85 protein-coding genes and 1 pseudogene are annotated in these 92,498 nt (G+C 71.5%); 46 read left to right on the top strand and 40 right to left on the bottom strand.

What is annotated here, in order from left to right:
• From ABTY98_RS33355 to ABTY98_RS33330, 6 genes are all read left to right on the top strand, one after another.
• Positions 1 to 400 (top strand): phosphoadenosine phosphosulfate reductase domain-containing protein (locus ABTY98_RS33355; protein WP_352224806.1); only part of this gene is annotated, 400 nt, incomplete at its 5' end.
• Positions 401 to 402: 2 nt separating this feature from the next.
• Positions 403 to 1,740, top strand: a complete 1,338-nt coding sequence (locus ABTY98_RS33350; RefSeq protein ID WP_352224805.1) for a sulfate adenylyltransferase subunit 1 — start codon at positions 403 to 405, stop codon at positions 1,738 to 1,740.
• 222 nt (positions 1,741 to 1,962) lie between these two features.
• On the top strand, positions 1,963 to 3,066 hold the full coding sequence (locus tag ABTY98_RS33345; RefSeq protein ID WP_352224804.1) for an aliphatic sulfonate ABC transporter substrate-binding protein: 1,104 nt from the start codon (positions 1,963 to 1,965) through the stop codon (positions 3,064 to 3,066).
• Positions 3,067 to 3,101: 35 nt separating this feature from the next.
• Entirely contained in the window at positions 3,102 to 3,887 is a 786-nt protein-coding gene (locus tag ABTY98_RS33340; protein ID WP_352224803.1) for an ABC transporter ATP-binding protein, read from the top strand.
• The gene (locus ABTY98_RS33335) at positions 3,874 to 4,752 is read left to right on the top strand and encodes an ABC transporter permease (protein ID WP_352224802.1); all 879 of its coding nucleotides are present in this window, start codon (positions 3,874 to 3,876) and stop codon (positions 4,750 to 4,752) included. The genes ABTY98_RS33340 and ABTY98_RS33335 overlap by 14 nt, the downstream gene beginning before the upstream one ends.
• An 8-nt stretch (positions 4,753 to 4,760) precedes the next feature.
• On the top strand, positions 4,761 to 5,498 hold the full coding sequence (locus ABTY98_RS33330) for a sirohydrochlorin chelatase (protein ID WP_352224801.1): 738 nt from the start codon (positions 4,761 to 4,763) through the stop codon (positions 5,496 to 5,498).
• A gap of 156 nt (positions 5,499 to 5,654) precedes the next feature.
• Here ABTY98_RS33330 and ABTY98_RS33325 read toward each other — a convergent pair whose 3' ends face one another.
• Both ABTY98_RS33325 and ABTY98_RS33320 read right to left on the bottom strand, forming a co-directional pair.
• Positions 5,655 to 6,080 (bottom strand): fibronectin type III domain-containing protein, encoded by a 426-nt coding sequence (locus tag ABTY98_RS33325; RefSeq protein ID WP_352224800.1) that lies wholly within the window; start codon positions 6,078 to 6,080, stop codon positions 5,655 to 5,657.
• A 223-nt stretch (positions 6,081 to 6,303) separates the two neighbouring features.
• Positions 6,304 to 6,852 carry a DUF1697 domain-containing protein gene (locus tag ABTY98_RS33320; protein WP_352224799.1) on the bottom strand — a complete coding sequence of 183 codons (549 nt, stop codon included), beginning with the start codon at positions 6,850 to 6,852 and terminating at the stop codon, positions 6,304 to 6,306.
• A gap of 383 nt (positions 6,853 to 7,235) precedes the next feature.
• Here ABTY98_RS33320 and ABTY98_RS33315 point away from each other — a divergent pair, with 383 nt between their 5' ends.
• Positions 7,236 to 9,485 carry an MMPL family transporter gene (locus tag ABTY98_RS33315; RefSeq protein WP_352224798.1) on the top strand — a complete coding sequence of 750 codons (2,250 nt, stop codon included), beginning with the start codon at positions 7,236 to 7,238 and terminating at the stop codon, positions 9,483 to 9,485.
• 79 nt (positions 9,486 to 9,564) lie between these two features.
• Here ABTY98_RS33315 and ABTY98_RS33310 read toward each other — a convergent pair whose 3' ends face one another.
• Both ABTY98_RS33310 and ABTY98_RS33305 read right to left on the bottom strand, forming a co-directional pair.
• On the bottom strand, positions 9,565 to 10,845 hold the full coding sequence (locus ABTY98_RS33310) for an ABC transporter substrate-binding protein (protein WP_352224797.1): 1,281 nt from the start codon (positions 10,843 to 10,845) through the stop codon (positions 9,565 to 9,567).
• A complete protein-coding gene (locus tag ABTY98_RS33305) occupies positions 10,845 to 11,690 on the bottom strand; it encodes a carbohydrate ABC transporter permease (RefSeq protein ID WP_502994413.1) in 846 nt (281 codons plus the stop codon). The genes ABTY98_RS33310 and ABTY98_RS33305 overlap by 1 nt, the downstream gene beginning before the upstream one ends.
• Positions 11,691 to 11,881: 191 nt before the next feature.
• Between ABTY98_RS33305 and ABTY98_RS33300 the strand changes: the two genes are divergently transcribed.
• Positions 11,882 to 12,745: a phosphotransferase enzyme family protein gene (locus tag ABTY98_RS33300; protein WP_352224796.1), complete on the top strand. Its 864-nt coding sequence runs from the start codon at positions 11,882 to 11,884 to the stop codon at positions 12,743 to 12,745.
• A gap of 29 nt (positions 12,746 to 12,774) precedes the next feature.
• Here ABTY98_RS33300 and ABTY98_RS33295 read toward each other — a convergent pair whose 3' ends face one another.
• The 4 genes from ABTY98_RS33295 to ABTY98_RS33280 form a co-directional block, all read right to left on the bottom strand.
• Entirely contained in the window at positions 12,775 to 13,497 is a 723-nt protein-coding gene (locus ABTY98_RS33295) for a 3'-5' exonuclease (protein WP_352224795.1), read from the bottom strand.
• 102 nt (positions 13,498 to 13,599) lie between these two features.
• Entirely contained in the window at positions 13,600 to 14,841 is a 1,242-nt protein-coding gene (locus ABTY98_RS33290) for a DUF5919 domain-containing protein (protein WP_352224794.1), read from the bottom strand.
• Positions 14,842 to 14,944: 103 nt separating this feature from the next.
• Positions 14,945 to 16,255: a copper amine oxidase gene (locus tag ABTY98_RS33285; protein ID WP_352224793.1), complete on the bottom strand. Its 1,311-nt coding sequence runs from the start codon at positions 16,253 to 16,255 to the stop codon at positions 14,945 to 14,947.
• 67 nt (positions 16,256 to 16,322) lie between these two features.
• On the bottom strand, positions 16,323 to 17,138 hold the full coding sequence (locus ABTY98_RS33280; RefSeq protein WP_352224792.1) for a Tat pathway signal sequence domain protein: 816 nt from the start codon (positions 17,136 to 17,138) through the stop codon (positions 16,323 to 16,325).
• A 196-nt stretch (positions 17,139 to 17,334) separates the two neighbouring features.
• On the opposite strand from ABTY98_RS33280, the gene glgX reads away from it, so the two are divergent.
• The 3 genes from glgX to ABTY98_RS33265 all read left to right on the top strand — a co-directional run bounded on the left by glgX (position 17,335) and on the right by ABTY98_RS33265 (position 23,470).
• Positions 17,335 to 19,443 carry a glycogen debranching protein GlgX gene (gene glgX / locus ABTY98_RS33275; RefSeq protein ID WP_352224791.1) on the top strand — a complete coding sequence of 703 codons (2,109 nt, stop codon included), beginning with the start codon at positions 17,335 to 17,337 and terminating at the stop codon, positions 19,441 to 19,443.
• Positions 19,444 to 19,559: 116 nt separating this feature from the next.
• Complete coding sequence (gene treY, locus ABTY98_RS33270; RefSeq protein WP_352224790.1) at positions 19,560 to 21,914, top strand: malto-oligosyltrehalose synthase; 2,355 nt, start codon at positions 19,560 to 19,562, stop codon at positions 21,912 to 21,914.
• A 305-nt stretch (positions 21,915 to 22,219) separates the two neighbouring features.
• Positions 22,220 to 23,470, top strand: coding sequence for a M14 family zinc carboxypeptidase (locus ABTY98_RS33265; RefSeq protein WP_352224789.1), 1,251 nt, complete (start codon positions 22,220 to 22,222; stop codon positions 23,468 to 23,470).
• A gap of 53 nt (positions 23,471 to 23,523) precedes the next feature.
• On the opposite strand, the gene ABTY98_RS33260 is transcribed toward ABTY98_RS33265, so the two are convergent.
• From ABTY98_RS33260 to ABTY98_RS33250, 3 genes are all read right to left on the bottom strand, one after another.
• Positions 23,524 to 23,940 (bottom strand): SSI family serine proteinase inhibitor, encoded by a 417-nt coding sequence (locus tag ABTY98_RS33260; protein WP_352224788.1) that lies wholly within the window; start codon positions 23,938 to 23,940, stop codon positions 23,524 to 23,526.
• Positions 23,937 to 25,262, bottom strand: coding sequence for a M14 family zinc carboxypeptidase (locus ABTY98_RS33255; RefSeq protein ID WP_352224787.1), 1,326 nt, complete (start codon positions 25,260 to 25,262; stop codon positions 23,937 to 23,939). The genes ABTY98_RS33260 and ABTY98_RS33255 overlap by 4 nt, the downstream gene beginning before the upstream one ends.
• Positions 25,263 to 25,422: 160 nt before the next feature.
• Positions 25,423 to 25,974, bottom strand: coding sequence for an FHA domain-containing protein (locus tag ABTY98_RS33250; RefSeq protein ID WP_352224786.1), 552 nt, complete (start codon positions 25,972 to 25,974; stop codon positions 25,423 to 25,425).
• 176 nt (positions 25,975 to 26,150) lie between these two features.
• Between ABTY98_RS33250 and treZ the strand changes: the two genes are divergently transcribed.
• Positions 26,151 to 27,896, top strand: a complete 1,746-nt coding sequence (treZ, locus tag ABTY98_RS33245) for a malto-oligosyltrehalose trehalohydrolase (protein WP_352224785.1) — start codon at positions 26,151 to 26,153, stop codon at positions 27,894 to 27,896.
• Between the two features lie 15 nt (positions 27,897 to 27,911).
• Here treZ and ABTY98_RS33240 read toward each other — a convergent pair whose 3' ends face one another.
• From ABTY98_RS33240 to ABTY98_RS33225, 4 genes are all read right to left on the bottom strand, one after another.
• Entirely contained in the window at positions 27,912 to 28,856 is a 945-nt protein-coding gene (locus tag ABTY98_RS33240) for an aminoglycoside phosphotransferase family protein (RefSeq protein WP_352224784.1), read from the bottom strand.
• 62 nt (positions 28,857 to 28,918) lie between these two features.
• Positions 28,919 to 30,046 (bottom strand): aminopeptidase P family protein, encoded by a 1,128-nt coding sequence (locus tag ABTY98_RS33235; RefSeq protein WP_352224783.1) that lies wholly within the window; start codon positions 30,044 to 30,046, stop codon positions 28,919 to 28,921.
• Positions 30,047 to 30,139: 93 nt separating this feature from the next.
• Positions 30,140 to 30,694 (bottom strand): PDZ domain-containing protein, encoded by a 555-nt coding sequence (locus ABTY98_RS33230; protein ID WP_352224782.1) that lies wholly within the window; start codon positions 30,692 to 30,694, stop codon positions 30,140 to 30,142.
• 91 nt (positions 30,695 to 30,785) lie between these two features.
• The gene (locus ABTY98_RS33225; protein ID WP_352224781.1) at positions 30,786 to 31,670 is read right to left on the bottom strand and encodes a LysR family transcriptional regulator; all 885 of its coding nucleotides are present in this window, start codon (positions 31,668 to 31,670) and stop codon (positions 30,786 to 30,788) included.
• 87 nt (positions 31,671 to 31,757) lie between these two features.
• Here ABTY98_RS33225 and ABTY98_RS33220 point away from each other — a divergent pair, with 87 nt between their 5' ends.
• A complete protein-coding gene (locus ABTY98_RS33220) occupies positions 31,758 to 32,492 on the top strand; it encodes a CTP synthase C-terminal region-related (seleno)protein (protein WP_352224780.1) in 735 nt (244 codons plus the stop codon).
• A gap of 183 nt (positions 32,493 to 32,675) precedes the next feature.
• On the opposite strand, the gene cyc2 is transcribed toward ABTY98_RS33220, so the two are convergent.
• A complete protein-coding gene (cyc2, locus tag ABTY98_RS33215) occupies positions 32,676 to 34,838 on the bottom strand; it encodes a germacradienol/geosmin synthase Cyc2 (protein ID WP_352224779.1) in 2,163 nt (720 codons plus the stop codon).
• Between the two features lie 296 nt (positions 34,839 to 35,134).
• On the opposite strand from cyc2, the gene ABTY98_RS33210 reads away from it, so the two are divergent.
• Positions 35,135 to 36,397, top strand: coding sequence for a cytochrome P450 (locus tag ABTY98_RS33210; RefSeq protein WP_352224778.1), 1,263 nt, complete (start codon positions 35,135 to 35,137; stop codon positions 36,395 to 36,397).
• On the opposite strand, the gene ABTY98_RS33205 is transcribed toward ABTY98_RS33210, so the two are convergent.
• Both ABTY98_RS33205 and ABTY98_RS33200 read right to left on the bottom strand, forming a co-directional pair.
• Entirely contained in the window at positions 36,369 to 37,520 is a 1,152-nt protein-coding gene (locus tag ABTY98_RS33205; RefSeq protein WP_352224777.1) for a damage-control phosphatase ARMT1 family protein, read from the bottom strand. The genes ABTY98_RS33210 and ABTY98_RS33205 overlap by 29 nt on opposite strands.
• A gap of 53 nt (positions 37,521 to 37,573) precedes the next feature.
• A complete protein-coding gene (locus tag ABTY98_RS33200; protein ID WP_352224776.1) occupies positions 37,574 to 38,221 on the bottom strand; it encodes a ScbR family autoregulator-binding transcription factor in 648 nt (215 codons plus the stop codon).
• A 433-nt stretch (positions 38,222 to 38,654) separates the two neighbouring features.
• On the opposite strand from ABTY98_RS33200, the gene ABTY98_RS33195 reads away from it, so the two are divergent.
• A complete protein-coding gene (locus tag ABTY98_RS33195) occupies positions 38,655 to 39,581 on the top strand; it encodes a lytic polysaccharide monooxygenase auxiliary activity family 9 protein (RefSeq protein WP_352224775.1) in 927 nt (308 codons plus the stop codon).
• 17 nt (positions 39,582 to 39,598) lie between these two features.
• Here ABTY98_RS33195 and ABTY98_RS33190 read toward each other — a convergent pair whose 3' ends face one another.
• The gene (locus ABTY98_RS33190) at positions 39,599 to 40,249 is read right to left on the bottom strand and encodes a Tat pathway signal sequence domain protein (protein WP_352224774.1); all 651 of its coding nucleotides are present in this window, start codon (positions 40,247 to 40,249) and stop codon (positions 39,599 to 39,601) included.
• Between the two features lie 607 nt (positions 40,250 to 40,856).
• Between ABTY98_RS33190 and ABTY98_RS33185 the strand changes: the two genes are divergently transcribed.
• The 3 genes from ABTY98_RS33185 (at position 40,857) to ABTY98_RS33175 (ending at position 43,156) form a co-directional block, all read left to right on the top strand.
• Positions 40,857 to 41,558 carry a DUF6230 family protein gene (locus tag ABTY98_RS33185; protein WP_352224773.1) on the top strand — a complete coding sequence of 234 codons (702 nt, stop codon included), beginning with the start codon at positions 40,857 to 40,859 and terminating at the stop codon, positions 41,556 to 41,558.
• Positions 41,558 to 41,998 carry a DUF6114 domain-containing protein gene (locus ABTY98_RS33180; protein WP_352224772.1) on the top strand — a complete coding sequence of 147 codons (441 nt, stop codon included), beginning with the start codon at positions 41,558 to 41,560 and terminating at the stop codon, positions 41,996 to 41,998. The genes ABTY98_RS33185 and ABTY98_RS33180 overlap by 1 nt, the downstream gene beginning before the upstream one ends.
• A 198-nt stretch (positions 41,999 to 42,196) precedes the next feature.
• The gene (locus tag ABTY98_RS33175; RefSeq protein WP_352224771.1) at positions 42,197 to 43,156 is read left to right on the top strand and encodes a sporulation protein; all 960 of its coding nucleotides are present in this window, start codon (positions 42,197 to 42,199) and stop codon (positions 43,154 to 43,156) included.
• A gap of 26 nt (positions 43,157 to 43,182) precedes the next feature.
• Here the strand turns inward: ABTY98_RS33175 and tatA are convergent, their stop codons facing one another.
• The 3 genes from tatA to ABTY98_RS33160 form a co-directional block, all read right to left on the bottom strand.
• A complete protein-coding gene (tatA, locus tag ABTY98_RS33170; protein ID WP_352224770.1) occupies positions 43,183 to 43,452 on the bottom strand; it encodes a Sec-independent protein translocase subunit TatA in 270 nt (89 codons plus the stop codon).
• A gap of 138 nt (positions 43,453 to 43,590) precedes the next feature.
• Positions 43,591 to 46,086, bottom strand: a complete 2,496-nt coding sequence (gene mgtA, locus ABTY98_RS33165) for a magnesium-translocating P-type ATPase (RefSeq protein ID WP_352224769.1) — start codon at positions 46,084 to 46,086, stop codon at positions 43,591 to 43,593.
• A complete protein-coding gene (locus ABTY98_RS33160; protein WP_352224768.1) occupies positions 46,076 to 46,438 on the bottom strand; it encodes an ArsR/SmtB family transcription factor in 363 nt (120 codons plus the stop codon). The genes mgtA and ABTY98_RS33160 overlap by 11 nt, the downstream gene beginning before the upstream one ends.
• Before the next feature lie 191 nt (positions 46,439 to 46,629).
• On the opposite strand from ABTY98_RS33160, the gene ABTY98_RS33155 reads away from it, so the two are divergent.
• Complete coding sequence (locus ABTY98_RS33155) at positions 46,630 to 47,085, top strand: tellurite resistance TerB family protein (protein ID WP_352224767.1); 456 nt, start codon at positions 46,630 to 46,632, stop codon at positions 47,083 to 47,085.
• 858 nt (positions 47,086 to 47,943) lie between these two features.
• On the opposite strand, the gene ABTY98_RS33150 is transcribed toward ABTY98_RS33155, so the two are convergent.
• A complete protein-coding gene (locus ABTY98_RS33150) occupies positions 47,944 to 48,903 on the bottom strand; it encodes an ABC transporter substrate-binding protein (RefSeq protein ID WP_352224766.1) in 960 nt (319 codons plus the stop codon).
• A gap of 345 nt (positions 48,904 to 49,248) precedes the next feature.
• Between ABTY98_RS33150 and ABTY98_RS33145 the strand changes: the two genes are divergently transcribed.
• From ABTY98_RS33145 to ABTY98_RS33130, 4 genes are read left to right on the top strand one after another with little or no spacing between them, the layout of a single operon-like run.
• Positions 49,249 to 51,672 carry an ATP-binding protein gene (locus ABTY98_RS33145; protein WP_352224765.1) on the top strand — a complete coding sequence of 808 codons (2,424 nt, stop codon included), beginning with the start codon at positions 49,249 to 49,251 and terminating at the stop codon, positions 51,670 to 51,672.
• The gene (locus ABTY98_RS33140) at positions 51,669 to 52,148 is read left to right on the top strand and encodes a roadblock/LC7 domain-containing protein (RefSeq protein ID WP_352224764.1); all 480 of its coding nucleotides are present in this window, start codon (positions 51,669 to 51,671) and stop codon (positions 52,146 to 52,148) included. Before ABTY98_RS33145 ends, ABTY98_RS33140 begins: the two co-directional genes overlap by 4 nt.
• 34 nt (positions 52,149 to 52,182) lie before the next feature.
• Positions 52,183 to 52,599, top strand: a complete 417-nt coding sequence (locus ABTY98_RS33135; protein ID WP_352224763.1) for a DUF742 domain-containing protein — start codon at positions 52,183 to 52,185, stop codon at positions 52,597 to 52,599.
• Positions 52,586 to 53,182: a GTP-binding protein gene (locus ABTY98_RS33130; RefSeq protein WP_352224762.1), complete on the top strand. Its 597-nt coding sequence runs from the start codon at positions 52,586 to 52,588 to the stop codon at positions 53,180 to 53,182. The genes ABTY98_RS33135 and ABTY98_RS33130 overlap by 14 nt, the downstream gene beginning before the upstream one ends.
• A gap of 98 nt (positions 53,183 to 53,280) precedes the next feature.
• Here ABTY98_RS33130 and ABTY98_RS33125 read toward each other — a convergent pair whose 3' ends face one another.
• Genes ABTY98_RS33125 through ABTY98_RS33115 form a run of 3 tightly spaced genes read right to left on the bottom strand, consistent with a single transcriptional unit; the run spans position 53,281 to position 55,720 of the window.
• Positions 53,281 to 53,946: an ABC transporter permease gene (locus tag ABTY98_RS33125; RefSeq protein ID WP_352224761.1), complete on the bottom strand. Its 666-nt coding sequence runs from the start codon at positions 53,944 to 53,946 to the stop codon at positions 53,281 to 53,283.
• Complete coding sequence (locus tag ABTY98_RS33120; RefSeq protein WP_352224760.1) at positions 53,943 to 54,593, bottom strand: ABC transporter permease; 651 nt, start codon at positions 54,591 to 54,593, stop codon at positions 53,943 to 53,945. The genes ABTY98_RS33125 and ABTY98_RS33120 overlap by 4 nt, the downstream gene beginning before the upstream one ends.
• A complete protein-coding gene (locus ABTY98_RS33115; RefSeq protein ID WP_352224759.1) occupies positions 54,590 to 55,720 on the bottom strand; it encodes an ABC transporter ATP-binding protein in 1,131 nt (376 codons plus the stop codon). Before ABTY98_RS33115 ends, ABTY98_RS33120 begins: the two co-directional genes overlap by 4 nt.
• 401 nt (positions 55,721 to 56,121) lie before the next feature.
• On the opposite strand from ABTY98_RS33115, the gene ABTY98_RS33110 reads away from it, so the two are divergent.
• Positions 56,122 to 56,715: a glycosyltransferase family protein gene (locus tag ABTY98_RS33110; protein ID WP_352224758.1), complete on the top strand. Its 594-nt coding sequence runs from the start codon at positions 56,122 to 56,124 to the stop codon at positions 56,713 to 56,715.
• Between the two features lie 67 nt (positions 56,716 to 56,782).
• Here ABTY98_RS33110 and ABTY98_RS33105 read toward each other — a convergent pair whose 3' ends face one another.
• Genes ABTY98_RS33105 through ABTY98_RS33095 form a run of 3 tightly spaced genes read right to left on the bottom strand, consistent with a single transcriptional unit; the run spans position 56,783 to position 59,567 of the window.
• Complete coding sequence (locus ABTY98_RS33105) at positions 56,783 to 57,502, bottom strand: FAD:protein FMN transferase (RefSeq protein WP_502994415.1); 720 nt, start codon at positions 57,500 to 57,502, stop codon at positions 56,783 to 56,785.
• A 30-nt stretch (positions 57,503 to 57,532) separates the two neighbouring features.
• The gene (locus ABTY98_RS33100) at positions 57,533 to 58,219 is read right to left on the bottom strand and encodes an FMN-binding protein (RefSeq protein WP_352224757.1); all 687 of its coding nucleotides are present in this window, start codon (positions 58,217 to 58,219) and stop codon (positions 57,533 to 57,535) included.
• 10 nt (positions 58,220 to 58,229) lie between these two features.
• On the bottom strand, positions 58,230 to 59,567 hold the full coding sequence (locus tag ABTY98_RS33095) for a ferredoxin reductase family protein (protein WP_352224756.1): 1,338 nt from the start codon (positions 59,565 to 59,567) through the stop codon (positions 58,230 to 58,232).
• Positions 59,568 to 59,718: 151 nt separating this feature from the next.
• On the opposite strand from ABTY98_RS33095, the gene ABTY98_RS33090 reads away from it, so the two are divergent.
• A complete protein-coding gene (locus ABTY98_RS33090; RefSeq protein WP_352224755.1) occupies positions 59,719 to 60,414 on the top strand; it encodes a response regulator transcription factor in 696 nt (231 codons plus the stop codon).
• Positions 60,411 to 61,856, top strand: coding sequence for a sensor histidine kinase (locus ABTY98_RS33085; protein WP_352224754.1), 1,446 nt, complete (start codon positions 60,411 to 60,413; stop codon positions 61,854 to 61,856). Before ABTY98_RS33090 ends, ABTY98_RS33085 begins: the two co-directional genes overlap by 4 nt.
• 32 nt (positions 61,857 to 61,888) lie before the next feature.
• Here the strand turns inward: ABTY98_RS33085 and ABTY98_RS33080 are convergent, their stop codons facing one another.
• Both ABTY98_RS33080 and ABTY98_RS33075 read right to left on the bottom strand, forming a co-directional pair.
• Positions 61,889 to 63,076: a PP2C family protein-serine/threonine phosphatase gene (locus tag ABTY98_RS33080; protein WP_352224753.1), complete on the bottom strand. Its 1,188-nt coding sequence runs from the start codon at positions 63,074 to 63,076 to the stop codon at positions 61,889 to 61,891.
• Positions 63,077 to 63,407: 331 nt separating this feature from the next.
• Complete coding sequence (locus ABTY98_RS33075; protein ID WP_352224752.1) at positions 63,408 to 65,012, bottom strand: MFS transporter; 1,605 nt, start codon at positions 65,010 to 65,012, stop codon at positions 63,408 to 63,410.
• A 278-nt stretch (positions 65,013 to 65,290) separates the two neighbouring features.
• Here ABTY98_RS33075 and ABTY98_RS33070 point away from each other — a divergent pair, with 278 nt between their 5' ends.
• Positions 65,291 to 66,121 (top strand): MFS transporter, encoded by an 831-nt coding sequence (locus ABTY98_RS33070; RefSeq protein ID WP_502994409.1) that lies wholly within the window; start codon positions 65,291 to 65,293, stop codon positions 66,119 to 66,121.
• 37 nt (positions 66,122 to 66,158) lie between these two features.
• Here the strand turns inward: ABTY98_RS33070 and msrB are convergent, their stop codons facing one another.
• The 4 genes from msrB to ABTY98_RS33050 all read right to left on the bottom strand — a co-directional run bounded on the left by msrB (position 66,159) and on the right by ABTY98_RS33050 (position 69,538).
• Positions 66,159 to 66,566, bottom strand: coding sequence for a peptide-methionine (R)-S-oxide reductase MsrB (gene msrB / locus ABTY98_RS33065; RefSeq protein WP_352224751.1), 408 nt, complete (start codon positions 66,564 to 66,566; stop codon positions 66,159 to 66,161).
• 13 nt (positions 66,567 to 66,579) lie between these two features.
• Positions 66,580 to 67,968 (bottom strand): UDP-N-acetylmuramate--L-alanine ligase, encoded by a 1,389-nt coding sequence (murC, locus tag ABTY98_RS33060; RefSeq protein WP_352224750.1) that lies wholly within the window; start codon positions 67,966 to 67,968, stop codon positions 66,580 to 66,582.
• A gap of 102 nt (positions 67,969 to 68,070) precedes the next feature.
• Positions 68,071 to 68,544, bottom strand: a complete 474-nt coding sequence (locus ABTY98_RS33055) for an indole-3-glycerol phosphate synthase (protein ID WP_352224749.1) — start codon at positions 68,542 to 68,544, stop codon at positions 68,071 to 68,073.
• Between the two features lie 154 nt (positions 68,545 to 68,698).
• Entirely contained in the window at positions 68,699 to 69,538 is an 840-nt protein-coding gene (locus ABTY98_RS33050; RefSeq protein WP_352224748.1) for a pyrimidine reductase family protein, read from the bottom strand.
• Positions 69,539 to 69,575: 37 nt separating this feature from the next.
• On the opposite strand from ABTY98_RS33050, the gene zapE reads away from it, so the two are divergent.
• From zapE to ABTY98_RS33010, 8 genes are all read left to right on the top strand, one after another.
• Positions 69,576 to 70,682 (top strand): cell division protein ZapE, encoded by a 1,107-nt coding sequence (gene zapE, locus ABTY98_RS33045; RefSeq protein ID WP_352224747.1) that lies wholly within the window; start codon positions 69,576 to 69,578, stop codon positions 70,680 to 70,682.
• Between the two features lie 194 nt (positions 70,683 to 70,876).
• Positions 70,877 to 71,287, top strand: coding sequence for a hypothetical protein (locus ABTY98_RS33040; RefSeq protein ID WP_352224746.1), 411 nt, complete (start codon positions 70,877 to 70,879; stop codon positions 71,285 to 71,287).
• 91 nt (positions 71,288 to 71,378) lie between these two features.
• On the top strand, positions 71,379 to 71,957 hold the full coding sequence (locus tag ABTY98_RS33035; RefSeq protein ID WP_352224745.1) for a carbonic anhydrase: 579 nt from the start codon (positions 71,379 to 71,381) through the stop codon (positions 71,955 to 71,957).
• 8 nt (positions 71,958 to 71,965) lie between these two features.
• Positions 71,966 to 73,468: a SulP family inorganic anion transporter gene (locus ABTY98_RS33030; protein ID WP_352224744.1), complete on the top strand. Its 1,503-nt coding sequence runs from the start codon at positions 71,966 to 71,968 to the stop codon at positions 73,466 to 73,468.
• 145 nt (positions 73,469 to 73,613) lie between these two features.
• On the top strand, positions 73,614 to 74,525 hold the full coding sequence (locus tag ABTY98_RS33025; protein WP_352224807.1) for a slipin family protein: 912 nt from the start codon (positions 73,614 to 73,616) through the stop codon (positions 74,523 to 74,525).
• Entirely contained in the window at positions 74,473 to 75,351 is an 879-nt protein-coding gene (locus ABTY98_RS33020) for a PPK2 family polyphosphate kinase (RefSeq protein ID WP_352224743.1), read from the top strand. The genes ABTY98_RS33025 and ABTY98_RS33020 overlap by 53 nt, the downstream gene beginning before the upstream one ends.
• A 115-nt stretch (positions 75,352 to 75,466) precedes the next feature.
• The gene (locus ABTY98_RS33015; protein ID WP_352224742.1) at positions 75,467 to 76,288 is read left to right on the top strand and encodes a polysaccharide deacetylase family protein; all 822 of its coding nucleotides are present in this window, start codon (positions 75,467 to 75,469) and stop codon (positions 76,286 to 76,288) included.
• Positions 76,289 to 76,306: 18 nt separating this feature from the next.
• Entirely contained in the window at positions 76,307 to 76,489 is a 183-nt protein-coding gene (locus ABTY98_RS33010; protein ID WP_352224741.1) for a hypothetical protein, read from the top strand.
• On the opposite strand, the pseudogene ABTY98_RS33005 reads toward ABTY98_RS33010, so the two are convergent.
• Positions 76,481 to 77,008 (bottom strand): annotated as a pseudogene (locus ABTY98_RS33005) (ABC transporter); the annotation flags it as partial. The gene ABTY98_RS33010 and the pseudogene ABTY98_RS33005 overlap by 9 nt on opposite strands.
• A gap of 44 nt (positions 77,009 to 77,052) precedes the next feature.
• Here ABTY98_RS33005 and ABTY98_RS33000 point away from each other — a divergent pair.
• The 6 genes from ABTY98_RS33000 (at position 77,053) to ABTY98_RS32975 (ending at position 83,800) form a co-directional block, all read left to right on the top strand.
• Complete coding sequence (locus ABTY98_RS33000; protein WP_352224740.1) at positions 77,053 to 77,745, top strand: peptidyl-tRNA hydrolase; 693 nt, start codon at positions 77,053 to 77,055, stop codon at positions 77,743 to 77,745.
• A 106-nt stretch (positions 77,746 to 77,851) separates the two neighbouring features.
• Positions 77,852 to 78,643 (top strand): DUF4142 domain-containing protein, encoded by a 792-nt coding sequence (locus ABTY98_RS32995; protein ID WP_352224739.1) that lies wholly within the window; start codon positions 77,852 to 77,854, stop codon positions 78,641 to 78,643.
• A gap of 123 nt (positions 78,644 to 78,766) precedes the next feature.
• Positions 78,767 to 80,038 carry an MbnB/TglH/ChrH family RiPP precursor modification enzyme gene (locus ABTY98_RS32990; RefSeq protein ID WP_352224738.1) on the top strand — a complete coding sequence of 424 codons (1,272 nt, stop codon included), beginning with the start codon at positions 78,767 to 78,769 and terminating at the stop codon, positions 80,036 to 80,038.
• A gap of 289 nt (positions 80,039 to 80,327) precedes the next feature.
• Positions 80,328 to 81,122: a DUF4142 domain-containing protein gene (locus ABTY98_RS32985; protein WP_352224737.1), complete on the top strand. Its 795-nt coding sequence runs from the start codon at positions 80,328 to 80,330 to the stop codon at positions 81,120 to 81,122.
• A 96-nt stretch (positions 81,123 to 81,218) separates the two neighbouring features.
• A complete protein-coding gene (locus ABTY98_RS32980; protein ID WP_352224736.1) occupies positions 81,219 to 81,998 on the top strand; it encodes a TIGR04222 domain-containing membrane protein in 780 nt (259 codons plus the stop codon).
• Positions 81,999 to 82,150: 152 nt separating this feature from the next.
• Positions 82,151 to 83,800 (top strand): alpha/beta hydrolase, encoded by a 1,650-nt coding sequence (locus tag ABTY98_RS32975; protein WP_352224735.1) that lies wholly within the window; start codon positions 82,151 to 82,153, stop codon positions 83,798 to 83,800.
• Positions 83,801 to 83,806: 6 nt separating this feature from the next.
• Here the strand turns inward: ABTY98_RS32975 and hemQ are convergent, their stop codons facing one another.
• Complete coding sequence (gene hemQ / locus ABTY98_RS32970) at positions 83,807 to 84,538, bottom strand: hydrogen peroxide-dependent heme synthase (RefSeq protein ID WP_352224734.1); 732 nt, start codon at positions 84,536 to 84,538, stop codon at positions 83,807 to 83,809.
• Positions 84,539 to 84,543: 5 nt separating this feature from the next.
• Positions 84,544 to 86,118, bottom strand: a complete 1,575-nt coding sequence (hemG, locus tag ABTY98_RS32965) for a protoporphyrinogen oxidase (protein ID WP_352224733.1) — start codon at positions 86,116 to 86,118, stop codon at positions 84,544 to 84,546.
• 154 nt (positions 86,119 to 86,272) lie between these two features.
• Between hemG and ABTY98_RS32960 the strand changes: the two genes are divergently transcribed.
• Both ABTY98_RS32960 and ABTY98_RS32955 read left to right on the top strand, forming a co-directional pair.
• A complete protein-coding gene (locus ABTY98_RS32960) occupies positions 86,273 to 86,608 on the top strand; it encodes a hypothetical protein (RefSeq protein ID WP_352224732.1) in 336 nt (111 codons plus the stop codon).
• A gap of 65 nt (positions 86,609 to 86,673) precedes the next feature.
• A complete protein-coding gene (locus ABTY98_RS32955) occupies positions 86,674 to 88,062 on the top strand; it encodes an FAD-dependent oxidoreductase (protein ID WP_352224731.1) in 1,389 nt (462 codons plus the stop codon).
• Positions 88,063 to 88,164: 102 nt separating this feature from the next.
• On the opposite strand, the gene ABTY98_RS32950 is transcribed toward ABTY98_RS32955, so the two are convergent.
• Complete coding sequence (locus ABTY98_RS32950) at positions 88,165 to 88,443, bottom strand: hypothetical protein (protein WP_502994408.1); 279 nt, start codon at positions 88,441 to 88,443, stop codon at positions 88,165 to 88,167.
• Between the two features lie 165 nt (positions 88,444 to 88,608).
• Here ABTY98_RS32950 and ABTY98_RS32945 point away from each other — a divergent pair, with 165 nt between their 5' ends.
• Complete coding sequence (locus tag ABTY98_RS32945) at positions 88,609 to 89,433, top strand: rhomboid family intramembrane serine protease (RefSeq protein ID WP_352224729.1); 825 nt, start codon at positions 88,609 to 88,611, stop codon at positions 89,431 to 89,433.
• A 9-nt stretch (positions 89,434 to 89,442) separates the two neighbouring features.
• Here ABTY98_RS32945 and hemE read toward each other — a convergent pair whose 3' ends face one another.
• Positions 89,443 to 90,510, bottom strand: coding sequence for a uroporphyrinogen decarboxylase (gene hemE / locus ABTY98_RS32940; protein WP_352224728.1), 1,068 nt, complete (start codon positions 90,508 to 90,510; stop codon positions 89,443 to 89,445).
• 133 nt (positions 90,511 to 90,643) lie between these two features.
• Between hemE and ABTY98_RS32935 the strand changes: the two genes are divergently transcribed.
• On the top strand, positions 90,644 to 91,321 hold the full coding sequence (locus ABTY98_RS32935; protein WP_352224727.1) for a DUF3000 domain-containing protein: 678 nt from the start codon (positions 90,644 to 90,646) through the stop codon (positions 91,319 to 91,321).
• Positions 91,322 to 91,638: 317 nt separating this feature from the next.
• Positions 91,639 to 92,301, top strand: coding sequence for a LuxR C-terminal-related transcriptional regulator (locus tag ABTY98_RS32930; protein ID WP_352224726.1), 663 nt, complete (start codon positions 91,639 to 91,641; stop codon positions 92,299 to 92,301).
• Positions 92,302 to 92,498: the final 197 nt, after the last annotated feature.

The following is a 92,498-nucleotide window of genomic DNA, read 5'->3' as shown; positions in this document are numbered from 1 at the left end:
CTACAACGGACGGCACGCCCCCGGAGAGCACGTCCGGGTCTTCCCGCTCTCCAACTGGACCGAGCTGGACGTCTGGCAGTACATCGCCCGCGAGGGCATCGAGCTGCCGCAGATCTACTTCGCGCACGAGCGCGAGGTGTTCCGGCGGGGTGGGATGTGGCTGACCGCCGGCGAGTGGGGCGGCCCGAAGGACGGCGAGACCGTCGAGAAGCGCCAGGTGCGCTACCGGACCGTCGGTGACATGTCCTGCACGGGTGCCGTCGACTCCGACGCCGGCACGCTGGACGCCGTGATCGCCGAGATCGCCGCCTCCCGGCTCACCGAGCGCGGCGCCACCCGCGCCGACGACAAGATGTCCGAGGCCGCGATGGAAGACCGCAAGCGCGAGGGGTACTTCTAGAGATGAGCACGACCACCACGGACCTCGGCCTGACCGAGACCACCCTGCTGCGCTTCGCGACGGCCGGCTCGGTCGACGACGGCAAGTCCACCCTCGTCGGACGGCTGCTGCACGACTCCAAGTCGGTCCTCACCGACCAGCTGGAGGCCGTGGAACGCGCCTCGGCCTCGCGCGGGCAGGACGCCCCCGACCTGGCCCTGCTCACCGACGGCCTGCGCGCCGAACGCGAGCAGGGCATCACCATCGACGTGGCCTACCGCTACTTCGCCACCCCGAAGCGCCGGTTCATCCTCGCCGACACCCCCGGCCACGTGCAGTACACCCGCAACATGGTCACCGGCGCCTCCACCGCCGAGCTGACCGTGGTCCTGGTCGACGCCCGCAACGGGGTCGTCGAGCAGACCCGCCGGCACGCCGCGATCGCCGCCCTGCTGCGCGTCCCGCATGTCGTCCTCGCCGTCAACAAGATGGACCTGGTCGGCTACCAGGAGCCGATCTTCGCCGGGATCGCCGAGGAGTTCACGGCGTACGCGACCGAGCTGGGCGTCCCGGAGGTCACCGCGATCCCGATCTCGGCGCTCGTCGGCGACAACGTCGTGGAGCCGTCCGCCAACATGGACTGGTACGGCGGCCCGACCGTCCTGGAGCACCTGGAGACCGTCCCGGTCAGCCACGACCTGGCGCACTGCCACGCCCGGCTGCCCGTGCAGTACGTGATCCGCCCGCAGACCGCCGAGCACCCGGACTACCGGGGCTACGCCGGCCAGATCGCCGCCGGCACCTTCCACGTCGGCGAGCCGGTCACGGTCCTGCCGTCGGGTCGTACGACGACGATCTCGGGCATCGACCTGCTTGGCAAGCCGGTCGACTCGGCCTGGACGACCCAGTCGGTGACCCTGCTGCTCACCGACGACATCGACGTCTCGCGCGGCGACCTGATCGTCCCGACGAAGGACGCCCCGCCGACCACCCAGGAGGTCGAGGCGACCGTCTGCCACGTGGCCGACCAGCCGTTGACCGTCGGGCACCGGGTGCTGCTCAAGCACGGCACCCGCACCGTCAAGGCGATCGTCAAGGACATCCCGTCCCGGCTCACCCTCGACGACCTGTCCCTGCACCCGCACCCGGGGCAGCTCGTCGCCAACGACATCGGCCGGGTGAAGATCCGTACCGCCGAGCCGCTGCCGGTCGACTCCTACGCCGACTCGCGCCGCACCGGCTCGTTCATCCTGATCGACCCGGCCGACGGCACCACGCTCACCGCGGGCATGGTCGGCGAGTCGTTCGCCTCCCCCGAGCCCGTCAAGGACGAGGCCGAGGACGACGGGTGGGACTTCTGACATGAACTCCACCGACTTCTACTCCACGTTCGCGAAGGAGGGCGGCCGCGTCGGCAGCGGTGCTCTCGGCAGCGGGCAGGGCGGAGTCGCGCGATGTGTGTGCTGACGTACGCGCACTGCCTGCGCGCCCTCACCCCCCACCGCCGTAGACGCAGACCTGCCGACCTCCCGGCCACGACCTGAGAGACCGTGACCGCCGGGCCTCCGAGAGGAACACCTCCCGTGCCTGCAACAACAGCCTTCCGCCGCAGCCTCGCGGTGATAGCCGCGCTTCCCCTGCTCGCCCTCGCCGCCTGCGGTTACGGGTCCGACGCCGACAAGACCGACACCGCCAAGGTCGCCGCCGGTGCCAAGAAGATCGACGGCCTCGACACCGTCAAGATCGGCTACTTCGGCAACCTGACCCACGCGACCGCGCTGGTGGGCAACCAGAAGGGCTTCTTCCAGAAGGAGCTCGGCGCCACCCAGGCCAAGTACGCGATCTTCAACGCCGGGCCCTCCGAGATCGAGGCGCTCAACTCCGGCTCCATCGACATCGGCTGGATCGGCCCCTCCCCGGCGATCAACGGTTACACCAAGTCCAACGGTACCGACCTGAAGATCATCGGCGGTTCGGCGTCGGGTGGCGTGAAGCTGGTCGTCGACCCGAAGAAGATCAAGTCCCTGAAGGACGTCAAGGGCAAGAAGATCGCGACGCCTCAGCTGGGCAACACGCAGGACGTGGCGTTCCTCAACTGGATCGCCGACCAGGGCTGGAAGGTCGACGCGCAGAGCGGCAAGGGTGACGTCACGGTCGTCCGCACCGACAACAAGATCACCCCGGACGCCTTCAAGGCCGGTTCCATCGACGGCGCCTGGGTGCCGGAGCCGACCGCGTCCAAGCTGGTCGCCGAGGGCGGCAAGGTACTGCTCGACGAGTCCACGCTGTGGCCCGACAAGAAGTTCGTGATCACGAACATCATCGTGTCGCAGAAGTTCCTCAAGGCGCACCCGAAGGTCGTCGAGGCCGTGCTGAAGGGCTCGGTCGAGACCAACAAGTGGATCAACGCCAACCCTGACCAGGCGAAGGCCGCCGCCAACAAGCAGCTGGAGGTCGACTCCGGCAAGGCGCTGCCCGACAACGTCCTGGACCCGGCGTGGAAGTCGATCCAGTTCACCGACGACCCGCTGGCCTCCACCCTCAACACCGAGGCGCAGCACGCCGTCAAGGCCGGTCTGCTCACCGACCCGCTGCTGAAGAACATCTACGACCTGACGATCCTCAACAAGGTCCTCAAGGCCGACGGCGAGAGCACGGTCGACGCCGCCGGTCTCGGCAGCAGCTGACCCCGGTCCCGACGCGTTCCCAGGAGGTGACGACCATGGCCACGACCACGACACTCCCCAAGGCCGGCGAGTCGGTGGAGCACGCGGCACGCCTCGAGCATGTCTCGAAGTCCTTCGCGACTCCCGGCGGGCAGCAGCTCGTCCTGGACGACATCACGCTCGATGTCGCGCCGGGCGAGTTCGTCACCCTCCTGGGGGCCTCGGGCTGCGGCAAGTCCACGCTGCTGAACCTGGTGGCGGGCCTCGACCGCCCCACGGCGGGTTCCATCGCGACGGACGGGCGGCCCGCCCTGATGTTCCAGGAGCACGCCCTCTTCCCGTGGCTGACCGCGGGCAAGAACATCGAACTCGCCCTCAGGCTCAGGGGAGTTCCCAAGAACGACCGCCGTGCCAGGGCCGAGGAACTGCTCGAACTGGTCCGGCTGAAGGGCGCGTACGGCAAGCGTGTCCACGAGCTGTCGGGCGGTATGCGCCAGCGTGCGGCGCTGGCCCGGGCACTCGCCCAGGAGAGCAACCTGCTGCTGATGGACGAGCCGTTCTCGGCCCTGGACGCCATCACCCGGGACGTGCTGCACGACGAGCTGACCCGGATCTGGCAGGAGACCGGGGTCTCCGTCCTGTTCGTCACGCACAATGTGCGCGAGGCGGTCCGGCTCGCGCAGCGGGTGATCCTGCTGTCGTCCCGCCCGGGCCGGATAGCGCGCGAGTGGACGGTCGGCATTCCGCAGCCGCGCCGGATCGAGGACGCGCCCGTGGCCGAACTGTCCCTTGAGATCACCGATGTACTGCGTGGGGAGATCCGCCGTCATGGCCAGCACTGAGGCGACGCCGGCCAAGGACGCCGGAAGTGTCGAGGCGGGCCTCGACGCACTGGAGACGTCGACCACCGGCCGCCCGACCTTCCGGCAGACCTTCACCGCCAAGATCCTGCCGCCGATCATCGCGCTCGCCGTGGTCCTCGTGGTCTGGACGCTCCTCGTGCCGGTCGTGGACGACCCGTCCAAGCTGCCCTCGCCGGCCGCGGTGGGCAGCGCGTTCAAGGACGCCTGGCTCAAGGGCGACCTGCTCGGCTACATCTGGACCAGTGTCAGCCGTGGCCTCCTCGGCTTCCTCTTCGCCCTGGTCATCGGCACCCCGCTGGGTCTGCTGGTGGCCCGGGTGAAGTTCGTGCGCGCGGCCATCGGGCCGATCCTGTCCGGCCTCCAGTCGCTGCCGTCGGTGGCCTGGGTGCCGCCGGCCGTGATCTGGCTGGGTCTGAACAACTCGATGATGTACGCGGTGATCCTGCTCGGCGCGGTCCCGTCCATCGCCAACGGTCTCGTCTCCGGCGTCGACCAGGTACCGCCGCTGTTCCTGCGCGCCGGCCGCACGATGGGCGCGACGGGCGTCAAGGGCATCTGGCACGTGGTGCTGCCGGCGGCGCTGCCCGGCTATGTGGCGGGCCTGAAGCAGGGCTGGGCGTTCTCCTGGCGCTCGCTGATGGCGGCGGAGATCATCGCCAGCTTCCCCGACCTCGGCGTGGGTCTCGGCCAGCTCCTGGAGAACGCCCGCACCGCCAGCGACATGGCCATGGTGTTCGAGGCCATCATCCTTATCCTGTTCGTCGGCATCGCGATCGACCTGCTGATCTTCAGCCCGCTGGAGCGGTGGGTGCTGCGCAGCCGCGGTCTGCTGGTGAAGAGCTGAGGTCGCCCATGCGCAATCCGGTCCTCGTCGTCATCGCCCACGGCAGCCGCGATCCGCGGCACGCGGCGACCGTGCACGCCCTGGTACGGCGGGTACGGTCGCTGCGGCCCGGGCTGCGCGTGGAAACCGGATTCCTGGACTTCAACGTCCCCTCCGTGCAGGGGGTGCTGGAGTCCCTGGCGGCGGAGGGTGTCCGTGACGTCGTAGCCCTTCCGTTGTTGCTGACCCGCGCCTTCCACGCGAAGGCGGACATCCCGGCCGTACTGCGGGACGCGCCGACTCGGTTGCGGATCCGGCAGGCGGAGGTGCTGGGCCCGTCCCCGCTGCTCCTGGCGGCCCTCGATCGGCGGCTGCACGAGGCGGGGCTGACACCCGCCGACAAACCCTCGACCGGGGTCGTACTGGCCTCGGCGGGGTCCAGTGACCCGGAGGCGATCGCAGTGATCGCGGATATCGCGCGGGAGTGGCGGCACACCGGTTGGTGCGCCGTGCGGCCTGCGTTCGCCTCCGCATCCCTCCCCCGCACCGAGGACGCGGTACGGGAGCTGCGGGACCTCGGCTGCGCCCGGGTGGCCGTGGCTCCCTATGTCCTCGCCCCCGGCTTCCTGCCCGACCGGATAGCGCGGGGCGCGGCGGAGGCGGATGTGCTGGCCGAGGTGCTCGGCCCGGCGCCGGAGGTGGCTCGGGTGCTGCTGGAGCGGTACGACGCGGCCCGCACCCCCGCTCTGGCGGCCGTCGGCGCCTGAGCCGTCCGAGGAGGGCCCCTGGGGTTCGCGGTCCGGCGCTCCCCTGTGACGTCGGACCGCGAACGGCCGGCCCACAGCGGGGCTCTCACGAGCGTCACTGCCGTGGCCGGCTCTTACTTCAGCGCCGCGGTCGGCGAACGTGTCACACCAGCGGCATTACCGGTTCAGTTTCCCAACGACTTTTCCCCGTCGGGCAGTTGACCGGGTGGCCGCGCTGACCGTGGCCACCCGGTCCGACGCCCCCGCGGTCACCGCGGCGACGGTCACCGTGTAGCGCGTGCCGGGCTGCAGCCCGCCGATCACCCGGAACATGCCCTTGGCCGAGGGCCGGGTGACCAGGACGTCCCGTCCGGTGACGTCGATCGGGGTACGGCCGTCGGAGACGGTCACCCGGTAGCCGGTCACCTTGGCGTCGCCGAGGGCGGTCGGCAGGGTCCGGGCGAGCGTGGCCGCGGTGGCCGCCGTACGCAGCTCGGGGCCGGTCGGCGCGGCCGGGAGGGTGCTCGCAGCCGTCGGGGCCAGCGGTGCCGAGGCGAGCGAGGGGGCACTCTCGCCGTGGGCGTTGCGGGCGGTGACCGTCACGGTGACGGGACCTCCGGAGACACCCAGGCGTACGAGGGCGGTCCGCTTGAACTCGGCCGCGGAGACGCTCCCCTCCCCGACCTGGCGGCCTGGCCGCGCCGGGGCGGCGCCCACTGATCACGCGTGGCCTTCGCGATGCTGCCCGCCCACCGCGACCCCGACCGCCCGGTCAGCTCCCGCTTGCGCTCCGCCCACTCACGGAGGACGACCGGCCTGCGGGCAGTCACGTTCCCGGGGCGGTGAGCTGCACCAGCTTGACGACCGTGTTCCAGTTCCGGGTCGTGGCGATCAGCCCCTTGTTGGTCCGGGGCCGGGACAGCGCCTCCGCCAGCTTGGAGCGGCCGAGGCCGTCGGGGGCGTACAGGTACAGCGCGCGGTCGCCGAGGCGGAACTCCTCGGGGAGGTGGGCTGCGGGGTCCATGTCCGCGAAGCGCTCCGGGGCGACCGGCCCGGAGAAGTAGGTGACGTGCAGCTGCTTGGCCTCAAGTTCGGCGGCCGGGAACGGGCAGGCCTCGGCGATCGCCCTCAGATAGGCGTGGTCGCGGACGAGCACGTCGACGGAGAAGCCGAACCGCTCCTCGATCCCCTTGGTCAGCTCCGCGGCCAGCGACTCGGCGTCCCCGCGAGCGGCGAAGACGGCCTGTCCGCTCTGGAGGTAGGTCTGCACGGACTCGTACCCGAGGCCGGCCATGAGCGCCCGCAGCTCGGCCATCGGGAGCTTCTTCCTGCCGCCCACATTGATCCCGCGCAGCAGCGCCGCATACATCGTCATTCGAACACCTTAGAACGGCCGTCGTGCCCCGTGGGGGTGGGCACGACGGCCGTGCCGGGCATGCCGGACTGCCCGAAACTCTGGCCGATCGGACCGCCCCGGATCAACTCCTACACGCACCTGTGACTTGTTCAACAAGGTTCTGTAATCACAAAGGGGATCCAAGTCGTCGGAAGGGACACCCCTGACCATCACCCCCGAGATGGGTCGATAGATGTAAGGGCCCGACATCCTCCCAGGCGATGAGAGTCGGCCACCGCACTTCACCGGGCAGCACGAGGAGGCGGTCCTGTCCGGCCCATACCTTCGAATCGAACGAAGGAAATCGTGAAGACGTCGTGGCGGCCGGGGCCGTCACCGCACACGAGGGGGGTAATCCCGTCATGGGGAACGGAGAGACGCGGGTGCGGGGCCTGGCTGCCCGGGCCGGCGGCTGGAGCGCCCGGCATCGCTGGGCCGCCGTCGGCATATGGGTGCTGTTCGTCGTCCTGGCGATGGGACTCGGCTCGGCGGCCGGCCGGGTCGACGTGGCCGAGAGCGACCAGCTCAAGGGTGAGACACACACCGCGGCGAAGATCATCGACGACGCCGGGATCAAGGAGCCGGCCGCGGAGACGGTCCTGGTCCAGTCCAAGAACCCGTCGGTCAGGTCCACCGACGCCGAGTTCAAGTCCGCCGTCGCGGATGTCGTCAAGGCGGTCGACGGCACCGGCAAGGTCACGGGCATCACCTCGCCGTACAACACCGGAACCATCTCGAAGGACGGCCGCAGCGCGCTGGTCCAGTTCGACATGCGCGGCGACGCGGAGACCGCCGCCGACCGGGTCGAGCCGGTGCTGGACGCGGTGGCCGGGGTGCAGAAGGCGCACGACACGCTGCGGATCGCGGAGATCGGCGGCGCCAGCATGAACAAGCAGTACGACGACGCCTTCGGCAAGGACTTCCAGCGGGCCGAGTACTCCGCCGTGCCGGTGGCCTTCGGGATCCTGCTGATCGCCTTCGGCGCACTGGTGGCCGCGCTGCTGCCGGTCGGCCTCGCGATCACCGCGATCATGGCGACGATGGGCCTGATGGGCCTGGTCAGCCATCTGCAGCCGATGAGCGACACCGCCAACTCCGTGATGCTGCTCGTCGGCATGGCCGTCGGCGTCGACTACTGCCTGTTCTATCTGCGCCGGGAGCGCGAGGAACGGGAGGCCGGCCGGGACGCGGGCGCGGCGCTGCGGATCGCCGCGGCCACCAGCGGCCGGGCCATCATCGTCTCCGGTGTCACCGTTTGCGTGGCGATGGCGGGCATGCTGTTCACCGGCCTCGCCGAGTTCGAGGCGATGGGCCTGGCCTCCCTGATGGTCGTCGCGGTCGCCATGGTCGGCTCGGTGACCGTCCTGCCCGCGCTGCTCTCCCTGCTGGGCGGGCGGGTCGAGAAGGGCCGGATCCCGTTCCTGCGCCGCCGCAAGCGCGCCCACGGCCCCTCGGAGAGCCGGTTCTGGACCGCCGTACTGCGAGGCGTGCTCGCCAAGCCGCTGGTCTCCGTGCTCGTGGCGGTCGGCGCGCTGCTCGCGGTCGCCGCTCCCGCCCTCGGCATGAAGACCTCGCAGCTCACCCTGGACCAGGAGTTCGGCGGCTCGCTGCCGATCGTGCAGACCTACGACCGCGTCAACCAGGCCTTCCCCGGCGGCTCCGAGCCTGCTGAGGTGGTCGTCAAGGCCAAGGACATCAACGCCCCCGAGGTCAGGCAGGCGCTGACCGACTTCAAGGCGCGGGCGATCAGCTCGGGCGCCTCGCGCGGCCCGGTCGAGATCACGATGCACGACTCCCAGAACGTCGCCCTGGTCTCCGTGCCGCTGGTCGGCGGCTCCGACCTGGACAAGGCCGACGCGAGCCTGCGGAAGCTGCGCGACGAGGTACGGCCGGCCACCCTCGGCAGGGTCGACGGGGTGCAGGCGCCGGTCACCGGGTCGGTGGCGGGCAACCACGACTTCAACGACCAGCTGATCGGCTCGGTCGTCCCGGTCTTCGCCTTCGTGGTCGTCTTCGCCTTCCTCCTCATGCTGCTGTCGTTCCGCTCGCTGACGGTCGCGGTCACCTCGATCCTGCTCAACCTGCTCTCGGTCGGCGCCGCCTACGGCATTCTCGTCGCCGTCTTCCAGCACGGCTGGGGTGCCTCCCTGGTGGGTGCGGAGGGCGTCGGCGCGATCGTCAGCTGGCTGCCGCTGTTCCTCTTCGTGATCCTGTTCGGCCTGTCGATGGACTACCACGTGTTCGTGGTCTCCCGGATCCGCGAGGCCCGGCTGCGCGGCCGCTCCACCAGGGAGGCGATCCAGCACGGGGTGGTCACCACGGCCGGGGTCGTCACCAGCGCCGCCGTCATCATGGTCGCCGTGTTCGCGATCTTCGGCACGCTGTCCATGCAGTCCATGAAGCAGATGGGCGTGGGGCTGGCGGCCGCGGTCCTCATCGACGCGACGCTGATCCGGGGTGTGCTGCTCCCGGCGGTGATGGCCCTGCTCGGCGAGCGCAACTGGTACCTGCCCAGTTGGCTGCGCCGGCTGCCCGACCTGACCCACGACGAGTCTCCGGAGCCGGTGGCACCGCCGGTGACACGGGGCGAGCAGGACCGGCTGCCGGTCTGATCCGATTCCGAGCAACACCCTCAGACGCAGGGCCCGTTGGTCTCCGGGGGAGCCAACGGGCCCTGCCCCTTTGTCCGGCTCAGCGCTGATAGCGGGCGAGCACCAGATTGCCGTCCTTCTCCAGGCGGTGGCGGAGCTCGTCGAGGCCGATGGCTCCGCTGTAGTACGACTGGAAGGCGGGGGTGGCCACCTTGTCCTTCCACTCCGGGTAGCCGCGGACCGTCTGGGCGGGGGCCGGGCTGAGGTGGCCGGCCAGAGCGGCGCCGGTGGCCCAGCCGTACTTGGCGGTGTGCAGGGCCGGGTCCTTCAGGGCCTGAGTGCCGGTGGGCAGCATCCAGTCGCCGAGGGCGAGCCGGACCATGTTCCTCGGCCGGAGCAGGAAGTCGATGAACTCCGCCGCCTCCTTCTTGTGCGGGCTGTCCTCGGCGATGGACAGCGTCTGCGGGCTGACACCCTGGGCGAGTCCGTCGGCGCCGGCCGGGGCGGGCAGCACCTCCCAGTCGAAGCCCTTCGGCGCCTGCTGGACGATCTGCTGACGGTAGGAGAAGCCGAGCGGGACCATCGCGTACTTGCCGCCGAAGAAGCCCGGAAGGGTGTCCGAGCCGCCGCTGCCCAGCGTCGAGCCGGGTGCGCTGTGGTCGATGCCGACCTGGTCGTGGACGGTGCGCGGCACGACCTGGTCGGCGGCTTCGAAGCGCACGGTCACCTTGCCGTCCACGTCCCGGTGGAAGAGCTGTCCGCCCGCCGACAGCGACAGGTTGAGCGTGGCGGAGACGGGCTCCTTGAGCGGCCAGGCGACGCCGTACCTGCCGTCGCCGCTGAGCTGTTCGGTGACCTGCCGGAACTCCGCCCAGCTCCAGGGGCGTTGGGGTGTGGGTATGCGCACTCCTGCCTTCGCGAGCCAGGTGCTGTTGGCGATCAGCACCCGTGGCTCCTGGAGGAACGGCACACCGTAGATGCCGTCCCCGAAGGTCGCCGTCTCCCAACTTCGCTGCGGTATCTCCGACTTGAGGCGGTTGGTCAGCAGGTCGGTCAGGTCGGTGAGGTAGCCGCCGTAGGCGAAGTCGGCGAGATCGTCGGAGGCGTCGTGGATGATGTCCGGGGCCTCACCGCCCTCGAAGGAGGTGAGCAGCTGGTCGTGGACGCTGTCCCAACTTCCCTGCACATACTCGACCTTGACGTCCGCGTGAGTGGCGTTCCACTCCTTCACCAGCTCCTTGTTGGCGGTGACCGACTCCTCCTGCCAGGCCAGGGACTGGAAACGGAGGGTGATCGGACCGCCGGTGCCCCTCCCGCCGGCCGTGCAGCCCGCGAGCAGGAGAAGAAGGACGACAAGTGCGGTGGTGCCCCTGGTCCGCATCAGCCCATCGCCGCCGCATAGCCGAATTGGCCGTACCGGAAGGCCTCTTCGTAGGCGAACAGCATCGGCAGCCGGGTCTTGCCGCCGGGGCCGCCATTGGTCAGGACGTAGACCAGGGCGAAGGAGTTGAAGTTCCAGATGAGATTGAGCGCGGTGATCGCCAGGGCGACGGGTCTCAGGGCGGCCCAGGTGACCGCGCGGAAGCGGCGCCAGGCGCCGGCGCCGTCCACCGCCGCGGCCTCGTGCAGTTCGCGCGGGGTGTTCTGCAGTCCTGCGAGCAGGGCGACCGTGGTCTGCGGCAGCCCGGCCCAGACACCGACGACGATCACGGCGGGCAGGGCGGTGCCGAGGCCGCTCAGCCAGTCCCGGCCGTCACCGAGGCCGAGGTCGCGCAGGGTCTCGTTGAGGATCCCCGCGTCCGGGTTGTAGACCAGCCGCCACATGATGCCGACGACGACCTCGGGCATCGCCCAGGGCACGATCGCCAGGGCGCGGGCCAGCCAGCGCAGCCGTAACTCCTGGTTGAGGAGGAGGGCGAGGCCCAGGGCGAGCAGGAACTGGGGCACGGTCACACCGACGGCCCAGATCAGGCCGATCCGGAACGACTCCCAGAAGAGCGTGTCGTGCAGGAGGTCCTGGAAGTTGAGGCCGCCGATCCACCGGGTGGCCGCGGTCCGGCCCGACTGGGCATCGGTGAACGCCAGCAGGATCCCGTAGAGGAGCGGGCCCACGCTCAGTACGAGGATCGGGATCAGGGCGGGCAGGACCAGGAACCAGGCGCCGTGGCCGGTCAGGCGTGCGGCGGCCGGTCGCCTCACGGTGGCCACGTTCGTCGCCAATGCCACGTCATCCCCCTTTGCGCGGCCCGGTCGTGCCTGGTCATGGTCGTGAAGGCAGGTTGTCTCGTCAAGGCACCGCGCATTCGTCGCGACCTCCGTGGATGCGAGACTGACCGGCGGATGGCGAGAAGACGACGCCGTGTGCACCCGCACAGGCGCGGGTGCCCGGGCACCGGGAACAGACGCGGAGGCGGACGATGGACGAGGCAAGGGCGCGGGACGTACTGGCCGCGGCGGGTGTGCTGCCCGGTGCGGCGGTTGACGCCTCGCTCCTCGCCCTGGGCGAGAACGCGGTGTTCGCCGCCGGTGACCTGGTGGTGAAGGTCGGCCGGGACGCCGAACTCCTTGACCGGGCCCGGCGTGAGCTGGAGATCGCCGGGTGGCTGGCGGAGGCGGGCGTCCCGGCCGTACGGGCCGCCGAGCCGAAGGCGCGGCTCGTGGACGGTCACCCGGTGACCGTGTGGCACCGGCTGGCGGATCCGGTACGGCCGGCCGATCCGCGCGATCTGGCCGGACTGCTGCGGATCGTGCACGCACTGCCCTCTCCTCCCTTCGAGTTGCCGCCCCGCGAGCTGCTGGGCGGTGTGGAACGCTGGCTGCGGCTCGCCGGCGACGCGGTCGACCCCGCCGACGCGGCCTATCTGCGGGAGCGCCGGGACGGTTTCGCGGCGGCCGCGGCCGCGCTGACCCCGCGGCTGGCTCCGGGGCCGATCCATGGGGACGCGCTGGCCCGCAATGTGCATGTCGGGCCGGACGGGCCGGTCCTGGTCGATCTGGAGACCTTCTCGTCCGACCTGCGCGAGCACGACCTGGTGGTCATGGCGCTCTCCCGGGACCGGTACGGGTTGCCGGCCGAGACCTATGACTCGTTCGTCGAGGCCTATGGGTGGGATGTGCGGGAGTGGGAGGGGTGCTCGGTGCTGCGCGGCGCCCGGGAGACGGCCAGCTGTGCGTGGGTCGCACAGCATGCGCCGAGCAATCCGAAGGCGCTGGCGGAGTTCGGGCGGCGGGTGGCGTCGCTGCGGGAGGGGGACGAGTCGGTGCGCTGGTACCCCTTCTGAGCCCCGCTGCTGCCAAGCCCGCTGCGGCCTCAGACCGTCTCGTCCGCCAACTCACGCAGCGGCCAGGCTCCGTCGACCACCGCGTCCGCTTCGCCCTTGCGCCGCAGGAACTGCTGGAAGTCCGTCGCCCACTCCGCGTACCACTCCACCTGGCGTTCGTGCAGTTGTGCCGGGCCCAGGGACGCGATCTTCGGGTGGCGGTCGGCTATGGCCCGGGCCAGGCGGGCCGCGGCCAGGGCGTCGGCCGACGCGTTGTGGGCGGAGGCGAGGGTGATGCCGTACTCGACGCAGACCGCTTCGAGGTTGCGCTTGCCGCGGCGGTAGCGGTCGACCCAGCGGTCGATGGTGTACGGGTCGATGACCGGCGCCGGGTCGAGGCCGCCGAGGCGGTCGGAGAGGGACGGCAGGCCGTGCCGGCGCAGTTCCGCCGAGAGCAGGGTGAGGTCGAAGGTCGCGTTGTAGGCGACGACCGGGACGCCCGTCTTCCAGTACCCGGTGAGAACGTCGGCGAGGGCGTCGGCGACCTGGTCCGCGGGGCGGCCCTCGGCCGCCGCCCGCTCGTTGCTGATGCCGTGCACCGCCACCGCGTCGGCGGGGATCTCCACGCCCGGATCCGCCAGCCACTCGCGGCGGCCCAGCTCCTGCCCGGCCCTGACCTCGATCACGGCGGCCGTGACGATGCGCGCCTCGCGCGGATCCGTACCCGTCGTCTCCAGATCGAAGCCGATCAGGAGCTCTTGGTGCCAGCCCATGGGCGGTCCCCCTTCTTGGTGGTGCTTTCCCCCAGTGGTCTCCACCCTCGCATGCGCCACTGACAATCAGAGGACCGCGTTCCGCTTACCGTCGCGCCTACCTCAGGACACAGGGCGCGAATCCGCCCAAGCCATTTCGAACTCCTCGCGGTATGTCGGGAAGAGTCCTGCTTCCATGATGTCGTCCGACTTGACCACCTTGTCGCCGTTGCGCAGTACCAGCACCGGCGACTCCATGCCCCGCGCCCCGCGCAGATAGGACTGGACGATCGCGACACCGTCGGCGCCGTCGCCGTCGACCAGGTAGGCGGAGAAGCGGGGGGTGTCGTCGTACACCTGGATCTCGAAGGCGCCCGGGTCGCGCAGCCGGGAGCGGACCCGGCGCATATGGAGGATGTTCATCTCGACCGAGCGGGAGAGTTCGCCCCGTTTCATTCCGAGTTCGCGCTCGCGGCGCTTGATCGCGCTGGACGCGGGGTTGAGAAAGAGCAGCCGGACCCGGCAGCCGGTCTCGGCGAGCCGGACCAGGCGGCGGCCGGAGAAGTTCTGTACGAGCAGGTTGAGTCCGATGCCGATGGCGTCCAGCCGGCGGGCGCCGCCGAAGAGGTCCTCGGCCGGGAACTGGCGCATGAGACGGACCCGGTCGGGGTGGACGGCGACGACGTCCGCGTAGCGGTCGCCCACCAGGTCCTCCACCGCGTCCACCGGCAGCCGGCGCGCGGAGGGCACGTCACCGCCCGTGCCGAGCATCTCCAGGAGCCGGGCGGAGGCCCGTTCGGCCTGGTTGAGGACGGCCTCGGAGAGCGCGCGGTTGCGGGAGACGACGTTGCGGGTCACCTCCAGCTCGTCGAGGGCGAGTTCGACGTCCCGGCGTTCGTCGAAGTACGGCTCGAAGCACGGCCAGTGCTGCACCATCAGCTCGCGCAGCTGCGGGAGGGTGAGGAAGCTGATCACGTTGTCGTCGGCCGGGTCGAGCAAGTAGCCCTTGCGACGGCTGACTTCGCGGACCGCGACCGCCCGCTGGACCCACTCCTGACCGGCGGGCCCGGCCGCGGCGACCACCCACTCGTCGCCGTGGACCGGTTCGTAGATGGGGCGCAGGACGGCGGCCACGACCGCGCGCAGCCGCTGTTCGACGAGGTTCAGCCAGATGTAGGCACGGCCGGCCCGCTGGGCGCGCGTACGCACCTCCAGCCAGGCGTCGGCGTCCCACTCCAGCTCCGGTCCGATGGAGCCCGAGGCGTCCATCGGCCGGGCCAGGGACACCGCGCCGGGCGGGACGTCTGTGGAGTTCCCCTCGTGACCCTCGTCACCAGGGGGCAGCTCCAGGCCTCCCGAGCCCACCCGTGCACCGCCTTCCAATCCCCCGGACTTTCCCCTTGCCAACGATCAAGGAAGGGTACTCCGGGAGTGGTCGGCGGTGCAGCCGGATGGACAGTGTCGTTTCTCAACTACCTTCTCGGGGCTTCCCGTTCTGATCAGCAAGGGCGGCCGGAGTGAGCGGATTCATAGCGGTGACATCACGCGGGGCGATGGAGAAGCCCTGCCAGTGGACCGGCATGGGCTGCTGGTCCTCGTCACGCACCACGTGGTGGAAGCCGACGTTCACCCAGACCACGGGGTTGGTGAGGGTCTGCCCGTTCACCCACTGGTCGACGTTCTTGGGGTGACCGTTGGCGCAGCCCGGGTTGTTGCTGGCGAACAGCTCGCACTTGTCGTACTGGGTGAAGTAGATGTCGTGCTTGGTGAAACCGTGACCCGGGTACTTGTTGCTGGCGCCCGGCACGATCTCGTACGAACGGGCGTGCCCGTCCTTGTTCTTGCCGGCCGCGCTGACCACCCGCCACCAGCGCATGTTCTTGTAGTCACCGGCGAGTTCCCTGGTGACGTTGGTGCGGGTGGTCTTGTTGGTGGGCGCCTCCTGGCCGTGCGCGGGCGCGCTGACCACCGAGTCGTACTGTTCGACACGGCTCTTGGAGGAGCCGTCGAGGTCGAAGTCCAGCTTCCAGAAGACGTTGTGGCTGGTGGCGTAGGAAGTGGCGCCCTTGCCTATCGGCCAGCCACGGCCGTCCCCGGCGTCGTAGTCGCCCGGGGAGAGGCTGCCGGTGGCGCCGACGTTCATGTTGATCGTGCCGTCGTCCTGGAACCGCCACTCGGTCATGTACTCGTACCAGCCGACCTTGTTGACAGTGTAGACCAGCAGATCCTTGCCCTGCTGCTGGTACACCCGGTTGCCGGTGTCGGCCTGCATCCGGTACGCGTGGCCGCGCGAACGGGTGGTGGTGCACAGGCCGTTGACGTTCGGGTGGGCCGGGTCCCAGGCCTCGGGGACCTTGACCGTCTTTATGGTGCCGCCGGGGCATTCGGCCGCGGCGAGCGGCATGAGGCCCTGGGCGAAGCCGAAGCCGGTCAGGTCGTCGTACTCGACGCTGCCGTCGTCGTAGGGGACGTCGATCTGGCCGAGGCGGGCGCTGGAGAGGACCTTGATGGGGGCCGACTCGCCCTTGGGCTGGTAGGAGATGTGCTCCAGGACCAGTCCGGCCTTGCTGTCGTAGCGCCAGCACATCCGCCAGGTGGTGCCGGTGGAGAGCTTCCGCTCGATCCGGTAGGCGGCGGAGCAGTCGGCGGCGGGCGCGGCGGCCCGCTTGGGCTGCGCGGCGGCGGGTCCGGCCGCGGTGGTCGCGCCGGCGGCCAGCGCGGCCACGGACAGGCCCACGGCGGCCGTCCTGCGGGCGCGGCGGATTCTGTTCGGGTGCATGACGAAGTGACTCCTCGTGCGGGAGATGCAGTCGGGAATGGAGCTGGGAAATGCGAACGGGACCGGCTCAGCGGCCGAGCTTCACGACCTTGCGTGCGCTGAGGTCGACGATCAGGGAGCGGGCGTCGATCCAGGGCCCGTTCTTGATCTTCGGGAAGAGCCGCACGCAGCGGTGTTCGCCGCACTTGTCGAGCGCGGCCGGCTGGGCGCCCTCAGTCGCGCGGTAGATCGCGCTGTTGAGCAGCAGCTGCTGCTCCGGGGAGGTGAGGACCTCGCCGGTGGCGTCCTTGAAGTCCGCATTCAGGCCGGCGCCGAGCGGGTCGGCGACGAGCAGCTGGAGCGCCTCGACGTTCTCGTCGTGGCTGAGCGGCGGCTGGACACCCTGCCGGGTGGTGGTGTGCTCGACCTTGCCGGTGTCGAGGTTGACGGTCCGGGTGACGAGGCTGTCGTCCCGGTAGTCGTAGAACGTCACGTCCGCGCGGCGCGGCGCGCTCGTGGCGTCCAGTTCGTTCGCGTCCGGCTCGGCCAGGTCGACGCTGATCCGTTGCGGGCCGCGCCGGCCCTCGACGTTCTCCCCGGCGTTGAACATCTGCTGGGTCAGGGCGAGATGTTCGACACGTTTGATCTCGTCGTCGGTCAGCGGGTCGCTGCCCGTGCCCTTCTTTCCCTCGGCCGGCGCCTGTTCCACCACGCCCGGCTTGACGGCGTCCGTGCCCTGGCCCGCCTGCTGCGCGGCGACCGAGCCGGTCCCGTCGCCCCCTCCCGTGTCGTCCGCACCCGCCGTACCCGGCAGGGTGATCCCGACCATTACGGCGGTCCCCGCAACCGCCAGGCCGGCACCGGCCACCACTTTGCCCAGATGGCGGTGCACTATCTTGCGCACATCTTCCCCCTACTCCCCCTTGGTCACAGGGAGTACGCGTTTGCCCCACTGGTTCGGCACACGTCGCCACTTGGGCCACTGTGTGCACTGGTCGCCGGGTAAGAGGGACGTAAGTCACATGGGGTTCCATTACTTTCGGGCAGACTCATGACCAAGGCGCCCCCGCGCGCAATACACACCTGGAAGAGTCGACTTCATGCAGGTCTGGCCTGGAGAGGCGTATCCGCTCGGTGCCACGTACGACGGCGCCGGGACCAACTTCGCGGTGTTCACGGAGACCGCGGACCGAGTGGAGCTGTGTCTACTGCACGACGATGGCTCCGAGACGGCGGTGGAGCTGCGCGAGAGCGACGCCTTCGTCCGGCACGCGTACCTGCCCGGGGTGATGCCCGGGCAGCGCTACGGCTTCAGAGCGCACGGCCCGTACGACCCCGGACGCGGTCTGCGCTGCAACTCGGCGAAGCTGCTCCTCGACCCCTACGCGAAGGCGGTCAGCGGGTCGGTGCGCTGGGGCGAGGAGGTGTACGGCTACCACTTCGGCGACCCCGACAAGCGCAACGATCTGGACTCGGCCCCGCACACCATGACGTCGGTCGTCGTCAACCCGTACTTCGACTGGGGCGACGACCGGCGGCCGCGCACCGAGTACCACCACACGGTGATCTACGAGGCCCATGTGAAGGGCCTGACCATGCGCCACCCGGGGCTGCCCGAGGAGCTGCGCGGCACCTACGCGGGCCTCGCACACCCGGCGGTCATCGAACACCTGACGGAGCTCGGTGTCACGGCACTGGAGCTGATGCCGGTCCACCAGTTCGTCAACGACCACCGGCTGGTCGACATGGGCCTGAACAACTACTGGGGCTACAACACGATCGGTTTCTTCGCCCCGCACAACGCGTACGCCTCCTGGGGCGACCGCGGCCAGCAGGTCCTGGAGTTCAAGTCGGCGGTCCGGGCGCTCCACGAGGCCGGGATCGAGGTGATCCTGGACGTCGTCTACAACCACACCGCCGAGGGCAACCACCTGGGCCCGACGCTCTCCTTCCGGGGTCTGGACAATCCGTCGTACTACCGGCTGACGGACGACCCCCGCTATTACATGGACACGACCGGCACCGGGAACTCCCTGCTGATGCGGTCCCCGCACGTCCTCCAGATGATCATGGACTCGCTGCGGTACTGGGTCACCGAGATGCATGTCGACGGCTTCCGTTTCGACCTCGCGGCGACGCTGGCGAGGCAGTTCCACGAGGTGGACCGGCTGTCGTCGTTCTTCGACCTGGTGCAGCAGGACCCGGTGGTCTCCCAGGTGAAGCTGATCGCCGAGCCCTGGGACGTGGGCGAGGGCGGTTACCAGGTGGGCAACTTCCCGCCGCTGTGGACCGAGTGGAACGGCAAGTACCGCGACACCGTGCGCGACCTGTGGCGCGGCGAGCCACGCGCGCTCGCGGAGTTCGCGTCCCGGCTTACCGGATCCTCCGACCTCTACCAGGACGACGGCCGCCGCCCGCTGGCTTCCATCAACTTCGTGACCTGCCACGACGGGTTCACGCTGCACGACCTGGTGTCGTACAACGAGAAGCACAACGAGGCCAACGGCGAGGACAACCGGGACGGCGAGAGCCACAACCGCTCCTGGAACTGCGGGGTCGAGGGGCACACCGACGATCCCGCGGTCCTCGAACTGCGCGAACGGCAGATGCGGAACTTCATCGCCACGCTGATGCTCTCCCAGGGCGTGCCGATGATCGGCCACGGCGACGAGTTCGCGCGCACACAGCAGGGGAACAACAACGCGTACTGCCAGGACAACGAGCTGTCCTGGGTGGACTGGCCGGGCCCCGAGGACGACAGCGACCTGCTGACCTTCACGCGGGCGATGGCACGGCTGCGCAAGGAGCACCCGGTCTTCCGGCGCCGCCGCTTCTTCCACGGCCGCCCGGTGGAGGGCACCCACGACGACCTCTCCGACATCGCCTGGTTCACTCCGGAGGGCCATGAGATGGCCCAGCAGGACTGGGGGTCGACTCAGGCGTCGGCCCTGACCGTGTTCCTCAACGGCAACGCGATCTCGGAACCGGGGCCGCGCGGGGAGCGGATCGCCGACGACTCCTTCCTGCTGATGTTCAACGCCTCGCCGGAACCGCTGGAGTTTCTGGTGCCGGTGAATCACGGCCGGCAGTGGGAGGTGGTGGTGGACACCGCCAGGGCCGAGGGGGTGCCACCGGGGCCGAAGGTGGACGGGGGCGCGCGGCTGTCGTTGGTGGGGCGGAGCCTGACTGTTCTGAAGAGGCCCGCCTAGAGAGCCGGCAGCGGGGCGGAGCCGTATCCGATGTGCGGCTCCGCCCCGCGGGCGCGACCGGCGCCCACCGGCCCGCGCCGTGACACAAAACTCGACGAGACGGGTACTACGTCCGCATGACAGCCGAGCGAACCGCCTCCGCCGCGCCGACAGCCACCTACCGCCTTCAGATCCAGCCCAGCTTCCCTTTCTCGGCCGCCGAGGCGTCCGTGCCGTACATCTCCTCCCTCGGCGTCTCCCATCTGCACCTCTCCCCCGTCCTGGAGGCCGTGCCGGGCTCCACGCACGGCTATGACGTCGTCGACCACGCGCGCGTGCGCGAGGAACTCGGCGGCGAGGAGGGACTGCGCGCGCTCGCGCGTACCGCGCGGGAGCACGGTCTCGGTCTGGTCGTGGACATCGTGCCGAACCACATGGCCATGTCCCCCCGGCACAACCACGCCCTGTGGGAGGTCCTGCGGGAGGGCCCCAAGTCGCCGTACGCCCGCTGGTTCGACATCGACTGGGAGGCGCAGGGCGGGCAGCTGCTGGTGCCGGTGCTCGGCGGGCCGGTCGGCGAGGTGCTCGGGCAGCTCGTGGTCGACGGCGACGTACTGCGCTATCACGAGCATGCCTTCCCGCTCCGGGAGGGCACCGCGGACCTGCCGCTGCCGGAGTTGCTGGACGCCCAGTGGTACCGCCCGGTGTGGTGGCGGCTGGCCCGGACCGAGCTGAACTACCGGCGGTTCTTCAGCATCTCGGAGCTGATCGGGGTGCGGGTGGAGGACCCGGAGGTGTTCGAAGCCACCCACGCCAAGATTCTCCAGCTGCTGCACGAGGGGGTGGTGGACGGGCTGCGCGTCGACCATCCCGACGGGCTCGCCGACCCCACCGCCTATCTCGCGCGGCTGCACAAGGCGACCGGCGGGCGCTGGACGGTCGTGGAGAAGATCCTGGCCGACGGTGAGCGGCTGCCGGCCGGCTGGCCGGTCGCGGGGACCACCGGGTACGACGCGCTGCGGCAGGTGGACGGCCTGTTCACGGATCCCGCGGGCGCCGGTGAACTGCTGGGCCAGTACCGGCGGTTCGCGGCCCCCCAGACGGACCGGGGCGGCGACTGGGAGGCGACCGTGCGGCGGGCGGCGTACAAGGTGCTCACGCACGAGCTGGCGGCCGAGACGGACCGGCTGACCCGGGCGGCAGCGCGCGTGTGCGCGACGTCGCCGGACCCCGCGCTGCGCGACCGGGCGCCCTGGGCGCTGCGCATCGCGCTGGAGGAGTTGCTGGTCCGGATGCGGGTGTACCGGCCGTACACCTCGGGCGACGCGGCCGCCGTGGTCACCGAGCGGGCGGCCGAGGAGGCCCGCTCGGCCTTCGTGGTGCCCGAGGAGGGCGGGGCGGTGGACGTGGTGCGCGGGCTGCTGCTGGCAGGGGACGACGCACCCGGGCCCGTGGAGTTCCGGACGCGGTTCGCGCAGACCTCCTCCGCGCTGCGGGCCAAGTCCGTGGAGGACACGGCGTTCTACCGCTATGTACCGCTGCTGTCCGCGACCGAGGTGGGCGGTGCTCCCGGCAGCCCGGGCGTCTCCCCCGACGGCTTCCACGCCTACTGCGCGCGCGTGCAGCACGACTGGCCGCTCACCGGGACGGTGGTGACGACACACGACACCAAGCGCAGCGCCGACGTGCGGGCGGCGCTGGCCGTGCTGACGGAGTGCCCGGAGCGCTGGGCGGACGTGCTGACCGAGGTGACCCGGGACGGGGAGGGCGTCCCGGACGCGCAGCTGGCGTGGGCGGCCTGGCAGACGGTGTTCGGGCTCGGCCCGGCGGATCCCGAGCGGGTGCAGGAGGCGCTGCTGAAGCATGTGCGGGAGGCGGGCCTCTACACGAGCTGGACGGAGCAGGAGCCGCCCTACGAGGAGGCGGTGGCCTCGTTCGTCGCGGCGGGGCCGTGCGGGACGTCAGGAGAGCGCGTGGCGGCCTTCCGCGCCTCGCTGGCGGCGCACGTCCGGGCGAACGTCCTCGGCACGGCTCTGGTCCATCTGACGATGCCGGGTGTGCCGGACGTCTACCAGGGCACGGAGGGCGAGTTCCGGGCGTTGGTCGACCCGGACAACCGGCGGCCGGTCTCCTTCCCGCCCGAGCACCCGGGCGAGAAGGACGCGGTGACGACGGCGGCGCTACGGCTGCGGGCGCGGCGACCGGGCGTCTTCGGCGATACGGCGACGTACGCGCCGCTGACGGCCGAGGGCCCGGCCGCGGCGCACTGTCTGGCCTTCACGCGCTCCGGGGAGGTGGTCACGGCGGTGACCCGGCTGTCACTGCGACTGGCCGCGGCGGGCGGCTGGCGGGACACGGTCCTGCCGCTGCCGCCGGGCCGGTGGGCCGACGTACTGGCGCCGCAGCGGGAGTTCACGGGCCACGCGCGCGTGGCCGAGCTTTTCGAGGGGCTGCCGGTGGCGCTGCTGGAGCGGGTGGACGACGGGCACTGAGGGCACTGAGGGCACTGAGGGCACTGAGGGCACTGAGGGCACTGAGGGCCATATTCACTCGTACGAGTGAATATGGGGCCGGGTCGGGGGGTTGCCGAAACTCGTCGGGCGCGGACCGCGTCCGGAAAGGCGCGCGGAGCCGTTCAGCGCCCCGTAATGGCTTCGCAACCCCGTCGCTGTCAACCGCCCTGCCGGCCGACGGCTCATGCACCTTGGCGCCCCCTGGAGCCTCCCCTGGAGGTTCTTGACAGTTCACCTATGCCGTGCGGGACTGGGGAAAGCGAAGCAGGGCGGACAAGTCGGGGGTGAGTCTCCTGCCGGAGCTGCGTTACCCCAGTGTTCCCGAACTGGTCGCGACCGCCCGGGCGTTGGCCGCTCATCGGCCCGGCCTGTGCACGTTGCGGGAGATCGGCGTCTCCCGCGCGGGCAGACCGCTGCACCTGCTGTCCGTGGGGCACGCCCGGCGGGCGGTGCTGGTGGTCGCGGGCGCCCACGCCAACGAACCGACCGGGGGCGGCACCCTTCAAGTGCTCGCCGAACGGGTGCTGAACGAACGGGACCTACGGGCGGAGACCTCCTGGCACTTCCTGCTGTGCGCGGATCCGGACGGGGCGAGCCTGCATGTCACCCCGGCACCGCGCAGCCTGCTCGACTACCACCACGGCTTCTACCGCCCGGCGGGTCCCGAACAGCCGGAGTGGTCGCCGTCGGTGCTGCCCCCGGACCGGCTGCCGCCCGAGACCCTGGCCCTGCTCGGGGTGATCGACGAACTGCGCCCCTACCTCCAGGTGACCCTGCACGGCACCGATCTGGGCGGCAGCTGGGTGCAGCTGACGAAGGACGTGCCCGGGCTCGCCGAACCGTTCGCCAAGTCCGCGGCGGAGCTGCACATCCCGGTGGAGACGGGCGCCTCGGACGCCGCGGGCTGGCCGGCGTCCGGTCCCGGGGTCCGGGTGATGCCCGGTCCCGGGTCGGGGGTGGCCTACCCGAGCCTGCCGGACGACGCACGGCACAGCACCTGGTACCACGCGCACCGCTACGGCGGTCTCACGGCGGTGGTGGAGGTGCCGATGTGGGCGAGCGACCTGGTCGACGACCCGGCGCCGCACCCGGCGCCGGCGGCGGCGATGCGTCGGCTGGCGCTCCGGCTGCTGCGGGATTCGCGGGAGGTGGAGCGGGTGCTGGCCGAGGCGCTGCCCCGGCTGGACGGCCTGGACGGGCCGCTGCTGCGGGCGGCCCGCTGGGCGCTGGGGCTGATTCCCGGGCTGGCCGAGGACTGGATCCTCCGGCCGCCGATCGACACCACGATGGCGTACGTCGGCAGTGTGGACGCCTTCGGGCGGCGGCTGCCGTTGCGGGCGGCGTCGATGCTGCTGCGGGTGCTGCGGGAGGCGGACGACCGCGCGGCGCCGCGGCTGGACGAGCTGGTGGCCTCCTGGTGCGACGCCTACGGGGAGCGCTTCCAGGCCCGCTGGGTGCCGTTGGAGCGCCAGGTGGAGCATCAGTCCCGGACGGTGCTGGCGGCCGCGCAGCACGCCCGTGAGAGGGCGGCGTGAGGTCCGGGACCCGACCGGCGGATCACACCCCCGGGCCGCACGCCGCCCGGGGGTCAGCTGTCGAGGGCGAAGACAGCGCCGGTCCGCACCGCCATCGCGCAGGAGTTGGCGAACGTCTCGCGGTACTCGATCGGCCGGCCGTTCCACACCCCGCGCGCCTGTGCGGTCACGGGGGCGTAGACCATCGGGCACATCGCGTCCTTGGCCGGGGCGATGCGCGCGATGTCACCACCCACCGTGTCGAGCTCGGCGCAGGCCTCGGCCGCGCGGGAGTGCCCCTGGGGCGGGTCGCACAGCAGCAGCGTGCCGTGCGTGCCGCCGGACCGGCTCTCGCCCTTGGTGACGGTCAGGTACAGGTAGTCGCCGCTGCCGGTGGCGCCGGACGCGGCCTGGGCCGGGCCGGCGGCGAGGAGGGCGGCGGCCGCCAGCAGGGCGCCGCCGGTCACTGTCGCTTTGATCAGACGAGTCATTCCCTGTACATCGGCACGGCCGCCTCGGCGCCCCAGCCCGACTCACCCGAACGAGCACGCACGCGCGCGTGGCGGTGTGCGAGTTCGAAAGCGCTCAGGACCACACGTGTCTGGTACTCCGCCTGGCGTGCGACCGGGATCCAGCGCGCGTGGAAGGTCCCGTGGTAGTCGGCGCACCAGGTGTCGATCAGCCGGTCCAGGTCGGGCAGGGCACCGGCCGGGTCGTGGCCGGTGCCGCGCAGCAGCCGGTGCAGCAGCCCGGCGGTGCGCAGGACCAGCCGCCGCCCGGCGATCCGCAGGGCGGCCAGATGGGCGGTGCTGAGCGGGGGCAGCGGGCGGGCGCTGCCGGCGTCGGTGCCTGGGTCCCAGGCGTCGGCGAGGCCCGGGCAGACGAGCAGGTAGTCGTCCACCGGCGCGAGCAGCCGGGCCGCGTCCGGCGCGGCGGACAACCGGGGCCGGATCCGGGCCAGGACCTCCTCCAGGAGGCCGGTGTCGTGCCGCAGGGTCCGGCTGACGGCGCGCAGCGCCGCGTCCCGGTCGGCGGGCGCTGCGCCGTCCTGGACGGCGGCCACGCCCCACATGGGCGCCTCGACGATTGCGGTGACGGTGCCGTGCCGGTACGGGTGGAACCAGGTGGACTCGACGGCCGCCTCGGTGATGGCGGCGGCCAGGTCGCCCCGGCGGGGCGGCGGCACCCGGTAGACGGCCGGGCCCAGGGTGGGCCAGTACAGGGCGTCGTAGGCACCGAGTTCGCGGGGGATGCCGAGCCGGCTCGCGGTGTGCGCGATGCGCTGGGCGAGGCCGGGCAGGTCATGGGTCAGCTCCACGAAGCCACCGCCGACGTCGACGCCGTGCAGCGAGCACTGGAGGAAGGGCCGCAGCTCGTCCTGGAGGTCGAGCAGTGCCCGGGTCTCGGGCAGCGCGACGGCGTCGGCCCCGTCGGGCAGCCATTCGGGCTGCTCCAGGAAGCCGGGCCGGAAGAAGTTCCGGAAGTAGTGGCCCAGCGTGTACGGCCCGGCCAGCCAGCCCTCGTTGCGGCGCGAGCCGTCCGGGTCCAGGCACAGCAGCAGGTTCCAGGTGACGTCGGCGTCCTCGGTGAGCCGGGGGTCGGCGAGAACCCGGTCGGCCAGGCGGAGCACGGTGGCGCCGCCGACGGGTTCGTTGGCGTGCGGGCCGGCCACGACGAGGGCGTGCCGACTGCCGTGACCGATGGAAAGCAGCCACATCGGGTCGCCCGCGCGGGAGGTGCCGATCCGGCGCAGCCGGGCTTCCCGGGGGTGGTCGGCGACCAGCGCGGCCGCCCGCGAGGACAGCTCGTCCACGGACGGAAAGCGGTGGAGGGGCGGCAGGGCACACCTCCACGATGCTGTGCCGTCGGATCACATGATGTGCATGGGGTACGCACAGTCAGTCACGACTCGAGGGGTACGTCAACACCGTGGCGGAGAAACATTTTTCAGCCACTTGGGAGTAGATGGGAACTCAGTGGGCCGCGAGCCGGAAGGACACCCGGCCGAAGCCGACCTGGTCGCCCTCGCGGACGACGGCGGCGCCGATCACCCGGCGGCCGTTCACCGTCGTGCCGTTGGTGGAGCCGAGGTCCCTGAGCACCCACAGGCCGCCCTGCCGGTGGAGTTCGGCGTGCACCCGGGAGACCGTCTCGTGGTTGAGCCGCAGCCCGTTGGCGGGGTCGCGGCCGATGCGCAGCGGGTGCCCGGTACCGGGGTGCGGCAGCAGCAGCTTGGGCAGCCGCTCGGCCTGCCAGGCCCGGCGCAGCCGCACCGTGAACCCGGAGACGGCCTCGACGGTGCCGAAGAGCACACGCGCGAAGCGGTTCTCCTGGGGCAGGTCGGCGGTGAGCGCCGCGAGTTCGTCCGCGCGGCGGGCGGCGAGCGCCAACTCCATACGGCGGACGAACGTGTCGTGCGACAGCCGTCCCATGACGACGCCGTCGCGCAGCACACTCAGCGCCTTCTCGCGCTCCGCGTCGGACAGCCGCGCGGGATAGGTGTTGAACTCGAAGGACGACGTCACGCTGCCGATTCTGGGTCAGTGAACCCCGGGTGTCCAGAAAACGGGGAAACGGCCGTCACGCGCGCGTACGTACGGCGACACCCGCCGACAAAGCCCAGATTCAAAGCGGATTGATCTCTTTTCACGGCACGATGGACGGACTACCTCACGATGAGCCAGACGAAGGGGAACCGTCCGTGCAGTTCGAGGTGTGGGCACCGCAGGCAGACCGTGTGACGCTCCATTGCGACGGCGTCACGAGCGCGTTGGAGCGCGATCCGCGGCGGCCGGGCTGGTGGGCCGGGGAGGCGGACGCCGAGGACGGCACCCGCTACGGGTTCGCGCTGGACGACGGCCCCGTGCTGCCCGACCCGCGCTCGCGCCGCCAGCCGGACGGACCCGACGGGCTCAGCGCGGTCGTCGACCACGGCCGGTACGCGTGGCGTGCCGCGTGGCCGGGACGCGCGCTGCCGGGCGCGCTGCTCTACGAGCTGCACGTGGGCACGTACACCCCCGAGGGCACCCTGGACGCGGCCGCCGGGCGCCTGGCCCATCTACGGGAACTGGGTGTGACCCACGTGGAGTTGATGCCCCTCTGCCCGTTCCCGGGCCGGCACGGCTGGGGGTACGAGGGGGTCTCGCTGTGGGCGGTGCACGAGCCGTACGGCGGCCCCGAGGCGCTGAAACGGTTTGTCGACCGGGCGCACGAACTCGGGCTCGGGGTCGTCCTGGACGTGGTCCACAACCACCTCGGCCCGTCGGGCAACTACCTGCCCGCGTTCGGGCCGTACTTCACGGAGACGCACCACACGCCCTGGGGTGCGGCGGTCAACCTGGACGCGCCCGGTTCGGACGAGGTGCGCGCGTACCTGGTGGGCAGCGCGCTGGCCTGGCTTCGCGACTACCGGATCGACGGGCTGCGCCTGGACGCGGTGCACGCGCTGTGCGACACGCGCGCGTGCCACTTCCTGGAGGAGCTGTCGTCGGCCGTGGCCGGCCTGGCGGCCGAGTCGGGACGGCCGTTGTTCCTCGTCGGCGAGTCCGACCTGAACGACCCGCGTGTCATCACCGCGCGCGCGGAGCACGGTTTCGGCCTGGACGCACAGTGGAACGACGACTTCCACCACGCCCTGCACACCGCGCTGACCGGGGAGTCCCAGGGGTACTACGCCGACTTCGCGCGCGCTCCCCTCGCCGCCGTCGCCAAGACCCTCACCGGCGGTTACTTCCACGACGGCACGTACTCCAGCTTCCGGGGCCGGCACCACGGCCGGCCGCTGGACCGGGCGCGGGTGGCCGGGCACCGGCTGCTCGGCTACACCCAGACCCACGACCAGGTCGGCAACCGCGCCCAGGGCGACCGGCTTTCCGCCACCCTCTCCCCCGGCCTGCTGGCCTGCGCCGCCACGCTGACGCTCACGGCGCCCTTCACACCGATGCTGTTCATGGGTGAGGAGTGGGCGGCGGGCACCCCCTGGCAGTTCTTCACCGACCACACGGACCCGGATCTGGCGGAGGCCGTACGGCGCGGCAGGCGACGGGAGTTCGCGGCGCACGGGTGGGCCGAGGAGGACGTACCCGATCCGCAGGACCCGGCGACCCGGGAGCGGTCCTGCCTGGACTGGTCGGAGCCGGAACGCGAGCCGCACGCGCGCGCGCTGGCCTGGTACCGCCGGCTGATCGCCCTGCGCCACGAGCAGCCGGACCTCACCGACCCCGACCTCGCCGACACCAAGGTGGCGTACGACGAGGAGGCACGCTGGCTGGCGTTCCGGCGCGGTGACGTGCGGGTCGCGGTGAACCTGGGCAAGGAACCGGCCGCCATCCCGCTGGGCACCGGCCGGGTGGAGGTCCTGGCCGCGTGGGACCCAGTGACGGCACCGGACGCGAACGGGCTGCTGCGGGTGCCGAGCGAGTCGTGCGTGGTGCTGACCCGGGCGTGAGCACCCGCGCGTGGCCTAGGGCTCCTCGTCCGTGGCGTCCTCCCGGAAGTCCGACACGCGCTCCAGCAGGATCGTCTCCCAGGCGCGCCGGAGTTGGACGCGCAGCAGGGGCAGGGGGCTGTCGTCGCGGCCTTCGAGGCGGTCGGTGAGGCGGATGACGGTGTCGCAGCGGGCGAGCCACAGACCGCGCAGGCAGGGGCGGGCGCCGTAGCCGGCGAGGGTGGCCGAACGGACGGCCGCTCCGGAGCCGACCGCGAGGGCGAGCCCGGCGATGTCCTCGGCGGGGTCGCCCACGGCCGCGTCGGTCCAGCCGAGGACACCGCGCACCCTGCCGTCGGCGCTGACCACCAGGTGCTCGCCCTTGAGGTCGTGGTGGACCAGCACGGCCGTACCGGGCTGGGCGGCGAGCTGCGCGGCGCCCGGCGAGGTGAAGTGGAACAGGGGCGCGGGGTCGAACTCGTCGGCGACGGCGAGGCGTTCGGCGGCGGGCACGGCCATCCGGCGCAGCGCCTCCAGGGAACGCGGCGGGGTGCGCGGCACACCGAGCGTCTCGGCCTGCCGTACGGGCACCTCGCGCAGCCCGGTGAGCAGCCCGGCCAGATCGGCCTCGCCGATCGCGGACACGTCGTGCTCCTCGGCCGTACCGCCGGGGATCGCGGTGTCGAGCGTGTAGGTCAGCCCCGGCGCCCACTCGCCGTGCGCGATGCCGGCCGGGGCGGCGACGGACAGGTGTGGGCGTACCAGGTCGCGCAGGCGCAGTTCGCGGCGCTGGCGCGCGGACGCCTCGCGGTCGGGGGCGAGGCGCAGCACATAGCGGGTGCCGACCCACCAGGTAAAGTGCTCACCGCCCTCCGCGACGGGCCGGATGTCGGGGCCCGAGGTTCCGGTCGCGCTCTCCTTGAGCAGCGAACGGACCAGTCGGCGGACGGTGTCCGCGGTGGGTGTCGGTGCCTGGGTCATGGATCGCGCCGTTGCCGTTCGGGGTGGGGTAGGGGCGAGAGGGTGCGCCCGGGGCCGGTCGGTCAGCCCACTATGACCATCTCGCGGGTGGTGTTGTTGAAACGACGGCCGCTCTCCTCGGTCACCGTGACGATGTCCTCGATGCGTACCCCGAAGCGGCCGGGCAGATAGATGCCTGGCTCCACGGAGAAGCACATCCCGGGCACGAGCGGCTGCTCCTCGCCCTCGATCATGTACGGCGGCTCGTGCGTGGTGACGCCGATGCCGTGGCCGGTGCGGTGGATGAAGAACTCGCCGTATCCGGCGTCGGTGATGACCGCGCGGGCGGCCCGGTCGACCTCCTGGCAGGCGGCGCCGGGGTGTACGGCCCGGAAGCCGGCCTCCTGGGCGGCGCGCACGATGTCGTGCACCTCGCGTTCCTCGGCGGTCGGCGGGCCCACGTGCACCGTGCGGGTGGTGTCGGAGCCGTAGCCGTCCTTGAGGCCGCCGAAGTCGAGGACGACCATGTCGCCGTCCTGGATGACACGGTCGCCGACCTCGTGGTGCGGGTTGGCGCCGTTGGGGCCGGAGCCGACGATGGTGAAGTCGACCTGGTCATGGCCGAAGCGGCGCAGCAGGTCGGCCAGGTCGTGGCCGACGTCGGACTCGCGGCGGCCGGCGAAGGGAACCTTGCGGATCTCCTCGAACGTTGCGTCGGCAGCCGCTCCGGCGGCGGCGAGGAGTTCGAGCTCGGCCGTGTCCTTCACGGCGCGGAGCATGGGCAGCGCGTCGGTGAGGGAGGCGTAGGAGGTGTCCGGGAGTGTCTTCTGCAGGCCCAGCAGGTGCATGGCCCAGGCGTTGTCGCTGATACCGAAGCAGCCCGCGTGGTCGAGCAGGCCGGCGGTGACGGCGTAGGGGTCGGTGCCGTCGGTCCAGTCCCGCAGGTTCAGGGCGGCCGCGCCGTCGGCCTTCTCAGCGTCGGGGGCCTCCAGGGTGGGGACGACGAGGACGGGGTCCTTGCCGGGGGCCAGGACGAGGAGGGTGAGCCGTTCGGTGACCGCGGTGGGCGTGTAGCCGGTGAGCCACACCATGTCGGGTCCGGGGGCGATCAGCAGGCCGGCGAGTCCGGCGTCGGCCGCGGTGTGCGCCGCGCGTGTCATACGGGCCCGGTAGTCGTCGGCGGTGAAGGACGCGGGTGTGGTGCCGGTCATCCGAGCCTCCCGGTGCGGGTGAGGGGACTGTAGGGGTTTCGGTGAGCATCCTGCCGGGTGCGGCGTGGCGGCGCGAGCCGGTTTGGGGTTCTTTCAGGTCACCACGCCCGGCACCACCGTCAACTGCTGGTACCCCCCGCTCTCGTGCCGCACCGTGAGCTTGGCCTCCTTCCCCGGGTGGGCCTCGGCCACCGCTCGGGCCAGGTCCGCGGCGCTGCCGATCCGGGTGCCGCCGAGCTGGAGCAGTACGTCGCCCCTGACCAGACCCGCCCTGTAGCCCGGCCCCGGCACATGGACGCCCACCACCATTGCGCCCACCTTCTCGGCATCCACCGCCTCCACGCCCAGGGTCGCGGCGGCCGTCCGCGAGGGGCCGGCGGTGGCGGACGGGGTGGGCCCGGGCGGCTTCGGTGGGGCGTGGCGTTGCAGTTCGGCGAGTCTGCTCATGCCGATCACCGTGGCGCCGACCGTGCCGAGTCCGACCCCGGACAGCACCAGGACCGTGCTGACGACCAGGCCGAACAGCAGGGACCTGACCCGGCGGCCGCGCCGGCGCGCGGCGTGCGGGCGCCGGGCCGGGCCGGGTTCGGGGCCGTCCCGGCGTTCCTGACCGGGGATCGGCTTGGGACGCAAAGCGGTCTGTTCCATGGTTCGCCTCCAGCCGCAGCTCTACCCGGCGCACGCGGGCGCGACGAGCCACGAACGAGTGAGACTGACCGTGGGTCAAGGGCGGGAAGCCTCAGGCCTCGCCTGCACCTTGGGCCCCGTCGAGAAGGGTCGCCACAAGGTCCGCCGCCGCTCCTGCGGGCGTACCGCCGTACACCAGTTCCACCCGGTGGACGAGCCGGGGTGCGGTGACGGGGACGGCGACCGTGCCGGGGATGTCGGTGGCCGTGCGCCGGGGCAGCAGGGTGAGGCCGTGGCCGGTGGCGGTGAGGCTGGTGAGGGTGCGGACGTCGGAGCCCTCGTAGCGCAGGACCGGCCGGAAGGCGCCGCCGCCCGTCGCGGCGCGCAGTTGAGCGAGGGGCAGGGCCGCGTCGGGCGCGTCGAGCCAGCGCGCGTCGGCCAGGTCGGCGAGGCGCAGGCCCGGGCGGCCGGCGAGGGGGTGCCCGGCGGGGAGCAGGACGGCGACGGATTCCTCGCCGACGCCGTGCGTGGTCAGCGGGGCCACGTCGGGCACGCGCAGGGGGTCGCTGGGGGCGGCCAGACCGTCGAGCAGGCCCAGGTCTGCGGCGCCGGTGGCGACGGCGGCCGGGATGTCGTCGCGGGCCAGGACACGCAGGGTGACACCCGCGGCGGGGAGTGCGGCGAGAACGGCGGGACCGAGCGCGGTAGGGGTGGCGGCGAGGGTGAGGCCGGGCGCGGGGGCGGCGGCCATCCGTACGACGTCCGCGCGGGCCGCCTCCAGGCGCAGCAGCAGCGGGCCTGCGTGGTCCAGGAGCCGTTCGCCGGCCGGTGTGGGGGCCACCGGGCGGCGGGTGAGCAGGGGTGCGCCGAGGTCCTGTTCGAGGGCGGCGATGTGCTGGGAGACCGCGGACTGGGTGTATCCCAGCTTGCGCGCGGCCTCCGAGAAGGAGGCGAGGCGGGCCACGGTGACGTACGTGCGCAGGAGGTGCGGGTCCATGCCGTACAGGATGGCATCAGCGACGCTTATCAAGCGTGCATCAATCATCGTTGGACGTGAACCGGAGCGGGCGCCCAGGATGAGCGCATGACGAACTCCGCAGCTCGGACCGCCAGGGTCGCCCTGGTCGGCGACCGCTCCCCCAACGTCGTGTCGCACACCCGGATCCCCCTACTCCTCGACGCGCTCACCGAACGCGACCGGCTGGTCCTGGACGCCTACTGGATCCCGTCCGAGGACGCCGAGGCCGAGGACGCGGTGCGCGGCTTCGACGCCGTGTGGGTGCTGCCGGGCAGCCCGTACCGCAGCGAGGCCGGGGTCCTGAGGGCGATCCGCACCGCCCGCGAGGAGGGCATCCCCTTCCTGGGCACCTGTGGCGGCTTCCAGCACGCGCTCCTCGAATACGCCCGCGACGTCTGCGGCCTGACCGGGGTCGCGCATGCCGAGAACGACCCGGACGCCGAGGATCTCCTGATCGAGCCGCTGGCCTGCTCGCTGGTGGGTCACGAGGCGGCGGTGAGCCTCGAGCCAGGCACGCTGGCCGAGTCGGCGATCGGCTCGGGCCGCACGGTCGAGCGGTACTTCTGCTCGTACGGCCCCTCACGCCACCTCGACACCCTGCGCGCCCACGGGCTGCGGCTGTCGGGCCACGACGAGGACGGTCACGTCCGGGTCGCCGAACTGCCCGGTCACCCCTTCTTCCTGGCCACGCTCTTCCAGCCGGAGCTGTCGGGTGACGGCTCGCATCCGCATCCGGTGGTCGTCGCCCTGGCACGGGCCGCGGTCGCCCACGCCGAGGAGAGGGTGCGAGCGTCGGCGTAGGCCCGTGCCCGAGCGAGCCGGTGTGCTTCGCGGGCGGACGCCGTTGCCAGCAGCGGCTGTTACGTTCTGTGACGATATATTCATGGAATAGAGCGAGTTGCTCCAGCCCGGTGGCGGGGCGGTGCACGGCCGGTGCGGACCTCCCGGAAGAGGCCCGCGCCGTCACCGGAGGCGATACGCGCGTCAGCTGATGGGAAGCGCCGGGGCGAGCGGGGGACGGTCCGGCAGGAAACCGTGGGCCCGGCGGGCGAGGTGGTCCGCCTTGTAGCGGGCCACCCGTTGATGCCAGTTCAGGATTCCGGCCATCCAGTTCTGCAGGTCGCGGACATAGGCGTCCATGGCCTCGCGGGCCTCGGCCGACAGCTCGAAGTCGTCGTAGACGACCGGGAGTTCGCCCGCGACGACATGCTCGAACTGCTGCATCCGCTGGGTCATCAGGTCGTGCACGACGCGGAGCGCGGTCGGGTAGTCGACGCCGAAGAAGTTCTGGACGACGAGGATCGCGTTGTGGAACTCGCCCTCGTACTGGATCTCCTTCTGGTAGGAGAAGACGTCGTTGACGAGCATGCCGTAGTCGATGGCGGCGTTCTCCAGGGAGCGGACCGGGCCGCTGCGGTAGACCTCCGCGGGGATCGCGGGGCCGTTGCCGCGGCGGGCCAGGCTCAGGGTGAGGTCGGCGCCGAAGGTGGCCCGGCGCATCTCCAGGTAGTCGACGGGGTCGGGGATACGGTGCTGGAGCTGGTTGGACATCTCCCAGAGCCAGCTCTCGGTCATCGTGTCGACGGACTGCCTGAGAGCGAGCCGGTCTTCGGGGCTCATCCCGGCGGTGGTGCGGGCCCACAGGTCGATCAGGCCTCGCTCCATGGCGGTGGCCGGCACGGGGACGGGCTCGTCGGCCAGTGGCATGCAGGCGGAGAGACGGGCCGTCGCGAGCCGGGCGCCGGCCAGGTCGCGCCGGGTGCCGAAGACCAGGGGGTAGTAGTCGTCCCCGTAGGTGCCCCAGGCCAGCCAGTCGGCGCTGAGGTCGAGTTCCTCGGGGGTGGCGTCGGGGTCGAGACCGGCGGAGCAGAGCGCCAGGTCGGAGGCGGCGAGCTTGTCCTCGTCCCAGACGCCCTCGGCGAGCATGCCGGTGCCGCGCGCCCAGGCGGTCAGCCTGGAGCGGGCGGCGTCGAGGTGCGGGCTGAGCTCGACCTCGTAGGGCATGTGGAAGTCGGGCAGGAGGGAGGGGCCGACCTGCTGGAAGGGCACATGGGAGTAGGCCCGCAGGCGCTCCGCGGCGGCCGAGGCGAGCAGGGCGCCGACGTCGGCGGCCGAGGTGCCGGGGCCGGTGAGGTGCTGCCAGGGGGAGGACGCGCCGGCGCCCTGGTTCATGTAGCGGCTGGAGCGCATGTGCCATTCGTGGCCGCCCGACTGCCAGTCCTGCAGGCCCTTGGTGTAGGCGGCGATCGCGGCGGCCTGGTCGGGGGTGAGGCCCTTCTCGGCGGCGAGGGCGGGCACTTCGGTGAGGGCGGTGTGCTCGAACTGGTGGAGGCGGGAGGTGAGGATGTCGTTGACCGTGTCGGCGGCCTCCTGTGTGGTGCAGTCGAAGAAGGTCTCCAGGACCAGCACGCCGTTGCTGTTCTCGCCCTCGTCCTCCACCTCGCGCTGGTAGGAGAACAGGTCGTTGCGCAGATGGACGGCGTCGGCGAAGGTCTCCATCAGCACCCGCAGCGGCCGCGTCCCGGCGGCGACCGCGGGCACCTCGGCCGTCGCGTACTCGACGAGCCCTGCCGACCAGGGGGCGCCGCCGACCTTGCGGCGCATCTCGACGTACTCGACGGGGTTGGCGATCCGCCCCTCGTTGATGTTGGACAGTTCCCACATCGACTCGTTCAGCAGATGCTCGGTGGCGACCGAGAAGCGCCGGCGCCAGTCGACCGACATCGACGGCACCGTGCGCGCCCACAGGTCGGCGAGGCCCGCTTCGACCGGGTTCTGCGGTTCCGGCACGGGTGTCGCGAGGTCGAGCGGCATGAACAGCGGAAGACGGTCGAGATGGGCCTTGCCGGCGGCGCGGTCCTGGGTGCGCTTGTACATGTCGAGGAAGTGGTCGTCGAAGAAGAACACCCACACGTACCAGTCGGTGATCAGCGAGAGGGCGGGGCCGTCGCAGTCGGGGTGGGTGTAGCTGCACAGCAGGCCGTAGTCGTGTGCCTCCAGGTCGGCCTGGGTCCAGATCCCGGAACCCTCCAGCATGCCCATCCCACGGGCCCACTCGGTGGAATGGGCCCGGGCCTCCTCCAGATGCGGGTTGAGCCGCGCGGGATACGGCATGTAGAAGTGCGGGAGTTCGAACGGCTGCGTCATGGCCGGGCCCTACCCGTGCGCTCCAACGGCCATCCACGGCGCGGCACATGATCACACCATCGCGTGAACCGGAGCGGAATCCGGGAACTTCGGCCGCCCTTTGTGGCGTCCGCCGCTCACCCCTCGCCCCTCGGCCCCGCCTCCGCACCCTGCCGGGGTGCTCAACCGGCGGAGGTGCCGAACCACTCGGTTCGTGGCGTCTGCCGCCGAACCACTTGGGCAGCCTTTTCTTTTTGCGGGCGTCGCTCGGCGCCCATGCCTTGCGGGGCCCCTGCCGGGCGGGTCACCGTGATCGTATGACCACTCCTGTTGGCGGCGGCGAGGACCCCTCCGTCCCCGACGTCTTCGATCCGCGCCGGTACGCCACGGCCGTGCCGTACGACGACTACCGCGTCCTGCGCGACCGCCACCCGGTGTCCTGGCAGCGGGAGCCGGAGGTGCTGGGGTGGCCGGCCGGGCCGGGGTTCTGGGCGGTGGCCCGGCACGCGGACGTGGTGCGGGTGCTCAGGGACCCGGGGACGTACTCCTCGTGCCTCGGCGCGACCCAGATCCGGGATCCGGACCCGGAGGACCTGCCGTTCATCCGGCGCATGATGCTCAATCAGGATCCGCCAGAGCACGGCCGGTTGCGGCGCATGGTGAGCCGGGCCTTCACACCGGGCCGGATCGAGCGGTTCGAGACCGTGGCACGGCAGCGGGCACGCACCCTGTTCGCCCGGGCGCTGGAGACGGCACGGGAGGGGGACGGCACAGTCGACATGGTGGCCGCCGTCACCGACGAGTACGCCCTGCTCAACCTGGCCGACCTGCTGGGCGTCCCGGACGGCGACCGCGGGCTGCTGCTGCACTGGACGCGACGGGTGATCGGCTACCAGGACCCCGACGAGGCCGGGCCCCAGGTGTGCGACGAGAAGGGCCGGCCGGTCAATCCGCGGTCACCCGCACAGTTGCGGGACATGTTCGAGTACGCCCGTCAGCTCGCCGCGTACAAGCGCCGCAACCCCGCCGACGACGTCATGACGGCCCTCGCCCGGGACCCCGAACCGGCCGAGGGCGAGCTGGAGATGTTCTTCTTCCTGCTCACGATCGCCGGCAACGACACCGTGCGCTCGGCCGCCCCCGGCGGGCTCCTTGCACTGGCCGAACACCAGGACGCATACGCCCTGTTGCGGACCGGGATGGTGCACGACGACACCGCCGTGGACGAGTTGCTGCGCTGGCATCCGCCGGTGCTGACCTTCCGCCGGACCGCCACGCGGGACACCGAGCTGGGCGGGCGGCGCATCAGGGAGGGTGACAAGGTCGTCGTCCTGCACGCGTCGGCCAACCGTGACGAGCGGGCCTTCGCCGCCCCCGACCGGCTCGACCTCGGCCGTACGCCGAACCCGCATCTGTCCTTCGGGGACGGGCCGCACATCTGCCTGGGCGCCCACTTCGCTCGGCTCCAGCTGCGCACGCTCTACACGGAGGCGCCCGCCCTGGAGCCGGCCGGGCCCGCCGAACGGCTGGTCTCCAACTTCATCAACGGGCTCAAGTCGCTTCCGATGGGCGTGTGTTGACCTGGATCAGGGCATGGGTGCCGGCCGTGCGCCAGCGGTGTCCCTCGGCCGCGTCCAGGGCCGCCACGGTGTCCGCGGCCAGGCCGGTGATCACATCGGACTTGAGGGTGCGCAACGCGGCCACCGGTCCCGGGAACCAGGCGGTGACCTCGGCGAAGGGTGTGGTGGGCGGCCAGAGCCGGTCGCCCACCAGACGGCGGTAGTTGAGGTCGCCCTTGAAGATCGTGAGGGCGGCGGAGGCGAACTCTGCGCGCAGGTCCCCGGGCATCTCGGCGTACGGCAGCGGGGCGCAGGAGAAGGGGTGGGCGCGCACGGTGAGCCGGCCGTCCGACATCGCCGACCAGAGGGTGCGGCCGTACCCGGCGGCCGTACCCGGTGCGGCGGTGAGCCTGCGCAGGGCATCGAGGACGTCGGCGGTCGTGGCGTCGGAGACGTAGTAGGGGTACGGCTTGATGTGCAGGACGGCACGGTCGGCGCGGCCGGTGTCCAGGAGGTGGGCGATCAGCAGCAGATCGGGGACGAGTTCGCGGCCCGCGTTGTCGGCGACGAGGCACAGGGTGCCGCCCCGGAGTAGCCGCCACAGCTCGGCGCTGTCGTCGGCGACCAGGGCGGAGACGGCCTCCCCCGACTCGGCGGAGAGGCGAAAGCCCAGGTCGGCGCGGTTACCCCAGAGGGAGCCGTGCAGCAGGGCACGGTCCGGGTCGTCGTCGAGGGCGTCGAGCGCGGCCAGTTCCTCGTCGGTCTCCTTGGCTTCGAGTTCGGCGAGCTTGAAGGGGCGGAAGGGGTCGATGCCCTGCCAGGGGCCGGGGCCGAAGTAGCCTACGGCACCCAGGAGTCGGCAGTAGAAGTAGCTCTCGGACCACAGCCACGGCACGTCGAACCAGGACTGTCCGGTGTAGGTGTCCAGGCCCCAGCCGCGCCACCGGTCGCCGTCGGGAAGGGGTTCGATCACGCCTTCGGTGCAGTTGTGCAGCAGCGCGTCGAGGGCGCGGCGCTGTTCGGGGCCGTAGGGGAAGGCGTCGCGCACCTGACGGATGATCGCGGGGTGCCGTTCGGCCAGCACGCTGTGCGGGAACGGGCCGGTGGTGCCGAGGATCACGGGTGCGGCGGCGGAGTCGGGCATGGGCGCCACGCTATCGCGTGGGCCGCCCGGCTCCGCCGAACCGACGGCGCCTGTCACGCGGTTCTGATCTCGCGCTCCAACTGGGTGGCGAGGGTCATGTAACGGGCGCGCCGGTGCACCGGGACCAGGCCGCGGATCATCAGGTACCACATCTCCGCGACCCTGCGCGGCAGTCGTCCCACCGGCTCCAGGTTGCGGCCGGCGACCCGGGTGCCGACGAAGAAGCAGACCAGGGAGTGGGCGACCGCGCCGACGTCCATGTCGGGGTGGACGTCGGACTCCTTGACTGCGCCCAGGAGTTTGCGGGTGGCGAACTCCAGCCACTCCGTGAACGGATGCCGGAGCGGCGGCGGCACGCTGACGTCCGCGGTGGCGAGCCGCAGTCCGGCGCGCGGGATCGGGCCGTCGACGGAGAGCCGGGCGATCGCGAACGTGGTGCGCATCAGGGTCTCGAGCGAGGAGTAGCCGCGGCTGTCCATCTCCTTCACCAACTGGCTGGAGGTGCGGGACTGGAGCTCCATGATGGCGTGCGCCAGGTCCTCCTTGGCGGCGAAGTGGAAGTAGAGCGCCCCCTTGGTGACTTTCGCGTGTTCGACGATCTCACTCAGACTGGTGGATTCGTAGCCGCGCCGGTCGAAGAGGTCGGCGGCGGCCGTGATGATCGTGGCACGGGTCTGCTCCGCGCGTAACTGCCTCGCCATCGACTCAACACTCCTCACGGCTCCAAACCGACGGGGCATGCGGTTTGTTTTTTACCCCGTGCACACGATAGCTCACCGTGCGGCAGCGGGAGGCAAGTGTGCGGACCTGGTGACGGACACGCGCAAGTCGCGGGCGTGGCCGCGGGATCAGCGCCCACACTGCACAAACGCACGAGATCAGAACGCGCCCCTCCCTCGTGTTCGTGCCGGTTTCCGGAGGCGGTGCGGGCGACCGGGCACCCAGCGGCGATCGCCACGATACGAGCCAGACGGTTGGTTCTCAATGGCGCTCGCGGCGTCCGCAGAACGGACGACGCGGTCGGTGCCATACACATCACCCGGCGCTGTGATCAACCACAGTGAACAGTGCGCGTCCGATTCCCGTACTCACCTCAGCAGACCCCGTACCCGCGCCTGCCGAGGAGACGTCCCGATGACCCGGACGACCGCCCGTCTGACGGGAGCCGCCGTCGCGGCTCCGCTGCTGCTCCTGACGTGTGCGGCGTCCGCCCGGGCGCACGGCGCGCCCACCGACCCCGTCAGCCGGGTCTACGCCTGCTCCCCCAGCGGCGGCAGCGCGGCGACAGCGGCCTGCAAGGCGGCGATCGCGGCGAGCGGGCAGAACTTCGTGGCGTGGGACAACCTGCGGGTGGCGGGGGTCAACGGCCGTGACCGGCAGATGATTCCGGACGGCAGGCTGTGCAGCGGCAACCTGCCGGCGTACAAGGGGCTCGATCTGGCGCGCACGGACTGGCCCGCGACCCGGTTGACCCCGGGCGCCCGGATGACGATGACGTACGCCTCGACGATCGCGCACGCCGGTACGTTCAAGCTGTATCTGACGAAGCAGGGGTACGACCCGGCGAAGCCGCTGAAGTGGGCCGAGTTGCCCGCGCAGCCCTTCGCCGAGTTCAAGGACCCGCCGTTGACGAACGGGGCCTACCACTTCAGCGCGACGCTGCCGGCCGACCGGACGGGACGCCAGATGCTGTACACGATCTGGCAGAACAGCAGCACGACGGACACCTATTACTCGTGTTCCGACGTGGTGTTCACGGCGGAGAAGGGCGGCGGGACGACGGCGAGCACGCGGCCGCGGACAACCCCCACGCCGTCTCCGAGCACTTCTGAGAGTCCAACTCCCGCTGCGTCCAAGGGCGTTACCGCCTCGACACGACAGACGGCGACGGCCGCCCCGGTCTCCCCAAAGACCGGAACCGCCGCCGCCGACAGCACTCCTGTGGCCTCCGACACGACCTCGGGCTCGGGCCCGTCGGCGCCACTGCTGGCGGGCGGCGCCGCCACGGTGCTGGTACTCACCGGGGGCGCCGCCCTGGCGTTGCGTCTGCGTCGACGCTGATCGCCTCTGCGCAAACGTCAGTTGACGTAGACGGTGGCGCCGTTGTCGGTGACCGGGGCGTACTTGGCGGTGAAGTAACCGGCCGAGAAGCAGAGCGAGGAGCCGGAGGTCTTCGTGAACGCCTGGTTGGTGAAGTTGATGCTGTTGTCGGTGTTGCTCGACGTACCGGTCAGGCGGGGTGCCTGGTAGACGCAGGTGATGCTGCCCAGCAGGGTCTTCAGCTTGACGGTGGTCTGGATCGTGGAGCCACTCGCCGGGGTGACGGTGAGCGTGCCGTCCGAGGCGACCGTGGTGGTGTACGGCAGGTTGTCGACGGTGATGCTGGTGACGCCGGTGACACCGAGGACGTTGCTGGTGCAACTGCTGGCGTCGAAGGTGTGCCCGCTGACCGACTCGGTGGCGGTGCCGGGGGCGGCCGGGTTGTCGGTGACCGCGGCGGTGAAGACCGAGGACTTGCACGACACACCACTGGTGCCGGTGGCGCTGGAGTAGAGGGTGGCGCTGGTGCCGGTGGCCAGCGGCGCGCTGAGGACGTCGCCGACGGCGACGGCGGTGCCGCCGGCGCTGCCGGTGGTGAGCACAGCGCCGTCGGCCGAGGCCGGAACGGTGGCGGCGGCCGAGAGGGCGACGACGGTGCCGGCGAGGGCGAGGAGGGATCGCGTACGCATGCGGGTTGCCTCTTTCCTTGGGGGACTTGCGCGAGGTGAGGTGGGGGTTCAGGTGGGGGCGCACAGGGCGCCGGCCGTTGCCGGCCCGTGACGCCTTCTCCGTACGTGACGGACCGGCAACGGCAGCGGAGCCGGACACCGGCCGAAAGCCTGGGGGGTTAGGCCTCCGGCCGGGCCGGTTGAGGGCGTGCGGGCACGGCCCCTGGGGGGAAGCGACCATGCCGACGCCGTGAGCGGAGCGGTGATCGAGGAGGCCGGGAAGCGGCCGATGCCGCTCGGCGGATCCGGCGCCACGGATCCGAAGGAGACCAGGGAGATTTGTAGACCTGATCAACCGTCAACGTCAAGGCTTGTCAAGGGAGTTGATTAACCGATCAAGGGAATTCGAGGTCGGAACACAATTGACGCATAGTCAACACCCTTTTTTCACAACTGCCTTGACCCTGAAATGTAACCGCCGGTAACTTGCGACTTGGCTACTGCTGCGTAACGAGAAAGCCCTTGCGTCCGCCGGGAGTTGTGAGGAGGCGTGCGCGGCAGCCGCTGTCCGCGCCAGGACAACGTGCCACTGAAGCCCAACCCGCGTGACTAATGCATGGGAGCAGACATGGCCTCGTCCCCGGACGTTCCGTCCGCCGACAACACGCCTGAGAACCCGGGAAGCGGTTCTCTTTCCGACACACCAGACACCACCGGGGCCACCGGAGGGGGGCAGAGACGGGGACGGGTCCGCGCGCGCCGGGCCGCGGTGATGGCGGTGCCGGCCACCCTGGCCGCCGCCGGCCTCGCGGTCTTCACCGCGCAGGGTGTGCTGGGGGTGCAGTTCGCCATCTCCGGCATGCCGTTCGTGGTCACCGCCGACCGGCTCGACGGCACCGGCTTCGAGCAGTTCGGCGGCCTCGACAACATGATCCCGAACAGCCCCAACGCCGGTGACACCGGCGGCCAGGAGCTGGTCGTCACGTCGGTGGTGAAGAACGGCACGCTCACCAACATGTGCCAGAGCGTCGACCTCGGCGGCATCCAGCTCCTCCTCAAGGCAGGTGGCGGCTCCAAGCCGGTGTCCGTGTCGAACCTGGCGATCGACTCCGACGACATCAAGGGCGACGCCACGTTCAACAACATCGAGATCGGCCGCGACGCCAGCACCTTCGACAAGGCGGGCGTACAGGGCCCGAAGGGCGTCTACGGCCAGCAGGCCGACGGTGTCGTCATCGAGAACCTCTACCAGCACAACTACGCCGCCACCGCGGCCGTCTTCAAGCTGCCCAACCTGCACATGTCCTTCAGCGGCGACGGTTGCGACTGATGACCGACCCGGGGAGCCGGAGAGCGCGGTTCGGGCGGTGGCGGGGGCAGCGGCCCTTCCTGGGCGGCGTGCTGCTCGTACTGGCCGGTGCCGAGATCCTGGTGACCATGAAGGCACCCCTTCCGGTCATCCTGCACATCGGTATGCAGGGCCTGGCGGGATATCTGCTGCCGACCCTGATGATCGTCTGCGGCCTGCTCATCGTCTTCAACCCGGCCCAGCGCCTCTTCTACTCCATCCTCGGCATCCTGCTCTCCCTGGGGACCTGGCTCACCTCGAACCTCGGCGGTTTCATGGTCGGCCTGCTGCTCGGGGCCGTCGGCAGCTGCATCACCTTCGGGTGGCTGCCGGACCAGGAGCCGAGGGTGAGCCGACGCAAGCGGCGTAAGGCCGCGCGGGCTGCCGCGCAGGGCTTCGGGGATGGTGCGGAAGCGGTGTGAAGCCGCGGGAGAGGCGGGCCGGTGGGTTTCGGTCCGCCTCTTTTCCATGTGCGCGTTCTCGTTGCCCTCTCTCGAAGAGTTCGCCTGAACAGGTGACTTGGGAACTTCTTTGCCGTTCTTGTGAGTTCATCGGGCAGCCGGACGGCGTGTGGCCGTTCGGGGTGTGAGTGATGAGTGCGGCGAAGGAGCGGCGGCTTCATGGTGTTCAAACGGCTGCTGGGGGCGATCGGGGTCGGTGGGCCCTCGGTGGACACGGTGCTGGACGGTGGCGCGGTGGTGCCCGGCGGGGTGTTGTCGGGGCGGGTGTGGCTGAAGGGCGGCTCGGCGACGGTGGAGGTCGAGCACATCGGGCTTGAGCTGCTCGCGCGTGTCGAAGTGGAGCACGAGGAGGGGGAGAGCGAGGGCGCGGTCGTCTTCGAGCGGTTCACCGTGGGCGGCGGGTTCCGGCTCGGTGAAGAAGAGGAGCGCGAGTTGCCGTTCAGTGTGCCGCTGCCGTGGGAGACGCCGGTCACCGAGTTGTACGGGCAGCCGCTCGGCATCGTGCTCGGGGTGCGTACGGAGGTCGGGGTGGCCGGCGCCCGGGACAAGGGCGACCTGGACCCGCTCACCGTCCGGCCGCTGCCCGTTCAGGAGGCGGTCCTGGAGAGCCTCGGACAGCTGGGCTTCGGCTTCCGCTCGGCGGATCTGGAGCACGGCCGTATCGGCGGCACGGGTCAGCGGCTGCCGTTCTATCAGGAGGTCGAGCTGACGCCGGCGCCGCAGTACGCACACGCGGTCAACGAGATCGAGCTGACGTTCCTCGCCTCCCCCGCCGGTCTGGAGGTCGTCCTCGAGGCGGACAAGCGCGGCGGGCTGTTCTCCTCCGGGCATGACGCACTGACCCGCTTCACGGTGCGCCACGAGGACGCCCACGCGCTGGACTGGAACAGCGAGGTCGACGGCTGGATCCGCCAGTTGATCGCCCACCGCGAGGCCTACGGCGCCCACGCGGCGTACGGCCACGGCGAGCACCACGACGGCCACCACCACTCCGGACCGGGCCTGGGCACGGCGGTCGCCGCCGGTGCGGCGGGTCTCGCGCTGGGCGTGGTCGGCGGAATGGTGGCGGCCGAGGTGGTCGACGAGATCGGGGACTTCTTCGAGGGGGACGAGGACTAGAGGGGACGAGGACCAGGGGGTGTCCGTCAGCTCGTGGTGACGGTCGGCTCGGCGGTCGTCCCGGGGCCCGGCTGCGGCGCAGGGGCCGCGGCCGGCTCCGTCGCCATCTGTACCGACGTCGGCTCCACCGGCGCCGTCGCGTCGTCCGTCTTCATCGCCTTCGCCTCGCTCTTGAGGATGCGCATCGACTTGCCCAGGGCCCGGGCGGTGTCGGGCAGCTTCCGGGAGCCGAAGAGCACGATGAACACGATCGCGACGACCAGCAGATGCCAGGGTTCGAGTCCGTTGCGGAGCATGACCGCTCCCTCCTTTTCTCACGTTGTTCCCTGCCGGCTGAGGGGGCTTCATGCGCCCCGGCCGGGCAGCGACGATTGCTACATTGCGCAACTGTACAACCCGGCAACGAGGGGGGCTCCGACCCGGCCCCGCGATCGCTACGGCCGACGCCGGTCGTGGCGTGCCCGCACCGCCCTCAGCGCCGGCGCGTACAGCCCCAGGACGGCGGCGAGCAGCAGCGGGTAGGCGGGCGGCAGCCCGGTCATGCCGAGGGCCGCGCCCAGGGGGCTGGGCGGGAGCAGCAGTCCGACGGCCGCGAGCGCGGCGGCGGCCCGGCCGATGGGTCCGGGCCGGGTGCCGCCGCGCAGCAGGAACATCACCAGGGCCTGGGTGAGCAGGTTCTCGGTGAACCAGGCGGAGTGGAAGACGGCCTGGTCGTCCAGGGCGTCGGGGCCGCGCAGCGCCAGCGCGAGCACGGCGAAGGTGGCGAGGTCGGCGATCGCGTTGAGCACGCCGAAGCCGGTGATGAACCGCAGGAAGGCACGCGGCCGCAGCACGGTCGGGCGGCGCAGTGCCGCGGGGCCGGGGCGGTCGTAGGCGAAGGCGAGCTGGGCGGCGTCGAAACAGAGGTTCTGGGCGAGCACCTGGACCGGGAGCATCGGCAGGAAGGGGAGGAGCAGTCCGGCGGCGAGCATCGCGATGACGTTGCCGAGGTTGGAGGAGAGGGTGACCCGTAGATAGGAGGCGATGTTGGCGCTGCTGTGCCGGCCGGCGGTGACGGCGTGCCCGATCGCGCCGAGGTCCTTCTCGGCGAGCACGACGTCGGCGGTCTCGCGGGCGAGGTCCACGGCGGTACGGGGCGCGATCCCGACGTCGGCCGCGCGCAGGGCGGGTATGTCGTTGACCCCGTCGCCGAGGAAGCCGACGGTGTGCCCGGCGGCGCGCAGCCCGCTGACGATACGGGCCTTGTCCTCGGGGGTGCAGCGAGCGACCACGGAGGCGTCGAGGTCGTGGGAATCACCCGCCACCGCGACCCGCTCCTCGTCCAGGCCCAGGTCCCGGCAGGCGCGTGCGGCCGTGGCGGGGTGGTCGCCGGTGAGGACGCGGACGGTGATACCGAGGCCGGTGAGGCTGCGCAGGGCCTCGGCGGCGCCGGGGGCGAGGGCGTCCCGGAAGGTGACCACCCCCCGGAAGGTGAGGCCGTGTTCGTCGGCGGTCGTGTAGGGGCGGGTGCGGGCGGGGCCTTCGGCGGTGGCGACGGCGAGGACGCGCAGCCCGGCGCCGGCCTCGTGGGCGACGAGGGCGAGGAGGCGTTCGCGTTCGGCGGGGTCGAGGTCACAGCGGTCCAGTACGTCCTCGGCGGCGCCCTTGGTGACGAGGACATGGGTGCCGAGGCGGCCTGCGACGACGGCGGTGGCGGTGCGCCGCCCGGGGTCGAAGGGGACGGCCCCGATGCCGTCGTACTCCTCCCCCACCGGTCCGGCCGCCGTGAGCAGCGCCTCGTCCAGGGCGTCGGAGGCGGGCAGCTCGGCGAGCTGGAGGGTCCACCAGGCGCCGACGGCCGCCCAGCGCAGCACGTCCGGGTCGTCCTGCCCGTCGGGTCCGACGGCGCGTTCGACGACGGGCCGGTCCTGGGTGAGGGTGCCGGTCTTGTCGAGGCAGAGGACGTCGACCGCGCCGAGGTCGTGCAGCGCGGGCAGCCGTCGTACGACGACCTGGTGGGTGCGGGCGAGGAAGGCGGCGGCCCGGGCCAGACAGGTGGTGACGATCACCGGGAGCATTTCGGGGGTGAGCCCGACGGCGACCGCGACCGCGAAGGGCAGCGTCTCCAGGCCCCGCCCGCGCAGAGCGGCGTTGGCCATGAGGACCAGCGGCGGAGTGAGCAGCATGAACCGGATCAGCACCCAGGAAATGCCGTGCACGGACCGGTCGAAGGCGCTCGCCTCCCGCCGCCCGCCCGCCGTGCTCTGCGCGACGGCGAACCGGGTCCGCTCCCCCGTCTGCACGACGACCGCCGTGGCACTCCCCGAGGCGACCCCGCTGCCCTGGAAACAGAGGTACGGCTCCCGGAAGGGGCCCGTGTCGGCCACGTCAGGGACCTCGACGGCGGCCTTGGCGACGGGCGCCGACTCGCCGGTGAGCACGGCCTGGTGCACGGTCAGCCCACGGGCGCGCAGCAGTCGTACGTCGGCCGGGACCAGGTCGCCGGGGCCGAGCCGTACGACATCTCCCGGGACCAGCTCGGCGACCGGGACCTCCCTGGCCCGCGGTTCCGCCTCCTCCCCGTTGCGGCGCAGCACGGTGGCGGTGCCGGCGACGAGTTCGCGCAGGGCGGCCAGGGAGCGGTCGGCGCGGTGTTCGCCGACGGCGCGCAGCCCGCAGCTGACCGCGACCAGGGCGAGGATGACGACGGCCGTCCCCCAGGAGGCGATGACGGCGGAGACCAGGCCGAGGGTGAGCAGGACGGCGGTGAAGGGGTCGTGCAGGGCACGGGCGCAGCGCAGCGGCCAGGACGCGGTGTACGGGAGGGGCGGGGTGTTCTCGCCGGTGTCGGCGAGCCGGGCCGCGGCCTCGGCCTCGGTCAGCCCGCGCGGTCCCGTCTCCAGCCGGCGCAGCACCTGCAGCGCGGTGGCGGCCGCGCCGTCAGAGACCACGGAGGCGGCGCGGGGCCGGGAGTTCGGCGCCGGTGGTGCGGGCGGTGAGGCGGCCGACGAGGAGGCGTACGACGTCGACGACGTCCGGGTCGTCCACCAGGTACACCTGGCGGCGGCCCTCCCGACGGGAGCGGACGAGACCGGCGAGCTTCAGCTTGGTGAGGTGCTGACTGACCGCGGGCAGCGCGCCGCCCACCCGCTCGGCGAGGCCCGTGACATCGCTCTCGCCCTGCGCAAGCGCCCAGACGATGTGCAGCCGGGCGGGCGAGGCGAGCAGCCCGAAGGCCGCGGCCGCCTCCGTGAGCACGTCCGCGGTGGGGTCGTCGTAGCCGCTGCCGGGCGCTGTCGCCACCGTCGTACTCCTCCTGTCCACCGCGTCGGGGGGACCCGTCCCGGGTCGAGAGGACCGGTTCCGGATCGAAGGGACCAGTCTAGGTCGCGGGAACTTCTCGGCCATCGCGTCAGTTTCTACGTTGTTGTAGAAGTAAATTCTTGGCAAGCAAGGCTCTTGGCAAGCACATACCGACCGAGGAGTGAGTGCGCATGGCTCTGTGGGACCGCATCAAGGACTCCGCGACGCAGATGCAGACCCAGCTCGTGGCGAAGAAGAACGACTTGAAGAGCGGTGCGTTCCGCGATGCGAGCATGGCGATGTGCGCGCTCGTGGCGGCCGCCGACGGCAGCATCGATCCGTCGGAGCGGCAGCGGGTCGCCCAGCTCATCGCCACCAACGAGGTACTGCAGAACTTCCCGGCGGACGACCTGCGCCGCCGTTTCGAGGAGAACCTGAACAAGCTGACCACCGACTTCGCCTTCGGCAAGGTGAGCGTGCTCCAGGAGATCGCCAAGGCGAAGAAGAAGCCGGCCGAGGCGCGTGCCGTCATCCAGATCGGCATCGTGATCGGCGGCGCGGACGGCGACTTCGACAAGACCGAGCAGGCCGTGGTCCGCGAGGCGTGCTTCACGCTCGACCTGCCGCCGCACGAGTTCGACCTCTGACCGGCCTCGTCGGGGTGGGAGCGGCTCACAGCCGTCGGCTGGTGGCCCAGCAGAGTGCGGTGAGGGCCATGGCCACGGCACAAGTCGCCTCCGCCGAGCCGTCCAGGTAGTACTGCCCAGACCGCCACTCCCGGTGTCGCCCCCAGTTGCTGTACGGCGTTCAGCGCACCCGCCGCCGAGCCGACATCCTGGGGGCGCAACGGCTCCACGGCCGGCGTGAAGAAGGCGGGCGTGAAGGCCCGCGCCGATGCCGACCAGCGCCAGCGCGGGCAGCAGCGGCCAGGGGCAGCGGGTGAGTTCGGTGACCGCGTACCCGGCCACGGCCACCGCCAGGCCCAGAGCCACAGGGCCAGGCCGTACGGCATCATGCGGCGCCGAGCACCGCGCCGGCCCGACAACCACGACGACACGGCGAGGCCGATCGACCACGGCGACGAGGCTCGGGCCGGCCGCCAACGCGCCTTTGTCCGCCTCCAGTTGGAGCTGGATGACCACCAGCGTCAGCAGGCCGTCGGCCACCGCGAAGAAGGCCGTCGAGGTGGCGTGGGCGGGCGGGAAGCTCCGGTGGGTGAAGGGGGTCGGTTCGAGGAGGGGGCCCTGGTTCGGCGCTGGTGCAGCGCGAACGCGGTCGGCGTCAGGAGGCCCGTGGCGGGCATCTCCCAGCTGCGCGACGGGAGTTCGGTGAGGTTCGTGTCTCCAGGAGCTTCGGGGACAGCGCCAGTACGACCACGCCCACGGGCCCACGGGCCCGTTCACCAGGAGCCCGGCGCGCCAGAAGGAGCCGAACGACGTCGGCGAGCCGGACGAGTCCGGGCAGGCCGACGCCGTCGCCGTCGAGCACGACCCGTCAGAGGCGGGTCAGCTGAGGCCGGCCTTCTTCAGCCAGGCCTGGGCCACGTCCAGCGGGTCCTTGTTGTCCGACTGCACCTGGGTGTCGAGGTCCAGCAGGGTCGCCGTGTCGAGCTTGGCGGAGACCGCGTTGAGGGCGTCGGTGGCCGTCTGGTTCAGGGCGCTCTTGTAGACCAGGGGCTGGACGTTCTCGAAGCCGAAGAGGTTCTTGGGGTCCTGGAGGACGACGAACTTCTCCTTGGAGATGGTCGGGTCCGTGCTGAAGATGTCGCCGGCCTGCACCGCGTTCTTCGTCAGGGCCGCCTCGGTGAGCGCGCCGCCCGCGTCCAGCGCCTTGAAGGACTTGAACTCCAGGCCGTACACGGACTTCAGGCCGACCAGGCCCTGCTGGCGGGTTTGGAACTCCGGCGAGGCGCCGATGACCAGGTCCTTGGCGATGCTCTTGAGGTCGGCTATGGAGGACTTCTCGGTGAGGTTGTACTTGGCGGCCGTGGCCGCATTGACGGTCACCGTGTCCTTGTCCTGCGCGTCCGCCGGGTCGAGCAGCGTCAGCTTGGAGTCCAGCTTGGCCTCGATGGCCGACGTGGTCTCCTCGACGGTCTTCGGGGCGGCCTTGGGGTCGAGGTAGGCGAGCAGAGCGCCGTTGTACTCGGGCAGGACCGAGATCGAACCGTTCTTGAGCAGGCCGTAGGTGGTTTCGCGGCTGCCGATGTTCGGCTTGTAAGTGACCTTGACGCCCTTGGCCTTGAGCGCTTCGCCGTAGATGTCCGCGATCAGGGTGCTCTCGGCGAAGTTGTTCGAGCCGACGACCACGGTGTCGCCGCTCGCCTTGCTGTCGGACAGCGGGTCGGACTTGCTGTCGCCGGAGGAGGAACAGCCCGCCAGCAGGGCCGTCGTCGCGGCGAGCGCGACCGCCGCCGCGCCTCGGTGTGTCCGGGTTGACCTGCTGGGAAGGGTGTTGGAAGTCACGGTTGCCGTTCCGGGAGCTGTGGGCGGAAAGGTGGGGGTGTTACGAACCACGTGGGGCTGTTGGGAACCACTCCACACGATCCAATCCAGCCGGTTCTCTGTCAGTCAAGTGTCTCCGGGTCACCGATTAGCTTCGATCCGTGGTCAGTTGTGGATAGAGAGCGGTCTCTTTGTAACGGATTCTTGATAAAGGGCAAGCGGAATCGAGCTTCAAGAACGCTGTAGTCTCACGGCAGTTGATATCGGTCACAGCGGTGCACGGGGCCCGCTACTCGGTGTCGTTCCGCACAGCTCGGGGTGAAGACGCCCCCCCCACAGACGAGACACCCTCATGAAGGAGGCCCGGTGTCCACGAACCAGGTGGACGCGCCCGTCCGGCCCGCCCCGGCGCGGGGCGGGATTCGGGGTTTCGCCGACCGTTGGCCCTTCCGGCGCAAGCTCAACCTGCTGGTCGGTGTGCCGCTCGCCGTCATCGCCGTACTGCTGGCCTATGTCTTCACCGACCTGGTGCAGCAGTCCAACAGCGCAGGCGACGCGGCGCAGCTGGTCCGGGACAGCACCCAGGTTGCACGGCTGGTGGACAAGGTCGAGGCGGAGCACCAGCAGGCGATCCTGCTCTCCGCTCGGTACGAGTCCGGGTACTCCACTCCCTCGGCGGCCGCCTACCGCGCGGCCCAGGCAGCGGTGACCGCCCAGGTCCGGACGGTCCGTGACACCTTCGGCGACCGGCTGCCGGACACCGAGACGGCCGCCCTGCGGCAGGTCGAGGGCCTGTCCAGCCTGCGCGAGTCCGTCGAGCAGTCGTACCTTCCGGCGGACAACATCGACCCGGCGTACGGCAACGCGGCCAACGACCTGATCGACGGTCTCGGTCTGGACCGCGACGCCGACCTTGCCGCCACCTTCACCGGCAACCTGCTGGATTCGCTGCTGCGCGCGGACGCCGCCCACGGCGCCTTCGAGACCAACGTGCTCGCGGCCACCACCGGGGACACCAACGCGCTGATCGAGTTCACCAACGCGGTCGGCGCCTACGACCTCTACCAGCACCAGGCCGACCGCTTCGCCCGGTTCGCCACCGAGGGGCAGGCCGCCCAGCTGGCCTCCGTCGAACACACCAAGGTACAGGGCAGGATCGCGGAGTCCTACGCCGAGCTGCAGATCGACCCGAGCAGGCTGGACGCCGGCAGCCAGGACGACATCCGCAGGGCGGTCAAGGACGCGCTGACCGACTACCCGGACTATCTCAACCAGGCCACCGCCCGGCTGAACATCACCGCCTCGCTGATCGGCCAGATCGCCGACCGGGCCGACGCCTCCGCCGACTCGGCCAGGTGGCGCGCCATCTACCTGCTGACCGGCACCCTGCTCGGCTTCGTCCTGTGGATCGCCCTCGCCGCGCTGGTGCGCCGCTCGGTGATCCGCCCGGTGCAGGCGCTGACCGGGGTCGCGCACGAGGTCGCCGAGGTGGCGGGCCGCGAACTCGCCCGGGTCGCCGACGACGACGCCGAGGACGCGGGCCCGCCCCGGCTGCGGGACATGCCGGTCACCGCCCGCGACGAGATCGGTGACCTGGCCGAGGCGTTCAACCAGGTGCAGAACACGGCCGCGGCCCTGCTCGAACGCCAGGTGCTCAGCCGCCGCAACACCGCCGAGATGTTCGGCAACGTCGGCCGCCGCGTCAGCAACCTGACCACCCGTCAGTTGGCCTTCATCGACGCGGTGGAGCGCGCCGAGACCGACCCGGCCCTCCTCGAACGCCTCTACTCGATCGACCACATCGCCGTCCGCCTGCGCCGCAACGCCGACAGCCTGATGCTGCTGGCCGGCATCCGTGAGACCGTGCTGGCCTCCGGGCCCACCCCGATATCCAACGTGGTCCGGGCCGCGCTCGGCCAGATCGAGGGCTATCAGCGGGTACGGCTGTACGCCGGCACGGACGCCATGATCGAGCCGGACATCATCGGCGACCTCACCCTGATGGTGGCCGAACTCCTGGAGAACGCGGTGTCGTTCTCGCCGGAGGGCAGCCCCGTCGAGGTGACCGTCCGCTCCGGCGACGACGGGGCGCACATCGTTGTCACCGACCACGGCCTGGGTATGAGCGCCGAGCGGCTGGCCGAGGAGAACGCCCGGCTGATCCGCCGTGAGCGCCTCGACCTGATGCCGACCAAGGTGCTCGGCCTCTTCGTGGTGGGTGCGCTGGCCCGGCGCTGGGAGATCGGCGTCGAGCTGACCCGGACCCCGGGCGGCGGTGTCACCGCCGAAGTGACGCTGCCCTCACGGCTGTTGCTGACGATGAGCGCGCTGGCCGACACCCCACCCGCCGTGGAACCGACGGCACCGGCCGAGCCGACCGGGCCGACCCCCGCCGCCTCGATCCCGGCCGCCGCCGAGCCCGACAGTCCGCTCCCCCGCCGGGTGCCGCGCCGCGAGCCGTCCGCCGAGGCGGCGACCGCCCCGGCCCCGCTGATCCCGGCCGCCCGCTCCGGCGAACCCCCCGCCGACTCGGCCGACGGGCCGCGCCCGCTGCGCCGCCGGGTACGCGGCGCGACCCTCCGTACCACCGTCGGCGCCGCCCAGACCCTCGCCCAGGCACCGCGCAGCCGTGACGCCGACGCCGAGCGGGACGCGCTGGAGGAGTTCGAGGCGGCGGTGGAGCGCGCCCGGCGCGAGAGCGACACCGGAAGCCATGAGCGGCCCGCGCCGCCCCCAGAGACCAACCCGCCGCACCACGAGATCCACCTTCCGGAAGGAGCCGAGCAGTGAGCACGTCGACAGGTGACACCCCGACGGGCGGCGCCGCCACGCCGACCGACCTGCAGGCGGCCGCAGCCGACTTCACCTGGCTGCTGAACCGCTTCGCGACCGAGACCGCCGGCGTGGTGGACGCGATCGCCGTGTCCTCCGACGGTCTGCTGATCGCGGTGTCGGAGCTGCGTGAGCGCGCGCACTCCGAGCGACTCGCCGCGATCGTCTCCGGCATCACCAGCCTGGCCGCCGGCGCGTCCGGCAACTACGGCCTGGGCGGCCTCAACAAGGTCATCATCGACCTGGAGGGCGGCCATGTCATCGTCTCCGCGATCGGCAGCGGCGCCGTGCTCGGCGTGGTCGCCGACAAGGAGGCCAAGCTCGGCAACATCGCCTACGAGATGACCCTGTTCGCCAACCGGGCCGGTGCGGCGCTCAGCCCGCAGCTGGTTCTGGAACTGAAGAACAGCGTCGGCGTCCCACAGACGCGCTGACCGGCGGCGCCGGTCGAGAGAGGAAGACACAGCCATGGCGGACGGCTTTCCGCCCCCGGGCCCGGACCCGGTCGGCCCCGCGCCCGCCGTACGGCCGTTCCTGGTCACCGCCGGCCGGGTGGCGGACAGCGCCTCCGGACCGGCGATGCCCGTCGAGACCCAGGTGGTGGCCACCACGGCCGGGCTCGCCGCGCTCGCCCGGCTCTCCTTCGAGCGGCACGACATCGTCGCCGCGTGCCGGATTCCGCAGTCGCTCGCGGAACTGGCTGCCCGGCTGCGGCTGCACCTGAACGTGGTCCGGGTGCTGGCCGAGGACCTGCGCGAGGCCGGGCAGCTGTCCGTGCATGTGCCCGACTTCGAGGCCACCCACGACTCGTCCGTCCTGCGCAGGGTTATCGATGGCCTGCGGGCCATCCCAGACTCCCGAGGGGTACTCCGTGACACCGACTGACTCGCTGACCCGGGGGACCGGGCGTACGGCCGTGCGGCCGCCGCTGCCGGTGAAGATGGTCATCGCGGGCGGTTTCGGCGTGGGCAAGACCACCGCCGTCGGCTCGATCTCGGAGATCGAGCCACTGACCACCGAGGCGTCGATCACCGAGGTCGCGGCGGGTGTGGACGACCTCACGCACACCCCGCGCAAGACCACCACCACGGTGGCGATGGACTTCGGCTGCATCACCATCGACCCGACCCTGAAGCTGTATCTGTTCGGCACACCCGGGCAGGAACGGTTCGGCTTCATGTGGGACGACATCGTCGAGGGTGCGCTCGGCGGGCTCGTGATCGTGGACACGCGGCGGCTCGACGACTGCTATGCGGCGGTCGACTACTTCGAGCACCGGGGGATTCCGTTCGCCATCGCCATCAACGCGTTCGACGGACATGTCGAGCACACGCTGGACGAGGTGCGGTGGGCGCTGGATGTCGCCGACGGGACTCCACTGGTCGTCTTTGATGCGCGTGAACGGGGTTCTGTTCGGGATGCGCTGCTCGTTGTCCTGGAACTGGCGCTGAATCGCGCCGAGGGGTAGTTCGGCTGTGTGGGAACTGCGGCCCGCCGCGTGGGGCTGGTCGCGCCCACGCGGCGGTAGCCGCATGTTTGATACAGCCCCGCGCCCCTGACGGGGCGCTATCCCCTCCGTACTCCGGGAGAGACCGTCAGTCGGGCCATCGCCCAGAAGATGCCCAGCGTGGCCAGGGCCATCGCCGCCACCAGGGTCGCGCCGCCTACCACCTTCTCGTAGTTCTTCTGGTAGAGGCCGTCGATGATGTAGCGGCCCACGCCACCCAAGCTGACGTACGCCGCGATGGTCGCCGTCGAGACGATCTGGATGGCCGCCGAGCGCAGGCCGCTGAGGATCAGCGGGAGGGCCACCGGGAGTTCGACCTGGAAGAGGACGCGTGACTCCGGCATGCCCATGCCCCGCGCGGCGTCCACCGGGGAGGGGTCGACCGAGCGCATCGCCTCGTACGTAGTGACCAGGATCGGCGGTACGGCGAGGATCACCAGGGGGATCATCACCGGCAGCATGCCGAAGCCGAGCCAGATGAACATCAGGACCAGCAGGCCGAAGCTGGGCAGGGCCCGGCCGGCCGTGGCGATCAGCGCGAGGGTGTTGCCGCCACGGCCGTAGTGCCCGGTGACCAGGCCGATGGGCAGACCGATGACGGCCGCGTAGGCGAGCGCTTCCAGCGAGTACTGGATGTGCTCCCACACCCGGGTGGGGATGCCGTCGTAGCCGTGCCAGTGGGAGCTGTCGCTGAAGAAGGCGTGGATGAAGTTGAGGACGTTCACCGAGTGCTCTCCTTCGGCATCCAGGGCGTCAGCACACGGCGTACGAGGACGAGGACGGCGTCGGCCAGGATGGCCAGCACGGCGGTGGTCACGACCGAGTTCACCGCCAGTTCGGGGCGGTGGTAGGTGTTCGCGTCGTTGAGCAGGTTGCCGAGCGCGCCCTGGTTGCCGATCAGCATGCCGACGCTGACCAGGGAGATGCTGGAGACGGTGGCCACCCGCAGGCCCGCGAGGATCGCGGGGACGGCGATCGGCAACTGCACCTGGAAGTAACGGCGTACGGGGCCGAGGCCCATCGCGGTGGCGGCGGCGAGGGTCTCCGCCGGGACCGAGCGGACGCCGTCCACGATGGCCGGGACCAGGACCACCAGGCTGTACACCGCGAGCGGGATCATCACGGTCGTCTCGGTCTGGCCGGTGTAGTCGATGAGGACGACGAAGAAGGCCAGGGACGGGATGGCGTAGAGGATCGTGGTCACGCCCAGGACCGGCGGGTACAGCCAGCGGAAGCGCACACAGAGCTGGGCGATCGGGAGCGACACCAGCAGTCCGGCCACCACCGGGATGAGGGCCTCGCGCAGATGGAGGCCGATCAGCCCGAAGTAGGTGTTCTGGAGGTCGCTGGGGATGTCGAAGAAGCCGCTCATCCCCCGACCTTCGTGTCGTCGCGGCCCTCGGCGTGGGCGGTGCGGATCGCGGCGCCGATGGCCTGCTGGGAGACGACGCCGACCGCGCGTCCCTCGCCGTCCACGGCCACCGCCCAGCCGGTCGGCGAGAGCACGGACCCGTCGAGGGCCGCGCGCAGCGAGTCCCTGCCGGGCATGAACGGCCGCCCGTACGCCAGCAGCCGCTCCGGGTCGATCGAGCCGGCGGTGAGATCGCGCGGCTCGCCCCAGCCAAGAGGCCTGCCGTCGAGGTCCGTTACGAGGAGATAGGGGGCGTCCGTCGAGGTGCGGGCGCCGAGCTTGGTGGCGTCGGCGTCGACCGGGACGATCGGGGCGGTCTGCAACGCGAGGTCCGCGGACGGAAAGAAGGACAGCCGGCGGATGCCCCGGTCGGCGCCGAGGAAGTCCTCGACGAAGGCGTCGGCCGGGTCGGTGAGCAGTTCGGCGGGCGGGGCGAACTGGGCGAGGTGGCCGCCGGTACGCATCACGGCGACCATCGTGCCGAGCTTGATCGCCTCGTCGATGTCGTGCGTGACGAAGACGATGGTCTTGCCCAACTCATCCTGGATGCGAAGAAGTTCGTCCTGGAGACCCTTGCGGACCACGGGGTCGACGGCGGAGAACGGCTCGTCCATCAGCAGCACGGGAGGGTCGGCGGCGAGCGCCCGGGCCACGCCGACGCGCTGCTGCTGACCGCCGGAGAGCTGGTACGGGTAGCGCTTGGCGAGCGCGGAGTCGAGCCCCACCCGCTCCATCAGCTCGGCCGCCCGCAGCCGCGCCCTCTGCTTGCTCCAACCGAGCAGCCGGGGCACGGTGGCGATGTTGTCGATGATCGTGCGGTGCTGGAAGAGACCGGCGTTCTGGATGACGTAACCCATCGACCGGCGCAGGGTGTTGACCGGCTGCGCCTGGATGTCCGCACCGTCCAGGAGGATACGGCCCTCACTGGGCTCGATCATCCGGTTGATCATCCGCAGGGTCGTCGTCTTGCCGCAGCCCGAGGGCCCGACGAAGACGGTGATCGAGCGATCCGGTATCTCCAGGGAGAGCCGGTCGACGGCGACCGTACCGTCCGGGTATCGCTTGGTGACTGAATCTATCCGTATCAAAACGCCGAATGCCCTTCGGGTTTGGCTGAGGCTGCCCGGTTATCGACCACGGTCGCCGTGGCGCAGGCCGTTGCGGGGAGAGTCTAGACCGCGAGTGTTTCAGCACTTTGGCGGCTGAGCGGTCGTCTTCGGTCTGTGACCTACAGGCCGCCGCCGGGCCCGCCCCTGGGTGTTCCACCGGCGTCCTCTGTGCGGAAGCTGTGAGTTCCCTGATTCTCATTCTTCGCTCAGTGAAGCCTCACGGCCGCCCCAGAGAGCGCCCCGATCGCCATGGTCATGAACGAAACGAACGCGGGAGGCGTCCGGCGCCGGTCGGTCGAGATCGTGGGGCCGGTCCACAACGCCCGTTCCCGTTCCGCATCACGATCGCGGACAACGCGAGCACCGACGCCACCTGGGCGGTGGCGACCGACCTGACCCTGCGCCTGCCGCACGTCCACGCACGGCGGCTGGAGCAGAAGGGCCGGGGCCGCGCCCTGAAGCACGTGTGGAGCAGGTCCACGGCCGATGTCGTCGCCTACATGGACGTCGGCCTGTCGACCGGGCTCGAAGGCTTCCTGCCGCTGGTCGCCCCGCTGCTCTCCGGGCGGGGGATGGGCGGCGGCGGCCGGCGCCCGAGCGGCAGTGCGCCCAGCAGGAACGCCCCGAGCGGTTCCGGCAGCTCCAGCGGGCAGTCGATGGGGCAGCCCCCGTCCGACGGCAACTCCTCTTCGAGCGAGGGCACTTCGTCCTCGTCGAAGACCGGCGCCGGTCAGACGGGCGGCGGCACAGGCGGTGAAACCCAGGTCGGCTCCGCGATGATCACGTACCTCAAGAAGCACCAGGACGGGGCCACTTGGCTGGTCGCGGTGGCCACCGACCAGACGGCCTCCGTGGTCAGCAGCAGCGGCGGCCGGGGCACCGACTCGGAGATCGCAACCTGGGTGAAGAAGCACGGCACTGCGGTGAGCGCCTACAGCGGCCTGTACCGCCTGGACGCCTCCGACGTCAGCTGAGCCGGTCGGCAGAGCAGAGAGGGGCGGGCCACCGGGAGATCCCGGCGGCCCGCCCCTCTCTCCTTGCTCACGCGGTCGCCGACGGCTCCCCCGCGACCGGCAAGCCCGCCGTCCGCAGCACCTGCCGTCCGGCGTCCACGGCGAACACCTCGCAACCCGGCCGCGAAGCCGCCCACCCGACGCCCTCGGCACCCATCGCGAACGCGGCCGTGGCCACGGAGTCCGCCTCGGTCAGCGACGAGGCGACGACCGTGAGGCTGAGCAGCCCGGTCGCCGGACGTCCCGTACGGCCGTCGATGATGTGGTCGCCGCGCTCGTAGCGGGCGGACGTGGCGACCGCCCCGTCGGTGAGTTCGAGGACGGTGCACAGCTGGTCGGCGTGCTCGGGGTGCCGTACGCCCACGCGCCAGGGCCCGCCGGAGGCGACCACGTCACCGCCGGCGTTCAGCACGAACCGCTTCGCCCCGGCCGCCGACAGAAGGTCCGCCGCCCGCTGTACCGACCACCCCTTGACCACCGCGCACGGGTCGAGGCCCCGCCCCGGCAGCCGTACGTCGAACGCGCCACCGGTCGCCAGCCGGTACTCCTCGCACAGCGCGAGCACCTCGGCGAGGTCCGGGCTCACCTCGGTCTCGGAGAGTTCGCCCCGGTCGAGCCGGGAGACCTCGCTGTCCGGCCTGAGCGGGCTGAACCGCTCGTCGACCTCGCGCAGCCAGGCGAAGACGGCGTCCGCCGCGCTCTCCGGGACGTCCTCGTCGTCGACACGGAGCGAGACCGGGAAACCCATGACGTGTTCGACTCGGTGCACGGTCAACGCTCAGCCCTTCGCGTCGATCGCGGCCTGGAGTGACTCCCGGTAGCCGTCGCTGGTGATCGTCGCGCCGGACACGGTGTCGATGTCCGCGCTCTGCGCCTTCAGCGTCTCCGAGACCAGCACCGGCACAGCCGCCGTCGTCTGCGGATGGTCCGGCTGCTGGAGCAGTTTCACCGCGGAGATCTCGTCACCGGAGAAGGTCACCTGGACCTGCACGGGACCCTTCTCCGTGTTGACCGTCGAACCGGCGACCACCTGGGAGGTGGCGGTGGGAGAAGACGACGGCGAGGCCGACTTCTGGTTCTCGTCGATGGCCGCCTGGAGCGACTTCCTGTAAGCGTCGCTGGTGATGGTCGCGCCGGAGACCGTGTCGATGTCCGCGCTCTGCGCCTTCAGCGTTTCCGAGATGAGCACCGGCACAGCCGCCGTCGTCTGGGGGTGATTCGGCTGCTGGAGCATCTTGACAGCGGTGATCTTGTCGCCGTCGAAGGTCACCTGGACCTGGACGGGACCCTTCTCGGTGTTGAGGGTGGTGCCCTTGACGACCGTGCCCGAAGCGGTGGTCGAGGAAGCCGACGGTGTTGTGACGGACTCGGTGGAGGTCGTCGTACCCCCGATGGACGGCTCGTAGCGCCAGACGGGGATCAGGCCCGCGATGCTCAGGGCGACGACAGGTATGGCTCGCTTCACGGTGTCTCTCTCATCCCGCCAGGCTGAAACGCTCGAAGTGGATCTGCGCCTTGGGCACGCCCAGGTCTCCCAGGGTGCGCAGCACCGCGTTCATCATCGGGGGCGGTCCGCACAGGAAGACGTCCCGGTCGGCGATGTCCGGCACGAGCTGGATCAGCTCGCGCGCCGCCAGCTTGTCGGGCACCGGCGGGCCGGTGACCAGGTGCAGTTCGGCGCCCTTGGCGACGGCGAGGTCGCGCAGTTCGCCGTAGAGGACGGCGTCGCGGTCGCTGGAGACGCGGTAGATGACGATCGCGTGGCCTTCGATGTCCTCGAGGAGGGCGCGGATGGGGGTGACGCCGACGCCGCCCGCGATCAGCAGGGACTCGGTCCTGCGGCGGTGCAGGGTGGTGAAGGCGCCGTAGGGGCCCTCGGCGAAGACGCGGGTGCCGACCTTCAGGTGGCGCAGGGCGGCGCTGCCGTCGCCGGCGGCCTTGGCGGTCAGGCGCAGGGTGCGGCCGTCGGGGGCGGCGGAGAGGGAGAAGGGGTTCGCCTGCCACCAGCGGTCCTTCGTCAGGAACCGCCACAGGAAGAACTGGCCGGCCCGCGCGCCCAGCTTGTCCAGGTCGCGGCCGGTGACGTACACGGAGACGACGTTGTCGGACTCGGGGACGACCGCGGAGACCCGGAACTGGTGACGGTAGTTGCGCCGCAGGGGCAGGATCAGCCGGCCCAGGGCCACCGAGCCGAGCGCGACGCCCCACACCGCGTACCAGTACGCCGTCGCGGCGGACGACGAGGTGAACGTCGTACCGACCGCGACCTGGTGGCTGAACGCGAGCACCACGGCCACGTACGTGTACAGGTGGACGAAGTGCCAGGTCTCGTAGGCGAGACGGCGGCGGGCGTAGCGGGCCGAAACGGCGCCGACCACGAGGATGATGCCGAGGGCGACGACCGCGCGGAGCACGCCCTCGGTCGTCTCGGCGAGGTCGACGAGCTCGGTGACCGGGCCGACGCCCGCGCCGTCGGCGTAGCCGAAGCTGATGAAGACGGCGTGCGCGAGCAGCGTCCACAGCAGGGCGAAGCCGGTCCAACGGTGCCAGGAGGTCAGCCGGTCCATGCCGATCCTGCGGTCCAGCCAGGGCAGCCGGGCGACCAGCACCAGCTGGAAGGCCATGACGAGGGCGCCGTAGAGGCCGAAGAAGCGGCCGATGACGATCAGGGCGTTGGAGGCGAAGCCCGCCTGGGCGAAGAAGTAGGCGACCACGGCCGCGTTGGCGGCGAGCACGGCGTACAGGCCCGTGCGGGCCGCCACCCTGGGGCGTATCGCCGTGGGGGGCGCAGGGGGCGATTGGACGGTCGTCACAGGTCGGCAGCTCCTTGATCGGGTCCTGGGAGTCGAGCTTCACCCGTGGCTGCTGTCGTTTTCCTGTCGGACGACTTTCAACTGGTTATCGATGTGTTTTCTGTGTGAGCACGGGTCTGGCGTCCGCTGCCGAGTGCCGCAGTATGAGCGGGTGGAAAAAGTACGACTCCTCGTCGTGGACGACGACCCGCCGATCGCCGACCTGGTCGCGACGGTCGCACGGTACGAGGGCTGGGAGGCGGTCACCGCGTACTGCGGCGAGGACGCCCTGGCCCGGGCCGCCGAGTTCCGGCCGGACATCGTCGTGCTCGACCTGATGCTGCCGGACGTGGACGGCTTCGGTGTCCTGGACCGGCTGCGGCACTCCGGGACGATGGTGCCGGTGGTGTTCCTCACCGCGCGCGACGGGGTCGCCGACCGGGTCGCGGGGCTGACCCGGGGCGGGGACGACTACCTGGTCAAGCCGTTCGCGGTGGAGGAGCTGATGGCCCGGCTGCGCACGGTGCTGCGGCGCAGCGCGGGGCCCGGCTTCCAGCGCTCGGTCCTCCAGGTGGCCGACCTGACGATGGACGAGGACACCCGTGAGGTCCGGCGCGGCGAGCGGCTGCTCTCGCTGACTCCCACCGAGTTCGAGGTGCTGCGCTATCTGATGCGCAAGTCACCGACCGTGCTCACCAAGGCGCAGATCCTGGACCATGTGTGGGAGTACGGCTTCGGCGGCCGCTCGAACGTGGTGGAGCTGGTGGTCAGCCGGCTGCGCCGCAAGCTGGACGAGGCCGGCGGGGAACCGCTGATCCACACCGTGCGCGGTTTCGGGTACGTCATACGGCGGCAGGCCGCGGAGTGACCGGCCGGCTGTGGCGCTCGTACCGGAGCATGCGCCTGGGCACCCGGCTGGCACTGGGGCTCGGGGCGCTGGCCCTGGTGGTGTTCGCGGTGGTCGGCACGGCCCTGACCACCTACATGAAGGACTACCTGTCTGCCCAGCTGGACGATCAGCTCGGGCTCGCCCAGGTCGCCCAGTCGAAGAGCATCGCGCAGAACGGCACCCTGCAGGGCAAGAAGTACTACCGCTGGTACTACGCCGTGTACGACGTCTCGCACGGCTCCCCGGTGCTGCGCAAGCCCGAGGAGACCACTGATCTGCCCAAGGACATCGGCGACCTCACCTCGGTGGCGAAGGCGCAGATCGCCGCGGGCACCGAGGTGCTGCGCACCAGGAACCTGACCGGGGAGGGCGAGTACCGGCTGCGCGGCTGCGAGGTGGAGCCGGGGGTGGTGCTGGTCAGCGGCGCGCCGATGGACAGCATCGACGACACGGTACGACAGCTGGTCACGGTCCAGGTGGTGGCCTTCGGGCTGGCGCTGCTGGCGCTGGTGGGTATCGGCCGGCGGTTGCTGCGGCACGGCCTTGAGCCGCTGAGCGACATGGCGCACACCGCCCATGGCATCGCCTCGCACAATCTGACGGAGTCGGCGGCCCGGCTGCCGCTGCGCGCGGCCAAGCGGGGCGGCGGCCCCGAGGTCGAGGAGCTGCGCACCGCGTTCAACACGATGCTCGAACACATCGACCGCTCCCTCGCCGTCCGCGCCGAGGCCGAACAGCGGCTGCGCCGCTTCGTCGCGGACGCCTCGCACGAGCTGCGCACCCCGCTGATGTCGGTGCGCGGCTACGCCGACCTCTTCCAGTACGCGGCCGCCAACGCCCCCGAGGAACGCGACAAGCACCTGGCCCGGCTGCGCGCCGAGGCGGCCCGGATGGGCATCCTCCTGGACGACCTGCTGCTGCTCGCCCGGCTGGACGCGGCCGAGATGGAGGCCCCGCTGCGGCTGGAGGACGCCGACCTGGCGGAGCTGGTGCGGGAGGCCGCGGACGCCTTCCGCGCGGCGCACTCCGACCATCCGCTGGCGGTGACCGTCGGCCCGGACCCGGTCCCGCTCCGACTGGACCCGGTCCGTGTCCGCCAGGTCCTGGACAACCTCCTCACCAACGCGGCCGTCCACACACCCGCCGGCACGCCGGTGTCGGTGACGGTCGCGGTGGCCCCCGACTCGGCGACGGTGAGCGTCACCGACCAGGGGCCCGGCATCCCGGCCGCCGACCGGGCCCGGGTCTTCGACCGCTTCTACCGCGTCGACAAGGCCCGCAGCCGCGACCGTGGCGGCAGCGGCCTCGGTCTGTCGGTGGCGCGGGCGCTGGTGGAGGCACACGGCGGGACCATCGGGCTGGACGACGGCGACGACGGCCCGGCGGGCACGACCGTGTTCACGCTGACCCTGCCCAGGTAGCGGCACAGTGGCGGCGACCATCTGGCTCACCGTCACGAGCCCGGCGTCCTCTCCTCCTCCGGCATGGGCGTGAAACCACCCTGACGGGGATGCGGGCGGACCGCCAGGACCGCGACGTCGTCCTCGGCGTTGCGGGCGTCGAGGCGGGTGAGGATGGACTCCAGGAGGGCGTCCACGCCGACGGCAGGGCTGAAGCGCAGGTCCGCGAGGCGGTTCAGGGAGCGGTCGATGTCCTCGCCTCGGTGTTCCACCAGACCGTCCGTGAAGAGGACGAGGGCCTGGTCGGGGTCGAGCTGGTGGGTGGCCGATTCGTAGCCCCCGAAGCCGGTGCCCAGAGGCGGGCCGACGGGGACCGGCAGGAGGGTGGTCCGGCCGTCCCCGGCGATCAGGGCGGGCGGGAGATGGCCGGCGCTGGCCATGGTGACCTGGCGGCGGCTCGGGTCGACGCGTACCAGCAGACAGGTGGCGGGTCTCCGGTCCGCCTCGTTGGCGGCGATGTCGTCCATCTGGCGCAGCACCCGGTGCGGGGGCAGCTCGGAGGAGGCGATGTAGCGCAGCAAGGACCGGTAGGCGTTCATGTCGACGGCGGCCTCGAGGCCGTGGCCCATCACATCGCCGACGACGAGCAGCGTGCGGCCGAAGTGCAGCCGTACCGTCTCGCACCAGTCGCCGCCGACCAGCACCCGGCCGCCGGCCGGGAGGTAGCGGATCGCCACGTCCAGGTTGGGGTGCGGCCGGCCGGGCTCGGACAGCAGGGCGCGTTGCAGGTCGCCGGCGGTGCGGTTGACGTGCTCGTACTCGCGGGCGTGCCGGATGTGGGAGGCGGCGCGTTCGGCGAGGAGGGCGAGCAGCTCGGCCTCCGCACGGACGAAGGCCATACCCTCGCGGGCGCAGACCAGAACGCCGTACTGGTCGGAGCCGCTGGTCAGGGGCACGCACACGGCCGGGCGGGTGCGGCTGCCGGCCGGGCGGGACAGCCAGGGGTCCACCCAGTGGTCGGCCGCCGGGGAGCCCACGTCCCGGGCCACCGCGGTGGCCCAGCGGGCGTCGGGCAGCAGATCGGCGTCGCCGGTGATCGACTCGTAGCCGGAGACGGTCTCGCCGACCCGCCGCATCACAGCCGATCCGCCGCCGGTCAGCCGTACCGCCGCCCGGGTCAGTTCCGTGCAGGTCGTGGACTCGTCGAGGGTGGTGCCGATGCCGGCCGCGGCCGTCCGCAACGCCCTGAAGGGCGCGGAGGGGTCGGCGCCCGCGGTAGGCCCGTCCGCTGACCCCGGGCCCTCGGCGGACGCGGGCCCCCTGCGGGACTGGAACCATCGCGCTACACCCGACACCCTCACAGAATGTCAAACAGCGCCGAAGGGGGCACCAGCCACTCGCGTCGCACGTCCCCCGGATGTGGTTCGCCGGGGCGGTGGGCGCTCCGGTCGTGGCGGACGACGGCCGTACGTACCCGCCCCCGGGCGTTCCCGGTGATCTCGTACACCGGTCACGGCCGAACGGCGGGCGCGGGCGGGCGGTGCCCCCGTGGAGCCACCGGTGGCGCCGGACTCAGGCCGCCGCGGGCCGCTTCCCGGACTCGATGCCGACCGTGGCCGCCTGCCCGCCCTTGCCGCCCAGGGCGATCACGCTGAGCAGGCAGCAGACGAGGGCTGCGATACCGCAGACGACGTAACCGACGGCGTAGCCGTTGCCGAGGACCTCCAGGGCGACGGGGGCCGCGCCGCCGGGCGGGGAGGAGGCGGGTACGGAGTTGACGGCGAGCGGGCCGCCCTCGGCCGCGACCTCGCCGGCCGCCGCCTTGACCTGGGAGCCGAGGCCGGAGCCGGCGAGCTTCCGGGTGAACTCGTCGGCGGCCCGGCTGAGCGCGATCGCCCCGATGACGGCGGGGCCGAGGGTGAATCCGAAGTCCCGCAGCAGGCTGGTCGAGGCGCTGGCCATGCCCGCGTAGTGGACCTCCACGGTGTTGACGGCGGTCGCAGTGATCGAGGAGACCGTGAGCGCGAACCCGATGCCGACCAGCCCGATGGGCAGGATCAGCGAAGTCAGGGCGCGGTCGTGGATCGACAGGGTGGCTGCGAGGAAGTCCCCGGCCGCCATCAGGGCCAGGCCCGCGCCCAGCACCCAGCGCGGGCTGACCTTCTCCAGGAGCCGGGAGATCAGCGGCAGCAACAGCAGGGTCCAGGCGTTGAGGAGGATGAACGCGAACGAGCCGCGCAGCGGGCTCTGGTGCTGGATCGGCCCTAGCCGGATGCTGGTCGCGTAGGCCGTGCCGAGGTAGCTGAACATCCCGACGACGGCGACGAACGAGGCGACCGCGAAGGCCCGGTTCCGGAAGAGGTCCAGGCGCAGCAGCGGGGAGGCGGCCCGGTTCTCGGCGGCGATGAACAGACCGAGGAAGACGGCCGCGGTCAGGTAGGCGACCACCACCGGGGTCGCGGTCCAGCCGTCCGAGGGGCCCTGGATCACCGCGTACAGCAGGGCGAACATGCCGATGCCGATGGTGATCTGGCCGGTGAGGTCGAGGGAGCGGCCCTCGGGCGCGCTGGAGTTCTGCGCGAGCAGCCGGCTGAGCAGCGTGCTGATCACGGCCAGTGCGGTGACCACGACGAAGGCCCAGCGCCAGGAGCCGTAATTGCCGGTGATGCCGCCGAGCACGGGCGCGACGAACCCGCCGCTGGACAGGGCGGCGGCCCAGATCGTGATCGTCCGGGCGCGGTCCCGTGCCGTGTGGGTCCCGGCGGCGATCACAGCGAGCGAGGTGGGGAACAGCGCGGCCGCGCCGAGACCGGCGACGGCCTGGCCGACCCAGAGCAGGTGGATGCCGGTGCTGGCGGCGGCCAGCGCCTCGCCGACGACGAGCAGCGCGCCGCCGCCGACCAGCAGCTGCTTGCGCCCGAAGAGGTCGCCGAGGACACCGAAGGTCAGCTCCAGCACCGTGACGGGCAGCAGGAACGCGTCCGAGATCCAGGTCAGCTGCGACCCGACGGGATGCAGGTCCTCCTGGAACAGCCCGTTCAGGGTGGCCGGCATGGCGAGGGCGATCTGCGCCAGACAGACCGCGAAGCAACCGGCGACGAGCGTACCGACGGGCAGCGGGCCGGAGGGGCTGCGAAGGGGGGTGGAGCCGGATTGCGAGCGCGTTTCAGTGGACACGTGTGCTCCCCTTTGAGCGGTCTTGCGGGAGATACGGCGGACCTGCCCGGATAGGTGGATGCGGCGGATACGCGGGGACGACGGCGTCGAGAACGCGATGAATGTAAGGCACTTTTTTCACGTCGGTCAATGGACTGCCCAATATCGATCTCGGGGACACACGAGAACACCCCGCGTCCCAGGAGGGAAGCGGAGTGCGGGGGAGGGCGACAGCCGGTCGCCGGCAGGCGCGAGGGGGTGTCAGCCCTCGACCGGCGTCCAGGCCGCGACTATCCGCCGTGACGGACGTCGCCGGCCGGCACCGCAAGCGGCTCGCGGCCCTGCTCGCCTCCTGCGCCATGGTCTCCGGCGCCGGCCTCGGCCCGCACCTCGCGGGCGTCCTGCCGGAGACCCTGCCCGGCCCCACCGTCACCGTCTTCATCGTGGAGATGGCGCTGCTCGCCACCGCGGTCCTCGCCGTGCCGCGCATGCCGGTGCGCCGCCCCGCCGCACCCGCCAAGGGCGCCTGGATCCGTGTCCCCGGCGTCCCGCACGGCAACGGGCGGCAACTCACCCTTGGCATCGCCGTGTTCGCGCCCGGCATCACCGCGACGTCGTTCGTGCTCTCGCTCGGCCCTTCGCTCCTGTCCGGCCCGCTCGGCACCACCAGCCGGATCGTCGCCGGGGCCATGGCGTTCGCGATGTTCCTGGCCGCCACCGGAGTGCAGTTCGCCGTGCGGAAGCTGCCCCGGAGCACCATCCTGACCGCCGGGGCGATCAGCACCACGCTCAGCATGATCGCGCTCGCCACCGCCGTACACACCTCGTCGGTCCCCGTGCTGGTCGCCTCCGCGCTGCTGGCCGGCGCCGGCCAGGGCATGGGGCAGCTCGGCGGGCTCTCCCTGCTCGACCACGGCGTCCCGGCGCAGCGGCTCGCCGAGGCCAACGCCGCGCTCAACGTGGGCGGTTACGTCCCGGCGGGCCTGCTGCCGGTCTCGGCCGGCTACCTCAGTGACGCCATCGGGCTGACCGACGGCGCCACCGTGTTCGCCGTCGGCCTGATGAGCCTCGCCGTCATCGGCGGCCTGGTGGTCCTCGCCTCCCGGCGCCGGGTCGCCGAGCCGGCGTGAACGACGGCGACCAGCAGGGACTTCATCTCCCGCGACTTCAGCTCTCGTCGGCCGTCAGCCGCAGCGAGATCGAGTTGATGCAGTACCGCTGATCGGTCGGGGTCGCGTACCCCTCGCCCTCGAAGACGTGCCCGAGGTGCGAGCCGCACCGTGCGCACCGCACCTCGGTGCGCACCATCCCGTGCGCGCGGTCCTCGATCAGTTCGACCGCGTCGGTGTCCTTCGGGTCGTAGAAGGACGGCCAGCCGCAGTGGGACTCGAACTTCGTGGTGGAGGTGAACAGCTCGGCACCGCAGGCGCGACAGGAGTAGACGCCCTTGGTCTTGGTGTCGGTGTACTCACCGGTGAAGGCCGGCTCGGTCGCCGCCTGACGCAGCACGGCGTACTCGGCCGGGGTCAGCTCCGACCGCCACTGCTCGTCCGGCTTGTCGACGTCGTACGACATGACTCTCAGCCCCTTACTTCGCCAGGCGTTCCAGGATCCTCGGGCCCAGGTCGGTCACATCGCCCGCGCCCATGGTGAGAACCAGATCACCGGGCTTCGACATTCCCGCGATCACGGAGGGGACCTCGTCCTTGTCGTGCACGGCGGTGACGTCGGCGCCCGCGGCCCGCGCCGCCTCGATGATCAGCTCGCTGGTGACCCCGGGGATCGGGTCCTCGCGGGCCGGGTAGATGTCCAGGACCGCCGACGCGTCCGCGAGGGCCAGCGCGTCGCCCATCTCCTTGCCCAGCTCCTGGGTGCGGGAGAACAGGTGCGGCTGGAAGACGACCAGGATCCGGGCGTCCCCGGCGGCGGCACGCATGGCCTCCAGGTCGGCGGTCATCTCGGTGGGGTGATGGGCGTAGGAGTCGATCACCTGGACGCCGGCCGCCTCGCCCTTGAGCTGGAGGCGCCGCCTGACGCCCGTGTACGCGGCCAGCGCGGGCGCCAGCTCGGCGGCCGGGACCCCGAGGGCCACACCGGCGGCAAGCGCGGCGACGGCGTTGTGGGCGTAGTGCCGGCCGGGCACGGAGACCGTGAAGGTCAGCTCGGTCCCGTCCAGCACGACGGTGACCTCGCTCTTCAGTCCCTGCGGTACGACGGACAGCACCCGCACGTCGGCATCGGCGGCGTCGCCGTAGGTCACCGTCCGCACCTTCCCGGCCAGCCGCCGGGTCAGCTCGCGCGCGCCCTCCTGATCGGCGCTGATCACCAGCGTGCCGCCGGGCACGATCCGGCCGGCGAAGGCCTCGAAGGACTCGTAGATCTCGTCCATCGAGGCGTAGTTGGCGTGGTGGTCGAGCTCCACGTTGAGGACGATGGCGACCTCGGGCGCGTACTTGTGGAAGCTGCGGTCCGATTCGTCCGCCTCGGCGACGAAGATCTCGCCCTCGCCGTGCAGGGCGTTGGAGCCGGGGGCGTCCAGGTCGCCGCCGATGGCGTACGACGGCTCGCGGCCCAGCTCGGTGAGCGAGACGGCCAGCATCGAGGTGGTCGTGGTCTTGCCGTGGGTGCCGGCGACGGCGATCGGCCGCAGGCCGTCCATCAGGGCGGCGAGGGCGTCCGAGCGGTGCACCACGGGGATGCCCAGCTCTGCCGCGCGCGCCAGCTCGGGGTTGTCCTTGCGGATCGCCGACGACACGACGACACAGCTGGCGTCGTCGGCGAGGTGCCCGGCCGCGTGCCCGATGTGCACGGTGACGCCGAGCGCCCGCAGCGCCTCGGCGGTGGCCGACTCCCTGGCGTCGCTCCCGGCCACCTCGGCTCCGCGCTGGGCGAGGATCTTGGCGATCCCCGACATCCCGGCGCCGCCGATGCCGATGAAGTGCGGTCGGTCCATGGCGGAAGGAAGGCCGGGTGCCATGCGCTGTTCTCCCCAGGTGTGGTGCGGCGGTGAGCTGGCCCCCCTGAGGGGGCGCGCCCAAGCCTATGCCGTGGGTTCAGCAATCGCTGACAGGCGGCTTCGTCACGCCTTGCTGTGCGAGAACAGCTTCAGCACCGGCACCCCCACCTTGTGCCGCGCCCGAGACGCCCAGTCCCGGTGGAAGAACTCCTCCACATAGTGCGGATCGGTCAGCACGATCACCTCGTCCGCCCCTACCTCCTCGACGATCGCCTTCAGCGCGTCCAGCGGATGGTCCTCGACCATCCGCCCCTCCGCCGAGCTCGCCGCCGCCCGCAGTGCCGTCAGGGACACGTCCAGTGCCTGCGCGGCCAACGCCTGCGCGGCATCCCCCTCCGGCGTCTCGCCCTCGCGAGCGGCTTCGTCCAGTTCGCCGAGCGCGATGTCGTCGATGGCCCGCAGCAGGCGGTCCGCCTGGTCGCCGCGCGGCTGGAGCAGCACGTGGAAGGAGACCTGCTCGTCCCCGTGCAAGGTGGTGACGAACTCCACGTCGGCGGACGTCAGGGCCTTCTCGATCATCAGAACGCTTGTGAACACCAGGCGCCTCTTCTCCTGAGAGGGCCACGTGGACCCTCTGTCCTCCCTGGGGCCTAGTAGCCCTGCGGAAACCATCCTGCCCCGTGATCGCACGGGTACTACCGGATTCAGTGTGCCCTTCGGAAGCCAAGCGGAACGGTAGATTCCGCTGAGTTCAGGACCGCTGGTAGCGACTGAACAGGAATCCGGCCTCCTCCAGCAAGGACACTAGTTCGAAACGCCTGGGCACGGTGACACCGGGTCCCCCGGAAATGCGCTGCGCTCCCCCCGCCGTGAGCAGCGGTGACATCGTCAGGCACAGCTCGTCGAGGACACCGGCGGCGACGAACTGGCCGAGCAGCCGGGGTCCGCCCTCGGTGAGCAGCCGGGTGTGGCCCAGGCCGGCGAGGGCGCTCACCGCGCGGGCGGGGTCGACGCCGACGCCGTCACCGGCGACCACCACCCGGGCGCCGGCCTTCTCGGCGGCGGCGACGCGGTCGGGGGCGGCGGCCGCGCCGGTGAGGATCAGAGTGGGGACGAGAGGCGAGGTGAACAGCGGCAGCGCGAAGTCGAGGTCCAGGCTTGCGGTGACCACGGCGACCGCGGGGGCCTCGCTCTGTCCCGCCGCCGCCCGGGCCCCGGCGAACTCCGCACGGGCGCGGGCCGGCCGGTACCCCTCCTGCCGTACCGTTTCCGCACCCACGACCACGACATCCGCGAGCGCCCGCAGGGTGCCGAAGATCCGCATGTCGGCCTCGCTGGAGATGGGCTGCGACCGCCCGTCGTGCTGGGCGGCGCCGTCGAGCGTGGACACCATGTTGGCCCGCAGCCAGACCTCCCGCCCGGCGGGATAGGCATAGGCGAGGGCAAGCTCGGCGAGGCTCCACTCCCGATCGGCGAATCCGGAACCGGCCGCACCGTCACCCGCCGCACCGCCCCCGAGTCCTTTCCCCTCGGCCGAACCGCCGGAGGCCCGGGCTGCTGTCTCTTCGGTCACAGGGAACAGGCGTCGCATGTCGTGCAGTGTGGCACGGCAACTAGCATGGGGAACCGTGTCCTCTTCTCCCGCCGCTTCCGAGGTCAGCCCGATAGCCGACGCGGCCCCGCTGTCCCTGTGCGCCCGCTCGCCGCACGTCCCCGCGGACCGGCTGGTCGCCGAGATGGTGCCGCCGCCCCGTTTCGACTCGGTCCGCTTCGCCACCTACATCCCGGACCCGAACCAGCCCAGCCAGACCGAGGCCGTACGGGTCCTCGAAGGCTTCGCGGCCGGTCTCGGCGGGGCACACGCAGCGGCCGGCGGCAAGCGCGGCTTCTTCGGCTTCGGGAAGGCCAGGGCGCCGAGGACCCCGGCCGGGCCACGCGGCGTCTACCTCGACGGGGGGTACGGCGTCGGCAAGACCCACCTGCTCGCCTCCCTCTGGCACGCCACCCCGGCCGAGCCCGCACTGAAGGCGTTCGGCACCTTCGTGGAACTGACCAACCTGGTCGGAGCCCTCGGGTTCCAGCAGACCGTGCAGACCCTCTCCGGCCACCGTCTGCTGTGCATCGACGAGTTCGAACTGGACGACCCCGGCGACACCGTCCTGGTGTCGACGCTGCTGGGCCGGCTTGTCGACGCGGGTGTCGCGCTCGCCGCCACCTCCAACACCCTGCCGGGCAAGCTCGGCGAGGGCCGGTTCGCATCGGCCGACTTCCTGCGGGAGATCCAGGGCCTGTCGGCCCACTTCCGCGCCCTGCGCATCGACGGCGAGGACTACCGTCACCGCGGCCTGCCCGAGGCGCCGGCGCCGTTCTCCGAGGAGCAGGTGACCAAGGCGGCGTACGCGACGCCGGGCGCCGCGCTCGACGACTTCCCGCAGCTCCTGGACCACCTGGCCAAGGTGCACCCCAGCCGGTACGGCGCGCTGACCGACGGCGTGACGGCGGTCTGCCTCACCGATGTGCGGCCGGTGCCGGACCAGTCGACCGCGCTGCGGCTGGTGGTCCTCGCGGACCGGCTCTACGACCGTGAGGTCCCGGTCCTGGCCTCCGGACTGCCGTTCGACAGGCTGTTCAGCGAGGAGATGCTGAACGGCGGCTACCGGAAGAAGTACTTCCGCGCGATATCCCGGCTCACCGCCCTGGCCCGGGACGCCAAGGGGCTCGTCGCCGCCGACTAGCGTCCCTTATTCGATCAAGACCGCCAGATCAAGAGCCCGATCGAGCCACCCCACCGGCATTTTTCACGCTCTCTTCGGTTCGCAACACCGAGTTAACCCTGCAAAGGACTTTGCAGGGTTAACGTGTTTCTTGACCAACCATTGACCTGTGCTTGGTGTACACAAGAGGCGCGAACTGCCGCGAGGGGGGGCTCATGTTCCGAGGTACGACGGCCCGGACCGTGCTCTCACTCCTGGCCGCCGCCCTGCTCGCCGTCCAGTTCTTCGCGCCCGCGGCAACCTTCGCAGCCGCGCACACGCTCAGTCATGTCGAGGCCAGGGCCCAGCTTGGTCCGAAGCCCTCGGCGAAGTTCGTGCGCGACGGCTCGCACACCCTTCGCGACCACACCCTCCGCGACCACGGCCTCTGCGGGGAGCCACCCAGCCCGCCGCGGACCGCCGACCGCCAACGCACCGCCACCGCCGGCTGCGCCGACGACCGTCCGCTCACCGCCCGGCACACCGAGGCGATACCGGCCTCGGTGGTTCCCGCAGACCAGCGTCAACGCACTCCAAGACCGTCCAGAGCCCACTCGCCGGCCGCGCTTCAGGTCTTCCGCTGCTGAGCGACGGGTTCCGTCTCGGCTCGTCACCCCCCCACAACCGTCGTGCAAGCCCGACGCGCCATCTCGGCGCGCCAGGAGGAGTCCACACACCATGCAGCCCCTCATCGACAACGCCCGTACGTTCGGACAGCGCCCTGAGGAGTTCGCCAAACTCGCCGAAGGCCAGTCCCCGCAGGTGCTGTTCATCACCTGCTCCGACTCCCGGGTCGTCCCGGCCCTGATCACCGGCGCCCGCCCGGGCGAGCTCTTCGAGCTGCGCACCGCCGGCAACATCGTCCCCCCGTACGCCTCGGAGCACCCCACCAGCGAGGCGGCCACCATCGAATACGCCGTGGAGGTGCTCGGCGTCCGCGACATCGTCGTCTGCGGGCACTCGCACTGCGGCGCCGTCGGCGCGCTGGTGCGCGGCGACGACCTGACCGCCGTACCCGCCGTACGGGACTGGCTGGCCCGTGCCGAGCCGCGCCCGACCGGCGCCGTCGAGGACCCGGCCGTCGCTGAGGGCGTGCAGAGTCATGTGCTCGCCCAGCTGCTGCGGTTGCGCTCCTACCCGTTCATCGACAAGAAGCTGGCGCAGGGCGAACTGACCCTGCGCGGCTGGTACTACGAGGTCCACACCGGTGCCGTCCGCGAACACCGCGCCGACACCGACGCGTTCGAGACCCTGTGAGCGTCGCGATGACCAAGTTCCCTTACATAAAGCAGGACTTCACCGCCTCTCTCGTCGTCTTCCTGGTCGCGCTCCCACTGTGCGTGGGCGTGGCCGTCGCCTCCGGTGTACCGGCCGAACTCGGCCTGGTCACCGGCATCGTGGGCGGTCTCGTCACCGGGATGCTGCGGGGCAGCAGCCTTCAGGTGTCGGGGCCGGCCGCCGGTCTGACCGTGCTCGTCTTCGAGGCGGTGCACGAGTTCGGGCTGCCGGTGCTCGGCGTGATCGTGCTCGTCACCGGCGTGCTCCAGATCGCCATGGGCGTTCTGAAGCTGGGGCGCTACTTCCGGGCCATCTCGGTCTCGGTGGTCGAGGGCATGCTGGCCGGAATCGGTCTGGTCCTGATCGCCGGTCAGCTGTATCCGGCGCTCGCCGCCAAGGCCCCCGAGTCGGGGCCCGGCAAGATAGCCGGACTGCCCGGGGCGTTCGCGGACGCCCTCGGGGACGGGGAGGCGCTGGCCTCGCTCGCCCTCGGCGCGGGCACCGTCGCGGTCCTGGTGCTGTGGAAGTACCTCCCGGCGAAGGTGCGGACGGTCCCCGGACCGCTGGCCGCCGTCGGTCTCGCCACACTGGCCGCGTTCTTCCTCAGCCTCCCGGTCGCCACCGTCGAGGTGCACGGGCTGCTGGGCTCCGTGCAGCCGCCGCCGCTGCGCGCCTTCGGCGAACTGGCGGGCTTCGGCGTGATCGGCACGGTCGTCGCGTTCACGCTGATCGCGTCGGCCGAGTCGCTGTTCAGCGCGGCGGCCGTGGACCGGCTGCACAACGGTCCGCGCACCCAGTACAACCGGGAGCTGATCGCCCAGGGCGCGGGCAACGCGCTCTGCGGAGTGCTCGGCGCGCTGCCGATGACCGCGGTGATCGTGCGCAGCGCGGCCAATGTGCAGGCGGGCGCCCGGACGAAGGCGTCCCGGGTGCTGCACGGCGTCTGGCTGCTGCTGTTCGCGGCGCTGCTGCCGGGGGTGCTCGGCTACATACCGATCCCGGCGCTCGCCGGAATCCTGGTCTACTCGGGCGCCAAGCTGATCCCCGTGCGGGCACTGGCCGCGCTCTGGCGTGAGCACCGGGGCGAGGCGCTGATCCTGGTCGTCACCGCGGTGTCGATCGTGGCGGTCAGCATGTTCGAGGGCGTGCTCATCGGACTCGCCCTGTCCATCGTCAAGACCGCGTGGGAGGCCTCGCACATCAGGCTTGAGGTGATCGACAAGGGCGCTGGTCCGATCGACGCCCATCTGTCGGGCAACGCGACCTTCCTGCGACTGCCCAAGATCCTCGACAGTCTGGAGGCGCTGCCCCAGGACCGCCCGATCCGGGTGGACCTGTCCGGGCTGCACCACCTTGATCACGCCTGCCGGACCGCACTGGAGAGCTGGGCGGCACGGCACAGCGATGCCGGTACGGAACCGGTGAAGGTCACGGCACCGGTGAAGGTCAGCGCCGGCTCGGCCGTGCCCACCCGGGTCACGGCCGTCTGAACCGGCGGCCGCTCCCGGGCCGGGGTGCCGACGCCCCTCGGCATCCCGGCCCGGACCCTCATCCACCCGACAATGGCCCCGACCCTCCCGCCGGGCATATCGTTACAGCAACAGGCATATCGGACCTCTTTACCTGGGGGTCGTGATGGTTCAGGAGCTGCTGGTCGCGGTGGTGGCGGCGCTGTGCGCAGGCGCGCTGTACCTGGCCGCGGGGGCGCGGGTCGTCAAGCAGTACGAGCGGGGCGTGCTGTTCCGGCTCGGCCGCGTCACCGGTGACGTACGGGCGCCGGGCTTCAATCTGGTGATCCCGTTCGTGGACCGGCTGTACAAGATCAACATGCAGATCGTGACGCTGCCGATCCCGGCCCAGGAGGGCATCACCCGGGACAACGTCACCGTGCGCGTGGACGCGGTCGTCTACTTCCGGGTGGTCGACGCCGTGAGCGCGCTGGTCAAGGTCGAGGACTACAAGTTCGCCGTCTCGCAGATGGCCCAGACCTCGCTGCGGTCGATCATCGGCAAGAGCGACCTGGACGATCTGCTCTCCAGCCGCGAGCAGCTCAACCAGGGCCTGGAGCTGATGATCGACAGCCCGGCCGTGGGCTGGGGTGTGCAGGTGGACCGGGTCGAGATCAAGGACGTGTCGCTGCCGGACACGATGAAGCGCTCGATGGCCCGCCAGGCCGAGGCCGACCGGGAGCGCCGGGCCCGGATCATCAACGCCGACGCCGAGTTCCAGGCCTCGAAGAAGCTGGCCGAGGCGGCCAAGCAGATGGCGGGCACCCCGGCGGCCCTGCAACTGCGGCTGCTGCAGACGATCGTGGCGGTGGCCGCCGAGAAGAACTCCACCCTGGTGCTGCCCTTCCCGGTGGAGCTGCTGCGCTTCCTGGAGCGGGCCCAGCAGCCCGCTCCGAACGGCGGCGCCGAGCTCGGTCTCTCCGATCTCTCCGGGCTCTCCGAAGTCTCCGAACCGGCTCCCCCGGACCCGAGCGAAAGGCCTGCCCGTGCCGAGGAAGCACCAGAAGCGTTGGGACGACAGGGACCCCGATCTGCGTGACCTGCTCCGCCTCCCGGTGGGCGAGCGACCCGACCTGGACGCCCACCGGGCCGACGCCCGCCCCGCGGGCCCCGATGACAAGGACGCCGCCCGCACCGCGACGGCCGAACTGGGCGAGCGCCTGGCCGGCCTCCAGGAGCGGCTGTGGGCGGCGGGCACGGCAGGCGACCGGCGCCGGGTTCTCCTGGTGCTCCAGGGCATGGACACCAGCGGCAAGGGCGGCACGGTCAAGCACGTCATCGGCCACCTCGACCCGGCCGGCTGCCGGGTCCGCGCCTTCAAGGCCCCCACCGAGGAGGAACGCCGCCACGACTTCCTGTGGCGGGTGCGCCGGGTACTCCCCCGGCAGGGCGAGATCGGCATCTTCGACCGCTCCTACTACGAAGACGTCCTGGTGGCGCGAGTCCGCGGCCTCGCCCCGCCCAGGGAGATCGAGTCCCGCTACGGCTGGATCAACGACTTCGAGCACGAGGTGACCGATGCCGGCACGACCGTCGTCAAGTGCTTCCTGCACCTCTCCTACGGCGAGCAGAAGCGCCGTCTCCTGGCCCGTCTGGACAACCCCGACAAACACTGGAAGTTCGGCCCCGGCGACATCGAGGACCGGGAGCTGTGGCCGGACTTCCAGGAGGCGTACGAGATCGCCATGGAGCGGTGTTCGACCCCCGCCGCGCCCTGGTACCGGGTCCCGGCCGACCAGAAGTGGTACCGCAACTGGGCGATCAGCCGCCTCCTGCTCGAGCATCTGGAGGAGCTCGACCCGCGGTACCCGAAGGCGGACTTCGACGTGGCCGAGTGCCGGGAGCGGCTGCTGAGGGCCCCGTGACGGAACAGCCGCCGCCCGGGTGACCCCGGCGGCCACGACGCCGCGCCACCCAAAAAAACCGGACAATCCGACCTACGTTCATACGGTGATCCGACCAGTACGCCGTCTTACCGGTATGACCGCCGCCTGCGTCGCCCTCGGTGCCGCGCTAGCCGCCTGCGGCACCGCCCAGGCGCCCCACGCCCGCCCCCCGGCCCCCGCCAGGCCCGCCCCCGCCGCCAAGCCGCCCACGCTCCCCGCCACCCCGGGCGGCCTGGCCCCCGTCTTCTCGAACGGTCCGCGCACCCTGGGCAAGACCGTCGCCCTGACCTTCGACGCCGACATGACCGCCGACCAGGGGCCCCGCGCGGCCGCCGGCGAGCACTTCGACAACCCCGCGCTGATCGCGACCCTGCGCAGACTGAAGGTGCCGGCCACGGTCTTCATGACCGGCCGCTGGGCCGACGAGTACCCGGACCAGGCCCGCGCCCTCGGCCACGACCCGCAGTTCGAGGTCGCCAACCACTCCTACAGCCACTACGCGTTCACCGACGACTGCTACGGCCTGCCGACCGTCCCCGCCGCGAACATGAAGTCGGACGTGGAGCGCGCCTACTCCGCACTGCTCAGGGCGGGCGTGCCGCATCCGATGCCGTACTTCCGTTTCCCCGGCGGCTGTTACGACCAGCAGGCGCTGCGCGCGGTCGGCGGCCTCGGGGTCACCGCGGTGCAGTGGGACGTGGTGAGCGGCGACGCGTTCGCCACCGACGCCGACGCCGTGACCAAGCAGGTGCTGGACGGGGTGAAGCCGGGCTCGGTGGTCGTCATGCACTGCACGCGCAGCGCCGCCCCCACCACCGAGCAGGTGGTCCGGAACGTCGTACCGGAGCTGCGCAAGCGGGGCTTCCGGTTCGTGAAGGTGTCCCAGCTGATCGGGGAGACGCCCGGTCACCGCTGACCGTCCTACGCTGGAGGTATGAGCGACGAGGGCTACTGCACGATCACCGAGGCCGCGAAGCCGCCGAAGGCGGAGGGTCCGCCGTACGCGGAGTGTGTGCTGTGCCGGGAGCCGACCGAGTACCCGGAGTCGTACAAGGGCGTCACGATGTGCCCCCGGTGCGAGTGGCAGGAGGCGCAGCGGACCGCCTGCTCAGGATGAGCGGCGGCCGTTGAGGACGCAGGCCACGGTGAAGGCCGCGGCGGTGAGCAGGGCCGCCGCGGCCGCCGGCAGCGGTGACACCGGGACCCGGCCGGACTCCGAGCCGGAGACCAGACCGCTCACCACCGCATGGGCCGGGGAGCCCGCGACCACCACCGCGAGCAGCGCGGCCGGCAGCATCGTGGGCACCGCCCGGCCCGGTGAGCGCAGCAGCGGCCGGTTGGTGAGCGCCCCGACGGCGCTGCCGAGCAGCGCACAGGCGAGGGTCGCGAGGAGACCGGCGGCTCCGGCCCGCAAGGGCGGTACGAGGAGCCGGTGGTCGTCGGTGGCGTGCCGGCTGATCACGGTCACGATCAGGGTCGCCGCCGTGCCGAGCAGCGCCGCGGCGGTGAGGGCGGTCAGCAGGGCGGCCAGATGAGCCCTGACCGGGCCCCGAGCCGCCGTGACACAGGCGCGGGCGGCCGGCGGCTCGTTGGTGACACAGATCCGTACCAGCCAGGCGGCCACCGGCAGCAGCGCGGGGGGATCGGGGTGGTGGGTTGTGCGCCCCTTAGGGTGTTCAGGTGAGCGCTCCCTTCCAGGTCTCGGCGAACAGTCGCGACGAAGCACCCCAGTTCGTACTGCCTCTTGTCGTGCGGATCGAGAAGTCGGCTCCTCCGGCCCGTACCGACGCTCTTGAAACCGCCGCGCGGGCGGTGCTGACCATGCTCAGTGATGAGCGGGCCCTTGGGAACGGGGAATGGGCTCAGGCGATTCGGGACTGGGAGGACGCGCGGATCCGGAAGGTCGTTCGGCGGGCCCGGGGCTCCGAGTGGCGGCGGGCCGGGGGGCTGCCCGGGATCACCCTCACGGGGAAGTCCGCCGAGGTACGGGTGTTTCCGCCGGTTCCCCTGGACGGGTGGCCCAAGGAGCTGGCGAAGTTGCAGGTGTCCGGGACCGAGCTGGACGATCCCGAGCCGCCCGCCGACGCCGACCGGGCGCAGGCCGTGCTGTGGCTGAACCCGGAGTTGGAGCTATCGGCGGGGAAGGCGATGGCGCAGGCCGGGCACGGGGCCCAGCTGGCCTGGTGGGCACTGTCGGAGGAGGAGCGGGGGACGTGGCGCGAGGCCGGGTTCCCGCTCGCCGTGCGGACCGCCGATCCGGCCGAGTGGAGTGAACTGACCGCCGGCGGGCTGCCGTTGGTCAGGGACGCGGGGTTCACCGAAATCCCGCCAGGCAGTTGCACGGTGGTCGCGGACCATCCGGCACTGCGCTGACCTCGGCTCTTTTACGTCCCCTTGGAAACTTTGCCGTTTGTTTGAACACCGTCGCCGTCGCACTCGTACGTCCAGGCACTGAACCAGCGACACGGGGAGGCATCCCTTGCGGCGTTTCAACGGTACGGCCATGATCATGGCGGCCCTCGCCACCACGCTCGGCGCGCTCGCCTATCCCGTGTGGTCGTACGCCGACCGCTCCGGCACCGGGCAGGCGAACCTGGCGGCGGGGACCGTGGCCACCCAGTGGGGTCCGCTGTCCGCCTCGGACCGCGATCTGATCGTGCGGGTCCGGCTGGCCGGCCTGTGGGAGCTGCCGGCCGGGCAGCAGGCCATCGAGCGGGCGCCGAGTGCGGCGATCAAGGAGGCCGGCGACCATCTGATCGTCGGCCACACCGACCTGGACCGGCGGGTCCGGATCGTCGCGGCGCAGCTGGGCGTCGAACTGCCCAACGTGCCCAACGAGCAGCAGCAGAGCTGGCTCCAGGAGATGTCGGCGGCGACCGGCGCGGAGTACGAGTACAAGTTCGTGAATCTGCTGCGCGCCGCGCACGGCAAGATCTTCCCGGTGATCGGGGCGGTACGGAACACCACCCGCAACAGTCTGGTACGGCAACTGGCCTCGGACACCAACCAGACCGTGCTGGACCACATCACGACCCTGGAGAAGACCGGGAAGGTCGACTTCGAGGCGATCGCCAACGAGATCGCCAACTCCACCACGGCGAGCCCGACCGGCCCGGCGGTGCCGGCGCCGGGGCTGGTGGTGCCCTCCGCGCCGGCCGCGCAGGCCGGCGGTGGCGTGCGGGTCACGTCCAGGCCCTCGCCCGGCGCGCCGGGCACGGTGAACACCGCGCGCCCGGACCCGGTGGACTCGCCGGGCGTGCTCGGCGGGTAGCCGATCCAGCTCCCCGGAGCGCGGGCCGGAACCTCAAATGTTGCTCTGAAGCGGCGGGCAACGCGGTTCGCGGACGCGCTCCGGGGCCATACCCCCGGCAATCGGAGAAAGAGGGGGAGGACCATGACCCTGGAGCGGCTGGGAACGGGCATCGGCTGGCGGCCGGAGATCGCGGACGCCGTGGAGCGCATGCCCGGCATCGACTGGGTCGAGGTCGTCGCCGAGAACACCTGCCCGGGCCACCTCCCCGACTCGCTGCGGCGGCTGCGCGAGCGCGGGGTGACGGTCGTACCTCACGGTGTCTCCCTGGGACTCGGCGGTGCGGACCGCCCGGACGAGCACCGGCTGACGGCGCTCGCCGAACGGGCGGCGGCGCTGGGCTCCCCTCTCGTCACCGAACACATCGCGTTCGTCCGCGCGGGCGGCCCGCTGACGGCCTCGCCGCTCCTGGAGGCGGGCCATCTGCTTCCCGTGCCGCGCACCCGGGACGCCCTCGACGTCCTCTGCGAGAACATCCGTATCGCGCAGGCCTCGCTGCCCGTGCCCCTCGCCGTCGAGAACATCGCCGCGCTCATCTGCTGGCCGGGCGAGGAGATGACCGAGGGACAGTTCCTGTACGACCTCGTCGACCGCACCGGGGTACGGCTGCTGATCGATGTGGCGAACCTGCACACCAACCACGTCAACCGGGGTGAGGACCCGGCCGAGGCACTCACCGAACTCCCCGTCGAGGCCATCGCCTACGTCCATGTCGCGGGCGGCTTCGAGCGGGACGGCGTCTGGCACGACAGTCACGCCCACCCGGTGCCCCCGGCGGTCCTGGACATCCTGACCGACCTCGCGTCGCGGGTCACGCCGCCGGGGGTGCTGCTGGAGCGGGACGAGAACTTCCCCGAGCCGGCCGAACTGGAGCGGGAGCTGGCGGCGATTCGGGGTGCGATGGCGGCGGGGGGCTCGGACACCGGCGGGCGGTTCGATCCGCCGGCACGGCCGACCGCCTCCGCGGTGACCGACGCCACCCGGCAGCGGGTAGGGCTCGCCCAGGCCGCGATGCTGTCGTCGCTGGTCGCGGGCACACCGGTGCCGGAGGGTTTCGACCGGGAGCGGATGCGGGTGCAGGCGCGGGCACTGGCGTCGAAACGAGCCGATGTGGTGGCGAAGGTGGCACCGGAGCTGCCGGAGATCCTGGGCGACGCGTACCGGCTTGCGTTTCTGGCGTACGCGCAGGAACGGCCGATGACCGGGGGGTATCGGCGAGACGCCCTGGACTTCGCGGGACGGCTGCTGAGCGACGGCCGCCCGGAAGACCGGACATCCCACCGCCGCCTGGAGAAGTGGTGGCAGGCCCGAGCGGGGGAGACACCTCGACGAAGGGCGTTGCTGCGGCGGGGCTAGTGGCGCCTGGGCGGGGGGCGCTTACCGGCGCCGGCAAATGCCTCCCCCAGAGGGGGTACCCCCAGCGCCCACCCGTGCCGCCTGGGGGTCCCCCCAGGCCTTTCGGGCTCCTCTCGGGCTCTGGGGGAGGCACGACTGCCCGCAGCTAGGTCTTTTAGGGGCGCGGGGAACTGCGCGATCAGCCCCCACCGGCCCGCACCCGACCTCCGGCCCGGCCCCCCGCCACACGCCCTCGGTAATATGCCAAGCCCGCACAGCGAAGCCTTAGCCGTGCGGTGCAGGAGGCATCATGCGAGCGCGTCCCCGACCCCCCGTCCAAGGCCGAGGCATATTCAGCGGTACCGGGCTGATCATCACCTGTCTCGCGGCGACCCTCGCCGCCCTGGTCTTCCCGATCTGGTCGTACGCCGACCGCTCGGACCCGACCGGCGCGGTGAACGTGCTGAGCGCCCAGACCGTGTCGACCCGCTACGGTCCCCTGTCCGCCCAGGACCGGGACTTCATCGTCAAGGTGCGGCTCGCCGGGCTCTGGGAGCTGCCGGCCGGGGAGCTGGCGGAGCAGAAGGGCACCACCCAGGCCGTACGGACCGCAGGCCAGCACCTCGTCGACGGCCACGCCTCCCTCGACGCACACGTCCGCAGCGTCGCCACCCAGCTCGGCGTCCCGATCCCCAATCAACCCAACGACCAGCAGCAACAGTGGCTCGCCACTATGACCGCGGCGCAGGGGCAGGACTTCGACCGGCAGTTCGCGAACATCGTGCGGCTGGCCCACGGCCGGGTCTTCTCCGTCGTCGCCCAGGTCCGCGCCGGCACCCAGAACACCCTGGTCCGTGATCTCGCCGACGACGCCAACACCACCGTCCTGGACCACATCAAGGTCCTGGAAGCGACGGGATACGTCGACTTCGCCACCCTCGCACAGCAGCTGTCGGTCACCCCCTCCCCCGCGGCCTCGCCGCCGGTCTTCGCGCCGAGCGACGCCATCCCGGTCGTACCGTCACCGGCCCCCACCTCGCCGCCGTCCCCTACGTACCCGCTGCCGCCCGCCGCCTCCAGCCCGCCGCCGCCCAACAGCCCCTGACCTGCACGGGAAACGGAACGTCACATACCGACGACGTTCGGTCCGGAATATGAACAGGGCATGGCGTTTCCCAAGCCCCTGGCATAGAAACGCGTCATGTTCTGGGTCCTTCTCCTGCTCCTGGCCTGGGCCGTCGCCGGCACCGCCTGCGCTCGGCTGTGCCTGGCCGCCGTACGCACGGCGGCCACCGACACGGACACGGGCCGAGGACACGATCTGACGCTGTACGAGGCCGCGTTCCTGTCCGGCGGGCCCGCGCGGGTCGCCGATCTGACCCTGGTGTCCATGGCACGCCAACAGCGGCTGCTGCTCGCGCACACCGGCTGGGCGACCGTCGTGGACCCGCGTGCGCGGGACGAGATGGAGCGCTCGGTGATAGGTGCCATCGGGCCCGAGGGGCAGTCGCGGATAGCGCCGGTACGGTCGGCGGCGGCCGACGCGGACGCCGTGCGGAGTCTCGGCGAGGGACTCGTGCGGGCGGGGCTCGCGGTGCCGGACGCGGCGGCGCGTACGACGGTCGCGTCGGGCGTGCGCCAGGTCCGGGCCGCCGCACTCGCCGTGTTCGGCCTGGGGGCGGCCGCACTCGCGCTGCCCGCCCCGACCGAGATGCCCCGCGACCTGATGGCCGTGTGGTTCGCGCTGCCCCTCACTCTGACGCTGAGCTGTCTGGCCATCGCCCGTGTCGAGGTGCACCCGTACGCGCGCTGGGCCTCCCCGGCCGGCCAGCGGCTGCTGGGCGTGCTGCACCGGCGGACGAACCGCGCGGCCGACGACCACTCGTTCCTCGCCTCCGTCGCCGTCCGCGGTATCCGCGCGATCGGAGAACCGGAGCTGCGTGCGGCCTTCGCACACCGGGACCAGCTTCCGCGGGAGTGAGCGGGGGCGTACAGGGGCATTGGCGCCGACACCGGCCGATGGTGCTTGCCTTCGTCGGCAACCGGTCGAAATATCCCTTTTACTGCTGCCGTGCAGTCGCTGCGGTGCCGTTGCTGCCGCGCCACGCAGCGACCGCACCGAAGGGATACGCCATGAGAGCCCCCGCCCTGTACTCGGCAGCCGGGTCCCTGATTCTGACCACCCTGGCCGCCGCCCCGGCCGGGAGCGCCCCTCGCGTCCCGGACACGGCGTCGGCCGAACTGCGCGGTACCGCCGTGGCCGCCGCACGGGCGCGGGCGGAGGGCATCGACTTCGGCAAGTGCGCCGCCGGCCTGGAGCTCCCGAAGTCCTTGCAGTGCGGCACGCTGAGCGTCCCGCTGGACTACGCGCATCCGGACGGCAAGCAGATCAGACTGACCGTCAGCCGGATGCGGGCCACCCACAAGGACCCGCACAACAGCAAGCGCAAGGTGCCCCGGCAGGGCGCCCTGGTCTACAACCCGGGCGGGCCGGGCGCCTCCGGCATGCAGTTCCCGATGGTCGGCGTACTGCCCGAGTGGAAGCGTCTCGCCGCCGCCTATGACCTGGTCGGCTACGCCCCCCGCGGGGTGGACGGTTCGGCGCCGCTGTCCTGCGTGGAGCCCAAGCGTTTCTTCAGGGCGCCCTCCCCGTCGCCGACGCACCCCTCGGCGTCGTACAAGAAGGCGCGGATCGCGGAGGCGAAGGCGTACGCGCGCGGCTGTCTCAAGCGGTCCGGGAACAGGCTGAGGTACTTCACCTCGCTCAACAACGCCCGTGACCTGGACGTGCTGCGCGCGGGGCTCGGCGAGAACCGGCTGACCTTCATGGGCGCCTCCTACGGCACCTACTTCGGCGCGCTGTACGCCACCCTGTTCCCCTCGCACGTACGGCGGATGGTGCTGGACTCGGCGGTCAACCCGGACCCGGCACAGATCTGGTACCGCTCCAACCTGGAGCAGTCGGCCGCGTTCGAGAGCCGCTGGACGGACTACCGGGAGTGGATCGCCCGGCACGACGACGTGTACGGGCTGGGCAACACCGCCGCGAAGGTGCAGGCGAGTTACGACCGGGCGAGCAAGCGGCTGGCCAAGAAGGCGGCCGGCGGGAAGGTCGGGCCGGGGCAGTTGCAGGGCGCGTTCCTGTCGGCCGGGTACTACGACGACTACTGGCCGAGCCGCGCGGAGGCGCTGTCGAAGTTCCTGAAGGGAGACGCGAAGCCGTTGGTCCGGCTGGCGGCGCCGACGGCGGAGACGGCCGCCGCGGCGGAGAACGGCAACGCGGTCTACACGGCCGTCGAGTGCAACGACGCGGCCTGGCCGAAGGACTGGAAGACCTGGGACCGGGACAACACCCGGCTCGCGCGGGTGGCGCCGTTCGAGACCTGGGACAACGCCTTCATGAACCTGCCGTGCGCCTACTGGCAGGTGCCCCGGCAGAAGGCCCTGGACGTGCGGACCGGGCCCGGTGAGCTGCCGCCGACGCTGATCCTTCAGGCGGAGCGGGACGCGGCCACGCCGTACGCGGGCGCGCTGGAGCTGAACCGGCGGCTCGCCGACTCGGTGCTGGTGACCGAGCGGGACGCGGGCACCCACGGCATCGGCGGCGGCCCCAACAAGTGCGTCAACGGCTATCTGGAGGCCTACCTGCTGGAGGGCCGGCTCCCGGAGCGGCGGGCGGCCTGTGCGGGGCACCCGGAACCGAGGCCGGCGGCGCCGGCCGGCCACGCCCGGCAGCAGAAGAAGCTGCGGGACTCCCTGAAGGGCAAGGCCGACCAGCGCTGAGCGTCGTCAGGCGAGGCCCGCGACCAGTTCCGCGACGTCCTTGCGGCGGCCGGTGAAGAACGGGACCTCCTCGCGGACGTGCCGACGGGCCTCGGATCCCCGCAGGTGGCGCATGAGGTCGACGATGCGGTACAGCTCGTCGGCCTCGAAGGCCAGGATCCACTCGTAGTCGCCGAGCGAGAACGAGGCGACGGTGTTGGCGCGCACGTCCGGGTAGCCGCGGGCCATCTTGCCGTGGTCGGCGAGCATCCGGCGGCGATCCTCGTCAGGCAGCAGGTACCAGTCGTACGAGCGTACGAACGGGTACACGCTGACGTAGTTGCGCGGCGTCTCGTCGGCCAGGAAGGCCGGGATGTGCGAGCGGTTGAACTCGGCGGGGCGGTGCAGCGCCATGTTCGACCAGACCGGCGCGAGAGCGCGGCCCAGCTTCGTGCGGCGGAAGAGGTTGTACGCCTCCTGGAGCTGGTCGCTGTCCTCTGCGTGCCACCAGATCATCAGGTCGGCGTCGGCACGCAGACCGGAGACGTCGTAGGTGCCGCGGACGGTCACGTCCTTGGCGGCGAGCTGGTCGAACAGTTCCTGGACCTCGTCGGCGTAGCCCGCGCGGTCCTCGGGCAGTACGTCCTTCAGCCTGAAGACCGACCACAGGGTGTAGCGGATGACCTCGTTGAGGTCCTTGGCCAGCTTGCCCTTGTTCGGGATCCGCTCGGGGGCGGTGGTGGGGGCGTCGTCACTCATAGTCCTTATTCTCCCGCTCCGCCGTGCAGGCTCTGCACCGGGTTGGCGGTGAGCTCCCGGACGGCCGCCAGGTCACCGCCCAGCTGGTCGACCGCCGCGTACGCGCTCGCGATACAGGCGGGGATGCCCACCCCGTCGTACTGCGCGCCGCAGACCGCAAGGCCCGGGAGCTTGGCGACGTGCTCGCGGACGCGGGCCACGCGCGCGTGGTGGCCGACGGGGTACTGGGGCAGGCCGTCGGTCCAGCGGGTGACGCGGGTGGCGACGGGGGCCGCGGCCAGTCCGGTGGCCTCGCGCAGGTCGTGCCGGGAGACGTCGACGAGGTCGCCGTCCTCGCGCCCCAGCACCTCCGTCTCGCCGTACCGCCCGACCGAGGTGCGCACCACGACCACGTCCGGGTTCTCCTCGGCGATCCACCCCCACTTCTGGGAGGCGAAGGTGGCGGCCTTGATGGTGCGGCCGTCGACGGGCGGCACCAGGAAGCCGCTGCCCTCGGGGAGCGTGAGGTCGGCGCGGCGGTAGGCCAGGGTGATCAGGGCCATCGAGGCGTACTCGACAGCGGCCAGTTCGGCCGCGGCGGCGGGCGCTTCGGCACGCAGCAGGGCCGCGGCGACGGGGGCGGGGACGGCGACGATCACGGCGTCCGCGTACAGCACGCGGTCACCGGCGACGACCCGCCACCCGGTGTGCGAACCGTCGGCGGCGCCCCGGCCCGCCTCGCGGTCCCCGTCCGCCCGGGTGCCCGCCCACGGGAGGCCGGATCCGCCGGTCTGCGAGTCGGCACCGTCGAAGTCCCTTGCCCCGCCCGGTCCCATCCGGCGCAGTTCGGTCACGGGTGTGCCGGTGACGATCTCGCCGCCGCGCGCCCGCACCGAGTCCGCGACCGCGAGCGGCAGGGTGCCCACGCCGCCCTCGATGCCCATGAACACCGGGCCAGTCTGCTGGCTGGCGGCGGCCTTGGCCTGGATCTCGCGGACGGCCTCGGTCAGCGAGTCGTGCGTCCTGGCGGCCTGGTAGAGCTGCGGGACCGCCGAGCGCATCGAGATGCGGTAGGCGTCGCCCGCGTAGACGCCGCCGAGCAGGGGTTCCACCAGCCGGTCCACGACCTCCCGGCCCAGTCGCCCGGCCACGTACTCCCCCACCGCCACGTCGTCGCCGACCTCGGTGCGGGGCAGGTCGGCGTCGCGCTCGATGCGGGCGAGACCCTCCTTGGACAGCAAACCGGACAGCGCGGCGGCGGTGCCGGGGACGCCCATGACATGGCCCCTGGGCATGGGCCGCAGGGCACCCCGGGTCCAGATCGAGGCCGTGGCGGTGCCAGGCGGCTGAAGCCGGTCGTCCAGCCCCACCTCGCGCGCGAGGGCGACCGCCTCGGGCCGGCGTGCCAGCATCGACTCGGCGCCCAGGTCGACCCGCACCCCCGCGATCTCACCGGGCAACAGCTTGCCGCCGACTCTCTCCGAGGCCTCCAGCACGGTCACGCGCAGGCCGCGCTCCAGCAGCCGGTGGGCCGCGGCCAACCCCGCGATCCCGGCTCCGATGACCACGACCTGCCCCGTGCCCGCACCCGTTGCGCTCATGACCCCACTCTCTCAGACCCCACTGACACGCCCGCCCCGGCCCGGTGACCGGCGCGCGTCCGGACCGTGACCGCATCGGGACCGTCCCGGTGAAACGTCCCGCCCGGCCCCGGCGTCGAAGGAGCGTCATTCGTCACGACCCTCGGGGGGAACCATGCGACATCCCGTACGACCCGTCCTCGCCGGCATCCTGCTGGCCGCCGCACTCGTCCTCACCGGATGCAGCGGCGACGACTCCGGCGCCTCGGCGGGGGATGCCAGGGCCGACACGGGCGGCGCGGTCCAGGAGGCGGCGGGCTCGGCAGGCGCCAAGGACAGCAGCGGCAGGGGCACCGACAAGGCGCCCACCCTCACGGTGAACCACATCATCCGCACCGCCTCCCTGGATCGCCCTGGCGCAGGGCGCGGTCCTGCCGTTCGCGGCGCTCGCGGCCCTTGTCGCGTTCCTGTGGTGGCGGGTCGTCCGCCGGCACCGCACGGCCGGCGGTGAAAGCCGTGTGCATGGCACTGAGACCTGACCAAGCCCGAAATTCCGTCGCGCCGTAGCGTGTTCGCATGGACATGAGCGGTGGACGGGAACGACTGGTGGTGATCGGCGGGGACGCCGCGGGCATGTCGGCGGCGTCCCAGGCGCGCCGGCTGCGGGGACCGGACGAGCTGGAGATCGTGGCCTTCGAACGCGGCCACTTCAGCTCCTACTCGGCGTGCGGCATCCCGTACTGGGTCGGCGGTGACGTGGCGGAACGGGACCGTCTGATCGCCCGCACGCCCGAGGAGCACCGGTTGCGGGACATCGATCTGCGCATGCGCACGGAGGCCACGGAGATCGACGTGGCCGGGAAGCGGGTACGCGCGCGTGACGTCGATTCCGGCGCCGAGTCCTGGACGTCGTACGACAAACTCGTCATCGGGACCGGCGCCCGCCCGATCCGTCCCGACATGCCGGGCGCGGACGCGCCGGGCGTGCACGGCGTGCAGACCCTCGACGACGGCCAGGCCCTGCTCGACACGCTGGCACACACGCGTGGCCGTCGCGCCGTGGTCGTCGGCGCCGGCTACATCGGCGTCGAGATGGCCGAGGCGATGATCAACCGGGGATACGAGGTGACGGTCGTCAACCGCGGCAGCGAGCCCATGTCCACGCTCGACCCGGACATGGGCCGCCTGGTGCACAAGGCGATGGAGGGCCTCGGCATCACCATGGTCAACGACGCCGAGGTCACCAAGGTGCTCACCGGTCAAGACGGCAGGGTCCGGGCGGTGGCCACGGAGGACGGCGAGTACCCGGCGGACGTGGTGATCCTGGGCATCGGTGTCCGCCCGGAGACGAGCCTCGCCCAGGCGGCGGGCCTGCCCGTAGGCAAGCACGGCGGCCTGCTCACCGACCAGGCGATGCGGGTCCGCGGCCACCAGGACATCTGGGCGGGCGGCGACTGTGTGGAGGTCCTGAACCTGGTCTCGGGCCAGGAGCAGTACGTCCCGCTGGGCACCCACGCCAACAAGCACGGCCAGGTCGTCGGCACCAACGTGGGCGGCGGTTACGCCACGTTCCCCGGTGTCGTCGGCACCGCGGTGAGCAAGGTCTGCGACCTGGAGATCGCCCGCACCGGCCTGCGCGAGAAGGACGCCCTGCGGGTGGGCCTCCGGTTCGAGGCGGTCACCATCGAGTCCACGAGCCGCGCCGGCTACTACCCCGGCGCGAATCCGATGACGGTCAAGATGCTCGCGGAACGCCGGACAGGCCGCCTCCTGGGCGTCCAGATCGTGGGGCGGGAGGGCGCGGGCAAGCGGGTGGACATCGCGGCGGTGGCCCTGACGGCAAAGATGACGGTGGACCAGATGACGGCTCTGGACCTGGGCTACGCACCACCGTTCTCACCGGTGTGGGACCCCGTCCTGGTGGCGGCGAGAAAGGCGGCGACCAGGGTGCGGGACGGTGACTGAAGCGACCCCTGGGGGCGCGGGGACGTGTCGGCATGCGGCTACCGCCGTGAGGGCGCGACCGGCCCCCACGCACCCGCCCCCCGCGACGCGTCCCAGGCCGTCCTAGGCCGTCCCGCTGATCCGCGGCAACGAAGTGACCCCGGCCCCTCCCGGCGCCGGCGCGGCGGCGGCGGCCACGCTTCCCTGCTCCATACCCTGCCGTGCATGCGCAGCCGCAGGCCGAGTCGACCGCAGCCGGTTGCTCACGGCCTCGTCCAGCGTCACCGGCCGCTGCATCTGCGCGGCCAGCCGCCCCGCCTCCTGACCGAGCCGTGCCACGTCCTCCCAGGGAAGCCGCACGACAAGGGAGATCTCCGCCTCACCGTCCGGCAGGGCCTGCATGGGAGGGAACCCCTGAGAAGCAACCCGCTCGTTCATCGCCTGATCCTCACGTCGCCTGAAACGTCACCTGAAGCTCATCGGTCACAAGGACATACGGACCCGCGCGTGCCGACGTTCACCAACGCGCCGCGCTTCGGCCGTCCCCTCCCTGGGCACTAGTCAGCTGTGGTCATCCCCGTCCATGACGTGAACCCGGTGCGTCGCACGCCGTATGTGACGTATGCGCTCATCGCCGCGAACGTCATCGTGTTCCTGTTCACGCCCGGCATAGCCGGCTCCGTGGCCGGCGGCAGCGATCTGGCGCAGCTGTGCCATCTGCAGGCCTTCACGGAGCACTACGCGGCCGTCCCCAGAGAGCTGATCCACCACCAGATGCCCCAGCTGGTCCCGACGGGCCAGGTGGGCGTCGGCCGGAACGGCCCCGGCTGTGTGGTCGGCCCGCCCTCCTACGACAAGTCGCCGCCGCTCTCCGTCTTCACGGCGATGTTCCTGCACGGCAGCTGGCTGCATCTGCTGGGCAACATGCTGTTCCTGCTGATCTTCGGCAACAACGTCGAGGACCGGATGGGCCACATCCGGTACTTCCTCTTCTACGTTGTCTGCGGCTACGCGGCCGGCTACGGCTTCGCGCTCCTCAACCCCACCTCGGGGGACCCGCTGATCGGCGCGTCCGGCGCGATCGCCGGCGTCCTGGGCGCCTATCTCGTCCTCTACCCGAAGGCCAGGGTCTGGGTACTGGTCCCGTTCCTGATCTTCCTGCCGCTGCGGCTGCCGGCCTGGCTGGTGCTGGGCTTCTGGTTCGTGCTCCAGGCCGTCTACTCGTCGGGCGAGGGCGTCTCCGACGCCGGGACCGTGGCGTACGCGGCGCACATCGTCGGCTTCCTGGTGGGCATGATGCTCGCCTGGCCCCTCAAGCCGGGCACGCCCCCGCCGCCGGAACCGCGCGGCCTGCTGTTCGGCAGGCGGGCCCGGCCCCGGCACACCTGGTAGCGGACCGGGTCAGCGCGCGCTCTCGGTGTGCACGAACTCGACGAGGCGGGTCAGCGCGTCCGGGTCGGTGGACGGCATCACGCCGTGGCCCAGGTTGAAGACGTGGCCCTCGAGACCGGCGGCCGCGTCGAGCACCTCGCGCGCCTTGGTCTCCACCACGTCCTTGCCGGCGAACAGGACGGTCGGGTCGAGGTTGCCCTGGAGCGCCTTGCCGGGGCCGACGCGGCGAGCGGCCTCGTCGAGCGGGACCCGGTAGTCGACGCCGACGACGTCCGCGCCGGCCTCGCCCATGAGGTTCAGCAGTTCGCCGGTGCCGACCCCGAAGTGGATGCGCGGGACGCCGTATCCGGCGACGGCGTCGAAGACCTTCGCGGACGCGGGGAGCACCGAGCGGCGGTAGTCGGCGGGGGCCAGCGCCCCGGCCCAGGAGTCGAAGAGCTGGACGGCGGAGGCGCCGGCCTCGATCTGCACCTTGAGGAACGCTGCCGTGATGTCGGCGAGGCGGTCGAGCAGGTCGGCCCAGAGCTCCGGGTCGCCGTACATCATCGCCTTGGCGTTCTCGTATGTGCGCGAGGGGCCGCCCTCGACGAGATAGCTCGCGAGGGTGAAGGGAGCGCCGGCGAAGCCGATCAGCGGGGTCGGGCCGAGCTCGGCGGTGAGCAGGCCGATGGCCTCGGTGACGTAGGAGACGTCCTCGGGGGCGAGGCCGCGGAGCTGGGCGAGGTCGGCGCGGGTGCGGATCGGGTGCGCGACGACCGGGCCGACGCCGGGCTTGATGTCGAGGTCGACGCCGATGGCCTTGAGGGGGACGACGATGTCGCTGTAGTAGACCGCCGCGTCCACGTTGTGCCGGCGGACGGGCTGGAGTGTGATCTCGGCGACCAGCTCGGGCCGCGTGCACGACTCCAGCATCGGGATGCCCTCGCGCACCTTGTGGTACTCCGGCAGCGAGCGCCCGGCCTGCCGCATGAACCACACGGGGGTGTGCGGCACGGGTTCACGCCTGCACGCCTTCAGGAAGGCACTGTCGTACGTCGCTGTCGGCTGCTGGCCCGCGGGGCTTCCGTTCGCACTCACGACGGCAAGTCTCCCACGCCCCCGAAGCCGGTGTGGCCGCGGCCCGTGCGGTGCCTCGCGTGGGGGCCTCCGGTGGGGCCTTAGGTGGTGTCTCTCCCTGCGCGAAGGCGTCATTCCCCTTACCCTTCCCCGCATGGCTGCGGCTCAGGGACGACTGTCGGACGGCGCTGGCGGGATGGGCGAGGAGAAGGGCACCGGGGAGGGCGAGGGACATACGGGGAGTACGGCGCCGCCGGCCTTCCAGGCCGCGGTCGAGGCGCTGCGCGGTGCAAGGCTGCGGCCGCAGGTCGAGGTGGAGCCGACGCCCGCACCGCAGCGTCTCGCCCCGTTCGCGTACGCCGTGGAGGCGGCGGTGGTCGACGGGGATCAGGACCTTGCCGACGGCCGTCTCGTACTGCTGCACGACCCGGCCGGGCACGACGCCTGGCGTGGGACGTTCCGGCTGGTCACGCTGGTGCGCGCGGAGCTCGAGCCGGAGATGGCGGCGGATCCGCTGCTGCCGGACGTCTGCTGGTCGTGGCTCACCGGCGCGCTCCAGGCGCGCGGCCTGTCGTACGGGGAGGCGAGCGGGACCGTCACCCGGGCGAGTTCGCACTACTTCGGCGGGCTGTCCGAGCGCCCCGCCGCCTCGCAGATCGAGATCCGGGCCTCCTGGACGCCCCGGGAGGGCCGCGCCGGGGTGCCGGACACCGCGGCGCACCTCGCCTCCTGGTGCGATCTGCTGGCGCAGGTAGCGGGACTGCCGCCGGCCGCCCCCGGCGACGCCTCGGTGGTCACGCTGCCGCAGCGCCGTGACCCGCAGGCGCGCTAGCCACCCCTGGTCCGCCATCGGCCGAGGACCCGTCCACCTGACCGGGGCCCGTCCACCCGAGTCCCGTCGACTCACCCTTCGTTGACCATCTCTTTGTCGATACGGCCACTTTCTGTCCCGTACGACAACGGCTCGAACCGATTCGATCTTCGGATGATCGATCGCGTGTCCGAATTGCACGTATTGTTACTCACCAGATCGTGATCATTCTCTAAAGGCGGACGGGTTTGGTGCCGAAGACGACTGTGACCTTGAAAGCACGGTTCGTCCCGGCTTCTTCCCCCACAAGCCGGCCCCGTCCCCACCCAGGAGGCCTGGTGTCCGTTCTCCTCGAGCAGCCCGCAAGCCTGGTCGCCTACCGCCCGAACAAGCCCACCGCCATGGTGGTCGTGGCCGACCCGCGCGTCCGCTCCACCGTCACCCGCCACCTGTGGGCACTCGGCGTGCGCGATGTCATCGAAGCCTCGTCCATCGCGGAGGCTCGTCCCCGCATCGGCAACCCCCGCGACATCTGCGTCGCCGACGTCCACCTCCCCGACGGCTCCGGCCTGACCCTCCTGTCGGAGACCCGCGCCGCGGGCTGGCCCAACGGCCTGGCCCTGTCCGCCGCCGACGACATCGGCGCGGTGCGCAACGCCCTGGCCGGCGGGGTCAAGGGCTACGTCGTCACCGGCACCCGCACCAACATCGGGCTTCCCACCCGACCGGGCGCCGCCCCCATCGGCTCCGCCGCCGCCCGTATGCACCGCCGCCCCCCGGGTTCCCCGAACCACCCGGGCGGCTACCGCGAACTCTCCGGCCGTGAGGTCGAGGTGCTCCGACTGGTCGCGGAGGGCCAGTCGAACAAGGCGATCGGCGTCTCGATGGGTCTGTCCGCCCTCACCGTCAAGAGCCACCTCGCCCGTATCGCCCGCAAGCTCGGAACGGGCGACCGCGCCGGGATGGTCGCCGTCGCCCTGCGGACCGGCATCATCCACTGACCGACTGTTCATCCCTCACTCCGCCGTTCACCGACGTGAACCGGATCGGCCGCTGGTCCGCTGTCACGTCGTACTCCGTCGTCCCCCGTTCGTGGACCTGATCTTTCACCGACCTGACTGGTTTACGACCCTCCGGCGCCCGTCGACGGAACGCTACCGGGACCCGGGCCCCCCCCCCCCACAAAAAACAAAAAAAG

The organism is Streptomyces sp. NPDC096040, assembly GCF_040303265.1.
Classification (GTDB): domain Bacteria; phylum Actinomycetota; class Actinomycetes; order Streptomycetales; family Streptomycetaceae; genus Streptomyces.
The sequence above is the reverse complement of the archived record's forward strand: the minus strand, read 5'-3'. Positions and strand labels throughout refer to the sequence as shown.

Bases quoted from the DNA above. Each gene is read 5' to 3' on its own strand.
- ABTY98_RS33350 (WP_352224805.1), top strand. From the start codon at position 403: ATGAGCACGACCACCACGGACCTCGGCCTGACCGAGACCACCCTGCTG.
- ABTY98_RS33340 (WP_352224803.1), top strand. From the start codon at position 3,102: ATGGCCACGACCACGACACTCCCCAAGGCCGGCGAGTCGGTGGAGCAC.
- ABTY98_RS33335 (WP_352224802.1), top strand. From the start codon at position 3,874: ATGGCCAGCACTGAGGCGACGCCGGCCAAGGACGCCGGAAGTGTCGAG.
- ABTY98_RS33330 (WP_352224801.1), top strand. From the start codon at position 4,761: ATGCGCAATCCGGTCCTCGTCGTCATCGCCCACGGCAGCCGCGATCCG.
- ABTY98_RS33320 (WP_352224799.1), bottom strand. From the start codon at position 6,852: ATGACGATGTATGCGGCGCTGCTGCGCGGGATCAATGTGGGCGGCAGG.
- ABTY98_RS33315 (WP_352224798.1), top strand. From the start codon at position 7,236: ATGGGGAACGGAGAGACGCGGGTGCGGGGCCTGGCTGCCCGGGCCGGC.
- ABTY98_RS33310 (WP_352224797.1), bottom strand. From the start codon at position 10,845: ATGCGGACCAGGGGCACCACCGCACTTGTCGTCCTTCTTCTCCTGCTC.
- ABTY98_RS33300 (WP_352224796.1), top strand. From the start codon at position 11,882: ATGGACGAGGCAAGGGCGCGGGACGTACTGGCCGCGGCGGGTGTGCTG.
- ABTY98_RS33295 (WP_352224795.1), bottom strand. From the start codon at position 13,497: ATGGGCTGGCACCAAGAGCTCCTGATCGGCTTCGATCTGGAGACGACG.
- ABTY98_RS33285 (WP_352224793.1), bottom strand. From the start codon at position 16,255: ATGCACCCGAACAGAATCCGCCGCGCCCGCAGGACGGCCGCCGTGGGC.
- glgX (WP_352224791.1), top strand. From the start codon at position 17,335: ATGCAGGTCTGGCCTGGAGAGGCGTATCCGCTCGGTGCCACGTACGAC.
- treY (WP_352224790.1), top strand. From the start codon at position 19,560: ATGACAGCCGAGCGAACCGCCTCCGCCGCGCCGACAGCCACCTACCGC.
- ABTY98_RS33260 (WP_352224788.1), bottom strand. From the start codon at position 23,940: ATGACTCGTCTGATCAAAGCGACAGTGACCGGCGGCGCCCTGCTGGCG.
- ABTY98_RS33240 (WP_352224784.1), bottom strand. From the start codon at position 28,856: ATGACCCAGGCACCGACACCCACCGCGGACACCGTCCGCCGACTGGTC.
- ABTY98_RS33235 (WP_352224783.1), bottom strand. From the start codon at position 30,046: ATGACCGGCACCACACCCGCGTCCTTCACCGCCGACGACTACCGGGCC.
- ABTY98_RS33230 (WP_352224782.1), bottom strand. From the start codon at position 30,694: ATGGAACAGACCGCTTTGCGTCCCAAGCCGATCCCCGGTCAGGAACGC.
- ABTY98_RS33225 (WP_352224781.1), bottom strand. From the start codon at position 31,670: ATGGACCCGCACCTCCTGCGCACGTACGTCACCGTGGCCCGCCTCGCC.
- ABTY98_RS33220 (WP_352224780.1), top strand. From the start codon at position 31,758: ATGACGAACTCCGCAGCTCGGACCGCCAGGGTCGCCCTGGTCGGCGAC.
- cyc2 (WP_352224779.1), bottom strand. From the start codon at position 34,838: ATGACGCAGCCGTTCGAACTCCCGCACTTCTACATGCCGTATCCCGCG.
- ABTY98_RS33210 (WP_352224778.1), top strand. From the start codon at position 35,135: ATGACCACTCCTGTTGGCGGCGGCGAGGACCCCTCCGTCCCCGACGTC.
- ABTY98_RS33205 (WP_352224777.1), bottom strand. From the start codon at position 37,520: ATGCCCGACTCCGCCGCCGCACCCGTGATCCTCGGCACCACCGGCCCG.
- ABTY98_RS33200 (WP_352224776.1), bottom strand. From the start codon at position 38,221: ATGGCGAGGCAGTTACGCGCGGAGCAGACCCGTGCCACGATCATCACG.
- ABTY98_RS33195 (WP_352224775.1), top strand. From the start codon at position 38,655: ATGACCCGGACGACCGCCCGTCTGACGGGAGCCGCCGTCGCGGCTCCG.
- ABTY98_RS33190 (WP_352224774.1), bottom strand. From the start codon at position 40,249: ATGCGTACGCGATCCCTCCTCGCCCTCGCCGGCACCGTCGTCGCCCTC.
- ABTY98_RS33185 (WP_352224773.1), top strand. From the start codon at position 40,857: ATGGCCTCGTCCCCGGACGTTCCGTCCGCCGACAACACGCCTGAGAAC.
- ABTY98_RS33180 (WP_352224772.1), top strand. From the start codon at position 41,558: ATGACCGACCCGGGGAGCCGGAGAGCGCGGTTCGGGCGGTGGCGGGGG.
- ABTY98_RS33175 (WP_352224771.1), top strand. From the start codon at position 42,197: ATGGTGTTCAAACGGCTGCTGGGGGCGATCGGGGTCGGTGGGCCCTCG.
- tatA (WP_352224770.1), bottom strand. From the start codon at position 43,452: ATGCTCCGCAACGGACTCGAACCCTGGCATCTGCTGGTCGTCGCGATC.
- ABTY98_RS33155 (WP_352224767.1), top strand. From the start codon at position 46,630: ATGGCTCTGTGGGACCGCATCAAGGACTCCGCGACGCAGATGCAGACC.
- ABTY98_RS33135 (WP_352224763.1), top strand. From the start codon at position 52,183: ATGGCGGACGGCTTTCCGCCCCCGGGCCCGGACCCGGTCGGCCCCGCG.
- ABTY98_RS33120 (WP_352224760.1), bottom strand. From the start codon at position 54,593: ATGAGCGGCTTCTTCGACATCCCCAGCGACCTCCAGAACACCTACTTC.
- ABTY98_RS33105 (WP_502994415.1), bottom strand. From the start codon at position 57,502: ATGGGTTTCCCGGTCTCGCTCCGTGTCGACGACGAGGACGTCCCGGAG.
- msrB (WP_352224751.1), bottom strand. From the start codon at position 66,566: ATGTCGTACGACGTCGACAAGCCGGACGAGCAGTGGCGGTCGGAGCTG.
- murC (WP_352224750.1), bottom strand. From the start codon at position 67,968: ATGGCACCCGGCCTTCCTTCCGCCATGGACCGACCGCACTTCATCGGC.
- ABTY98_RS33050 (WP_352224748.1), bottom strand. From the start codon at position 69,538: ATGCGACGCCTGTTCCCTGTGACCGAAGAGACAGCAGCCCGGGCCTCC.
- ABTY98_RS33040 (WP_352224746.1), top strand. From the start codon at position 70,877: ATGTTCCGAGGTACGACGGCCCGGACCGTGCTCTCACTCCTGGCCGCC.
- ABTY98_RS33035 (WP_352224745.1), top strand. From the start codon at position 71,379: ATGCAGCCCCTCATCGACAACGCCCGTACGTTCGGACAGCGCCCTGAG.
- ABTY98_RS33030 (WP_352224744.1), top strand. From the start codon at position 71,966: ATGACCAAGTTCCCTTACATAAAGCAGGACTTCACCGCCTCTCTCGTC.
- ABTY98_RS33025 (WP_352224807.1), top strand. From the start codon at position 73,614: ATGGTTCAGGAGCTGCTGGTCGCGGTGGTGGCGGCGCTGTGCGCAGGC.
- ABTY98_RS33015 (WP_352224742.1), top strand. From the start codon at position 75,467: ATGACCGCCGCCTGCGTCGCCCTCGGTGCCGCGCTAGCCGCCTGCGGC.
- ABTY98_RS33010 (WP_352224741.1), top strand. From the start codon at position 76,307: ATGAGCGACGAGGGCTACTGCACGATCACCGAGGCCGCGAAGCCGCCG.
- ABTY98_RS32990 (WP_352224738.1), top strand. From the start codon at position 78,767: ATGACCCTGGAGCGGCTGGGAACGGGCATCGGCTGGCGGCCGGAGATC.
- ABTY98_RS32985 (WP_352224737.1), top strand. From the start codon at position 80,328: ATGCGAGCGCGTCCCCGACCCCCCGTCCAAGGCCGAGGCATATTCAGC.
- ABTY98_RS32980 (WP_352224736.1), top strand. From the start codon at position 81,219: ATGTTCTGGGTCCTTCTCCTGCTCCTGGCCTGGGCCGTCGCCGGCACC.
- ABTY98_RS32975 (WP_352224735.1), top strand. From the start codon at position 82,151: ATGAGAGCCCCCGCCCTGTACTCGGCAGCCGGGTCCCTGATTCTGACC.
- hemQ (WP_352224734.1), bottom strand. From the start codon at position 84,538: ATGAGTGACGACGCCCCCACCACCGCCCCCGAGCGGATCCCGAACAAG.
- hemG (WP_352224733.1), bottom strand. From the start codon at position 86,118: ATGAGCGCAACGGGTGCGGGCACGGGGCAGGTCGTGGTCATCGGAGCC.
- ABTY98_RS32960 (WP_352224732.1), top strand. From the start codon at position 86,273: ATGCGACATCCCGTACGACCCGTCCTCGCCGGCATCCTGCTGGCCGCC.
- ABTY98_RS32955 (WP_352224731.1), top strand. From the start codon at position 86,674: ATGGACATGAGCGGTGGACGGGAACGACTGGTGGTGATCGGCGGGGAC.
- ABTY98_RS32950 (WP_502994408.1), bottom strand. From the start codon at position 88,443: ATGCAGGCCCTGCCGGACGGTGAGGCGGAGATCTCCCTTGTCGTGCGG.
- ABTY98_RS32935 (WP_352224727.1), top strand. From the start codon at position 90,644: ATGGCTGCGGCTCAGGGACGACTGTCGGACGGCGCTGGCGGGATGGGC.